Here is a 112,056-nt window from a genome sequence, read left to right as displayed (position 1 = left end):
TAGTCGGGCGGCAGGAAACGTTTGATGGTGCGTGCCTTGGTTGGCGACTCGACGATGACGAGGCGCTTCATTGCGGGTGATGACGACAAATTGCGTACCCCTTATCCCTCTCGAAGCGCGGACATTATACGCACGCCCTTCGCGGCGTCAAGGAGGAGGGGGAGGAGGGGGCGGTCAGACGGGACGTCGGTTGCTGATGGCCCGACCGAGAGTGACCTCGTCGGCGTACTCGAGGTCGCCGCCGACGGGCAGACCGTACGCGATACGGCTGACGCGCACGCCCGCCGGGGCCAGCAGGCGGGCGAGGTAATGGGCGGTGGCCTCGCCCTCCACCGTCGTCGACGTGGCCAGCACCACCTCGCCGACGCCCTCCAACCGCCGCTCGAGCGCGGAGATCGTGAGCTGGTCGGGCCCGACCCCGTTCATGGGGCTGAGGGCGCCCTGGAGGACGTGATAGAGGCCGGCGTACTCGCCCGAGCGCTCGATGGCGAGGAGGTCTGCCGGCTGTTCGACGACGCACAACAGCCCGCGGTCGCGGCGCGTGTCGGAGCAGACCGCGCAGCAGGGCGAACCCGCGCTCATGACGTTGAAACAGTTCGGGCAGGGCTCGAGCCCGGTCTTGGCGTCGACGAGGGCCTCGGCCAGCGCCCTGACCTCTTCCTCCGGTCGGTTGAAGAGGTAGAAGGCCAGCCTCTGGGCGCTCTTCGGGCCGATGCCGGGCAGGCGTCCCAGCTCGCGGATGAGGGTAAGGAGCGCGGAGGGGAAGCGGACGCTCAAGCCGCGCTCTCCTCAACCGGGTGAAGCCTGATCAGAGCATGCCTCCGAGGCCGCCCAGGCCGCCCATCCCGCCCATGGCCGCACCCATCTCCCGCTCTTGCAGTTCCTTCGCCTTGCGCTGCGCTTCGTTCACGGCCGCCGTGACGAGATCCTCGAGCATCTCGACGTCATCCGCGTCGACGACCTTCGGGTCTATCCGCACCTTGGTGACCGTGCCGTCGCCTGTGGCCTCGGCTCGTACCAGCCCGGCTCCGGCCGAGCCCTCGACCGTCATGCCCGCCAGCCGCTCCTGAGCCTCGGCCACTTTCTGCTGGGCGCGCTGCGCCTCTTTCATGAGCTTCTGGATGTTCACCTGTGCTCCTTCGGTCCTCGATGAGGGTTGGTTCGGTCCACCTTTAGCCGGCCGCCTCAGGCGTCGTCGCCCGGGCCATCCTGCTCGTCTCGAACATCGTAACCGGCGGTGAAGGCGTCGTCGGTTCCCTCCGAGGCGGTCGGCGCCGCTTCCTCGCCGCGCCCTGGTCTGAGCGCGACCACTTCCAGGACGCGGCCCGGGAACAGCGTCTGGACCTCCGCGAAAGCCTTGCCCTCGGGCGTGTCGGAGGCGACGGCGGGGGAGGCGCCTGCCGAGCGGGAGGGCTTGGCGGGCGCGCGTCGCTTCGGTTTGGGGGCGGGCACGGGCTCCGCGGCCTTTCGTGCCGCAGCGGGTGGCTCATGCGCTGCGGGCGCCGTGTGGGCCGGTGCTTGCGACTCGTCCCACAGGTCGCCTGTGGCGCCGCCGAACGAAGACTCGACGTCGTCCGGGATGAGGTCGTCGACCTCGGGTGCGGGCGGAAGCTCGGTGGGTGGCGGCGCCGTGGCCGCAGGCGGCTCGGCGGCGGGCGGCTCGGCGGCGGGCGGCTCGGCGGCGGGGGGCCCGGCGGCGGGGGGCCCGGCGGCGGGTGGCCCGGCGGCGGGCCGTGGCTTCGTGTGCCGCTTGGTGTTCGGGGGCGCTTGCGAGGGACTCTCGGCGGACGCCGCGGTCTCCGCGGCTGCAGGTGGGCCAGGAGCGCGTTCGTCCCGGGTTGCCTTCGGGGCGGCGGTGGGGCGCCCCGTCAGGCTTTTTTTGAACCACCACCGGCGGCCGGCTTGGGCGCCCGGGTGACGCCCCCCGGTCCGTCGATGACGAGCTCGAAGCCCGGACCGGCAACCTCGGCCACCAGCGCGGCGAACTCGTCCAGCCGCAGCAGCAGCTGCTTGTGGTGGAACTCGTTGGCCTCGGGAAAGATGACCCGGATCGTGTTCTCGCCTTGCTCCACGCGAGCGGGTGCGAGGAAGGCCTTGAGGCGGACGTCCGCGCGGCTCCTGACCGCGTGCCACGAGAACGCGGCGGCAGAGGCGGCCGGCACGGTGGCCGGCGCGGTGGCGGCCTGCGGCGCTTCGACCGCGCCCACGGCGTCGGGATGGGGGCCGGGGGATTCTGGTGCCGGGGCGACCGTCTCAGGCGGCGGGGCCGTCGTTCGACTCGCGTCTGCTGCTTGCGCCACGAAGGCCGCGGGCACGTTGGCGCAGAGCGCGTTGCGCGCCTTGATCAGCGCCACCTCCAGCGAGTAGAGGTCGTCGTGCCGCACGAAGCGCTCCTGCTCGTCGTCGAGGGCGTGCAGGAGCCTCAAGAGCTCGTCCTCGCCCAAGGACAGCCAAGGTTCGCCGGCCAGCCTCGCGTGCAGGGCCGCCCGCAGGGTCCGGGCGAGTTGTTCCGCCAGCGTCCGCGGGGCGAAGCCCGCGCGGTAGAGCAGGCCGGCCTGCTCCAACAGTTGGGCGAGGTCGCCCGTGGCCAACCCTTCGGCCATCGACCGCAGCCGCTCCTGGGGCGGCAGCCCCAGGGCGTCCTCGGCCCGCTGCAACGTGATGGCCTCGCCGCTGGCCAGCAGCCTGTCCAGGAGCGACTCGGCGTCGCGCATGCCGCCGTCGGCGCTGCGCGCCACGAGGTCGAGCGCCGAGGTATCCGCCGCTACGCCGGCGGCGTTGGCGAGGCGGGCGAGTTTGCCCACGATCTCGGCGTTGGTGAGGCGCCTGAAGCGGAAGTGCTGGCAGCGCGACAGGACCGTCGGCGGCAGCCGCTCGGGCTCGGTCGTCGCGAGGATGAACATGAGGCCCGGGGGAGGCTCCTCGAGGGTCTTGAGGAGGGCGTTGGCGGCGGCCTTGCTGAACATGTGAGCCTCGTCGAGGATCCACACCCGAGTGCCCCCACGCATGCTCGAGAGCATGGCCCGCTCGCGCAAGTCGCGCACGTCCTCGACCGAGTTGTTCGAGGCGGCATCGAGCTCGATGACGTCGGGATGCGCCCCCGACTGGACCAACCGGCACGACTCGCACTTGCCGCAAGGACGCTGCTCCAGCGGCGCCTCGCAGTTCACGGCCATGGCCAGGAGCCGGGCGCTGGTGGTCTTGCCCACGCCGCGCGGTCCGGAGAAGAGGTAGGCATGGCCCACACGCGAGCGTGCGATGGCCGACGTCAGGACGTCCTTGACGTGATCTTGCCCGACGACCTCGTCGAAGGTGACGGGCCGCGCCCTTTGGTATAGAGCCGACATCTCGGCAAGGAGTCTACCACCGGCCCCCATTCGGGGCCGTCCTGCACCGCGTCGGGCGCGGCTGTAACATCGGCTCATGCAGAAGGCGAGGGCGGCCACCAACGACATCGCCCTGGCGCTTGGCGGCGGCACCGCCCGCGGCCTGGTTCACGTCGGCGTCCTGAAGGCCCTCGACGACCGCGGCCTGCGCCCGACGATGCTGGGGGGCACCTCGTTCGGCGCGATCGTTGCCGCGCTCTACGCCGTGTGCGGGAACGGTTATGAACTCGAGCGGATAGTGCGCGACCAGGACATGGCGGAGTTGTGGCGGCAGGGCATCGACTTCGGCTTGCACCGCGGAGCCCTCATCCACGGGCGCCGGCTGCGCGACTGGCTGGACCGTAAGTACTTCATGGGCGCCTCCTTCGAGGACGTGGAGGTGCCGCTGGTCATCGCCACCACCGACCTGGCGACGGGCGAGTTGGTGCCACTGAGTTCAGGATCGATAGCCGACGCCGTGCGCGCCAGTTGCGCGCTGCCCGGCCTGTTCGCGCCGGTGCACTTGCAGGGGCGCTGGTTGATCGACGGCGGCTTCGTCGAGCCGGTACCCTTCTCGATTCTCGCGGGCTCCGGGGCCTCCTTGAAGCTGGGCGTTCACGCCGGTGTCGACGTGCGCCGCTCGAGCGTGGTGCGGGCGATAAGACGCTTCAACGCCACCGCGTTCGGCCGCGAGTTCCTGCGCCGGGGTAAGCACGCCAAGCCGCAAGGTCCGTTCGGCCAGATCTACCGAGGCCTCGCCATCTCGCTCGCCTCCTACAGCCGCGATCTGCACGTGCCTCGGGGCGCCACGCTGCTCCGCGTCGAGCCGCACATCGCGTGGTGGGACTTCCATAAGTCGCCCGCGGCCATCCAGGCGGGGGAGAGGGCCATCCACGACCTGCTCGAAGGCGGTTTTCCGAAGCCGCGCGGCGCGGTACCCTTGGCTCGATGACCAACCCCGATCGTTCGCTGTTCCCCGCGCTCGTCACCTCTTCCTGGTGGGGGCCGTTCGTCGCCCGCCGCGAAGCGAGTTCCTCGGGCGACGACCTGCCGGTGGCGCTGGCCGCGAGCGGTCACCCCGATCCGGCGCTGGCGATGGCACACACGCTCCTCGCGCACCGCTCCGTTCTTAGCGATTACGCTACGCGCCCCGTGCCCGACGGTCTCAGGCTCTTGCTCCGCGCCGAGCTCTGGCGGCTGGGCGAGATGCTGCGGCGCATCCACCGCCCCAACCAGGGTGCAGCCGCGGGGGTGAAGGCTCCAGTACTCGAGGACCTGGCTGCCCCCAACCTGGACGAGGAGGCGGCCGAGATCGTCGGCAAGCTGGCCGCCGCCCTGCTCACCGCCAAAGCCGACGAGCTTGCGGAGGCCTTCCTCGGTCTCTTGCGGCGGGTCGGCAACGGGCCTTCGGCCATCTATCCGGTCCTGACGTGGCGCTCGGGGGTACTCGAGCCCGTGCGGTACCCTGACCGGCCGTCGTGGGAGTCGCTCGTCGACCTGGAAGGACCGCTCGAGCGGCTGGCAAGGAACACGGAGGCCCTCCTGGCGGGCAACAGAACCAACGATTGCCTGCTGTACGGCGCCCGGGGCAGTGGCAAGTCGACCGCCGTTCGCGGTCTCGTGAGCCGCTACTCCGCGCGCGGTCTGCGCCTCATCGAGGTTCCCTTGGACGCTCTGGAGGAGCTTCCGGACCTGCTCGAGGAACTGCGGCCCCAGCCGCTGAAGTTCGTGTTGTTCGTCGACGACCTGACGTTCGAGGGCGACGACTCGCGGCACCGCCCACTCAAGAGCCTCCTGGAGGGCGGGGTCAGGCGCCGGCCCGACAACACCGCCCTGTACGCCACCTCCAACAGGCGCCACCTCGTGAAAGAGCGTCTCAGCGACCGCCCGGACCCACTCGACGACGACGTTCATGCCTGGGACACGCACCACGAGCGCCTGGCCCTGGCCGACCGGTTCGGACTCGTGATCACCTTCCCCGGCGCCGACCAGCGGCGGTACCTCCAGGTCGTGAAGTCGCTGGCGGGCAGCCGAGGCCTGGCCGCCGGGCCCGAGCTCGACGAGGGAGCGCTGCGCTTCGCCGAGTGGAACAACGGCTACTCCGGTCGGACGGCGCGGCAGTTCGTGGACAGCATTGGAGAGCCGCACCAGGCCGAGTGACCCGGCCGTAGCAGGGCGTGCGACCCTTTCGCGCCGGGGCGCGCACGGCTACCCTGGGAAAGTATGGCAAAGGCGAGATCCACTGTGCCTCCGGGTTCGACCGATGACGCGCCGGGGCCCTGGGCAGTCGACGCCGGCGAGCTGACCGAACGCTTCGAAGTGGACCCGTCGCGGGGCCTGAGCGGCGCCGAGGTAGAGGAGCGTCGCCTCCTCTACGGCCCGAACAGCCTCGAGTTCAGGGCCGAGCGCGCTTGGACGAGCATCCTCCTCGACCAGTTCAAGGGCGTCCTCGTGCTCCTGCTGGCGGGCGCGGCCGTGCTCTCCGCAGCGTTCGGCCAGTGGGCCGAGGCGGCCGCCGTCATGGTGGTGCTTCTGCTCAACGCCCTCATCGGGTTCGTCACCGAGCTCAGGGCCGTGAGGTCGGTGGAGGCGCTGAGGCGCCTGGGCGTCTCCCACGTCCGGGTGAGGCGCGAGGGCCACCTCGAGACCGTCCCTGCCGACGAGCTGGTGCCGGGCGACGTGCTGCTCGTGGAGGGCGGCGACCTGGTGGGCGCCGACGCGCGCGTGTTGAGCGCGAGCCGCTTGGAGGCGGACGAGTCCAGCCTGACCGGCGAGTCCGTGCCCGTCTTCAAGGAGCCGGCGAGCGTGCCGGCCGCCGCGCCGCTTCCGGAACGACGTTCGATGCTCTACAAGGGCACACCCGTCACGCGCGGGGCGGGCGAGGCGCTGGTGGTCGCGACGGGGATGGACACCGAACTCGGGCGGATAAGCCACCTCGTCGACCAGGCCGCCACGGCCGAGAGCACGCCGCTGGAGGCGCGCCTGAGTGGGCTGGCGCAGCGCCTGGTGTGGTTGACGCTCGCCGTCGCCACCCTGATAACCCTGACCGGGCTGGGCAGCGGCAAGAGCTGGTTGGTCCTGCTGCAGACCGCCGTCGCGCTGGCGGTAGCCGCCGTACCCGAGGGCCTGCCCATCATCGCCACCCTGACGCTCGCCCAGGGCGTGAGGCGCATGGCGCGACGGAACGCGCTCGTCAACCGCCTCTCCGCCGTCGAGACGCTGGGCGCGACGAGCGTCATCATCACCGACAAGACGGGCACCCTTACCGAGAACCGGATGAGGGTGGCGGCCCTGTGGCTGCCGGGCGGCGAGGTCGCCATGGCCGGAGACCCGCCCGGGGTGGGGCAGCCGGCGCCGGCCGCCTTCCGCGGCACCGGCCAGGCGCCCGAACTCGCCGAGCAGCTGAGGCGGGCCCTTACGGCGGCCGCGCTGTGCGCCTCCGCGGAGCTTCCGGAGCCCGGCGGCGTAGGAGGTGAGGGCGTAGAAGGCGGGAGCGCAGACGGGGAGGGCGTAGAAGGCGAGGGCGTAGAAGGCGAGGGCGTAGGAGACCCGCTCGAACTCGCGTTGTTGCGTGCCGCTCGCTCCATGGGCATAGAGCGCGCCGACCTGCTCGCGAGTCACCCGGAGTTGCGCCAGGAGGCCTTCGACTCGGAAACGCGCTTGATGGCCACCACCCACCGCCGACACGACGCGGAGGGCAACGCTCGCGCCTGGGTGCTGGTCAAGGGGGCTCCCGGCGAGGTCATCGCGAAGTCGACCAGCGTGAGCGCCGGAGCGGCCGACGGGGCACGGAACGCCATCGGTGACGCCGAACGAAGGACCTGGCTAGCGCGCAACCGCGAGCTGGCCGCGCGCGGGCTGCGCGTGCTCGCGCTGGCCGAGAGGGTGACGGACGCGCCGCCCGACGGCCCGTACGAGGACCTCTCGCTGCTCGGTTTGGTGGCCCTCGCCGACCCGCCGCGCGAAGACGCCGCAGCGGCCATCGCCGGCTGCCACTCGGCCGGCATCCGGGTGATCATGGCCACCGGTGACCAGGTCACGACCGCTCGCAGCGTGGCGGAAAGCGTGGGCCTGAACGTGGCCGGCGGGGTACTCGACGGCAACGACGTCGCCCGACTCCTCGCCGCGGGCGAAGAGGGCAGTACGGAACTGCTCGCCACCAACGTGCTGGCGCGGTTGGCGCCCGAACAGAAGCTCGAGCTCATCGAACTGCACCAGCAAGCGGGGAACGTCGTCGCCATGACCGGCGACGGCGTCAACGACGCCCCCGCGCTGCGCCGCGCCGACATCGGGGTGGCCATGGGCCTGCACGGCACGGAGGTGGCGCGCGAGGCCGCCGACATGGTCCTCCTCGACGACGCCTTCGGGACCATAGTGGCGGCGGTCAAGGAGGGGCGCGTGATCTTCGACAACATCCGCGCGTTCGTCGTCTTCCTCCTCTCCTGCAACCTCAGCGAGATACTCGTCATCGGCTTGGCCGGGGTGGCAGGCCGGCCGCTGCCCTTGCTGCCACTGCAGATCCTCTACCTCAACCTGATCACCGACGTCTTCCCGGCACTGGCCCTAGGCGCGGGCCGCGGCGACAAGCGCATCCTGGAACGCCCGCCGCGCCCCGCCGCGGAGCCCCTCATCGCGGGGCGCCACTGGCGCACCGTCTTCGGCTACGGCGGCCTGCTGACGCTGTCGACGCTTGGCGCGTTCCTGGTGGCGCTCGAGCTCCTTGGCGCCAGCGAGGGCGAGGCGGTGACGGTGGCGTTCCTCACGCTCGCCCTGGGCCAGCTCTGGCACGTGTTCAACATGCGCGACCCGGGCAGCTCGTTGCTCAACAACCAGGTGACGCGCAACCGTTGGGTGTGGGCCGCCACGCTCCTGTGCACGCTCCTGATCGCGGTCACGGTGGCGTTCCCGCCGCTGCGGCAACTGCTGAGCATCGAACTGTTGGACTCTCGGGGGTGGTGGCTGGTGATCGGCGCCGGCCTCACGCCCATGATCGTCGGCCAGGTCGGCAAGGCGCTCGGCCTGGGCAAGGTCTCCTGAGCCGGCCGGCCGGCCCGGCCTAGGGCGCGCTTGCCGCCAGGGCCGCCGCCAGCCGGTAAGAGTCGCCGCGAGTAAGTGGTCCCATGGGCTCCGCGAAGTCGGCCAGGCCGGCGGCGCGCAGGTCCTGCCAGGAGGCGCTGGGGGGGCAGTGGTCGAGCAGGCAGGCCGCCAACGCCAGCAGGGGACCGGCTACGTCGGCGCTAAGTGGTGCGGTCCCGTCGCCGGCGGTGAGCTCCTCGGCGAGGCCCACCAGGGCGGCGCCCAGGCCGGGCCGGTAGTAGAAGCGCGTCGCGACGTGGCTGAGGAGGTAGGCGAAGGACAGTGCGCTCACCCGACCATCGAGTTCGGGGTCGTTGTCGTAGCCACCAACGGCCAGGCCGCGTGCGAGCAGCACCCTGAAAGCGGGGTAGGCCGGGTCGGCAACCGGGCCCACCGCCATGCGCTGGCGCACCTCGGGCAAGAGCGCCCCGCGCCGCAGGAGGTGGGCGCGAACCACCCCTATCAACGCCTCGCCTTGCGCCACCTGGCTCGCCGGCACCCCCTGGCGCACGGCGGTGGCCGCTGCCACCCCCGCGGCCTCGGCCATGGCCATGCCGAACGGAACGACGCGCGCCGACGCGAACGCCACCGGATCGTAGCCGGCGCTGCGCCCCACCACCCACAGGTCCTCGACGTGTGAGGTCGTCAGCATGCAGAGTCGCCCACCGTAGATGTCGGGCGCACCCCAGACGAAGCCCGCGTCGTGAGGGGTGAAGCTCTGTGCATCCAGTGGATAGCCTCCCGCCGCCACGTCCTGGGCGGTCACGACGTTGGAGAGCGTGTCGTCGGCGCTGAGCACGCAGTCGGCGAGCAGGTGGCGCGACTCGCGCACGTAGAGTTCCGTGGCGGCGCCCGCCAGTCGCGCGTTGGCGAACCCCGCGAGGTTCTTCTTCAGGTAGGCGACGATCGCCTCGCCCTCCGCGAGGCCCTTGGCGCGGCCGGCGGCCAGGCTGACGGGGTCCAGCGGGTCGAGGCCGTAGAGCAGTAGGGCGTTCACCAGCACGCTGCCGTCTCGTTGCAGGCCGAGGTTGAGTCCCCGTAGGCGGGTGCCCTCCTGGGTGGGGACGTAAGCCGCCGGCATGCCGCCGAAATGGCCCCACGCGACCGTGCTGCTGATGCTCGCGTACGCCCGGCCACGCGCGCTGATCTCACGCCTGAGCGCCTCCCAGTCGACGCCGGCCACGTTGAGCACCAGGGTGTCGGCCTGGCGCTGGGCCACGCCGAACCGCTCCCAGCCGAAGTCGAATGGAGCGCCCGCCTTGGCAGCAAGGTCGGCGTTGGCGCTGGCGTCTATCACTTGCAGGGCGTTGACCGCGACGTTGCGTTCGGGGAGGAGGACCCCGCGCAAACCTTCGGCCACGACGCGGGGCTCGACCGGGCCTGCGCCCAGCCAGACCTCCACCCCCGCATCCGCCAGCAACCGGCCGAACGCATCCTCGGCCTGCAGCACGTCGAACGCCGATTTCGACCCCACCTGGCGCCACCAGCGCTCGAAGAACCCGCGCTGGTAGTTGAACGGCTGAGTGCGCATATCGAGCATGTTCAGCTCGCCCAGCACGAACAAGCCGCCAACGCGCGCGTCGCCCGACACGAGGAGCGTCCTTGCGCCCTCCTCCGCCGCGGCAACGGCGGCCGCCACGCCCTCCGGCTCGCTGCCATACACCACGACGTCGAAGTAGGCGGTGCCGCCGGCACCAGGATCGCTTGGACCCAGCGGCCTTTGGGCGCAGGCGACGGCGCCCCACGCAAGCACGCAGGCGGCCAATAGTGCGAGCGGTCTGCTCACCGTGGGCGCCCGGTACGGCCGCGCGGCACCAGTTCGTCGAGGACGGTTGCGGCCACGTTCGAGGCGGCGTCCGGCCTAGCGAGCTCGGCGCAGTTGGCCCGCATCTGCAGCAGGCGTTCCGGCGACTCCAGCAGCTTCCGCAGCTTGTGGCTGAAGGTGGAGATGGGCTCCACACGCACGGCCGTGCCGTGTTCGAGGAGCACGTTCGCGTTGGCCTCTTCCTGTAGGGGATAGGGGCTCACCAGCATCAGGGGCAGGCCGGCGGCGAGCGCCTCGCTGCTCGTCAACCCGCCGGGCTTGCTCACCAGTAAGGTGGCGGCGGCCATCCGCAAGGGCATGTCGCTCACGAACCCGCTGACCGAGAGTGTCACGGGCGCCTCCACGCGCTCCACGAACGACTGCGCCACGGCCCCCAGTTGTTGGCTGCGCCCGCAGACGACCATGACGTGAAGGGGCCAGCGGAAGCTCGTCAGTTGCTCGAGGATCCGCTTGAGAGTCGCCGCGCCGAGGCCGCTCGCGAGTAACAGGAGCACGTCCCTGTCGGGGTGTGTGCCAAGGGAGCTGCGCGCCGCCTCGCGAGACGGCAACTGCGAGAAGCCCGCGTCGATCGGGATGCCCGTGACCCGGACGCGGTGCTCGTCGACGCCGGCGGCCAGCAACTGCGCCCTCACGTCGTCGCTGGCCACGAAGTAGCGAGCGACCCCCGGTTGCAGCCAGAACGCGTGGGAGAAGAAGTCCGTGATGACCACGGCCTGGGGCAGCGGACGGTGGCGCCGCATGCGCCCAGACATGATCTCGGCACCAAGGAAGTGCGTGTGAACCACGACGTCCGGGCGGTAGCGCTCGATGATGCGCGGCACCTCGTAGGAGAGCGTGCGAGTGACGCGCGCGCGCAAGCGCTCCTGTACGGTCTTGTACTCGCTGGGCCTGCGGTCGAAGCGGCGCCCCACCCATTCCACCAAGTCGGGCATGGTCCGCACCAGGTCGAAGTACGCCTGGCGGTACAGGCGTCTGAAAGGAACCGCCGTGTGCTCCAGCAGGTCGACGTGCGCGGCGGTGGCGCCCTGAGCCAGGAACGCGGCCTCCAACGCCCGACCGGTGACGACGTGGCCGCCACCGATCGAAGCCGACAGAAGCAGCACGCGGGCCTGATCGGTCACCGCCGGAGCATAGCAAGCCGGCCGTCGCGGGGCCAGGCAGGCCATGACCGCGAGAAGTGCGCTCAGGAGCTTCTCAAGTACCGGGTGCTACCATCTCCTCGGAGGGTCTGATGCCACGAATCTGGCTGTTGGTCGCGTTGGTCGCACTCGTTCTGGGGGGCTGCGCGCCGACTTCGGTGATCAAGATGCACGACCTTTACCTCTACGGCTACCAGAACGCGCGCTACACGCACTTCTACGGGGAGCCGGGGCAGCTCCTCTACTCAGGGCGCACGCTCACCCTCACGGAGCCCGACCCGGGCTCTCGCAAGCTGCAAGTGCCCTTCGCCGTGCGTGGCGCTCTTTTCGTGGACGGCAACCCGTTCCTGCGGGAGAGCCTGACGCCGCTGGGCGTCGCCCCGGTCACGGTCAGCCGCATCGCGCTCACCACCGACTTGCAGGTGACGCTCGGTGCCGACGTGCAAGAGGTCGTCTACTACGACGGCCAGTCGTTCCTTCGCCTCATGCTGGAGGGTGAGGCGGGGACAGTCCAGCGTGTCGTCCCGCGGCCGCGCCTCAACGGTTTGCGCGGGCTGGGCGAGCTGAGCAGCGCGGAAGCCGACGCCCTCGCCGACGCGCTGCAGGCGCTTGGAAAGCCCTTGGCCATCGCGCTCTTGCCCAAGGCAGGCCTGCCGCCGCACCCCGTCGACGGCGTCGCGGAGCAACGCCGCACGGGCGTTTACGTGCAACAGGGCATCGGGGTCGACGAGTCCGCCTACCGGGCCGCACCGGAGGAACTGGTGTGGGACGTGGTGGCGCAGGGCAGCCAGGCCGTCGGCTTCCCCTCGGCCTCGTACCAACTCGTGTCCAACCAGGATCAACTCATCTCGCTCTGGCAGCGCGCCTACGGCAGCCAACTCACGGTGCCGCCGGTGCCGAGCCTCGACTACCGCCGCGAGACGGTGGTGGCGCTCTTCCTGGGCACCAAGCCGTCGGGCGGCTACGGCCTCGAGGTGCGGTCCGTGCGCGAGGAGGAGGGCGACCTGTACGTCGACCTGACGCTCACCGAACCCGCGGCCGGCTCCATCACCACCCAGGCCCTCACCAGTCCGTGGCTCATCATCCGCGTGCAGCGTGGCGGTTACGCGGCGGCGTGGCTCAGAGACGCCAAGAGCGGCGCCCTGATCGGCGTGGCGCGCATCTCCCCCTGACGCGTCAGGTAAGCGCCAGCGGGTCGAACAGCCGGCGGTACTCCTCGTTGGCGTAGCGGTCGGTCATGCCGGCCAAGTAGTCGGTGACGGCGCGTTCCAGCCCCAGGTCCCTGACCTGCTTCGACACGTCGGGCGGCAGCATGTCGGGTGCCTCGAGGTAGGCGTGGTAGATGCGCTCCAGGACCAGGTGAGCCTTGCGCGTCATGCGGATGAGCCGGTGGTGGAAGTAGAAGTTGGTGTAGAGGTAGTCCTTCAACTCGGCCAGCTGCTTGGTCATGCCCTCGGAGGGCGCGAGCAGTTTGGCGGGCGCCTCTCGCACGGCCGCCAGGCTGTCCACGCACTGCTCGGTGAGGCGCGCATGGGTGGCGTGCACCACGTCGGTGATGACGTCGCCGAGCAGCTCGCGGATGAGCACGTAACGCTGCGAGGAGTCGAAGCGCTCGGGGTTAAGGCCGAGCCGGCCGAACAGCTCGCCCAGGATCGGCACCTGGGCCACGTCCACGACGTCGAGGTGGCCGGACCTGAGGCCGTCGTCGAGGTCGTGGGCGTTGTAGGCGACCTCGTCGGCCACGTTCACCACTTGCGCCTCCAGCGACGGCTGGACGTCCGGCTCCCAGCTGGGGTCGGGAACGTCGTAGTCGGTCTCGTGCTTCATGATCCCCTCGAGCGTCTCCCAGGTGAGGTTGAGGCCGGGGAAGCCCGGATAGCGCCGCTCGAGCTTGGTGACTATGCGGAAACTCTGCCGGTTGTGGTCGAAGCCGCCCACGTTGGCGGCGAGGGAGTTGAGCGCCGTCTCGCCCGCGTGGCCGAAAGGCGGATGGCCGAGGTCGTGCGCCAGGGCGATGGTCTCGCTCAGGTCCTCGTTGAGGCCGAGCGCGCGCGCGATGCTGGTGGCGACCTGAGCCACCTCCAGGGTGTGCGTGAGGCGCGTGCGGTAGTAGTCGCCCTCGTAGTTGACGAACACCTGCGTCTTGTACTCGAGGCGGCGGAAGGCGCTCGTGTGGACCACCCGGTCGCGGTCCTTCTGGAAAGCGGTGCGGTACGCGCTCTCGCCCTCGGGGTGGATGCGGCCCCGCGACTCCGCGGCGAGGGAGGCATACGGCGCCAACGTCAGGCGTTCGTTACGCTCGAGCTGCTCACGCGTCATCAACATGATGGCGGTATCGTACCAAGCCATGCCCACGCTTCCCATCGATGACTTCCTGAAGACTTGCGTCCAGGCCGCCTACGACGCCGGCCGCCTGACGCTCGGCTACTTCGGCACCAACCCACCGGTGGAGTTCAAGGCCGACGACACCCCCGTCACGAAGGCCGACAGGGCGGCCGAGGAGCTCATAAGGGCGCGCCTCGAGGCCGCCTACCCCGACCACGGGATCGTCGGCGAGGAGACCGGCACGAGCGGCGAGGGCGCCTCACTACGCTGGTTCGTCGACCCCATCGACGGCACCAAGAGCTTCATGCGCGGCGTGCCGCTATACGCGGTGCTGCTGGGGTTGGAGGCCGAGGGCGAAGTGGTGGTGGGCGCCGCCTACTTCCCGGCGCTAGACGAGATGCTGTACGCCGCCAAGGGACGCGGCGCGTTCCTCAACGGGCGGCAGGTGAGGGTGCGCGACACGGCCACGTTGGCGCGCTCCTTCGTGGCGTTCACCGACGCGGGCTCCTTCGCGGCGCAGGGGCGAGGAGCGGCGTGGGAGCGCGTGCAGGCGGCCACCTACCACCGAGTGGGCTGGTCGGACGCCTACGGCCATGCGCTGGTGGCGTCCGGCAGGCTGGAACTGATGCTCGACCCGATCATGAACGCCTACGACGCGGGTCCGTTCGGCGTCATCCTGCCCGAGGCCGGTGGCTACTTCGGCGACTGGAGCGGCAACGCGGGCATCCACGGCGGCGAGGGACTCAGCACGTCGACAGCGCTCCTGCCCGAGGTGCTGAGCGTGCTGCGGGGCTGACGGCCGAACTCTTCCGCTCTGCGCCTACGGCGGTCGGCGGAGGCCGGTAGTAGACTCGCAGGCGATGGAACTCTCCCTCAGACGTTCGACCCCCACCACCTGGGTCGGGGCGGTGCCCATCGGCAGCGGCCACCCGGTCGTGGTGCAGTCGATGACTAACACGGACACCGCGGCGGCGGCGGAGACTGCGGCCCAGGTGGCCGCTCTGTGGCGGGCCGGCAGCGAGATCGTCCGGGTGACTGTGAACGACGCCCGCGCGGCCGCCGCCGTACCGGAGATCCGCGCGCGGCTAGACGACATGGGCGTGACGGCGCCGCTGGTGGGCGACTTCCACTACAACGGGCACAAGCTCCTCACCGCCTACCCGGCCATGGCTGCCACGCTCGACAAGTACCGCATCAACCCCGGCAACGTGGGGCCGGGGAGGCGCCACGACGAGAACTTCCTGACCATCATCGACGTGGCCAAGGACAACGGCAAGCCTGTGCGCATCGGCGTCAACTGGGGATCGCTCGACCAGGCGCTCCTCACGAGCATGATGGACGAGAACGGCCAGCGGCCAGAGCCGTTGCCGGCGCAAGAGGTCCTCATCGAGGCCCTCATCGCGTCGGCGCTCAACTCGGCCGAGGCAGCCGAGGGCCACGGCCTGCCCCACGACCGCATAGTGATCAGCGCCAAGGTCAGCACCGTTCGCGACCTGTGGGAGGTCTACCGGCGGCTGGCTCGGCGCTGCGACTACCCCCTTCACCTCGGGCTCACCGAGGCGGGCATGGGCGTCAAGGGCGCCGTGGCCAGCACGGCCGCCCTGGCCCCGCTCCTCGCCGAGGGCATCGGCGACACCATCCGCGTTTCGCTCACGCCCGACCCGGGGGCGCCGCGCGAGCGCGAGGTCGAGATCGCCCAGGAGGTCCTGCAGGCGCTCGACATGCGCCACTTCGCGCCGAGCGTCACCGCTTGTCCGGGCTGCGGCCGCACCACGAGCACGCTGTTCCAGGAGATGGCGCGCGATATCCAGGCGCACCTCAAGGCGGCCATGCCGGCTTGGAAGGACCGCTATCCCGGAGTGGAGGCGCTGCGCGTGGCCGTCATGGGCTGCGTGGTGAACGGCCCCGGCGAGTCGAAGCACGCCGACATCGGGATCAGCCTGCCGGGGACGGGTGAGGCGCCGAAGGCGCCCGTCTACCAGGACGGTAAGCTCCTGACGACGCTACAAGGCCCCGACATCGCCGGCGACTTCAACCGCCTGCTGGACGACTACGTGGAACGGCGCTTCGGCGTCGTCAGCGCCGAGTAGGACCGGGGCTCCGACTGGCATCGGGGTCGCCGCCCTCTCCCCACGCTGCACCCGCGGCCGAGACCTTGCCCGGTTCGACCAGCACCTTCTGCGTCGGGTACGCGAAGTCGAGGCCCAACTCCGCGAAGCGCCGGTAGAGCAGCAGGTAGATCGCCTGTTGCGTGTCCATGAACACGCCGTAGTCGGGGTCGCGCATGTAATAGACCGACTCGAACGTGAGCGTTCCGCCCTGTGCGGAGACGAGGTGGGCGCGGTCGAAGCGGGCGTGCTCCTGCGCGGTGACCGTCTCCTTCACCACCTCGGGAACGCGCGCGACCAGGTCGGCCGGCACGCCGGCGACGATGCCGAAGTTCAGCACGGCGCGGCGGTCGCGCATGCGCTTGTAGTTGCGGATGCGGCTGGAGAGAAGGTCGCGGTTTCCCACCACCAGTTGCTCGCCGGTCAGGCTGCGCAACCGGGTGGTCCGCATGCCCACGTGCTCCACCGTGCCTCGCAGGTCGTCCACCGCGATCGAGTCGCCCACCTCGAACGGCTTGTCGAAGTGGATGGAGAGCGACGCGAACAGGTCGCCCAGGATGTTCTGCAGCGCCAGCGCGACCGCCAGGGACGTGATCCCGAGGCCGGCGATCAGCGTGGAAACGTTCACCCCTAGGTTGTCCAGCGCCAGGAGTGCGAACACCGCCAAGATCACGAGGCGCGCGAGGAACGCCGCCGCCGAGAGGGGCTCCCCGGCGCCGCCGGCTTCGGGTTCCACGCCGCGACGGACGAGAACCAACCGGTTGAGGATGGCGATGGCCCAGTTGGCGGCCTGAGCGAACACCGCCAGGGTGATGGCCCTGTCGGCCCAGGCCAGGGTGGCGCCACTCACCTGCAGGACGCGGGCGCCCGCGTAGAGCCCCAAGAGGATCAGGAACACGCCCCACGTGGAGGAGGCCAGGGCGTGCAGCGCCTTGGTGGTCTGGGGTGCGGAGGGATCCGCCGCTGCCCGGCCGAGGCGGCGGTTTAGCACGCGCCTCGCTATCAGGAGCGCCGCCAGGACCACGGCGGCCACCAAGGCGGCCACTAACCAGACCTGCCACGTCCGTTCTGGGCCTGCTGCGGCGACCGCCGTTTCCATGTACCTACTCTCCACCGGAGTCCTGGGCTTATCCTACCGTCATGAAGATCTACACGCGCACGGGTGATGACGGCAGCACCGCCCTGTTCGGCGGCTCGCGCGTCGGCAAGGACGACGCCAGGGTGGAGGCCTACGGCACCGTCGACGAGGCCAACGCCGCGCTGGGCCTGGGGCGCGCCGAGCTGGCGAGGTCGGGCGGCGCGGAGGATCCGCGGGCCAAGGAGTTGGACGAGGACCTGGCGGCGTTGCAGAGCCTGCTCTTCGAGTTGGGCGCGGACCTCGCCACCCCGCACGGCACCAAGACACGTGAGTTCATCAGACCAGTCGACGCCGCGGACGTGGAGCATGCCGAGGCGCTCATCGACCACTACTCCGAGGAGCTGCCGGCCCTTACCCACTTCATCCTGCCGGGCGGCACCGCCGCTTCGGCCGCGCTGCAACTCGCGCGCGCCGTCCTGCGGCGAGCCGAGAGGCACGCCGTGACCCTCGCGCGCACCGAGGAAGTGGGCGAGCACGTGCTGCCGCTCATCAACCGCCTTTCCGACCTGCTATTCACGCTGGCGCGCGTAGCGTGCCTGCGGCACGGCGAGGGCGAGGTCCTCTGGGAAGCGCGCAAACCCGAGAGGCGCAGGAAGCCCGGACACTAGGCCCGACGGCCGAGCCCCCGCACGCTGTCGAGGCCGCGCCTGTCGAGCTCCGCCGAGATGCCCTCGAGGATCTCCCGCACCACCCCCGGTCCCCGGTAGATGAAGGCCGTGTAGAGCTGCAACAGGTCGGCGCCGGCCTCCAGCCGGGCGAGGGCGCCATCGGCGTCGAAGATGCCGCCGACGGCAACGATCGGCAGGTCGGTGCGAGACCGGATCGACTTCAGGACACCCAACGCGCGCTGCGCCAGCGGGCGGCCCGACAACCCGCCGGCCTCCGCCTGGTAGGGAGAGGCAAGGCCGGCGCGCGCCACCGTCGTGTTCGTGGCCACCAGGCCCGAGACCCCGTTTGCCGAGGCGGCGTCGACCAGGTTAGCCAGCTCGGAGTCGGTGAGGTCGGGCGCGACCTTGAGGAGGACCGGCTTGGGGCCCAAACGCGATCGCAGCTCGGCAACCACCTCGAGGAGGCCGAGCAGCTGCGCAGAGTGCTGCAGGGCGCGCAGGCCCGGAGTGTTGGGCGACGACACGTTCAAGACGAGGTAATCGGCGACGTTCCACACGGCCGTGAGGGCAAGGCGGTAGTCGGCCGCGGCGGCCGTTAAGTCGACCACGCGCGACTTGCCGACGTTGACGCCCAGCACGGCGGTAGGCATGGTCGAGCGCTGCAGCCGCGCCAGCCGCGCGGCCATCGCGGCGGCACCCTCGTTGTTGAAGCCCATGCGGTTGATGAGCGCGTCGTCCTCTAGCAGCCTGAACAGCCGCGGGCGGTCGTTGCCCGGTTGGGGCGTGGCGGTGACGGTGCCGAGCTCCACGGCGCCGAACCCGAGGGCGGCCAGGGCAGGGAAGGCCGTGCCGTCCTTGTCGAGGCCGGCAGCCAGGCCGAGGGGGTTGGGAAAACGCAGGCCGAAGAGGTCGACCGCGAGGCGAGGGTCCGGCGGCGGGGCGAACGCGCCCAACAGCCTGGGCCCCAGGAAGGTGCGGCTGGCGAGGGAGAGACCACCCATCACTACGTCATGGGCCCGCTCCGGGTCCATGCGGAAGAGGACCCCTCTGGCTGCTTGGTAGAGACTCATCGGTTCCTTCGGCGGCTGTGAGAGCTTTCGGCGGCGGCGAGGGTCCGCGCCGGCGGCGGGGGAGGGGGGCGGACGGCAGGGAGCGGGGCTGACGGAGGTGCCCTTCGAGTCCAAAGGCACCGGATGACGGGGCCTGCCAGGCAGACGCGCGGCCGAACCGGCGCCCAGAAGCCCATGGTAACGTCGCCGCGTGCCCGAGTACGAGCAGTTCCTCGTGGAACAGGAGAACTTCCAGGGAACCCTCGGCGAGCTCGCGTACGCCCTGCGTACGCACGAGCTCGCCCCCAGGCGGATAGACCTCTACCAGCTCGTGCGCTCGTACCTCCTCTACTTCGAGCGCTACGCCGCCGCCGACCTCGAGCTGGCTACCGAGGCGCTGCCGCGCCTGGCGCACGTCATCGAACTGAAGACCCGCCTCCTCCTCCCCAAGCCCCCGAGGGCTACGGCGGACGACGAGGAGGAGGTGGTGGCCGCGACCCTGGAGGCCGTCGCCCTGCTGGAGGAGTTGGAGGATGCCATCCTGTTCCTGCGCCGGCGGCGTGAGGAGCGGCGCTTCGTGGTCCCGGCGAGCGCGAGCGCGCCCGAGTACCCACGGCGCGAGAGGCCGTCACGCGTCACCCCGGCGGAGCTAGCGAGGTTGGCGAGCAGGTACCGCGTGGGGGGCTATTTCGAGTTCGCCATCGAGCACCTCACGCTGGCGGGAATGGCTCGCTTCGTGCTGCGCGCCTTGCGCTCCGTCAAGAGCGCCCAGCTGTGGGAACTGCTCGGGGCACGCGACTGGTCGACACGCACGATCGGCCTGGCCGCCGTGCTCGAACTCGTGCGCGAGGGGCGCGTAAGCGCTCACCAAGACGAACCATTCGGACCGATAACCGTTACCGCCGCCCTAGCCGGCTCGGCGACTCAGAACCGCGGTCGGCCGCCCCAGTCACACCACGCCGACTGGGCGGACGCGGCCGACGCCGAGCCCCACGAGGACCCCGCTGCCGCGCCGGCCGCATGAAGCCCTCAGGCCAGGGCCTTGTGGTCGCGCTTCTTGCGCATGTTCGGGTCGAGGATGCGCTTGCGTAGCCGCAACGACTTCGGCGTCACTTCGAGCAACTCGTCGTCGTCCAGGTACTCGAGCGCCTCTTCGAGGCTGAGGCGCTTGCGGGGCGTGAGGAGCAGGTTGTCGTCGGAGCCCGAGGCGCGCACGTTGGTGAGCTTCTTGTTCTTGCAGACGTTCACGTCCAGGTCGCCCATGCGCGCGTTGGCGCCCACGATCATCCCCACGTACACCTCGGTACCGGGGTCGATGAAGAAGATGCCGCGATCCTCCAACTTGTAGAGGCTATAGGCGAAAGCCTCGCCCGCCTCCATGGACACCAGCGAGCCGTGGTTGCGCGTCATGACCTCGCCCGCGAACGGCTCGTAACCGTCGAAGGTGTGGTTGAGCAGGCCCTCGCCCTGGGTCATGGAGAGGAACAGGTTGCGGTAACCGAAGAGGCTCCGGCTCGGGATGCGGAACTCGAGCCGCGAGCGCGTCTCGCCCGGGTCCATGTTCACCAGCACGCCGCGGCGCGCCGTGAGGGACTCCATGACGCCGCCCATGGCGCTGTTCGGGATGTCGCACGTCGCGAGTTCGAACGGCTCCAGCGTTCGGCCGCCTTCGTCCTTCATGATCACTTCCGGGCGCGATACGCCGAACTCGTACCCCTCGCGCCGCATGTTCTCCACGAGGATCGAGAGGTGAAGCTCGCCGCGACCGCTCACCCGGTAGCGCTCGCTGCCGATCGGTTCCACGCGCAACGCGACGTTCACCAGCAACTCGCGTTCCAAGCGGTCCGCCAAGTGGCGGCTCGTGACGTAAGTGCCCTCGCGCCCGGCGAACGGGGAGGTGTTGGGGCTGAACGTCACGCTGACGGTGGGCTCGTCCACCACCACCGCGGGCAGCGCCGCCACGTGGTCGGGGTGGCACAGGGTGTCACCGATCGTCACGTCGTCGAGCCCGGATAGCACGATGATGTCGCCCGGCATCCCGACCTCGGTTTCGATGCGGTTGAGGCCCAAGTGCGTGTAGACCTTCGTTATGCGCGCCTTGGTCGGCTCCTTGCCCGGCGCCACGCGCACGACCGTGTCGCCCGGGCTCACCGTGCCGTCCAGCACGCGGCCGAGGGCCAGGCGTCCAAGGTAGTCGGAGTAGTCGAGGTTGGCGACCTGGAAGCGAAACGGCGCGTTCTCGTCGGCCTTGGCGAGTGGCACGTGGTCGTGTATCACCTGGAAGAGGGGCGCCAAGTCGGCGCTGGGCGGCTCGCCCTCCAGCCACGCGCGCCCCTCACGGGCGATCGCGTGAACGATGGGGAAGTCGAGCTGGTCGTCGTCCGCGCCAAGGTCGACCATCAGGTCGAACGTGAGCGAGGCGACCTCGTCGGGGCGGGCGTCGCGCCGGTCGACCTTGTTGATGACCACTATCGGCTTTAGGCCACGTGCCAGCGCCTTGCGCAGCACGAAGCGCGTTTGAGGCATGGGGCCCTCGGCCGCGTCCACCAGGAGCAGCACGCTGTCGACCATGGTCAGGGCGCGCTCGACCTCGCCCCCGAAGTCTGCGTGGCCCGGCGTGTCGACGATGTTGATCTTCTCGCCCTGCCACTCGACGGCCGTGTTCTTGGCGAGGATGGTGATGCCGCGTTCACGTTCGATGTCGCCCGTGTCCATCACTCGCTCCTCTAAGTGCTGGTTGGCACGGAAGACGTGTGATTGACGCAGGAGCCCGTCCACCAGCGTGGTCTTGCCGTGGTCGACGTGGGCGATGATGGCGACGTTCCTATGATTCATGGACTCTCCGGGGTATTGCGCGTCCGAGGCCGGCGACGCGCGTAACGGGAGAGTATAGCGCAAGCAAAGCCCAACGGACGGTCCGGGCCGAACATCTCGGCCTTAACCGCCCGTTGGGCTTCCTTGACGATCAATCACGGACGAGTGCGTTCCGAACGCTCGCGCGCCGCGTCGGAGGGTGCCCCATACGGCATACGCGCGGCCGATGCTAGCTGGCCCTAGTGCCTCCGTCGACGGTGTAGTAGCTGCCGGTCAGGAAGCTCGCTTCGTCGGAGAGCAGCATCACCACCAGGTTGGCCACCTCCTGTGGCGTGCCGTAACGGCCCAGTGGCACCATGCCCTTGAAGGCGTCCTCCTCGGTAGCGCCCACGTTCGACTCGATGCTCTTCATCATGCGCCCCGAGATCGGTGCGGGGCAGACGGCGTTGACGCGGACGCGTCGCGGTGCCTGCTCGAGGGCCGCGGTGCGGGTGATGCCGATCACGGCGTGCTTGGAGGCGATGTACCCGACCAAGCCAGGTGACCCGCCCAGGCCGGCGACGCTGGCCGTGTTGACGACCGCCCCGCCCTCCGAGATCCGCGGCAGCACGTACTTCAGCCCGAGGAACACGCCCTTCACGTTCACGTTCAGGACGGCCTCGAACGCCTCGACCGGGTAGTCGGGGATGGGCGCGGCGGGCCCCTCGATGCCGGCGTTATTGAAGAACAGGTCGATGGACCCGAAGGTGTCGAGCGCCTTCTGGGCGTACGCCTCGACCTGCGCGGGTTGCGTGACGTCGGCCTTCATGCCCTCGGCCGTCCCGCCGGCGGAACGCACGGCCGCAAGCGTCTCGTCGACGGCGCCCTGGTCGATGTCGACGATGAAGACCTTCGCGCCCTGCTTGGCTAGGGTGACGGCAGCCGTGCGGCCGATGTCGCCGCCGCCGCCCGTGACGATCGCGACCTTGCCGTTGAGTTCGAGCATGTGACTCTCCCATCAGTCGAGAGGGGACCAGCCATCGATGCCTCGTTTGACAAGGAGCGGTAACGCGCCCGCGTGGTCCCGAGCTTGCGTATGCCTCATCCTACGGAGGAGCGCCGAGGACATTCGTCCGGTCGCGTGAACAAGGCGCTTGGCGGAGGCAGACGACACAATGCCCTGCCCGGGTTTGGTAGGTTCTGCGTGGCGCTAAGTGCCGCGCCCGGGCCGCCCAGGTTGAAGGTGGGCGAGGCCATCGGCGACGTCTCGTGACGCGAGTGAAATCTGAACTGAGGATTAGGTGCCCATGCCCGTATCTCCCCAACCCCCTCACATCACCCTCTACACCACCTCCTGGTGCTCGGACTGCCACGCCCTCAAGGCCTACCTGGACGCCAAGGGCCTGCCCTATTCCGAGGTGAACATCGAAGACGATCCTGAGGCGGCCGAGCTGGTCATGCGTGTCAACGCGGGTCGGCGGAGCGTCCCGACCATGGTGGCGGGCGACCTGGCCGAGAGCCTCTCGAACTTCTCACCGCGCAAGGCGCGTGACTTCCTCACGCGCCTCGGGGTCGCCCAGATCTGAAACCCGCCGGCGGCACGCAGAACGGTTTTTCGGGCAGCTCGCGCCTGGGTGAAGATGGTAGTTTCACCCGCATGGCTGCCATGGGCGCTGGGCCGGGTCCGAGCGGTGACGGTGACCGGGCCGAGCGCGTGAGGACCATGTTCTCCGACATCGCGCCCACCTACGACCTCCTCAACGGCGTGCTCTCCTTCGGTGTCGACAGGCGCTGGCGGTCGGAGGCCGCACGCGCGGCCCTGGCCCACGTCCCTCGGGTGTCCGGCGCGGTGCTCGACGTGGCGACCGGAACGGGCGACCTGGCGTTCACCCTGAAAAGACAGCGACCGGACGTGCGCGTGGTGGGCGTGGACTTCGCCGCGCCGATGCTCGACCTGGCGCGGCTCAAGGCAGCCAAGCGTGGCGCGGACATAGAGTTCGAGCAGGCCGACGGCACGGCCCTGCCGTACCCGGACGCGACGTTCGACGCCGTCACCATCGCCTACGGTCTGCGCAACTTCGCGGAACCCGATGCCGGACTGCGCGAGTTCCGTCGTGTGCTCAAGACAGGGGGGCGACTCACGATCCTAGAGTTCCCCCCACCGCCCGCGGGCGCCTTCGGTGCGCTGTTCCGCTTCTACTTCACGCGCGTTCTGCCGCGCCTGGGCGGCCTGGTGTCGGGCGCGCCCGGTGCTTATGCCTACCTGCCGGAGTCGGTGCTGGCGTTCTTCACCCCCGAGGCCCTCGACTCGCACCTGTTGGAGGCCGGCTTCGAGAGGGTAGAGTACCGGCTGCAGACCTTCGGGGTCTCGGCGCTCCACGTGGCGGACGTCGTGCCCAAACCGGTCGGGAGGCGAACATGACTGACGAGCTTGAGCCCGCCAAGAAGGTCGACCCTCACGCAGGGTTCAAAGAGATCCACCTGGGGCTCCAGGGCGCCGGTGCGTTGGGCGGCTGGGCCATGACCCCCGACAGCGGCTTCGAGGTCAACACCGATTCCTCGCTCTTCGACTCGACCTTCGAAGACGGCGAGGATAGCCACGAAAGGCGCTTCGGCCTGGCCATAGAGCACCTCAAGGGCAGGGTGAAGGGTCGAGCGTACGACAACGACGTCATGCGCCTGCGGGTGGGTCCGGGCGGTTACTACGCGCAATCGCAGCGTTTCCCGGCGGCGTTCTTCGGCGATACGGCCAAGGCGAAGGTGAGCTACTTGACCGATGTCGAGGCCGCTGCCGTGGTGTGGGAGGCCGTGGCGCATTACCGGTCGGAGGAGGCCAGGTCGCTGCTGTGCGTCTACTCGGACGACGACGCCCCCGACTTCTTCCTCGGTTACCGCGTGAGCGACGACCAGCATTACGAGATCGGTAACCTGAGGCGGGCCGTGCCCTTGCACATGCGCGTCCTCTTCAACGCGGCGGAGACCGTGCCCCTGGTGGGCGCGAAGAGCGGGACCGTCATCTATCAACGGACGCGCTCCGGGAAACACGTGGTCGTGAAGGTAGCCGGCCGTCGCCGCCCGCTGATGGTGGGGCACGGCGACCACTGACGGAGGCCCGAACGGCGTGACGGTCGACCTGATCGTCGTGGGCGGCGGCATCACCGGCTGCGAGGCGGCCTACGCGGCCGCCAGGGCCGGCCTGGGCACGCTACTCGTAACCACGAGCCTCGACACGCTCTACGTGATGGCGCACGACGAGTACGAGCTGCAACCGCCGCCCGGCAGCCTCATGGAGGCCTGCCTGGGTGATTCGCGCGGTGGTCCGGTCGTGGCGGACGCCGTGGAGCTCAGGCGCCAAGCGAAGCGGCTGCTGGAGGCCGAGCCCGGTTTGCACCTCCTGCAGTCCACGGCGTCGGCACTCCTCGTGGACGGTTCGAGGGTCACCGGAGTCGCAACGTGGGAGGGCGTGGACAGGGCGGGCGGCAACGTGGCGCTCTGCGTCGGCAGCTTCCTCGGGGCGCGGCTCACCGTGGGGTCCAGCGTCGAGCACGCCGGGAGGTTGAGCGAGATGGCGTACGCCGACCTTGAAGAGGACCTCCTGGCCCGCGGGTTCCGGTTCGAGGCAGGGTCCTTACGGCTCGAGGCGCTGGGTGGGGCTCTGCCATACGAGGTCGGCTTCGACGTCTTCGCTGGTGCCGAGTGGTCGCCGGACACTTACCGCCTCGGTCGGCTCGAGGGGCTCTACGCCGCCGGCGCCTGCGTCGGCCGTCTCGGTTACGAGACGGCAGCGCTGCAGGGCATGACGCTCGCGCGAGCGGTCATGCGCCACGCGGTACCGTAGGCCCATGGACGACCGTTCGAGCAAGACACTCAGGCTGTTGGGCGGGGCGGAGATGCCGGTGCTCGGGCTAGGCACGTACCCGCTCGACAACGAGCAGGTGGAACCGGTCGTCGGAAGGGCGCTCGAGCTCGGCTACCGGCTGTTCGATACCGCCGAGTCCTACGGCAACGAGGTCGGGGTCGGCAGGGCGCTCGAGGCCTCGGGGATAGACCGCTCCGAGCTGTTCGTCACGACGAAGTTCAACGCAAGGTGGCACGGCGAGGACCTCGTACGAGAGGCGTTCCAGCGCAGCGCGGAACGCCTGCGGCTCGAGCGCATCGACCAGTTGATGATCCACTGGCCGAACCCGGCTCGGGGTCGGTTCGTGGACGCCTGGCGGGGGCTCATCCGGTTGCGAGACGAGGGACTGGTGCGCTCGATCGGCGTGGCCAACTTCAAGCCGCACCACCTCCAGCGGCTGCTGGACGAGACCGGGGTCGCGCCCGACGTCAACCAGATCGAGTTGAACCCGTTCGCCGACCGCTCAGCAGTGCGCGCCTTTCACGAGGAGCACGAGATAGCCACCGAGGCCTGGGCGCCACTCGGTAAGGGTGGTGAGCTGCTCGACGATCCGGTGATCGCGGACATAGGCGAGAGGCACGGAAGGACGCCGGCTCAGGTCGTGCTGCGCTGGAGTCTGCAGCTCGGCAACGTCGTCATCCCCAAGACGAAGCGCCGCGAGCGGCTGCTGGAGAACTTCAGCGTCTTCGACTTCACTCTTGCCGCGAACGAGATGGAGGCCATCGAGGCGCTGAGCCGCGGTGAGCGCGCCGTGACGCTCGACTCCGATGAGTTCGGTCACTGAGCCGGCCCCGTAACGCCTCGGCGTCTTCTCCAGGCAGGGGTTCAGGGCGGCGAGGGCGCTTCACGCAGTCGTCAACTCGGTGGGTAAGTGATGTTAGTGCCGTCCACGTGGGCGAAAGGCGTCAGCTTGTGGGGCCGGGCAGAAGACTTCGACATGATGTCGAGGACCTTGACCCCACGAACCAGGAGCGCGTCGCCGATCAGTGAGCGGTGGCACCGCCACGGCACCGCCTCGGAACACATGATGGCCAGGTCGTCGTGCTTGGCGTGCGAGACGAGGTCGTCCACCGCGGCCGCGAACTCTGGCGTCTGCATGTAGTCGGCATAACCCCTGAACGAGGCGTTGCGCCAGCCGCCGTTGGGGCTGCCTTCGTGCGCGCGCCGCAGGCCGCCCAGGGCCCTGACCCAGCGGTAGCTGATGCCGGCGGCGCGGAGGCTGGCGGCAAGGGCGTCCTTCATGAACTGGGGGTTGTGGCGCGACTTGGGGATGGTGCGAACGTCCACCAGGCGCTTCACGCCGTGCGCCTGCAGCAACGCGGTGAACTCCTCGATCGGGTGAGTCGAATGACCTACCGTGTAGATGGTGGTGCCGTCCACGGCCCCATGGTAGCGAGGGTCGGAGGCCCGTGCGGTCGCCCGGGCTTCCGCAGGAGGGGGCGTAGGCCGGACGCGCTGCGGGGCGGTTCCGTCGGCCGGACGCGCTTCGAGGCGGCTCTTAGCCCCGACTATGGGTGCGGTGGCCTAGCGGTGCATCGCGTCTCACCGGCGGCGCGCCGTGGTCGGCCCGCTACCTTTGATCTCACTCGTATCGTTGTTCGGCGTCGTGTAGTTCTCCATCTTCCCTAGGTCGGACCGCATGGCCCAGGCCACGCGCGCGCCCTCCGGCGTCGTCGCCAACAGGCGGTACTGGTACGGCTGCCGTGGCGAGGCCGTGCTGATGACGTAGCGCTTGCCCTGGAAAATGACTTCTTCACCGACGCTGAAGCTCACCATGCGCCCAGCCTACCCTCAAGACGGCCCCGCCGACAGGGGCATTCGGTCCCCGCGCCGCTTCCAGCGGGTCCACAACGCGCCCCTCGAGCCTAGGCCGCGAAAATGGGCTCGCGCAGAGCAGGGAAGAGGCCGCGGCTCAGGCCGCGTTCGAGGAGCCGGCGCGCGGCGCGTTCGCCATCGACCCCGACATCCAGCGAGTAATCGTTGACGTAGAGGGCGATGTGTTGCCGCCGAACCTCCTCCGACATCTCCTGGGCGTTGGCGGCCACGTACTCGGTGGACGCGCCGGGCCGACGCCAGGCGTACTCGAGGCTGGCCCTTACGAGCCCTGCCAGCCGCGTGTGCATCGCCGCGCCCAGCGAGCGCCTGGCCACTATCGCTCCGAGGGGGACGAGTTCGCCCACCTCGCCCTCCCACCAGGCGCCCAGGTCGACCAGGGCATGAAGACCATGAGTCATGTAAGTGAAGCGACTCTCGTGGATGATGAGGCCGGCGTCCACTTCGCCGCCTGCCACGGCCGGGATGATGGCGTCATAGCGCAGCTCCTCGAGTTCCAGTCCCTCGGGCCGCCACAGCTCGAGGAGGAGTTTGGCCGTGGTGCGGCCACCGGGGACGGCGACGCGCTTGCCCCGAAGGTCGAGGCCGGGCGTTCTGGCCACGACCAGCGGCCCGACGCCGCGGCCGAGCGCGCCGCCACTGCGCAGCATCACGTAATCGGACGAGATGTGGCCGTAAGCGTGGTAGCTGACCTTGGCAACGTCGAGCCGCCCGGCCGCGGCCGAGCGGTTGAGGGCCTCTACGTCGTCCAGTAGGACGACGAACTCGAGGTCCGCGGCGGACTCTAGGAGGCCGTGGGTGAGGGCGTGGAAGATGAAGGTGTCGTTGGGGCACGGCGAGTAGCCGAGCGACAGGCGGTTACTCACCCTTCGTCGCTCGGCTCGCGAGCGCCGGCGCTGCCCCCGAGCAGCCGCGCGTGCTCGATTTTCGTGCACTTGTCCTGCACCACCGTGATGCCGGCGGCCTCCAACTGAGCGGCGGCCTCGTCGTTGCGGATGCCTAGTTGGAACCAAACGACCTTGGGTAGCGGGCGCATGGCCAGGATGTCGGGCACGTGCGCCGGGATGTCGACGGGGCGCCTGAAGACGTCCACCAGGTCGACCGGCTGCGAGATCTCGGCGAGCGTGGCCGTCACGGGCTCGCCGAACAACTCACCGCCGGCTGCCACCGGGTTCACCGGCAGCACGGTGTAGCCGTGCCGCTGCAAGTAGAGAGGCACCTGATTCGCGGCCCTGTCGCTCTTCGTGCTCGCGCCCAGGATCGCGATGGTGTGGGTGTCATCGAGCACCTTGCGTAGTTGGTCGTCACTGATTGCCATGCACTCAATGTATCCCTGAGTTGCGACCGCGGCCGGTATCCGTATGGCCGCGCTCACGTGCGCCGCGCCGCGAGCAACCCTGTGACAAGCTGGGCCCATGCCGGGCTCACGGCGTCCACCTGGCGAACGCTCGTGGCCAACGTTCGGGCTGGCCGGGGTGGCGGCGTGGGGCCTGGTCAACGAGCGGGCGATCACGCTCGTGGCTCTTGGTGCGTTGCTACTGGCCGGGGTATTGGTCATCAACCTTCCGGCACTGGGTGCCTGGTGGTACGCACGGCGCTTCGGCCTGAGCGCGGCGGCTTTACCGGCCGCACAGCGCCTGGTGGCCGGCGACCGAGTGCTCGTGGTCGCACCCCATCCGGACGACGAGGTGCTGTGCTGCGCCGGGATGGTGCTCCAGGCCCATGAGGCGGGAGCCCAGGTGTGGATCGTTTACGTGACCGCCGGTGACGCCTTCGAGCTGGACGCGATCCTCCTGGAACGCAAGGTGTGGACGAGTGGCGAACCCATGCTCGAGCTGGGGCGCCGAAGGCTGGACGAGGCGCGGACCGCGGCCGCCATGCTCGGCGTGGCGCACGACCACGTGGTCGTGCTCGGCTTCCCGGACCGCGGCCTACGCGCGCTGGTCGACGGTGACCCTAAGAAACTCTTCCGCTCGCGGTTCACTCTTCGCTCCAGCGTGCCTTACGAGGCGGCGCAGTCGCCCGGCCTCGCCTATACGGGGGAGAACTTGCGGGCAGAGTTGCGGAGAGTGTTAGCGGCGGTGAACCCGACCGTGGTCCTGGCGCCCATCCCGCGCGACGCGCATCCAGATCACCGTGCCGTGGGTGAACTCATGATCGAGCTACTGGGTGAGCGCCGCCAACTCGACATCGGGCGCTGGTGGATCGTGCATGGCGACCGCGAGTGGCCCCTGCCTAAAGGCGTGCATCTACGCCAACCGCTGTTCCCACCGTTGCGGGCGCGGAACGTTGCGTGGGAGCGCTTCGACTTGGAGCCGCAGTGGGTAGAGACCAAGCTCCGCGCGATCTACGCCTACCGGAGCCAGGTCGACCTGATGCGGCGCTTCCTCGAAGCGTTCGCGCGGCGCAATGAGCTGGTCAGCCGCTCACCGGCCGAGAACCAGTACCGAGCGCCGTGACCAGCGTCAGGTGCGTTTCGTCGTGCCCTGTCCAGGGCCGCCACAGCGGGCTTGCGCCGGCAGCCCATTGCTCGAACCCCGAGGAGAGGTAGAGGTTCACGGCTGCCACGTGGCCGGCAGTGGTCGAGAGTTGCAGGCCTTGCACGCCGCGGGCGGCGGCGGCGGTCAGGAACGCGCTGAGGAGCGCGCGGCCGGCGCCGCCGCCACGGCTGGCCGGCAGCAGCGCCAGGTGGAGGTGTGCCGGGTAGATCCGGGCCGGAGCGGCAGGCGTCCTGAAACGCAGCGCGCGCCAACCGTACCTGAGTGCCGTGCGCCAACCGGGACTACACCCGCAGCGTGCCAGCGCCGCTACGGTCCTTGGCAGGCGCGCGAGCAGCCCGCGAGCATAGTCGGTCGGCTGGTCGACGCCGACGCAGTAGCCGACCACCTTGCCCGCTTGGGTGACGGCCACGTGACCGTGGCCCGCATGCAAGTAGGGCTGCACCCACAACTCGCCGAAGAGCTCGGGACACGGGAAGAACACCGCAGCCGAGGCTCCGAAGAACGCCGTCTCGAACGCCACGTCTGCGATTGCCCGGGCGTCCGCGGTGGTTGCCGGGCGCACGCTGAGAGAGCTGTTGAGAAGGTCGGAGTCCATGACTGCACCGACGGCCGTGGTCGTGCGGCCAGTCTAGCGCCGGCACGCTGGTGCGCGTGGGGCAGGTGAGCCGACACGCTGGTGCGCGTGGGGCAGGTGAGCCGGGCCGGCGCTCTCGATCGAGAAGCCGAGGGACGTTCCCGCGTCCCGTTGTAACCTGACACCCCGCTCTGCTAGAATCGAGCGCTGTGTGCGATGTTGGTGAGGTGTAAAGCGCGCTTGCCGCGCCCGCCAGCCATACGCGTCGCCACGACAACTCACCCAGGAGGTGGAGTCCATTTCGAAAGAGCTGAAAGTGAACGAGCAGATCCGCGTGCGTCAGGTGCGCCTCATAGGGTCCGATGGCCAACAGGTCGGCATCGTCGAGACCCGTGACGCGCTTCGCATGGCACGCGAGGAAGACCTCGATCTCGTAATGGTGGGCGAGGCGGCGCAGCCGCCGGTCGCCAAGCTGCTGGACTACGGTAAGTACCGTTTCGAGTTGCAGCAGCAGACCAAGGACGCCCGCCGGCGCTCCCGCCAACAGGAGATGAAGTCGATCAAGTTCCGCGTCAAGATCGACGATCACGACTACGAGACCAAGGTCAACCACATCCGCCGTTTCCTCAAGGGTGGTCACAAGGTGAAGGTGACCATCATGTTCCGCGGCCGTGAGCGCACCCACCCAGAACTGGGGCAGGGGATCCTCAACCGCGTCGCCTCCGACGTCACGGAGCTGGCCGTGGTCGACGCCGCCCCGATGATCGCGGGGATGGACATGAACATGATCCTGCGCCCGGCGGGAGTACCGGTGGAGAGCTGACGCTCTGCACGCTCACGAGTATGCCCGAGTGGGCAGCTCCACGTCCGATGTAGTAACCTCTATGGGCCCTAGCCCCAAGAGGGCGAGGCCGACGCTTGGACCGAACCGGACACCAGCGACGGAAGCTTTAGGAGAGAGACAGCATGCCGAAACTCAAGACCCATAAGGGCACCAAAGCCCGTGTGAAGATCACAGGGCGAGGTAAGGTCAAGGCGATGCGCTCAGGCAAGCGACACCTGAACTACAAGAAGTCAGGCCGCAGGATTCGCCAGGGCCGCAGGGACCTAATCATCGCCAAGCCAGAGGCAGAGCGCATCAAGACGCTGCTGCCCTACGACTGAGGGGGTGAATCATGCCTAGAGCCAAGACCGGCATCGTTCGCCGTCGCCGTCACCAGAAGATCCTCAAGCGCGCCAAGGGTTATTGGGGCTTACGCTCCAAGAGCGTGCGCGTCGCGCAACAGACGCTTCTCAACGCCGCCGATTACGCGTATCGCGACCGCCGTGACAAGAAGGCCGTGTTCCGCCGCCTATGGATCGCGCGCATCAACGCAGCCGCGCGTATCGAGGGCGTGAGCTACTCGCGCTTCGTCGCCGGCCTGCGCAAGGCGGGCGTGCAGCTCGACCGTAAGGTTCTGGCCGACCTGGCAGTGCGCGAGCCGTCCGCCTTCAAGGCACTGGTCGACGTCGCCCGTAACGCCTGAGCCAAACGACTGCGGGAATGCAAGACGCCGCCATGACCATCGGTCCGGCGGCGTCACTGCTTTGTGGCCCGGCGGGCACGGCGTCGCCGGTCAGCGGCTACGCGTCCGAGGGCCGCGGTTCCCTCGCGGTTGCCGTGCCTCACGCTAAGATGACCGCGTGAGTTCCTCGGGCGATTTTGCGGCGGGACCGGCTACGGCCACCGGCCAGAGTCCGCGCGAGCGAAAGAAGGCGGACCGCCGCGAGCGCATCTTGGGTAGCGCGATGGCGCTCATCGAGGCGCGCGGCCTCAAGGGTGCCACGTTCGAGCTCATAGCGGCGCGCGCGGGCGTATCCCGGGGCACGGTGTTCAACTACTTCCCCAACAAGCAGAGCATCCTGGTTGCCTATTTCGCCCGCCAGTTGGACGCCCTGGCCCGGCGGGTGGAGAAGAAGCGGGCGGGGGCGGGTTTCGACGCACTTGCCGAGATCGGCTTCCTGTTTACCGAGTTGGCCGCGTTCGCCGCGGCCCACCCCGAACTCATCCTCCCCATCTCGTTCGAGCTGCTCGACCCGAACGAGGAACGCTCACGTGCGGCGTTCCTGGCGTTGCCGTTGGTGGAGATGTTCAGGGACGCGCTCAGGCGGGCGCAGTCGGCAGGCCAGGTGAGGCTGGACTACTCCTCGGAGCGCCTGGCGCGTTCGCTTGCCAACGCGTACTTCATCACCGCGCTACAGTGGGCTGCCTACCGGCAAGACCGGTCTGTACACGAGGAGTTGGCGGTCGCCCTGCGGCTTGCCCTGGACGGCTTGCGGGTCTGAGTTGCAGGAGTCGCTCTCTCAGTAACCCGCCGCCAAGTCGACGAGGTTCCGCGGCTCGCCGCGCGCCAGGCCGGCAAGCGTTTCCAACGTGTCGAGTGCCGACGCCCTCTGCCAGTCAGGCACGGCGTCCGCCCGGTGAGGGCTCATCACCACGTTGTCCAGTTCTTGGAACGGGAACTTGCTGGGGAACGTCCTGATCAGACCGTACCCTCTCGGGGGATAGTCGTACCAGACGTCGATCCCGGCGGCCTTGAGGCGCCGCTCGGCGAGGGCGCGGTAGAGCGCCTCCTCGTCCACGACCGCACCCCGGCCAACGTTCACCAGCACCGCGGAGGGCTTCAATGCCGCCAGCTCGGCCGGCCCCACCCGGCCTACCGTTTCCGGCGTCGCCGGTAGGCTGATGAGGACCACGTCGGCGGCCGCGAGGGCTTCGAGCAGGTCGGACGGGCCGTAAGTGAAGACGCCCTCCTCGGCCTCCTGACGCCGCCGCCACGCGCGCACCTCCATGCCCAGTGCCCTCAGGGGGGCGACCTGGGCCTTGGCGATGTGACCGAAGCCGAGGAGCAGCGCCACCTTGCCGGGGAGGAAGAGGCTGACCGGGGCCGTGGCTTCGTCCTTGCCCCAGTCGCCGCGGCGCATGGCCCCGTCGGCCACCACCACGTCGTGGGTGCAGGCAAACATGAGGGCTAGGGCATGATGTGCCACCATGACGGCGTTGTAGTGGGAGTTGTGGACGCTCACCCCGGGCCGCGCCAGGGCCGCCTCGCGCAGTTCCGGGCTCAGGCCCGCGAACGGCACGACGATGTGCCGCAGTGCCGGCCCCGTGAGCAGGCCGGGGGGCGCCGACCCGGTGACTATCACCTCGGCCCAGTCGCGGTCCGAGGCCGCCACCTCACCCGGGCCGGCGAAGCGCAGTTCCACGCCCTGCGGCACGGGAAGACCGCGCGCGGCGGCGGCGGTCTTGGCGTTGCGCCACAGCACCTTGAGGCTCATGCAGCGACTCTACCGCGGCCGCACCTATATCCTGAACGGCATGCGCGTCATCAACTCGACTTCAGCGGCCCTCGCCTGGTGCGAGGAGCGCATCGGCCGATCCTCACCGGACGAGGCCCTCGAAGCCAGCGTCCGGGAGATAATCGCGGACGTTCGACAACGCGGCGACGCCGCTCTCGTGGACCACACCGCACGCTTCGACGGCGTCGACTTGAGCGGCGTGCTCGTCGGGGCGGCCGAACTGGAGGGGGCCGAGTCGGAGCTCGACCCGGAACTGGCCGCGGCCATCAGGTTGGCGGCCAGGCGCGTGGAAGAGTACTACCGCCACCAGCCCGAAGGCGGCTTCTTGTACGCGGCAGACGGCGCCATGCTGGGCCAGCTCGTGGTGCCGCTCTCGAGCGTGGGCTGCTACGTGCCGGGCGGCAGCGCCCCGCTCTTCTCGAGCGTGCTCATGACGGCCGTGCCGGCCAGGGTGGCGGGCGTCGAGCGGGTGGTAGTGGCCACGCCGCCGGCCGAGGACGGCAGCGTGCCGGCCGCGGTGCGGTTCGCAGCCAGACTGGCGGGCGCCGACCAGGTCATGAGGGTCGGCGGCCCACAAGCCATCGCCGGCCTCGCCTACGGCACGGCCAGCGTCCAGCGCGTGGACAAGGTCGTCGGCCCCGGCAACCGCTACGTGGTCGAGGCCAAGCGGCAGCTATACGGCACGGTGGGCATAGAGTCCCTGCCCGGCCCCACGGAGACGCTGGTGGTGGCGGACGACTCGGCCGACGCGGGGCACGTGGTTGCCGACCTGCTGGCGCAGGCCGAGCACGCGGGCGCGCAGCCCGTGCTCGTGACGCCCAGCCTGGCGCTGCTGGAGCACGTCCTGGAGGCCCTTCCTCGGGCCGCCGCCGCCCTGCCCGACCCGCGGTCGGCCGGCCAGTCGGTAGAGGAGCGAGGCGTGGCCGTGCTCGTGGAGGACCTGGACGCGGCCATGGTCGTCGCGAACGCCTACGCGCCCGAACACCTCTGCTTGCTGGTAGATGACCCCTGGAGCCTGGCCGCGAAGGCGCGCAACGCCGGGGGTCTCTTCCTCGGCGCCAACAGCCTGGAGGCCCTGGGCGATTACGTCGTCGGGCCCAGCCACGTCATGCCTACCGGCACCACGGCGCGCTTCAGTTCCTTCCTGAACCTGCGCGATTTCCAGAAGGTGATGCCCCTCACCTACTTGTCTCGCGCCGTGGTCGAGGACGTCGGCCCGGCGGCCGCCTTTATGGCGCGGGCCGAGGGCCTCGAGGCCCACGCCCGCGCCGTCGAGTCGCGCCTGCGGCGCTAGTCGTTCGCTTCGGTGACCTCAGGCGCGTTGGCGGCGGCTTGCTTGGGCGCCGGCCCGAGGCCCGTTGCCGCCAGCACCGCGGCCTCGTCCAGGGTCTCGTGCTCCAGCAGCGCCTTCGCCAAGTCGTCGAGCTGGGCTCTGTGCTCCTTCAGGAGCTCGACCGCCTGGGCGTAGCTCTCTTCGATGATCCGGCGCACCTCGTCGTCGATCAAGCGCGCGGTGGCCTCGCTGTACGGCTTGCCCTCCAGGCCGAAGCTCTCGGCGCCTCCCAGGTAGGTGTTCCCCTTGGGCGCCAGGGCGAGCGGGCCGACCCGGTCGCTCATGCCCCAGCGGGTCACCATCTGGACCGCCACCGCGCTGGCCTGTTCGAGGTCGTTCTGGGCGCCCGTGGTGCGGTCACCGTAGACGATCTCCTCGGCCGCGCGGCCGCCCATGGCGCCGACGATGCGCGCCCTGAGGTGGGTGTCCGAGTAGTTGTAGCGGTCGTCCACGGGACGCTGGTACGTGACGCCCAGCGACTGCCCGCGCGGCGTGATGGTGACGCGCGTGACGGGATCGGCCCCAGGCACGACGAGCCCGAGGATCGCGTGACCACTCTCGTGGTAGGCGGTGCGGGTGCGGTCGGCGAGGCTCAACACCACGCTCCTGACGGGCCCGAGCACCAGCTTCTCGAGGGCGTCCTCGAAGTCGCGTTGCGTTACGCTGTCCTGCCTGCGCCGTGCGGCCAGCAGGGCGGCCTCGTTGACGAGGTTGCGCAGGTCGGCGCCGACCAGGCCCGGCGTGATGGAGGCGATGACCGCGAGGTCCACGTCGGGCGCCAGCGGCACGTTGCGGGTGTGAACCTCGAGGATCTTCGCCCGCCCGACCTTGTCGGGCGGCTGAACCGTGACGCGCCTGTCGAAGCGACCGGCGCGCAGCAGCGCCGGGTCGAGCACGTCGGGACGGTTGGTGGCCGACAGCACGATCACGCCCTCGCGCGTGCTGAAGCCGTCCATCTCCGTCAGGATCTGGTTGAGTGCCTGCTCCTGCTCGCCGGTGCCGCCGAAACTGCTGCGCCCCCTGGCCCGGCCGATGGCGTCCAGCTCGTCGATGAAGATGATGGAAGGGGCGGCCTCGCGCGCCTGCTTGAACAGGTCGCGCACGCGGCTGGCGCCCACGCCGACTATCATCTCGACGAACTCGGAGGCGTTCATGCTGAAGAACGGGACGCCGGCCTCCCCGGCCACCGCTCGCGCCAGCAACGTCTTGCCCGTGCCCGGCGCTCCGACCAGGAGCACGCCCTTGGGCGCGGTGCCGCCGAGACGCGTGTACCTGTCGGGGTTCTGGAGGAAGTCGACGATCTCGACAAGCTCGTTTCGCGCCTCGTCGATGCCGGCCACGTCGTCGAAGGTGACGCGTTCGGCGTCAGAGGCCTCGTCGTAGCGTTTGACTGCGCTCTTCCCGAGGCCGAAGGCGCCTCCCAGGCCGCCTGCGCCTGCGCCGCTCCTGAGCCGGCGGCCCATCCACACGATCAGGGCGACCAGCGCGAGCGTCGGACCGAACGCGAGCAGCAGGGTGAGCAGCGGGTTACGGGGGGTGTCCATCGAGGTCGCGCTGATCTCGACGCCGTGGTCGACCAGGAGTTTCTCGAGATCGGTGCCGACGAAGGTGGGAACGGTGGTGGTGAACTTCGTCACCTCGACCGGCTCAGAAGCGTTGCCCTCGCTGCCGCTGCCCTCCTCGGGCGTGGCGGTCGGCGGCGGATACGTGATCGGCTTCGCCAGCAGGCCCTGCAGCGTGTCGCCACGGCTGGCGACCGTGACGACGTTCCCGGCCGTGACCTGCTCCGTGAAGAGCGTGTAGGGGATCTCGACGGGTTTTCCCGGGCCCGGGAACACGAAGGTCACGAGGACGTAGTTGACTATGAATATGCCGACGAAGATGAGCCAGATGGGGAGCCTGCGCTTGGGGCTTCCTTCCGGCGGCGCGCCGCCCTCACCCGTTGGCCCGCGGCCCTCGCGCTTCGGCGCGCCGCCGTCGCCCCTCGGCGTTCGCGAGGGTGGTCCGGGTGGCCTGCTGCTCACCGCCTCACGCCCCGCGGTCGGCCCCGCCGCCCAAGGCCTCGACGCCGCGCTCGATGCGCCCCTTTAGCCCACGGAGCCTGAAGCCGAGGACGATGAGCGTCAATCCGAACAGGAGCGCATACAGGCCCAGGACCCAGACCATCGAGAGGATGCCGACCCCGGGACGGGCGAAGAAGACGATGCCGAGGACCAGCGACAACACGCCGCCGAGGGCGAGCAGCCACTCGTTGTCGATCTCCTTGCGGAGCCGGATCGCCATCACGATCCGGAAGATGCCCGAGAGGACCGCCCACGCGGCGACGACGAGCACGAAGGCGACTGCGGTAAGGCCCGGCACCGCCAGGGTGACGAGGCCGGCGGCGATGCTTATCAGTCCCTCGACGAGCTGGACCCACCACCTCCCCTCGGCCCTGCCGAAGAGCACGGCGACCAGGGCGAAGGCGCCGTCCACCAGCGCGAACGCTGCGAACAAGGCGAGCAGGACGGTGAGCGTGAGCGCCGGCCAGACGAGCGCAGCGACGCCGAACAGCAAGCCGACGACACCCCGCAACACGATGGCCCACCAGTTGGTCGTGAATAGCCTGAACATGGACGCCTCCCGTCCTTACCCGACCCCACGCGCTGCTAGCATCACGCTCGCGCGTCAGTGGTTCCCGCGCGCACTGTCGATCTCGACACCGCTGGCGGCGCCACGTGCGGAGAGGGCCTTTCTCTCATCTTAGCCGCTGTCGGAGCAAATTGGATGCCCGCGGGCACCTGCCCGACATCCGGCGAGCCGGAACGCAGTGCCAGGGCCGGCGGGCCGCTCGGCACCAGTACGAGCCTCAGAGGAAGGGGTTGCTCGCTGACTCCGCTGCGACCGTGGTCGGCTCGCCGTGCCCGGGCAGCACCCTGGTCTCTGCGGGCAGCGAGAGTAGCTCGCGGCGGATGCTCTCGAGCAACTGCTCGTGATCACCGTAAGGAAGGTCGGTGCGGCCTATGGAGCCCTTGAACAGGGCGTCTCCGGAGAGGACCGTGGCGGCGTCCTCCAAGTAGAAGGCGACGTGTCCGGGGGCGTGCCCCGGGGTGTGCAGCACGCGGGCGCTTACGGCTCCCGACACCAGCGTCTCACCGTGGCCGAGGGCCACGAAGTCGGTGGGGGGCGCCTCGATCTCTATGTTCCACCGGGCCGCCGACTGGGCGGCGTGCCGCAGGAGCTGCTCGTCGGCCGGATGCATGTGGACGGGCACGCTCCCCGCGGCGCGCAACAGTCCCGCGACGCCGCCCACGTGGTCGAAGTGCGCGTGGGTGAGCCAGACGGCCTTCAGGGTCCACCCGCGTTCCTTGAGGGCCGCGGCCAGGTCCTCACCCTCGCCACCAGGGTCCACGACCACGACGTCGCCCCCCTCGATGAGCAGGTAGCCGTTGGCCTTCAGGGGCCCGAGCGGGACGGTCACTATCTCCAATTTCGTTCTCCTCTGTGCCGCGGCGCTCTGCGCCTGTGCGTCATGGCGCGAAGGATGTCGAGGTACATGCGGACGCGGACCCGCGCCCCGCGCCAGAAGCCGCGCTTCTCTTCCTTCATGATCTGCGAGACGCCCGGCAACGGCACGTTGAGGCAGCGCCAACCGGCGTCCGCCGCGTGGAACGTGATGGCGACCTCGACGCCGTAGCGGCTCTCCGCGAGCCCCGGTACTCCCAACAGGAGGGAGCGCTTCACGGCCCTCTGACCGCTCAGTTGTGGCGCCACGTGCTGCGCGGTGGTGGTCGTCCAGCGGCCGCCCTCGAACGCGCCGCGGGTCATCTCGGCGCGGCCCTCCAACACGGGCGCCGCCAGCGCCATGACGTGCTCCGGCTCTAGCCCGACGAGATCGGCATCGAGCATGACTATGACCTCGCTGGTCAGAGCCGCGGCGCCGGCGTGAAGCGCCCCACCCTTGCCCCGGTTCTCCGGAAGGGTGAGGACCTCCGCGCCGGCCGCGGTGGCCGTCTGGCTCGTGCCATCGGTGGACCCGTCGTCCACGACGAGCACGCGACCGGTGCCGGCGGCTAACGCCGCCCGAACTACGGTGCCGACGTACGGCGCCTCGTCGAAGGCGGGGATGAGCACGTCCACCCTCGGTGTTTGGCCGGCGCCCTCCTGCTCCGCCGAGCGGCTCATCAGGTGAACAGCGCGCTCAGTTCACGGAACGTTATCAGCACGATGAGCGCCATCACCAGCATGATCCCGGCGAAGTGGAACTTCTCCTCCTGGCCCGGCTGGAACGGTTTGCCCCGCAGCGCCACGATGACGGCCAGGAACATGCGACCGCCGTCGAGCCCCGGGATCGGGAGCAGGTTGAACACGCCCAGCGAGAAGTTGATGACCGCGGCCAGCAGGAGCACGCTGGCCAGGCCCACCCGCGTGGCCTGCGACACGAGCGAGACCATGCCGACAGGACCCGCCACCTCGGGGTTGGGGGCGCCGGTGATGGCGGCCCCGAAGCCGGCCACGAAGCCCTTGGCGATCTCGGGCACGACCCGGATGCCGAAGGCGGCACTCTCGCCCAGCGCGTCGAGGTAGCTCACCGGCGGCAAGATGGCGCCGATCTCGACGCCAAGCCGAGGCGTCTCGCCGGCCACGTCGAGGGGCCACGGGGTCGAGATGTTCACCTCGGCGCCGCCGCGTTGGAGCACGAAGTCGAGGTGGTCCGCCTGCTGGACCTGCTGCACGAGTACGTCAGGAATAGGGTCGGCGACGCCGTTCAGGAAGAGCACGCGGTCGCCGTCGTGGAAGCCGAGTTGCGCCGCGTGCGAGTCGGGCATGACTCGCGAGATGACGGACCCTTGCGCCACCACGGTAGCGCCGGTTATCTCGCGGAACGCCGGCTGCAAGGTGATGGCCGCAGCCAGCAGCAGCGTGCCGAGCACGTAGTTGGCGATGACGCCGCCGACGAAAACCCAGAGTTTCGCCATGATCGGCAGTTTCGCCACGCCCTCGTCGGGATGGTGAAGGGTGCCGTCCTCGTCGACCTTCGGCCCCATGCCCGGCAGGTCGACGTAACCGCCCAGCGGCAAAAGGCTGAGCCGCCACTCCGTACCCCGCCACTTGACGCGGGCGAGTACCGGGCCGATGCCGACGCTGAAGGCGCGCACGGCGACCCCGACGCTGCGGGCGTTCACGTAGTGCGCCAGCTCGTGCACGACCACGGCGCTAGTGAGTATCAGTGCGAAGGTAATTGCTGTGAGCATTCTCTATCCAGGGCTCCTACCCCGCCAAGTATGTCAGACGGGACGCTTCGGGCCCGCATCCTGGCCCTTCGAAAGCTCGCGCACGAGGTCGGTCTTGCTCAGCAGGCCCACCACCTTGCCGGCGGCGTCGGTGACCACGAGGCGACCGAGGCGTCCCTCGCCTATGCGCTTCAGGGCGTCCATGGCGCTCGCCCCCTGGTCGATGGTCTCGGCCGGCTCGAGGATGTCGGCGACGGTGGCGTCGGGATCGACCTCGGCGAGCTGCTGCTCCTGCACTGCCTCCGACCCGCCCGACTGCCGCCCGAAGGGATCGCCGATAGGCCCACGGTCGTCGGCTCCACTTTGTGACGGTTTGTGTTTGGCAGCCGCCATGCGAGCGAAGCCCAGCAGCTCGCCCGCAGCGTCGACCACCGGATAGCCCGTATGCGGCCGGAAGTGGATGAGCTGCAAGAAGTGGGCGAGGCGCATGTCGGGCGTGACGGTGACCGGGTTCGGCGTCATGAGGTCGGCGACCGTCTTACCCTCGAACGCTTGCGCCAGCAGGGATGCTTGAGCCTCCATGCGACCTGCGTTGTAGATGAAGAACGCCATGACGACCAGCCAGAGTTGCAAGCTGAAGAAGCCGTAGAGGCCGAGAGCGATGGCCATGATGCCGCTGACCGTGGTCGACACGAGGGTGGCCCGCTCCTGGGGGAGAACCAGTGCTAGCAGGCTGCGCAGCACGCGCCCGCCGTCCATGGGGATGGCCGGGATGAGGTTGAAGAGGGCGAGCGCCACGTTCGTGATGCCGACGTAGCCGACCAGCATGACCAACGCGCTCGACCCCGTCAGGGAGGGGGCCAGGCGCAGCAGGCCGAAGCCGATGGCGAAGCTCACGATGGGCCCCACGATGGCCACGACCGCCTCGGCGCCGCGCTGCTTGGGCATCTGGTCGAACTGGGCGACGCCGCCCAAGAACCAGAGGCGGATCTCACGCACCTCTACCCCATACAGGCGCGCCACCACGGCATGACCCAACTCGTGGACGATAACGCTGGCGAAGAGCCCGAGGGCGCCGGCCAGCCCGAGGACCCAGGGGGTGACGCCTTGCGTGATGCCGCTGACGTCCACGCTGATCCCCAGAGCGGTCCTGAACAGCTCGGCGTAAGCGGGCAGTTGGCTGCCGATGATGTAGGCGAACAAGGGAAGGATGAGGAGGAAGCTGTAGTCGAGGCGCACGGGTATGCCGAGCAGCTTGAAAGGCAGTTTCAACCCGCCGGTGCCGCCCACGCCTAGCTCGCCACCAACCGCGCGTGGTGCTGCGCTACGTGCCGCGCCTCCGCGTCGGCCGCCGCGATGGCGTCCCAGGTAAGGGCGGCCGCCGGCGCCTCGTCCAAGACTTGCTCGAGCACAAGGGGGATGGCGTCGAAGCTCAACCGGCCGTTCAAGAACGCCTCCACGGCCACCTCGTCCGCCGCGTTCAGGAAGGTGGGCGCCAGGCCGCCCGCTCGGCCCGCGCGGTAGGCGAGGTTCAGGCTGGGGAAGCGCTGGTGGTCTGGTTCCTCGAACGTCCAACTGCCCCTGAGTGGAAGGGCCGCCAGCGGTGTGTGAGGCCGTTCGGGGCCGACCAACGCGTACTGGATGGGTAGGCGCATGTCGTGGGGTCCTACGACCGCCTTGAGCGTGCCGTCCTTGAAGCGCACGAGGCCGTGAACGATCGACTGTGGATGCACCACCACCTCGATCTGCTCGAGCGGCATCTCGAAGAGGAAGTGCGCCTCCAACACCTCGAGGCCCTTGTTGAAGAGGGTGGCCGAGTCGATCGTGACCTTGGGTCCCATGCTCCAGGTGGGGTGGTCGAGGGCCTGCGCCGGGGTTACGCGGGAGAGGTCCTTGGGTCCCTCGCGGAAGGGGCCGCCCGAGGCCGTAAGCACCAGCGCCGCCACCGTCGACCGGTCCTCGCCCACCAGGCACTGCTGCAGGGCCGAGTGCTCCGAGTCGACCGGCGTGATCCGCCCGCCGTGCTCTCGCGCCAGCTCCCACATGAGCGGTCCGGCCACGACCATGGCTTCCTTGTTGGCGAGCGCCACGTGCCTACCCGCGCGCAGCGCTGCAGCCGTGGGCGCCAGGCCGGCGATGCCGGGGATGGCGGCCACTACGACGTCGGCCTGTGCGGTCGCCACGGCCTCCAGCCCCTCAGCGCCGAAGACGATACGGGTGCCGCCGGGCAGTCGCTCACGCACCTCGTCGGCGACGGCCTCGTCAACGGCCACGAGCTCGGGGCGGAACTCGTGGGCCTGACGCAAGATCGACTCGGAGTTCCGGCCCGCGGCCAGGGCCACGACCCGGTGGCCATGCCAGCGCGCCACCTCGAGGGTTTGGGTGCCTATCGAACCCGTGGACCCGAGGATCGCCAGCCGCATCATCCTGGCATCATGCCATGCAGCACCCGCCGGCACCGCGTGCAGGGTGCATGGGCGGTGGTACCATCGGCCAAAGTCAAGGAGGAAGAGGATGCTTGTTAGCGAGTGGATGACACCCGACCCGCAGACGGTGAGCGCCGATACGCCGGTGATGGAAGCCATGCAGCGCCTGCGCGAGGGCGGTTATCGCCGGCTTCCCGTCACGCGTGACGGCAAGTTGATCGGCATCGTCACGGATCGCGACCTCAAGGAGGCAACCCCCTCCAAGGCGACCACGTTGTCGATCTATGAACTCAACTACCTACTCAGCAAGCTGAGGGTCAAGGACGTCATGAAGTCGCCCGTCATCACGGTCAGGGCCGAGGACCCGATAGAGCAGGCCGCACTGCTCATGGAGGAACACCGCGTCTCCGGCCTGCCCGTCCTGGACGGCAACGCCCTGGTGGGTATCCTGACCATCACCGACCTGATGCGTGCACTCGTGTCGTTCCTGGCGCTCAGGGAAGGCGGTATGCGCGTCACGGTGGATCTGCCCGACGAACCCGGCGTATTGGCCCGCGTGGCCGCGCAAGGCGCACCCTCGAACATCGTGGCGGCCGTGACGACCGGCATCCAGCCGGGCCACAAGCGCCGCCTCGTCCTGAGGGTCGCCGGTGAAGACGCCAAGGGCTTCGCGGACCGGCTGAAGAAGGCCGGCATCGAGGTCGTGGACGTCCGCTGAGCGAACACCGATGAACGAGCGGGAGGCAAGGGCGCTCGCCGCCGACTTGAGCAGCAGGGCGCAAGGTGGGCGCGTGGCGTTCAGCGAGTTCCTGGAGCCCGATGAAGCGGATGCCCTCATGGCCGAGCTGCGGGCGCAGGGCGTCAGGGCGAGCGCCTGGGGCGGTTACCCGGGCGCCAGGCGCCGCGTCGTGTGCGCGCTTCCCGACGCCGTCCCCGAGGCCACGCCGCAGCTCACTGCCCTGTACGTCGCCGGCGACGTCGACCCCGACTCGTTGCGGGCCGCCGCGCAGGCCACCGTAGGGCAAGGGCGCCTCGGCGACGCCGCCCGTCACCAAGACGGTGCCAGCCTGATCGTGCTGGCTCCCATGCCGCAGGAGCTGGCCTCGTTGCGGCGAGTGGCGGGGGCGCCGGTCGAACCGGAGGAGGTCAGACCCGAGCTTGCCTTCGGCGGCAACGTCAAGTCGCTCTCGACCGTCGTGCCGTCTTTGCGAGTAGATGTGCTGGGCGCACGCGCCTTCGGGGTCTCGCGCTCGTACTTCTCCAAGGGCGTCGCGGCAGGGCGGGTTACGGTCAACGGCAAGGTCGCCGGCAAGGCGACGAGCGCCGAGCAGGGCGACGAGGTCTACGCCGCCGGCCTGGGCCGCTTCAAGATCGACAGGGTGGAAGGTGAGACGCGGCGGGGCAACCTGAAGGTGACCCTGGCCGTCGAACGCGGGTAGGCCCGATGGGCCGCCGGGCGTCTTCATGCCAAGTCGCTGGTTCATGCCAAGTCCCCGGCTGCTCCTTTGGAGCCGGCCTCAGACCCGCACCTTCTTCTTACCCCCACCACGCTCCTTGAACACCATCCTGATGGGCACTTCCGAGAACGACACGTCCTCTTTGATGCGGTTTCGCAAGTAGTGCTCGTAAGGCCTTGTCAGCAGCGCCTCACTGTTGATCGAGAAGACGAACGTCGGCGGCGCCACGTCCACCTGGCTCACGTAAAGGAGCTTGAGAGGGCGCCCGGAGAAGTTCGGCGGCGACTGCCTGGCGGTCCATACCTCCAGCCAGCCGTTGAGTTCCGACGTGCTCACGCGCTTGTGCGAAGTGTCGTAAAGGCGCACGGCCGTGGCCAGTAGCTCGTGCAGCCCGAAGTCGGTGAGGGCGCTCGTGTACACCCGTGGCGCGGATTGAAGGTGAACGAGCTGCTGGTCGAGGCGCTGCCGGAACGGCTCCAACTGCTCGTCGGTGACGAGGTCCCACTTGTTGATGGCCGTCACGACGGGCTTGCCCCACTCGAGCGACAGGTTCGCCAGGTGCAACTCGTGATCGCCGAGTTCGAACGGGTCGATGACCAAGATGGCCACGTCGGCGCGCCTCAACGCCATCTCCGAACGCAGCCGCGCGTAGTACTCCAGGTCGCCGACGTCCTTGCGCGCCATCCCGGCCGTGTCGATGAGGGTGAACGGGCGGCCGCCGAACTCGAAATGGACGTCGACGGGATCGCGCGTGGTGCCCGGCACCTCTGCGACTATCACGCGCTCATCGCCGACCAGCGCGTTCACGAGGCTCGACTTGCCCACGTTCGGGCGTCCGATGATGGCGACTCGTACCGTGTCCTCCTCGACCTCGGCCTCCTGATCACCCATCAGCTCGGCCACGTGCGCGATCAGCTCGTGCGTCCCGATGGCGTGCTCGGCGGCCGTAACGAACGGGTCTCCGAAGCCCAGCGAGTAGAGGTCGAAGAACTCACCCGTCTCCGCGTGGCGCGGGTCGTCTACTTTCGTGGCCACCAACAGCACCGGCTTGTTCATCGACCTCAGCCAGTCGGCCACCTCGTGGTCGGCGGTGGCCACGCCGGCGCGACCGTCGACGCACAGCAGCACCAGGTCGACGCCCACCAGGGCGGCCTCGACCCGGGTCCTGATCGGCACCTCCCACCGGTCGCCGGACCACAGCCCACCCGTGTCCAGGAGCCGGAACGTGCGGCCGTCGTCGGTGGTGACCTCGCCCTGCTTGACGTCGCGCGTCACCCCCGGGACGTCAGCCACGATGGCGTCGCGGCGGCCCACGAGGCGGTTGAACAGGCTCGACTTGCCGACGTTCGGCCGGCCCACGATGGCGACGCTATACAAGGAGCACACCCGCTTTCACACCGCGCCCGTTGGCCCACGCCCGAGCGCTCATCGCCCCCTTGCCGGCGGGCTTCAAGATCGCGAGCTCCAACGCGCCGCCGCCCGTCGCTACCAGTAGCGATTCCTCGGCGACGCCCAGGACTTGCGCGGGAACCGCCTCTGGCGGCGTGGGCTCCGGCCACGGCGCGAGTTCGAGGACCTTGACGCGCTGCCCGGAGAACTCGAAGGAGGTCCCGGGCCACGCGGCGACGCCGCGGTGGCGGTTGAAGACCTGCTCGGCCGAGTCCTGCCACCTGAGGTGCCCGTCCTCGGGGGTCAAGGGCGGCGCCAGGGTGGCCGCGGAGTCGTCCTGCGGGGTGAGCGGCAAAGAGTCCGCCGCCAGGAGGGTAAGCGCCTCCATGAGAACCTCGGCTCCCAGGTCGGAGAGCGTCCTGGCCAAAGACACCGCGTCGTCCTGGGGTCTCACGGCCACCCGCCGTTGGAGGCGGATGGGACCGGTGTCGAGCCCCTCTTCGGTCTGCATGATGGTTATGCCGGACACCTCGTCGCCCGCCATGAGCGAGCGCTGGATCGGCGCGGCGCCACGCCATCTGGGCAGCAGGCTGGCGTGGACGTTCAACACGCCGTAACGAGGCACCTCCAGGAGTTCGGGCGGGAGGATCTTGCCGTATGCGGCCGTGACGCCCAGATCGGGTGCGAGGGACCGCAACTCCTCGATGAACTCCGGGTTCTTCCTGAGCCGGCGTGGCTGGGCCAGCGCGATCCCGGCGCTCTCGGCCAGCTTGGCCGCTGCCGGCTGCTTGAGGGTCATGCCCCTGCCCGCCGGTTTGGCCGGTTGGGTCACGACGAGGACCACGTGGTGCTGGCGCGCCAACGCTTCGAGCACTGGTACGGCGAACTCCGGGCTACCGAAGAAGACGACCCGCAGGGGCTTCAAGGCCTCACTGTGGCGCGGCCGGCTTGCCTCTCACGCCCACCCTTCTCGCCACGCAGGAACGCTTTGGCGTTCCGTTGCATCTCGGCGAGTTCGCGGCGGTTCTCCTCGAGGAAAGCGCGGCGCCGCGGTTCAGGCAGGTGATCGAAGTAGAAGACGCCCTCGAGGTGATCGTGCTCGTGCTGCAGGACGTGCGCGAAGTAGCCTTCGGCGGCGAGCGAGTGCTGGACGCCCCGCAGGTCTTGGTAGCTGACCTCGGTCACCAGGTCGCGGGGCACGTCCTCGGCGCTCAGGCCGGGGATCGACAAGCAGCCGTCACGAGCGAGCTGTTGGCCCGCCCGCCGCGTGATGACGGGGTTCACCAGCACATGCTCCGTTCCCCGCCGCCCACGGACGGCATCTGCGTCCGGGTCGGGCTCGGGTAGTTCCAGCGCGACGAACACGCGCAGTGGGACGCCGATCTGGGGCGCGGCAAGGCCGATCCCCTCCGCCGCGTACATGGTCTCGAGCATGTCGGCGGCGAGGGTGGCCAGCTCATCGTCGAAGCTGGTGACTGGTGACGCGCGCCTGCGCAGGACGGGATCGCCGAACAGGCGGATGGGGTGGATCAAGGTGCCTCCGGCAGGGTCAGCGCGGCAGTCGACCGGGGCCGTACTGCAGCGTGACGGTTGGCGTGCTGAGCGCCACCACCCCGCTGGGCAGGGTGAGGCGAACGGGAAGAGTATACCGGCCCCCGGCAGCCGGGTCCGTAGGCGGTTCTACCGTCGCTGGGGCGCTCGTCACGCCGGCGAGGGCCGTGGGGCTGCCCGCGACCTTGACCGATTCCGAGCTGAGGGTGGTGCCCGTGAGGTCCGGAGCGCTGGGCGCGGTGAATTCGAGCGGCACGTCCTTGACGCGCAACACCTCGCTGGCCACGAATGTGACGGCCACGCTGCCGGGTTCGAAGGTCACGTTGGCCACAGGCAGCCCCCGGCCGTCGAGTGCGAGGAGCGGAACGGTGCCGCCGCTCGCGGGGGCGAGAGCCACGGCGCGCGTCACTTGGCCTAGGACCTGGGCGAGACCCGTCATCGTTACGCGAGCTGGCTGGGCGCTCGCCGCGAGCTCGGTTCCGGCCGGCGCCGGGCCCAGGAGGGCCACCTCGACCGCTATCGTCCGGCTGGTGACTTGCTCGAGGTAGCCGATGACGTCGGAGGGGTTCACGCTGAGCAAGCGGATGTCGGATGGGGTCTGGACCAAGATCTTGCGCTCGAAATCCGTAGTGGCGTCACCGAGGTCGAGCGACGCTCGCAGCTGGTCGGCCTTGAGGCGGTCGACCCGCGCGCTGGGGCCCGCGACGCTCACCTCGACCACCTCGGGCACGCCTACCGCGCTGGCGCCGGTGGGCACGCCGTCGACTTCGAGCGGCAGCAGGAACGAACGCTGCGTGGTGCTCGTGCTGGTGGAGGTCACCAGGGCCCAGACGATCAGGGCGGCGAGCACTGACAGGAGCTTGCTCGGCCAGTTGCGCAGCAGCCGCCTGAGCAGTTCGACGATCAGGCCCCAGACGCCGATCATGAGGAGTAGGCCTCCCTAAGGGCCTTGAGCACTTCGGCGGGCGCGATGTCGGTGGTCAGCACACCGTCTTGCGCGATGCTGACGGTGCCGCGTTCCTCGCTGACCACGACCACCAGGGCATCGGAGAGTTCGGAGAGGCCCAGGGCGGCGCGGTGCCTGGTCCCGTGCTTGACGGACCAGCCCTCGTGCTTGTCGGATAGTGGCAGCACCACGCCGGCGTGCGTCACCAGGTCCTCCTTGACGACGACGGCGCCGTCGTGGAGGGGTCCTGTGGACGCGAAGATCGTCTGCAGTAGTGCGGCGCTCACCGGCGCCCCGATGATCACTCCGCGGTCGGCGTACTCCTTCAGGGGAGTGCGCCTCTCGATCGCCACCAGTGCGCCCTTGCGTTGGCTCGCCAGCTCGCGGACGGCGGCCATGATCTCGGTGACCGGGTCGGCGCTGATGGCGCGTTGCATGCGGCCGCGGCCGACTCGTTCGAGGACCGCCCTGAGCTCGGGTTGGAAGACGACCACCACGGCCACGAAGCCGGCGGGCGCGATGGCGTCGAACAGCCACTTGGTTGCCTGCAGGCCGAACTGGCCGGCGAGGAACCATAGCCCCGCGACGGCCAGCAGGCCACGGAGCACGTTCCATGCCCGCGTGCCCCTGAGGAGGGCGTAGCTTTGGTATAGCAGCACGGCGATTATCAGGATGTCTAGGACGTCCTGGATACCGAAGCCTTCGAAGATCGACAAGCGTACTCCTCCGCAGAGAAGGCGAGGATATCACGTCCCGGCGCGGTCTCCCTGGCTCGACCCAAGACCCGCGGCGCCTGCTAGAGTGATTCCGGAGGGCACCATGCCTGATGCGACGTTGAACCAACTGCGAGAGAGAATCCAGGACCTACGGGGGTATCTTTGACTTGGCTTCCAAGCAAGCCAAGCTGGAACTCCTGGAACCACAACTGAACGACCCGGACCTCTGGAACGACCCCGACCGTGCTCGGCAGGTGAACCAGGAAGCCACGCACTTGAGGCGCGTGCTGGACGAGTTCGGCGCCATCTCGGGCGATGTGGAGGGCCTGACGGAGCTGTTCGAGTTGGCCACGCCGGAGGAGGCGGGCGAGCTGGAGGCCGAGATGGACAGTGTGGCGGCCAGGCTCGACAAGCTCTACCGCGAGACCCTCTTCAACGGCGCCCACGACCAGTCCGCCGCCATCCTCACCATCAAGCCGGGAGCCGGTGGCACGGAGTCCTCCGACTGGGCGGGCATGCTGTTGCGCATGTACCGACGCTTCGCGGAGCGCCACGGCATGCAGGTCGAACTGCTCGACCTGGTGCCGAACCATGACGCGCCCAACGGCATCGAGTACGCCCAGCTGATAGTGAGGGGAGAACGCGCGTTCGGGATGCTGCGCGTGGAGGGCGGGGTGCACCGCCTCGTCAGGGTTAGCCCGTTCGACTCGCAGAGCCGGCGGCACACGTCGTTCGCCTCGGTCGACGTCATGCCGGAGATCGACGACAGCTACGACCTGAAGATCGATCCGAAGGACGTCAGGGTGGACGTCTATCGCTCCAGCGGCCCCGGCGGCCAGTCGGTGAACACTACCGACTCGGCGGTGCGGGTGGTCTACAAGGCCGGAACGCCGGAGGAGATCATCGTCACCATCCAAGACGGCAAGTCGCAGATCAAGAACCGCGAGAAGGCGATGACCGTGTTGCGCTCGCGCATCTTCGAGCGCGAGGAGCAGCGGCGGCTCGAGGAGCAGCACCGCGCCCGCGGCGAGCAGAAGGCCATCGAATGGGGCTCGCAGATCCGCTCCTACGTGCTCGACAAGCAGTACGTCAAGGACCACCGCACCGCCGCCATGCGGCACGACCCCGACAACGTCTTGGACGGCGACATCGAGGACCTGATCTGGGACGGCCTGGAGTGGGCGGCCAAGTCCGAGATGGCCGCCTGAACCCGGGTGGCGCGCATTCTCGCAATCGCCGATGCCGTCTCGCCCGTCGTCTATTCAAGCAACTTTCCCGGCAACCTGGCGCCGTTCGACGTCGTGCTCAGCGCCGGCGACATGCCGGGCGAGGTGCTCGAGTTCGTGGCCACGAAGACCCGCGTCTCGCCGCTGTTCGTGTTCGGTAACCACGCGTCCGGCTACCTGCGCGACCCGCACACCGACGAGCTGCGCCCCCCTGGCGGGTGCATAGACATGCACATGCGGGTCGTGACGGTGGCCGGCCTGATAGTCGTGGGCATCGAGGGCAGCCTGCGCTACCGTCCGGGCCCCCACCAGTACACTCAGGCCGCCTTCCGCCAGATGGTCATGCGCTTGGCGCCGCGGCTGTGGTGGAACAAGCGGCGTCACGGCCGCGCGGTAGACGTGCTCCTCACCCACGCCGCGCCGCGGGGCCCCAACGAGGGCGACGACCCGGTTCACGCGGGGGTGGCGGCCTTCAACCACTTCCACCGGCTGTTCAAGCCCAGGCTGCACGTTCACGGGCACGTCCACTTGGTCGGCGCCAACGCCCCGCGGAGCTACGTGTCCGCCGAGGGCGTTCGCGTGGTCAACGCCTACGAGTTCACGCTGATCGACCTGTAGTCGCGCCGCGTTACAAGGTGGAGTGGCGCCGCGCTACAAGGCCGGACCGGCGCCGCCGACGATAATGGACTCATGCAGCAACGAGAACCCGCTCACCATGCCACTGAGGTCGTCGCCGCCGCCTTGGGTGGCGCCAGCGTCATCACCGTCGCCGGGCCGGACGCGGCCGCCTTCTTGCAGGGCCAACTCGCCAACGACGTGGCCGGCATGGAGAACCCCGCCGCTCGCAGGTCGCTCTACTTGAACCACAAGGGCCACGCCATCGCCGAGGTCCTGGTGTTGCGCCGGGGCCGCCAAGAGTTCGCCCTGCTGGAGGAGGGTGGCGCGGCCGCCTGGGTGGAGGCCGAGCTCGTGCGTCACGTCATCTTCGACGAGGTCCAGGTGGGCTCCCCCAGGCCTGCCGCCCTGGTGAGCGTCCAGGGTGAGGGGGCCGGCGCGGTGCTCGAAGCCGCATTCGGCCTCGCAGCCCCCGCACCCGGCGCCGTGGCGGTCGGCACCGCGCCGACGGGCGAGCAGCTGACCGTTTGGGCCCGCCGGCGCTCGGAGTCCGGTGGCTACGACCTGCTCGTCGAGGGGTCGCCCGACTCGGCTGCGGTGCTCTTGGAGGCACTCGAGGCGGGCGGCGCACGAGACGTCGGCGCCGCCGGTCTCGACCTGCTGCGGGTGAGGGCGTTGCTGGCCCTGGCGCCACAAGACGCGGGCGAGGGCGTGCTGCCCCAGGAGGCCGGACTCGAGGCCGCGCTGTCGTACCGCAAGGGCTGCTACTTGGGCCAGGAGATCATGGCGCGCATCGAGGCGCGCGGCAAGCTCCGTCGGGGCCTGGTGCGCCTGCGTCTGGGCTCGGACCCCCGCCTTGCGAGCGTGACGGGTGCGGCAGGCGAGGCGGGAGCCGCGGGCGCGACCGGGGCTGCGGGCGCGACGGGGGCTGCGGGCGCAAGGGGGGCAGCGGGCGCGACGAGCGCAGGCTCGCGAGAGCTTCGCTTCGACGGCCGCGTCGTCGGTCTGCTCGGAACGGTGGCCGATTCGGGTGACGGTTTCGAGGCCCTGGCGGTTCTGAGGCGAGACCTCCCGGGCGACGCCCGTGTGGTGGCCCCGGGAGACGTCGACGCCGTGGTGGTGGGCGCGAGCAGCGCGTAACGCGGGTCCTCGCCGCCCGTATGGCGGGTCCTCGCCGCCCGTTAGGCGGGCTCTGGCCGAGCGGTCGCGCTTCGGTTTCGACCCCGAGCGCGTGCTCGGCTGCGGACGAGGCCGCGCGCGGCGCCTATAATGCCCTTATGAAGCCTAGAGATGCGTGGCTGGCCGAAGAGTACGCAGCCGCTACCGAGAGGGTGCCGGAACGCGACGCGCTCTTCGAGACCCTGTCGGGTATCCCGGTGGCGCCCCTTTACACCGAGGAGGACCTCGCCGGCTTCGATGCGGCCGAGCAGCTCGGTTACCCCGGCAGTTTCCCGTTCACCCGCGGCGTGCAGGCGAGCATGTACCGCAGCAAGCTCTGGACCATGCGGATGTTCGCCGGTTTCGGCACGGCCGAACAGACGAACGAGCGGTTCCACAAGCTTCTAGAGGCTGGGCAGACCGGTCTGTCTACGGCCTTCGACCTGCCGACCCTGATGGGCTACGACTCCGACCACCCCATGGCCCTGGGCGAGGTCGGCAAGTGCGGCGTCGCCGTCTCCAGCCTCGCCGACATGGAGATCCTTTTCGAGGGCATAGACCCCGAGAAGATCACCACCTCGATGACCATCAACAGTCCGGCGAACGCCATCTGGGCCATGTACCTGGCGATGGCGGAGCGCAAGGGCGCCGACCTCACCGAAGTCGGTGGCACGCTCCAGAACGACATCCTCAAGGAGTTCATCGCCCAGAAGGAGTACATCTTCCCGCCGGCGCCCAGCGTCAAGCTCGTCATCGACACGTTCGAGTGGGGGCCGCAAGTAGCGCCGCGCTTCAATTTCATCTCGGTGTCCGGCTATCACATCCGCGAGGCGGGCTCCACCAGCGTGCAGGAGCTGGCGTTCACGCTCGCGGACGGCATCCATTACGTGCGCAAGGCGCTCGAGCGCGGGCTCGACATCGACGAGTTCGCGCCACGCATCTCGTTCTTCTTCAACGTCCACAACGACTTCTTCGAGGAGATCGCCAAGTTCAGGGCCGCACGGCGCATCTGGGCTCGGCAGATGCGCGACGTGTTCGGCGCCAAGGACCCGAGGTCGTGGATGCTGCGGACCCACGCCCAGACCGCCGGCGTGTCCCTCACCGCGCGCCAGCCGCTGGTCAACGTGGCGCGCGTCGCCATCCAGGCGCTGGCCGGCGTGCTCGGCGGCACCAACTCGCTGCACACCGATTCCTTCGACGAGGCGCTCGCCCTGCCTACGGAGGAAGCCGCCACCCTGGCCCTGCGCACGCAACAGGTCGTGGCCTACGAGAGCGGCGTAACCAACACGATCGACCCGTTGGCGGGCTCTTACTACCTGGAGAGCCTGACCGACGAGATGGAGCGGCTCACGCTCGAGTACTTCGAGAACATCGACGCGCTCGGCGGGGTGGAGAAGGCGATCGAGGCCGGCTACTTCGCCCGCGAGATCGGCGACGCGAGCTGGCGCCAGCAACGTGAGATCGACGATCACAAGCGTCTCGTCGTCGGCGTGAACGCCTTCGAGCAGGACGTTCCCGAGGTCCCCATCCAGCTCGTCGACCCGGCCGTCGCTCGCGTTCAGACCGAGCGCCTCGCCAAGGTGCGCCGCGAACGCGACGTCGCGGCCGTCGAGTCGGCGCTCGCCGACCTCGAGGAGCGCGCGAGGACGGGCAGCAACACCATGCCGGCCTTCATGAGCGCCGCGCGCGCGTACTGCACGCTCGGCGAACAGATGGACGTGCTGCGCGCCGTCTACGGCGTCTACGAAGAGCCGGTGCTCATCTGATGAGCGCCGCCGGAGGAGATCGAATGGACAGGCCCATCCGCGTCCTCATAGCCAAGCCCGGCCTGGACGGCCACGACCGCGGCGCGAAGGTCATCGCGCGCGCCCTCCGGGACGGTGGCATGGAGGTCATCTACACGGGGCTCAGGCAGACGTCGGAGATGATCGTCAACGCCGCTATCCAAGAAGACGTCGATGCCGTCGGCCTCTCGGTGCTCTCGGGCGCCCACATGCATTACTTCCGCGAGGTGGCGGCGGCGCTCGAGGCAAAGGACGCCTCCGACGTGCTCCTCTTCGGCGGCGGCATCGTTCCTGATCAGGACTTGCCGGCCCTAGCCGAACTCGGCGTCGGCCGCATCTTCACACCGGGCGCCAGCACGAATGACGTGGTGGACTACGTTCGTGCCGAGGTCGGGCGGCGTCGGGGCGCCGCAGCCTCCCCCTGACTCATGACTTTCTCAAGATTGACTTGGTACCGTAGCCTCGCCATCTTCCTGCGAGGGGACCCGAAGTCTTGCGAAAATCAGCAGCCGCCGCCCGTATTACGTTGTCAGCTTCCGCCATACTGCTGGCTATCGCCGCCTTCAACTTCGCTGGAGCCGAGGCATACGCGCTCAAGACGGTTCGCCCCGGCGATTCCGTCGGTCTGATCGCCGAGCGCTACGGCATCTCGGTAGACGCCCTCCTGGCCGCGAACGACCTGAACGGTACGATCATCAGGCCGGGCGACGTGCTGCGCGTGCCGTACGTCGCCGCGGTCGGTGGTCCCGCCAGCGACAGCCTGCAGACGCCACCCGGATTCACCTGGTACCAGCTCGGTGAAGGGGAGACCCTCAGCGCCGTCGCGGGCCGCTTCGGCCTGTCGATAGGCGCGCTGGTCGGGGCCAACCCCGACATATCTTCACTGGACCGGCTGCCCAGCGGCTTCGAACTGCTGATCCCACCGAGCGCCGGCCTCGTCGTCCGCCTTGGGGAAGGCGAGAGCGTGCTCGACCTCATCGCGCGCTACGACCTGGACCCCGCCACCTTCGCGAGGGCCAACGGCCTGCGCTCCCCCTTCGACGTCGCCCCGGGCATGTTCCTCTTCCTGCCGAACGTGGCGCCCACCGAGGCCCTGGCGCGGCTCCAGAAGGTCCGGGAGGCGGAGAACCGCTACTTGTGGCCGGTTCACGGTCGACTGACCTCGTACTTCGGCCCGAGGAACCTCGGCATGGGAACGTCCAGCTTCCATCGCGGCATCGACATCGCCGCGCCTAGCGGTACGCCCGTGGGCGCCGCCCGCGCCGGCACCGTCACGTACGCAGGCTGGTCTTCGCGAGGTTACGGCAACCTGATCCGCATACGGCACGCCGACGGCAGTGAGGGCTGGTACGGCCACCTGAGCTCCATCAGTGTTTCCGTGGGCCAGTACGTCAACCAGTCGGAGCGTATCGGCCGAGTCGGCTCCACCGGACTCTCGACCGGCCCTCACCTTCACTTCGAGGTGCACGAGCGCTCCGGCGCCGCCAGGGACCCGCTGGGCGTCCTGCCCTAGTCCTTCACCCCTTGGAAGCGTGCGGGCCCGTGACCCGAAGGCCACGGGCCCGCTTCACTGTTCTGTAACGGGTTCAGTCCTCCTGCTTGTGATAGAGGATGCGGCCGCAACTCGGGCAGCGTGTCACGCCCTCGCCCCGGCGCACCTGTTGCACCACGAAGATGGGGAGGCGCACGTTGCAGCCGCTGCAGGTGCTGTTGCCGATGACCTCGGCCAAACCGACGCCGCGCCGCGCTTTGCGTACCTGCTCGTACTGCTTCAGGAGCGAAGGCGTGATCTCCCTCGCCAACGCCTCGCGCTCGGCCTTCACGCTTGCGCTCTGCGCGTCGACCGCAGCCACGCGGTCGTCCTCGGCCTTGCGCAGCGCCTCGAGTTCGGGCACGAGCGCATCCAACTCGTCGCGCAGAGCGGCCAGCTCCTGCTCCAGGGCCTCCTGGCTCTCCAGGAGCGGCATGGTGTCTTCCTCCAACTCGGAGATCCGGGTAGCGAACTGCAGCTCCTGGTTCTGGAACTGCGACGCCTCCTTCGACGTCGAGGCGCGAACGGCGGAATCGGCGGCCGCTCGGCGGCGCTCCTGAAGCGTCTTGAGCTCCAGCTCGTTGGAGTTCACTCGTTTGCGTAGCACGTCGCGGTCCTGCTCCTTGAGCGCCATGAGCTGCTCGAGCCGGCGCTTCTTCGCGTCGGTAGCGACCAGTTCATGTGGGACCTGGCCGCGGTCCTCACGTAAGGCGTCCAGCTTGAGATCGAACGTTTGCACTTCGGCCAATCGGTTCAGCATCACGCCTCCACTAACGAAGAACCCCCGCCCGGTAGTTGATGGGCGAGGGTTCGCTGTGCATAAGGGAAGAAGTTCGAATCACGGCCCCGAGTTTAGCACGCGCCCCGGCGAGTTAGACTCAACCAGCATGTTCGAAGACTCGCCCGAAGCGTTCATATCGCGCTGGCAACGGCACGCCGCCGAGGTCGAGGTGTTCCCACGCATCGAGGGCAGCCCGCTACTAGAGTGCCGAGTGGGTAACGCGCTCCTGCAACTCTTCGAACGCACCGGGCCTTACATCTCGCGTCCTGGGCGGCAGCTGGCCATCATCCACCCGATCACCGACGACCTCGAGAAGCTGGAACCCGGCGGCGGCCCGCCCGAACTGGCCGCCGCAGGCATCAGCCGCTTGGAGGCGCGGGGCACCGTGATCGCGATCGAGGACAAGATCGTCGTGGTCGATGCCGGCGCGCCCCTCGTGGTCGGCGTCCTCGGCGAGCGCCCCCAAGGGCTGGCGGTCGGGGACTTCGTTCGACTCGAGAGCACCTCGCCGGTTCACGGCTTCGTGGTGGATAGCCACTCGCCCTACTCTGCGCACCCCAGGCGTGAGCGCCACGACGATCACATCTGAACCCGGTAGTCACGCCGCTCACGGGGGTCGGTCGGGCCGGCCACGGCTGACGCCCGCTCCGTCTGCTAAAGTGCTCCGTCATGCCCCGAGTCATCCTTAGCCGCAAAGATCCCCGGCCCGTCGAGATCACCCCCGCTCGCGTGCGGGGCGTGGCGGCCGGTTCGCCGGCCGCTGTGGCCGGAGTACGCGAGGGCTGGGAGCTTCACAAGGTGAACGGCAAGCCGATCCCCGACATCCTCGCGTACCGGCGTGAACTGGAAGGCGGCGACGCCGCCCTCGAACTTCGGGAGCCGACCAGCGGCAAGGAAGCCGTCTTCAGGGTCGGTTGGGAGGAGCCGGGGCTCGAGTTCGACGACGTCATCTTCGACGGCATCAGGCTGTGCGCCAACCACTGCGACTTCTGCTACATCCACCAGATGCCCAAGGGGATGCGCAAGAGCCTCTACATCATGGACGACGACTTTCGCACCTCGTTCCTCTACGGCTCCTTCGTGACCCTCACCAACCTCCGCGAGGAGGACGTGAGGCGCATCTTGGACGAGAACCTGAGCCCGCTCTACGTCAGCGTGCACACCGCCAACGAGCAGAAGCGGGCCGAGCTGATGAACTGGTGGCCCAACAAGGTGCCGCTCGAGGAGGCCGTCAGCGTCCGCGGCATGATCGAACGACTGGAGAGCATCGAGCTGTACACCCAGATGGTGCTGTTGCCGGGCCGCAACGACGGCGACGACCTGGACGAGACGCTGTCGTACCTCGCCTCGCGGCCCAACGTCCTCGCGGCGGCCACCGTGCCCGTCGGCCTCACCGGCCACCGCGGCCATCTCACCGACCTGGCGCCGTACACGCCGGAGCAGGCCGCCGACGTGATCGAGCGCGTCCAGCGCTTTCAGGAGCGCATGCTGGCGGAGCGCGGCACCCGCTTCGTGTTCGCCTCCGACGAGTTCTACATCCGCGCCGGCCTGCCACTGCCCGAGGACGAGGCCTACGAGGGCTACGCGATGCTCGAGAACGGCGTTGGGATGGTCCGTGATTTCCTGGCGCGGGGCATGGCCGTAGAACCGCCCGAACGGTTGGAACGACCGCGCCGCGTGCTCCTGGCCACCGGGCGCCTGTTCGCGCCGGTGCTTAGCGAGGCGCTGGCGCCCCTTGCGAGCGTGGAGGGTCTGGAGCTCGAGGTGCGGGCCATCACCAACCGCACCTTCGGCGAGGTCACCACGGTGGCGGGGCTCCTGGCCGGCCGCGACATCATCGCAGGAGTGCAGAAGGGGGAGGCCGACCTGCTTCTCTTGTCACCGAACATGTTCAAGTACGGCACCGAGACCATGCTCGACGACCGCACCCGAAGCGAGGTGCAAGACGAGTTGGGCATGCGCGTGGCCATCGGCGGCACGAACCTCGCCGAGCTCGTGGAGACCATCCTCACGGGCGAGGTCCATGATCACCTGCCGAGCATCGGCTTCTCCACTCACGCCATCAAGGAAGCCGCCAAACAGCATTGACCGCGCCTCTCGCCACGAAGTCGCGCTCGGCGCTGGCGACGCTACTGTCGTTCGTCAAGTTCGAACACACGCTCTTCGCGCTGCCGTTCGCGTACGGGGGCATGCTCCTGGCCGCCGGTGGCTGGCCGGGCTGGAGAGCGTTCGGCCTGGTCACCCTCGCCATGATCGGCGCACGCACCGCGGCCATGGCCGCCAACCGCGGCATCGACGCCCGGCTCGACGCGCTGAACCCACGAACGGCTGGCCGTGAGATCCCAACGGGGAAACTGACCGAACGCGACGCCTGGGTCGTAACGCTCGTGAGCCTCGCCCTGTTGGCGGTGGCCGCTGCCCTCCTCAACCGGCTGACCTTGGTTCTGCTTCCCGTGGCCGTGGCCTTCTTGATCGCCTACCCGTACACCAAGCGCTTCACGTGGGCCTGCCACCTCTGGCTCGGCGTCACCATCGGCGCGGCCGCCGCGGGCGGGTACATAGCCGTGAGCGGCCAGTTCACGGCCGTGGCCTGGCTGCTGTGGCTCGGCGTTGCTGCTTGGATCGGCGGTTTCGACGTGGTCTACGGCGTCCTCGACCTCGAATTCGATCTGCGCAACGGCGTGCATAGCGTCCCCGCGCGCTTCGGGGTCCCGGCAGCGCTGCGCGCCGCGGCCGGCGCCCACGTCGTCACGGTGCTCGCGTTGGCGGCGGTGCCTCTCTTCGCGCCGCTTGGCGCCGGGTACTGGGCGGCGCTCGGGCTTACCGCCTGCGTGCTCCTCGGCGAGCACGTAGCGCTCGCGCGCCATGACGTCGGGGCCGTGCTGGCGGCGTTCAACGTGAACATGGTGGTGGGCCCCGTCATGTTGCTGGGGATCGTCCTTGGGCTGGCCTGGTGACGGTGGTCGATGGCGGCCCTTCGAGCTAAGGCATGAGGCGCTTCTTTCGCCGCCTGATCGGATCGGCGTTGATCGTGATCGCCCTGGCCCTGGTGGGCGCCAAGGCGTGGATCGCCCTGGAAGGGCCGTACATCGAGGCCCTGCCGCCATACCCCTACTGCGCCGAGGCGGAACGCGCAACCCGCGCGGGCGAGCTGACGGTGGCCATGGAACTGGCCGAGGCGGGCGGCTGCGTCGACGAGTTGGCGAACGCCCGGCAAGGCTTCGACCACCTCGGCGCCAGGCTGGGCCGCTGCCTGAGCGGCGTCTGGACCGGCGTGGGCGACGACGCTTACGGCATCACGTGCGCCGTCGCCAGCGACGTGGTGGTCTTCGGCGACGTGCGCGACCTCACGCGGCAAGGCGTGGCGTGGCTGCGCGGCGAGGAGACCGACGAGGTGCTGGCGGCCCTATCGGCGGCCGGCATAGCACTGACCTTCACGCCCCAGGTCGACGCGGGCGTGGCCCTGCTCAAGGCGGCGCGGCGCGTCGGGTCGCTGGGCGAGCGCCTGGCGAAGAGCGTCGTCAGGCTCGTGCGCCAGCGTGCCTGGAAGCCACTCGGCGGCATGCTCACGGACGCCGGGCGCATCAGCCTCAAGGTCGGACCGGCGCGCGCCACCAAGGTCTTGGCTTACGCCGACGATGCGGACGAACTCGCCGCGCTGGTGCGCTACGTGGATGAGGTTCGAAGCCCCCTGCTGGGCCTCAAGTGGGGCGGCAAGTCGGCCACCCGGCTGGCGGACGCCGAGCTGTACTCCAAGGCCCTGGTGCGCGGCGCGCCGGGCTTGAGGCTGGCGGCCCGCCGCGGGGGTAAGGCGTTGCTGGCACGCCAGCCACTGCTGGTGTTCGCAGCCAAGTCGTTGTGGAAGAACCCCGAGGCGTTCACCGCCCTCGTCGCCTTCATCGCCCGCCGGGCCACGTGGCCCTGGATCGGGTTGGCTGCGGGGTTGCTCATCGTTACCGGGGGCGCGATCTTCGGTGTCGGGCGGCGGCCCGGAGCGCTTGCGGCGGCTTGACCCGGGTTCGTGCCTCACGTACACTCGCCTCGCGTGGAGCCGTAGTGTAGCGGTTAGCATATCTGCCTGTCACGCAGAAGGTCGCGGGTTCAAATCCCGTCGGCTCCGCCAACCGGGGCCCCGCGCCGGGGACGGCGCCGGGCCCCATCACCTGCCCCACGGCCCGCCCCAGCACCTTGCGCGTCACTCACCGTCGCCCTCAACTGGTACCGTTCAGGCATGAGCACGTTGCCCGTCTTCCCACTGGACGTCGTCGTCTTCCCAGGCATGACCGTCCCCCTGCACGCCCACGAGGAGCGCTACAAGCGGCTCGTCAGGGAAGTGCTGGCGCAGGAGGACGAGCCGAAGCGTTTCATCATCGCCTACGCCGAGGAGCGGCCCTCGATCAGCGACCTGGCGCCGCGGATGGCGGGCTACGGCACGGTCGTCCACGTGCTCTCGGCTGAGGAGAACCCCGACGGCACCTTCGACCTGCTCGTTCACGGCCAGGAGCGTACGCGCGTCCAGGTCGAGACGGTAGTCGAGGTAGACGAACGCACCGGCGGCAGTAGGCCCCTGAGCTACGCCGAGGAGCGCCCCGCGCCGCTATACCGCGGCGACCCGAACGAGGAGGCCATCGCGGCGTGGGACGCCCTCGATACCTTCCGCGCCTACGCCGGCACCCGCTTCAGCGGCGAGGCGGGCAAGGAGATAGACAAGCACGTCCCGGAAGACCCCTTCTACCAGGCATCGTTCGTCTGCGCCAACATCTTGGTGCCGACCTCCGCGAAGCAGACGCTGCTGGAGGCGGACTCCTTGCGTGAACGGTTCGAGCTGGCGAGGGGGATGATGCTCGAGCGGATGCAGCGCCGCGGTCGTGGCAAGCGGGGAAGGGCGTGACCGACGGTCAAGGCGAGCCGGCATGGCGGGCCGGCGCGGATGACCGCAGGGTAGACGACAAGCGCGAACGATTCACCTTCACCTGGGATTCCGTGCCGCTGGTGACGGCCGACCTTGCGGGCAGCGGCGGCGTCATCCGCACCACGCCCGAGGACTTCCTCGTGACCGAGTTGCCGGCCTACCTGCCCGAAGGTAGCGGCTCTCACCGCTACCTGCTGGTCGAGAAGCGGGGGCTCACCACCCGCGACCTCGTCTCCGCCCTCCAGCGGGGCGGGGTCGAGCAGAACGCCATCGGCGTAGCGGGGTTGAAGGACAAGGCCGCGGTGACGGTGCAGTGGCTGTCGCTGCCGAAGCGTTACCCCGAGGCCGTGGCGGAACTGGCGGCGCTACCGGGGGTGCGCATCCTCGAGGAGAGCTACCACCGCAACAAGCTGGGCATCGGGCACCTGCAGGGTAACCGGTTCGAGATAACCATCCAGGGTGTCGGCCCCGGGGCGGACACGCGGGCAGCGGCCGTCCTCGCGGCGCTGGCCGAGCGGGGCTCGCCGAACTGGTTCGGCCCGCAACGCTTCGGACGCTTCGGCGCCAACGCCTACGACGGCCTCAAGGTGGTCCTTGGTGAGAGCGTACCGGGCGGGCACCACTTGAAGCGCTTCTTCGTCTCGGCGCTCCAGTCGCTCCTCTTCAACGCCGTGTTGGCCGAGAGGGTCGAGCGCGGCTGGTACCGGACGGTCGTCGACGGGGACTGGGCGCGAAAACACGACACGGGCGGCACCTTCTTGGTCACCGATGCCGAGGCGGAGGCGCCCAGGGCCGAGCGACTGGAGATCAGCGCCACGCTGCCACTGCACGGCCGCAAGGTGAAGCCCGGCACGGGCCGCGCCGGCGAGGTGGAGGCGCTCATCTTGGAGCGCTACGGGCTCAGGTGGTCGCAGTTCGGCGCTCGCCGCGGGGACCGCCGCGCGACGCGCGTGCTGCTCGGCAACGAAACGGTCGGCCTGCGCGGTGACGCTCTCGAGGTGGGCTTCGACCTGCCCAAGGGCGCCTACGCTACGGCGGTGCTGCGAGAGGTGATGAAGGTCGACGTGGACGCGCCGTTCGAGCCCGCCGGCCAGGGCTCCGAGGCCGACGACGACGCCGGTTGAACAGGACGCCCGGTCGAGGTTACGGCCAATCAGGGGCCGTGCGCTCTACCGGCCACCCAGACCCGCCTACGCCGCAGTAGCAGCTCGGCCGTGAAGAGCGCCACCGCCGCCCCCAGCGGCCACTGCCACACGGCTCGCCTCACGGTGCCGAGGACCGGCTGGTAGGTCTCTGGATTGACCACGGAGCCACCCGTGCGCTCCGCCACGCTGGTGAGTAGTCTGGCGCCGTCCACGTTGGCGTACTCGGGGTCCGGCCCGCTGACGCGCGCCCTCGACACTAGCTCGCTGCCGACGGAGACGACCACGTCCGAGCCCGCCGTCCCGCGCCAGGGCACCAGCCCCTGGTAGCGCCCGGGAGCGACCTGCTCCAAGGACGCGCTGTTCGTGCCGAAGCGGGCCGTGGGCTGCAGGTCGTTGAGGTACTCGCCGTCGCGCACCGCGTCGAGCGTGACCCTGACGAAGTTGCCGTCGCGCACGGCACTTGCCGCCATGCCGTCGGGGCGCGCCTGGAGCCACCGGACGATGGTGCCGAAAGCGCCGGGCAGGTCGGGCCAAGAGCCCAGCGCGCCGGTCCAGGCGTTGAGGTCCGTGGTGAGCGCCGCGGTGCGCCCGAGGCCGGACCGATACGTAGCCAAGATGGGCTCGTCGTCGACGCCCGAGAGGAGGAGCTGCGCGTCCGACTTGAGGCTCGTGGCAACGTACGCCGAGATGGGCGGCAGGTCGGCCGGGAAGTCGTACAGCGGGTTGGGTCTGGGCTTGGGCACCGTGGGCTCGTCTATCAGCAGGGCGCGGGTGGCCGTGAGCGCCTCGTTGGTGAAGATGCGCGGCAGGCCGCTGGCGTCGAGCGCCGCGTAGTAGCGCCCGCCACCCGCCACTGCGATGGCCGAGAGCCGCTCGAAGTCGGCGGACTCTCCTATCGCGATGGTCGAGGTGGTGATGCCGGCAGCGAGGCCCTCCTGGGCCATGGCCCCGAAATCGGTGCCGCCGCCGCCGAAGGGACTCTGGTCGTAGAGCTGACCGTCCGAGAGGATGATCACGTGTTTCACGGCGGCGTCCACTCCCTCGAGGGCGTCGAGCGCCTGGCGGTAGGCGGGCTCCAGCACGGTGCCGCCGCCCGTGTCGAGCGCGTAGATGCCGGCGGCCATCTCGCGCTTGCCGCGCTCGGTGGCGGGCCTGAGTTGGAAGACCCAGCGTGTGCCGGGCCCGTCGCTGAACGCGATGAGGCCCAGCAGGTCCTGGTCGTAGGCCAGGTCTACCACCTGTGCGGCGCCCTCCTTGGCGAGGTCGAGCCGGGACGGACGCCCGCTGGCCATCGACTGCGACCTGTCGATGACCATCACCATCGCAACCAACGGCAGTGCGACTTCCGTGCGCAAGTCGGTGGTTACCGGGAGCACGTCCTCGACGGCGGTGCGGTACCAACCGCCGAAACCGAACGACTCGGGGCTGCCGGTCATGAGCAACCCGCCCCCGTCACGCACGTAGCGGGCGAGGAGGTCCAACTGCGTCGTGGTGAACCGGCTGGACGAGCCGCGCAGCACCACCGCGCTGTAAGCGAGCGGGAACGCGAGCTTGTCGGGCCCGCCCTCCACCACGTCGAACCCCTGTAGCCGCAGCAGCCGCGCCGCCGCCGGGTCGTCGAGGACGAGTACCGGCGGCCTGGTCTCCACCGTCACGAGGCCGTCCGCGGAATCGTTCGCGCGGGGCTGCTCGAACGGCACCGCCAGGTCGACGCCCACGCTGACGGCGCCCCCCGAGTTGGTGCCGGGCACGCCGAACTCGAAGGTGACCGCGCTCTCGCCCTCCGTCAGGTCGAGTTGACGTTCCTCGCCAAGGGTGCCGCCGACGCTCACCCGAAGCGTTGCCGGCGTGGCCCTGTCGGAGCGCACGATGACCGTGCCCTGCAAGCGCTGCCCGGGCGCCGCCCGCTGGGGGAGCAGCAGCTGGACGACGCGGACGTCTTCCGCCGAGCGCACGGGCACGACGTCCACCGGGATGGCGGGGAGGCTGGCGAGCAGAGCGTCCTCGGGGGTGACGCCGTCGGACACCAGCAGGATGCGCGACGCGCCGTTGGCCACGGCCACCTGCAGAGCTCGCGCGAGGTCGGTGGAATCGGTGGCCGTGCCCCGCGGCACCCGCGCCCGAAGGTCGTCTACGAAGGTCGTATCGGTGGCGACGTACGCTACCTGGGCGCTGGGCCCGAGGGCGGCCAGATCCAGTTGGCGCGCTTGCGCGAGGGCGTTGCCGGCCACGGAATCCGATACGTCGACCAGTACCGCCAGCCGGCCCCCGGGCGTGACCCACCAGGGCTGGGCCAGGGCGACCACCAAGGCCGCGAACGACAGCCCGCGAAGCCACCAGCCGCCTCGGCGCGTGAGGTACGCGAACGCCAGCAGTGGGAGGGCCGCCAGCAACAACCAGGGATGGCCCAGGTGCAGGCCCAGTAGGTTCATGGCAGGCTCGCTCACTGCGCGCATGCTAGCAGCGCCAGGTGCGCCCCCCGGTAGCGGCTAGGCGGCCGCCCAAGCGCCATGGGCAGCGGCCGGTCGGATGGAATTCACGTCGTGTGGCACCGGTATCACTGATAAGCTGAGCCGATGTCCGAGGCCGCCAACTGGGCGCTCATCGCCACCCTCACGGAGGAACGTGCCACCGGTTTCTTGTCGGTGGTCGAGGAAGTCGGCCTGGCCGGGCGCGTCTACACCGACGTCGAACAGCTCCTGTACGACACACGCGGCGAGAACGTACCCAGCGCCCTGATCCTCGACCATGGACTAACGGAGCGGGTGCCGAACCTTGAGCTCGTGACGATCTTGAGGCGGCGCAAGGGCTTCGAGGAGATCCCGTTCGTCTACCTGGGTCCGCCTAACGCCGAACTCCAGACGCGGGTCGTCGAGGTTGGCGCGGACGCCTACATCACGCTTCCCACGCGCCAGTCGGTGGTCAAGGCGCACCTCTCCAGGCTCCTCGAACGTAGGCGTGCGGAGAGCGCCATGCGCAAGGCCTTCGAGGAGGCCCGGCGCTTCGAGCAGGCTTACAAGGAGAGCGAAAGGATGAAGGACGACCTCATCCATATGCTCGTGCACGACCTGAAGAGCCCGATCTCCAGCGTCATGGGGCTGCTCGACCACAGCCTCGAGATGCTGAGCGGGCAGGGCGGCGACGCCACCGTAGAGGATCTCCTGAGCCTGGCCCGAAGCGAATCGCAGCACCTCCTCAACCTGGCCGCCAACATCCTCGACGTCAGGCGCATGAAGGAGGGGCACATGCCGTATCACCCCGAGACCATCCCCAGCCTCACGGAGCTGGCGAAGGCGGCGCTCGGCGACGTGAGCGGCGGCCCCCGGGACAGACACTTCGGCTTCCTCGTGCGGCCCGAGGCCGAGCGTGTGATCGGCGACCCGAAGCTCCTCAGGCGCATATTGGCCAACCTCATGGCAAACGCCATCAAGCACACGCGGCGCGGCGGCTACATCGACTTCCGCGCGTGGGTCAAGGACGACAACGCCGTCTTGAGCGTGAGAGACGATGGCGAAGGCATCCCCGAAAGCGACCAGAAGCGCATCTTCAACGCCTTCGAGCAGTCCAGACACACCATCCACGACCGCTACGACAGCGGCATGGGCCTCACCTTCTGCAAGTTGGCGGTCGAGAAACATGGCGGCCGCATCTGGGTGGAGTCCAAGATCGGCCGCGGAAGCACCTTCTACTTCACGCTGCCCGCGCAAGTAGCGGACGTCATCCCAGCCGGCGCTTGAGCCGGCTCGAGGCCCCCGACTGGTCGTTGGAGGAGGAACTCTGGCGGCAAGGCTCTCGCCTGGTGGCCGGCGTGGACGAGGCGGGCCGAGGGGCGCTCTGCGGCCCCGTCGTCGCCGCGGCGGTCATCCTCCGCAGGGGCGGGGAGGCGCTTCCCTACCGTGACTCCAAGACGCTCTCAGCCCCCCGTAGGCGGGAACTCGCCGAACGGCTGCGGGCAGAGGCGGTGGCGTTCGCCGTCGGCTTCGCCAGCGCCGCCGAGGTCGATGCGCTCAACGTCCTGGTGGCCACGAAGCTCGCGGCGCGGCGCGCCCTCGAGGCCCTCGACCCCCGGCCCGACGGCCTCGTGACTGACTACCTGCGCCTCGGTCTGCAGTTACCCGAACTTGCCGTGGCTGCGGCCGACGCGCGCAGCTTCCAGGTGGCGGCGGCGAGCGTGCTGGCCAAGACGGTTCGTGACGCGCACATGGCGCGGCTGGCCGTGGACCACCCGGGTTACGGCCTGGAAAGGCACAAGGGCTACGGCGTGAAGGAGCACCTGCGGGCCCTCGCCAGGCTCGGGCCCTGCCCCGAACACCGCAGGAGCTTCGGCCCGGTTGCCCGTGCGGTGCAACAGGGCGACCGGCCGACCCACGCCCGAGCCGTAGAATGCTGCAACCCTTAGTGGACCGCCCGACCCCGCCCGGACCGCGAGCCGGCCGCTTCGCGGGAGCACCACCCGAAGGAGTCCAGAAACATGCCCGAGTGCATCGGTGTGAAGTTCGACAACGGCCCGACCATTCATTACATGGAGGCGCCCCCATCCGCCCCCGGCCTCGGCACGCGGTGCGTGGTCAGCACGCGGCGTGGTCTCGAGATGGCCCTGGTGCGCACGCCCGTGCGCGAGGTGGCCAAGCCCCACGGACATTACGTGCGCGACGCGCAAGAAGACGACGTCGCGCGCTACGGTGAGCTTAGGGCCAAGGCGGAGGAACTGAAGTGGCTCCTCAAGGCTCGAGCGAGGCAGGCCGACGCTGACGTCAAGGTCGTCGCGCTCGAGTTCAACATCGACGAGTCGCTGCTCGTCGTCAGCTACACGAGCGAGAAGCAGGCGCCGCTGCGCGTGCTGGCGCAGGAACTGGTGGCTCACACCGAGGCGCGGATCGAGTTCGTCAACATCGGTCCGCGCGACCAGGCGCGGATGCTGGGCGCGCTCGGCGTTTGCGGTGACGGCACGTGCTCGAGCACGTGGCTGCAGAGCTTCAACGCCGTGAGCATCCGCATGGCGCGCGATCAACAGCTGCCCCTCAACCCCGAGAAGATCAGCGGCCCATGCGGCCGCCTGATGTGCTGCTTGCAGTTCGAGCACGAGATGTACCGCGAGCTGCTCAAGGGCATGCCCCGCAAGGGCGCCAAGGCGTGCCATGACGGCAGCGGCACCTGCGGTCGCGTGGTCAAGGTGAACCCCCTCCGCGGCACGGTCGAACTGCGGACCGATGAGGGCGGCATGGCGGAGTACCCGGCCTCGGAGTTGAGCCGGGTGCGAGGCGGCCGTGACGACGGGTCGCAAGTGAGCGACTAGGCCGCGGGCAACCAGCAGGTCCGGCCCAGGCGCGCCTAACCTATGCGGCGCAACTCGAGGGCGAGCACCGCGCAGGCCAACGACACCTGCGAGTAGGCGGCCATGGCGCGCTCGCAGCGATCGACGGCGTCCAGCGCCGCGGCGTAGCGGACGACGTCGCGCCGGCGGAGCATCTCGCGCAGCCAGCCGAGTGGCCCCGTGCTCGCTTCGGTGGTCACGCTCAGCGCCTTTGCCAGCGCCTCGGCTCCGAGCAGAGCCTCCAGCAGATCGCCCGCCACCGCGTCCAGGAAATCCTCGGCGGCGTTCTTGGCGGTCGCGGTCTCATCGGCGGCATCAAAGGCCTTGACCAGCGCACCCGGTTGGCCGAGCCTGATGGCCGGGTGACCGACCAGCTCGGGCGTGAGCACCGGCAGGCCGCCGCTCCCCTGCAAGGCGACTACGTCCACCGCGGCGAAGCGCACGGTCACGCAGCGCGAGGCCACGGTCGGGAGTAGCGCGTCCGGCCCAGGCGCCACCAACACGATCACGGCCCAGGGGGGCGGCTCCTCGAGCGCCTTGAGGAACGAGTTCGCGGCCGGCGCGTTCATGGTGTCGGCGTGATCCACCACGCCGACGCGCGCCCGGTAGCGCGGCCGCGTCCTCAGCCAGGGAACGAGGGGCTCGGGGTCGCCGCGTTCGCGGGCCACCAGCTGGTCTATGCGGATCTCGAGGTTCCGTTTCGCGCGCCCGGTGTCGGTGGTAAGTGCCGGTGTCACCACCTTGAGGTCGGGGTGCGCGTTCAACAGGGTCAAGTGGCAGCTCTCACACTCGCCGCAGGGTCGCTCGGCGGGCCCCGGAGCGAGGCAGTTGAGCAGCGCGAAGAGCCAGCGGGCGGCCAGGCGCCGGCCGACCTCTTCCGGGCCGGCGAAGAGCAGCGTTCGCGGACCACCCTCAGCGCTGAACAAGTGCCGCAACTCGGCCAGGGCGGGCTCCTGACCCACGGGACCCAGGAGGGCCGCCGGTGCCTCGAGGGCCGCGGGGGGCGCCGCCGTCACCTGCCCGTTTCGAGGCGCGCGGCGAGCATCTCGGGGTACCCCGCCGCCACCACTTGCGCCTGCACCGACTTGACGTCGTACGCGACCCGGTGGTGCGTGATCACGTGATCGGCGGCGTCGTACATGAAGTACGACGCAAGCGGAATCTGGTCGCGTGGCTGCCCGACGGCGCCCGGGTTGGCGATGACCGTGGCCAGGGGCGGCACCCGGTAGGTGGAGCCAGACGGCTCCCGGAACGACACGGTGCGAAAGAGTTCCTGTGAGCCGTTCGCCACCCGCGCGAACACCTTCGGCACGTGCGTGTGGCCGACGAACAAGACCCTCTCGGCCATGAGACTCATGTTCGTCTGGGCGCTGTTGACTGTGGAGAGGTAGTCCCAAGCGTGCGTCAAGGCGCCATGCGCGGCCTCGAAGCCGTCGATGACTTGGCGCGGTTCGAGGCTGTGGAGGAAGCGGAGGGAGTCGCCGCTGAGCGTGACGAGCTGGCGCTCCAGCACGTTCATGACCAGACCGGCGGCCCAACGGTCGCCCTGTTCGCCCGCGGCGAGTTCGAGCAGCGCGGAGTCGTGATTGCCAAGGATGCGGACCACCGGGTTCAGGCCGATGATGAGTTGCACCGCCTCCTCCGCGCACGGGTAGTAGCCGACGGCGTCGCCCAGGAACATGGTGGCGTCGAAGCCGAGCTTCTTGGCGTGCTCCAACACGGCCTCCAGGGCCGGGAGGTTGGCGTGGACGTCGCTCAGCACCAGGTAACGCATGAGGGCAACGATACCAAGCCCCTAGGTGGAGCGGCTGTGGGAGCGGCTATACTTGGTCGATGCGCCACCGCTTCCTACGCGCCCGTTTCGGCTGGGCGGGCCTCGTCTTGCTGCTCGTGAGTCTCGCCCAGGCGCAAGTTTCGGTGCCCACCTTCGGCACCCGCGGCGGTGTAAGCGACGAGATAGTGCAATCTTTCATGTCGGCCTTCCGCTCGGCCGTCGGTACCGCTACGGGGCTCGAGGTGCGTGGCGGCGAGCTGATCACCCCGGGCATCGCCGGCAGCCTCGAGCCCGAGTTCGCGACCCTCATCGCCGAACTCGACCAGGCCCGGTACGCCGTCAGCGGGGAGATCTCGAGGGTCACCTACGGCGCCGGTGACGCCTACGGCATCAACCTGATCGTCGTGGACGCCGAGCGCGATCGCAGCAGTGACCTCATCAGCCTGCCGCTCGAGCCGAGCGATATGCAGCCGACGGTGAAGGAGCTGGCGGCGGCCGTCGCCGGCTTCACCAGCGCTCGCCTCGAACTGCTCAAGGGCGACGCCGGCGTTTTCGTGTCGAGCGAGCCGAGTGACGCCCAGGTGTTCCTCGACGGGGTGGCGCTCGGCCGAACGTCTCACTTGGACGTCGCCATGGTGGCGCCCGGCCGCTACCAACTGGAGGTCCGCAAGGAGGGCTTCCTCCCCGACGTGCGCATGGTGGAGCTGCGCAAGGCCGATACCGCCTTCGTGCACGTGGTGCTCACGGCCATCTCGGGCGGCAGCATCCAGGTCGTGGTGGTGCCGCGGGCGCGCGTGCTGCTCGACGGAGTGGCTAGCGGCACGAGTCCAGTGACCCTCGCGGCCCTGCCCGGCACGCACCGCGTAACGCTAATACGCGAGGGCTTTCACAGCGAGGTCCTCGACGTGCTCGTGCGCAACTACCGCGTGAGCCGAGTGGACCGCGAGCTGACCCCCGCCGCCGACCCGCTCGTGTTCTGGGAAGAGCGGCGCGAGGTCCTCGTGTACGTGGATGGCGTCTTGCAACCCGGGGCGTTCGCGGAAGGGATCAAGCCCGGGCTGCGCAACTTCGAACTCCGCGGGGCGCACACCTCGCGCACCTACTTGCGCGCGGTGCCGGAGCATGGCGCATACCGCTTGGACCTGGAGACGGGAGAGCTTGCGCCGCTCGTGCCGCCGGCGTCTGACCGCTAGAAGCGCCTCACCGACCGGGAGAATAGGGCACCACGAGCGTCACCGCGGCCGAGTAGGCCGTGGGGGCCGCTGCGCGGAACGGGCTGCTCTGCCCGACGTCGCTCGCGAGTCGCGCGCTGAGTTCCCACGTGCCGCCGCCCAAGGCCGCGGCGGCGGGGGCGGTGGCCGTTACGCTGGCTCGCAGGGGCGCCACGTCCAGACGGTACGGCTCGAACGCAGCGTCGAGGCCGAGCCGGACGCTACCGAAGTCCTCGGCCAGCGACGCGCGAGCGCCCACCGCGACCCCGGCCGGCGACGCACCCAGCAGAGCCGCGAAGCTCCAGTCCGGCGCCCGCCCGCGGGGGAGCGTGAGGCCAACGCCAAGCGCGGCGTCCAGCGCCCCAAGCCCGGGAGGGGAATACACCAACGCCATGGCGCTCAGCTCGTTCTCTCCCAGGGCCTGCAAGAGGCGCAGGCGCGCCTCGCCCCGCAACGCCACGCCACCCGCCAGGTAGACCTCAGGCTCCGCCTCCAGGATCACGTTGCGGCTCAAGCGGGTGACGATGCCTGCCTGCACCCCGAGCGCGGGGCGGCGCAGTAGCGGGCGTTCGGCCGAGGCCAGCGCTTCCGGCCGGAAGGCCGACGGTTCGTCCGTGAACCCCAGGAGCGTCAGGCGCAGTGCGACCGGGCCCAACACCCCACGCGCCCCCACGCGCCCCTCGGCGGCGCCGCCGGTTCGCAGTGCGCCCCAACCGTCGATCACGACGTTGCCCAGCGGCCCGAACGCGCGGCTGGTGCTCAGCCCGACCCCCAGGCGGGGCTCGCCGGCGTAACGCAGGTCCAGCGTGAGCGTCCCACCGTCGACCTTGACCTTCTCGAAGACCACGCCGAACGCGGGCACGACCTCGGCGCTGGTGGGCGCCAACGCGCCCAACTCCAGGCGCACGTTCTGAGCGAATGCGAAAGACCATGCCGAGGCGGCGCAGAGGATGAACACGACTTGGCGCTTGGCGTCGAATCCGGCCATGCTCTCCAGGTTACCCGGCGCGGCCCCGGGGGTACGGGGTGCTTGCCAGGCGGAAGGGACCCCCTCAGCTACCCGCCGCGGCCGGACGCTGGGGGCGCGACGGCAGGGTGGTACACTTCCGGGCGGTCTGGAATCGCCACTTCCCGCGCCCCGCCCGGCGCCCTACACCCTGAAACGAGACTCACTCCCTATGAACTCACTTGGCAAACTTACGGTTCTCCCTAAACTACCCGGCCCACTGAAACGGCTCGACGAGTTGGCCCACGACCTGTACTGGTCCTGGCAACCCGACGCCAGGCGGCTCTTCCGCCAGCTAGATCGCAACCTATGGGAAGCGCGGCGCCACAACCCCGTCGCCATCTTGCGTGACGTGAAGCAGGAGCGGCTCGACGCCGCAGCCCGCGACCCCGACTTCCTGGGCGAGTACGAGGCGGTGATGGGTCGCTACGATGCCTACCTCGCCCGCGCCACCTGGTTCGACGACGCCATAGGCAAGCAACACGTCTACGCCTACCTGTGCGCCGAGTACGGCTGGACCGAGGCGATAGCGCTCTACTCGGGCGGGCTCGGGGTTCTCGCCGGGGATCACACCAAGGCCGCCTCGGACCTCGGGGTGCCCCTCGTGGCCGTGGGCCTTTACTACCCGGAAGGGTACTTCCACCAACGCGTCGGTCCCGACGGGCGCCAGGAGGCGGTCTACGTCCGCTCGAGCCCCACGGAGCTTCCCTTCGTTGCGGCCATGACGCCGGGCGGTGAGAGGGCGGCCGTCACGGTGCGGGTCTTCGGCCGCGACGTCGCCGTGCAGGCCTGGGAGGCGCGTGCCGGAAAGGTCCGCGTCGTGCTCCTCGACGTCGACGTAGACGGCAACGATCCCGAAGACAGGAAGCTCCTCGCCCGCCTCTACGGCGGCGACCAGCGCACCCGCGTGGCGCAGGAGATGATCCTAGGCGTGGCCGGCGTGCGGATGTTGCGTGCCCTGGGCGTCAGCCCGACCTCCTGGCACATGAACGAGGGCCACAGCGCCTTCTCGGTCCTCGAACGCTGCCGCGAGCTCGTGGCTGCCGGACTCGATTTCGCCGTTGCCAAGGAAGCCGTGGCCGCCAACACGCTCTTCACGGTGCACACGCCCATCGCCGCCGGCAATGATGCGTTCTCCTTCGACCTCGTGGCCCACGGCTTCGGTGACTTCTGGAAGCAGCTCGGGATCGACCAGGACACCTTCCAGGCCCTGGGCAACGTCGACCTCGGCTGGGGGCCCGTGTTCAGCATGCCGGCCCTCGCGATCCGTTTCTCCTCCGGGCGTAACGGAGTCGCCGCCCTGCACGGCGAGACGAGCCGCCATATCTGGGCTCGGCTCTGGCCCGAGGTGCCGGTGGAGGAGGTGCCGATCGGCCACGTCACGAACGGCGTGCACGTTGCCACCTGGACCGCGCCCGAGACCCTCGAACTGGTAAACGAGACACTAGGCCCGGACTGGCGCGAGAAGATGGACGATCCGCGGACCTGGGCCCCGATGAAGGACGTTCCCGCCGGCCGCCTGTGGGAGGTACGCCGGTCGCTGAAGGGGCGCAGCGTCAGGTTCTTGCGCCGCCGGCTCCTCGCTCAGCTGGACCGGCACGAGGCCAGCCCCACGCAGCTCCACGACTCGGAATCGATCTTCGACCCCGAAGCGTTGACTATCGGCTTCGCGAGGCGCTTCGCCAGCTACAAACGCGCCACGCTCATCTTCTTCGATATGGACCGCCTCGCGTCCATCATGGGGAACCCTGACCGCCCGGTGCAGCTGGTGTTCGCCGGCAAGGCGCACCCGGCCGACCAGGAGGGTCAGCAGCTCATCGCACGCATCCACAACCTGTCGCGCGACCCGCGCTTCCAGGGCCGCGTGCTGTTCGTCGAGGACTACGACATGGCCATCGGTCGCGCCCTGACCCGCGGCGTCGACGTGTGGCTCAACAACCCGCGTCGGCCCCTCGAAGCGTCGGGCACCAGCGGCATGAAGGCCGCCATGAACGGCGTCTTGAACCTCTCGATCCTCGACGGCTGGTGGCCGGAAGGTTTCGACGGCGAGAACGGTTGGGCCATCGGTTCCGGCCGCAGTTACCAGGACGACGCCCGGGCCGACGCGGCGGACGCCGACGCGCTCTACGACCTGCTCGAACGCGAGGTGGTGCCCCTGTACTACCAGCGTGACGCCGACGGCGTTCCCGCAGGTTGGATGCGCCGCGCCGCCGACGCCATCGCCAGCGTGACACCACGGTTCAACGCGGGCCGCATGGTGAGGGAGTACGTCGAGCGCTACTACGCTCCCGCCAGCGAGCGCGGCGCCAAGCTGGTCGCGGACGACTACGCGCCCGCCAAGGAGTTGGCGGCGTGGCGCAAGGGGCTGATGGCCACGTGGCCCCTCGTCAGGCTCGAGGCGCTACCGTTGGCTGAGGCGCCCTTGCGCATCGGCGACGCGGTGACGGTGACCGCGACGCTGGACCTGGCGACGGTCGCGCCCAAGGACGTCATCGTCGAGGTCGTCTACAGCCGGGAGGAAGACCAGCTCGAGACGAACTTGCAGCGCGTGCGGCTGGAACGGGTGGCGGGGGAGCCCCCGGGGCGCTACGAGGCGCGCTTCGAGCCCAAGCTGAGCGGCCGGCTCGTCTACGGCGTGAGGGTCCTCGCTTGCAACGAACTGCTCGCGTCCCCGTTCGACGCCCACGCCATCCGCTGGGCGCAGCCGGCCGACTAGAAGCCTTGGTCGGTGATCAGCAGCAGGCGTTCCCGGGCCGTCACGGCCCGCGCCGGGTGAGCGTCCAGCTCGCGCGCGGTGGCGGCGGGTAGCGGCTCCCCACGCGGCAAGGCGGGCGCGTCCGGACCGAAGGTCGCGCGGAGCGCCGGAACCTTGGCCGCGCCCGTGACGAGGAAGATGACCAGGCGGCTACTGCTAAGGGCCTTCGCTCCCAGCGTCAGGCGGTCGCGTACGGCGGCGCCTGCCGGGGCCGTCGTCGCGAAGGTCGGTTCCGTCCGGAGGGCGTCGCCGGTGCCCGGGAAGAGGCTCGCCGTATGACCGTCGTCGCCCAGGCCCAGCAGCGTCACGTCGAAGACCGGATCGGGGCCGAGCGCTCGTTCCAGCACCCCGTGGTAGGCGGCCGCGGACGCCGCCGGCGTCTGCAGGATGGGCCAGGGGTGGATCTGCGATTCCGGCACGCTCACGCGGTCGAGAAGCGCCCTCATGGCCGCGCCGGCGTTGCTGTTGGCGTCGCTGAGTTCGACGAAGCGCTCGTCACCCCAGAAGACGTGCACGCGTTCCCACGGCAGCTCGGTTTCGGCCAGCCGCCCGTAAAGCGGTAGGGGTGTGCTGCCCCCGGACAGCACTATGGCGGCCCGGCCACGCTGCGCCACGCCCTCCAGCACGCCGTGGGTCACTTCGCGAAGAGCGGCGGCGGTGACGTCTTCTACCAGCATGATCTCCGCTTCGGCCATGCCGGAGTATAGCCGCGGCATTGCCAAGCGCACGGGCCGACGCCACGGCCCAGCCGGCGTTAGTTACACTCGGCCCATGACCCACACGCGCGAGGATGCCCTGAGCCTCATGGAAGAGTGGACCGCCTCCCAGAGCCTGCGCAAGCACATGTTGGCGGTCGAAGCAGCGGTCGTGGCCTACGCGGAGAAGTACGGCGAGGACGTGAACGCCTGGGCCGTCGCCGCCCTCTTGCACGATTTCGACTACGAGCGCTACCCGAACCCGGACCGGGGCCGCGAGGGCCACCCGTGGGTAGGCGTGCGGGAACTGGAATCACGCGGCTATCCGGGGCCGGTTCTCGACGCCATACTCGGCCACGCCGATTACACGGGGGTGGCTCGTGAGTCGCTGCTGGCGAAGGTGCTGTTCGCTTGCGACGAGCTGACGGGGCTGATCACGGCCGCCGTGCTCGTGAGGCCCGACAAGGACATCGCCGGCCTCAAGCTCTCCAGCCTCAAGAAGAAGCTCAAGGACAAGGCTTTCGCGCGCGGCGTGAACCGAGACGACGTGCGGCAGGGCGCGGAAGAACTGGGCGTCGACCTGGAGGAACACATGCAGTTCGTGCTGAACGCGATGCAGGCGCGGGCACGTGAATTAGGCCTGGACGGCTCGCTCGCGAGTTAGGCGATCCTCAGCGAACGGCCGCGAAGGGCCAAAGCCAGGTGCCGTCTTGACGTGGCCACCGCAGCCGGGCGACCACCTGACCGCGCACCGAAGCCAGGCTGACGGGTCCGAACGTACGCGAGTCGCGGCTGGCCAGCGGCAAGCGGTCGTCGCCAAGCACGAACACCTCCCCAACGCCCACGCGCGTGGCGTCCGTCCGGAAGTGGCCGCGCTCGTCGGGCGGCAACCAGGGCTCGGGGGCGGGGGAGCCGTCCAGGAACCGTTCACCGTCTCGGTACGCCACCGTCTCGCCAGGACCGGCCACGACGCGTTTCACCAGTAGGGGCTCACGGACGCGCTCGAGGAAATCGCGCCACGCCGTCCCGCTTCGCTGGGGCGCGGTCAGCGGGTCCAGCAGCACCAGGACGGTTCCTTCCGCGGACGCCGCCCGCGCCGCGCCCAGCGCCTCGAGGAGCCGGTGGAGTTGTGGCCGCAGGACGACCACGACGTTGCGGTCTTGCAACGTCGGCTGCATGCTCACCCCGTCGACTCGCATCAGTGTCACCGCGAACTGGCTTAGCAGCACGCCCAACGCCAGGCCCAACAGGACGGCGAGGATCGGTCGTTTGGTCAAACTAGCTCTTCTTGGCGCCGCGCCCGACGACGCGGGCCAGGGTGCTCTTCATGACCGTCACGCCCGAGTCGAAGCGGGCCTTGGAGTCGGCAGGCGCCCCGGACTCCTCATCGACACCCTGAGCCTGCGACCTGGCTCGAGCGGACCTGTCCCGCGTGTACGCCTCCAGCACTGCCGGCCAGCCGCCGGCCGCCTCCAACGCCGCCTCCGCGGCCCTCTCGCCCTCGAGGACGATCTCCTCGAAGCTCAAGAACGACTCGACGCGGAAGTGCGGCATGGCCATGCGGATGCGGAGGTCGGCGGGGTGGATGCTGGCGTTTATGTCGACCAAGATCGCCTGCTGGATGTCGGAGGAGCGGAAGAGCATCTGGGCCATGGGGTTGCGGCGCTCCAGCTTGACGGTGGCCACCATGCGCTCCCACCAGCTGCTGTCGTCTTCGTCCGGCGACAGGTAGACGGACTTGCGCGGCGGCGTCACGTCGGAGGCGATGACGCGGTTGGCGCCCAACCAGCCTGCGGCGTTGACCGGGAGGTTGTTGACGATGCCGCCGTCCGCCAGGGTGCGCCCCCCGACGTGGACCGGCTCGAACGCGCCGGGGAAGGAGGCCGAGGCACGCACGGCGCTCACCAGGTCGCCATCGCTCATGACCACCTCCTCGCCGGACTCTATGTCGGTGGCGACCACGGCCAGCGGGAGCTCGAGCTCCTCGAAGGTGGCCGGCAGCACCTCGGCAAGGAAGGCCCCGAGGCGGTCGCCCTTCAGCAGGGCCGTCTTGAGCGAAAGGTCCACGACGTCACGCCACGCGGTGTGCTTGGCCAGCTCGTAGAGGTCGTCCGCGCTCGCGCCGCGGGCATAGATGGCCCCCAGTATGGCGCCCATTGACGTGCCGGCCACCACGTCGAACTTGGCGCCCGCGCGTTCGAGGGCTCGCAGCACGCCGATGTGGGCGAAGCCCCGGGCGCCGCCGCCGGAGAGCACCAGGCCAACGGAGATATGACGTCCTGGACGTTCCATACGCGGATGCTAGCACGCGCCGGGAGGCGTTCTCCCGGCGCGTGACACGTGGCCAAGGGCAGGGGGTGACCCCGGTGCCCGGAGGCGAGCGATCCTCAGTTGGACCCGCTGGGTGGTACCACGGCCAGGGTCACCTTGACCGTCCGCGTGGCGCCGTTGTTCCAGACCTCGAGCGTCATGACGTCACCGGCCTTGGCGCCAACCAGCAGCTTCTGGATGTCGGCGCCGGTCGTGAGGTCGTGACCGTCGGCCTTCATGATGATGTCGCCGCCTGCCGGGAACGACTTGCCTCCGATGTTCGCCTCGAAGGTCGGGCCTTGCAGGCCGGCCTCCGCCGCGGGGCTACCCGGCTCGACCGCGAAGATCACCAGTCCGGTGTCGGGCATGTTGAGGGCCTTTCGGGCTTCCGCCGGGAAGTCCTTGGCCGCCACTATCTGGACGCCGATGCGAGGACCGTTGGCCACGGCGAGGTTCTGGGCGAAGACGCCCACGAGGCCGCCCTGCCGCATGAGCGGAAGCGCCTCGGAGAGGAGCTCGCTGGGAACGGCGAACCCGATCCCGATGTTGCCGGCGCTCCCGGCGCTGGTCATGCCCGGCACGATCATGGTGTTCACGCCCACGAGCCGGCCGGCGGAGTCGAGCAACGGGCCACCGGAGTTGCCGGGGTTGATGGCGGCGTCGGTCTGGACCATCGGGATCTCGATCTGGCCGATCGACTGCAGCTCACGGCCGATGCCCGAGACGATGCCCTGCGAGACGCTCGACTGCAGGCCGAAGGGGTTGCCTATCGCGATCACCTTCTGCCCGACCTGAAGTTTGGTGCTGTCGGCGAGCTCGAGGGGCTGGGCGTCGCTCGGCACCTTGCTGCCGTCGGTCAACTGCAGGAGCGCGACGTCGTAGTCGGGATCGGCGCCCACCACCTTGGCGTCGTACTCGTCGTCGACGTTGGCGAACACGACCTTGATGGTGGCGCCGTCGGCCGTCTCGACGCCGTTCTGCACGAGGGCGTCCTTCACCACGTGATAGTTGGTGACGATCTCGTTGGTGCCCACCACGAAGCCGGAGCCGCTGCTCTGCTCGACCTGCGTGCCCGAAGGCGGGAACATGTCGCGGAACTGTGGGGGAAGGAACGGGAGGATGTCCTGGTACTGGCTCACCCTGGAACCCCGCACCTCGACGTTGATGGCCACCACGCTCGGCCCCCACTTGTTGACGATGTCGACGGTGTTCTGCTCGTCTTGCAGCAGGGCCGAGGCGGCCTGGTAGCTGGTGGACTGCGCCACGACCGGGCGGCCGGGCAGCCAGAGTGCGGCACCGGCGGCCAGCAGGACCCCGATGCCTAGGATGGTGATCAAACGACGGTTTCGCACGATGCTCCTCCAACTTAGCCCCCGAGGGGCCGCGCGCAACGCCGGGGGCGTTAACGCGCACATCTCATAACCTAGCGCCGGGGCGTGAAACCTGGCCGTGATGAGAATGAGCTTCGTGAAGAAGGTAACAATCTGCGCTCGCTCGCGGTGAGGCGCTCGAGTCCCAAGACGACGAGCGCGCCCGCCAGCACGAGGGCGCTCATGAGTAGCGCGCCCTGCCAGTTCCCGGTGGACCAGGGCCAGGCCGCGGCGCCGGAGGGGTCGAGGAACGGCCAGACCTTGTAGAGGCTCCCCGCGATGAAGCCGGTCAGGGCCGCGACCATCGGATCGTGGTGGCGTTTCAGGAGGTTGGCCAGCAGGCGCGCGAACGACAGCAGCCCGACGATCGCCCCGAGCCCTATCGGCACGACGATGCCGAGGTCGAGGTGTGAGAGCCCATGCAAGGCGAGGTCGTACTTGCCGAGCAGGACGAGGATGAACGCGCCGGAGACTCCAGGGAGGACCATGGCGCAGATCGCCAGGAAGCCGGAGAGGAACAAGAACGGTGCGCTGCCGGGCGTGTCGATGGGCGCCAACGTGACTATGAACAGTCCGGTTCCGGCACCCAGGATGAGCGCCAGGAAGGCGCCGGGGCGCCAGCGGTCGACGTGGCGCCCGACGACGACCGCCGAGGCGACCACCAGGCCGAGGAAGAACGCCAACACGAAGCCGGGATAGTTGGCCAACAGGTTCCCTACGACTCGGGACAGGAGGGCGAACGCCGTGGCGATACCCGCCGCGAGGGTGAACAGGAACCCGACGTCCGCGGCGCGGAACGCCTCGCCGAGCCGCCCGCGAGACAAGGGCCGCAAGAACTCTTTGCTCGAGAGTGCAGCCAGGGCCGCCAGCAGGCGGCCGTACACCCCCACGATCAGCGCGACCGTCCCCCCGCTAACGCCGGGGATGAGGTCGGCGCTACCCATGGCCACGCCTTTGAGGTAGTTGCTCAGGGCAGCGACAAGCGGCGGCCGGTCCTGCGCCGCCTTGGCCTCGCTCGGGTTTTCGGGTGTCGACGCAGCCGCCTCGTGGTCCCGCACTCCGGGGATGCTATCACGGGCCCTCCGCCTGACCATTGGCGCCTCCATGCTGTTTTGGTGCCCCCATGCCGTCATGCTGTAGCCTGAGCGGCAGGAGCACGGCATGAGCGATTCCATCCATTCACAGTTGACGGAGACCCTGGAAGGGTTGGGCGTCGAGCCGGCCAAACTCGAAGAGCTCGCCTCGAACCTCCTCTGGCGCATCGGTCGCCTGTCGGACGACGGCCCGGTGACGGTACGCGTCGGATTGGCCTCCAGCGCCGCCCTGTTCCAGCAGTTGGACCGACTGCGCGGTGCGTCCGACTCCGAGGTCGAGGCCGCCGTCAACGATGGGAGCATCAGGGTGGAGTGGGTGGGTCCCCGCCCGAAAGGGGAGCGTTGACGACCAGGGCGCTGGGGGCTCGCTCGGCCGACGACGACGCCGGCTGGCTGCGCCTCGACCACGAGATCGCGTTCAGCCTCGGCGTCGCGCTGCCTCACGCCCAGGCTCTCGACTTCGTGCGTGACGTCGAGCTCTCCTTACGCCACGCGGACTTCCTCGCCAACCTCAGGGTGACTGGCGGGGAGGTCCCTACGGTGAGCGCCGAGTTGCCCGTCGACGGCGGCCCGTTCGGCGTCCGCACCCTGCCGTTCGAGAGCGTCGTCGAGGTCACGCCGTATGGCGCCCGCCTCGTGCCGCGCCGACTCGAGTTGGGCGGCGACGGCTGGGCCGAGGTGAGGGGCGAGGCCAAGGTGCTCACGGTAGCGGGATCTCGGCCCGGAACCAGCCTCGACTACGCCTTCGACATCACCTTGCACCTCGCGACGCCCAGCGCGGAGCGGTGGGGCACTCAGGCGCTCTTGAAGATGGTGGAGCTGACCGCGTCCACGGTGCTGCGCAAGGTCGCTGGTCGCTTCCCCCGCGCTCTGGAGGCTTCCGCCGCGGAGGCTTCCCGCGCCGCTCGGGTCTCGCGCGTCCCCGGCGAGTGAGGGCGTCGCCTCCGGGCGCCGTCGGTGCCTGCAGGCGCCGGCGTCGCGTCCGGGCGCCGTCGCCTCCAGGCGCCGCCGTCGCCGCCGTCACTTGCCCACGCAGAAGCGCGCGAAGATGCTGGCCAGCGTCTCGTCCGTCACGCTCCGGCGGCCGGTGACCGCCCCCAACTCCTCGAGAGCCTCCTGCAGGTCGAGCGCCGCCAGGTCGTGGCGCCCCTCGGCCGCCCGCAGTGCCGACCGCTCGACCGCCTCTAGGGTCCCCTCGAGGGCCGCCACGTGCCGCTCGTTCCCGATCCAGACCTCGGCGCCGGCGGCAGATCCTATCAGGCTAAGGGCGACCGCCTCCCTCAGGCCATCCAGCCCCCTGCCCGTTCGAGACGACAGCCGCAACACCCCGCCCGCCCAAGCCTTGGCGGGTAGGTCCTCGAGGGGCCACGCCTCGCCCAGGTCCTGCTTCGTGACGACGATCAGCGTCCGGTCCGGTGACAGTTCCGCCAGGAGCTCGCGGTCCGCCTGAGCCAGCGGCTCGGAGCCGTCGAGTAGCACCAGCCGAAGGTCGGCCTGCTCGCCGATCCGGCGGGCTAGTTCCACGCCGCTCGCCTCGATGTGGTCGCCGGCCGTCCTGATACCTGCCGTGTCGATCGCCACCACCGGCAGGCCGCCCAGGGTGAGGGGTGCCTCCAAGTAGTCGCGGGTGGTTCCGGGCACGTCGCTCACCAAGGAGCGGGCGTACCCGAGCAGCGCGTTGAGCAGGCTCGACTTGCCGACGTTGGGCCGCCCGAGCAACGCGAGTCGCGCTCCCTGGCGGCTGAGGCGGCCCGCCTCGGCGGTGGCGAGCAGCGCCCGCAGGTCGGCGGCGGCGCGGGCCAACGGCTCGACGAGGTCGTGATCCGGCACGCCCTCGTCGGGGTAGTCGAAGGCCGCTTGGACGGCCGCGTAGGCCTGCAGCACGTCGGTCTGCACGGCGCCCAGGCGCGCGCCCAGCGCCCCGCTCAACCCGAACGCCGCGTTGCGGCGCGATGCGTCGGTCTGGGCCTCGACTACGTCCATCACGCTTTCGGCCTGGACCAGGTCTATGCGCCCGGCGAGGTAGGCGCGCAGCGTGAACTCGCCAGGGCCTGCGAGCCGGGCGCCGGCTCGCAGGCATGCGTCCAGGGTGGCGCGGAGCACGGCCGGACCCCCGTGCGTCTGAAGCTCGACCACGTCCTGGCCCGTGTAGGAGCGCGGCGCGCGGAAGGTGAGAAGCAGGGCCTCGTCCACCGGGTCACCACCGGCCCACACTTGCCCGTAGACGATGCGCCCGGCTGGGCGCAGGCCGGCCGCGGGCCCCCGGGCGGGCCGGAACACGGCGTCGGCGACCTCGTAGGCGTGGGGCCCGGAGACCCGCACGACGCCGACCGCCCCCATGCCTGGCGCGCTGGCGATGGCGACGATGGTGTCGTCGGTAGGAGGGAGCGTTGCCACGCCCCATGGTCGCACCCCGGCCGCACTCGGTGGGTAGGGCGGCTGCTCCCGCCCAGCCACGACGTTGATAGAATCGCGTTCACCGCGCCCACGGCGCGCCCAACCGGAGGACAAGTGGACATCATCCTTGCGCTGCAGCGCCTCGCGTCTCCCGCGTTGGACCGCGTGATGCTCCTGGTGACCGACCTCGGCTCCCAGGAGGCCTACACCGTTTTGCTCGTCTTCGCCTACCTGGCGGTGGACGCCGCGTTCGGCCGCCGCTTGGGAATCGTGTTCCTCGCCGGAGCGTTCATCAACGAGTTGATCAAGGGCGCAGTCCAGGAGCCGAGGCCGTTCGAAGTGAACCCCGCGGTGGCTCGCACCAGCGCGGCTCTCGAGACGGCGCCGGGCAGCTCGTTCCCGTCGGGCCATGCCCAGCAGGCGGCGCTGTTCTGGGGCCTGGCGGCGGTGCACTTCAGGCGCGCGTGGTTCTGGGTGCTCGCGGCCGTGGTGGTAGCCCTCGTTTCGGTGTCGCGGGTCTACCTCGGTGTGCATTACCCTGCGGACGTCTTGGCCGGTTTGGGTCTCGGCGTCGCGGTGCTGCTGGCGTCCCTGCTCCTGCGGCGACTCGCGTTCGAGCCGGGCAAGGCCGTCATCGTCGTGCTGGGCCTGGCGCTGCCGCTGGCGCTTCACCTGTTCATCAACACACCCAACTCGCACGTTTACCTGGCCGCCCTGTCGGCCTTCGCCGTTGGCCCCGAGATCGTCACTCACCGCGCCAGTGGCGACGTCGTCACGCGGCTCCTCATGGGGGTCTTGGGCGTGGTGCTGGTGGGCGCCGTGATGGGCCTCACGTCGGCGGTCATGCCGGAGGAACTGAAGCGGGCGCTGCTGCCCTCGTACCTGCGCTACCTGGTGATCGGCCTGACGGGCACGCTCCTCGCGCCGCTCGCCTGCCGCGCCCTGCGGCTCAGCGGTGGCCCCGCAGTCGCCGCCGGCAGCGCCCGGCGCTACTGAGTATGCCGGGCGCGCCGCGCGGGGATGCCGCGGGGGAGCCCACGCGGCGCCTCCGGCTGACCCTGGAGTTCGACGGCACCGGCTTCTCCGGCTGGCAGCGCCAGGCCGGTGGCGAACGAACGGTCCAGGCCACCACGGAGGAGGCGTTCGCCGCCCTTCCGGGCCGGCACTCTGCCGTCCTGGCGGCGGGCCGCACCGACGCGGGCGTGCACGCCCTGGCCATGGTGGCGCACGTCGACACGACCTCGCAGATCCCCGAGGAGAAGCTGCGCCTCGCACTCAACGCCCACCTGCCGGCCGACCTGAAGGTGCTGGCGGTGGCCGACGCGCAGGCGGATTTCGAGGCCCAGTTCGACTGCCGCTACCGGCGTTACCTCTACCGCATGCGCGTCATGCGCGGCGACCCTCGAGGCATGGCGATCCACCGTCACCGGTTACTGGCGGTTCATTGGCACCCCGACGTGGCGGCCATGCAGGCCGCCGCCGGTCACCTGCTCGGCACGCACGACTTCGCGAGCTTCGCCACTCAGGAAACGCGCAAGACCGTACGCACCGTGCACCTCTGCGAGCTCAGGGAGGAGCACGGGGAGCTGCGCCTTCACGTGGCCGCCGACGGCTTCTTGCGCAACATGATCAGGACCGTGGTCGGGACCCTCCTATGGGTGGGGCGGGGAACGCTCTCGCCGGACGAAGTTCCTGACCTCCTGGCGGCCCGCGACCGCAGGCGCGCCGGGCACAACGTCGGCCCGCAGGGCCTCTACTTCGTGGAGGCCGGCTACTCGTCATGGGACCTCGCGGCGTCCGAGCGCGCCGTTTCCGACCTGGTCGTTTGAGGACACCGGCCGTGGGCGGCTGCTCACGGCGTCCACGTATACTCGGGGGCATGAGCATACGTGTCCGGCCGCTCCTGGAAGCGGACCTGGAGCCTCTGGCGGTTATCGACACTGGTTACGCGGCGGCGCACAGCCTGCCACCCGCCGTAAGCCTGGCCACGCTGCGCTTCTTCGAGCGCAGCGGGCACTCGTTCGTGGCGGAGCGGGTGGACGACGACGGCCTCGCCAGGCCCACCGGCTACTTGTTGGCGCAGGCCATCTGGACGGGCGACAGCCCGACCGTCCACGCGCTGAGGCTCGCCGTCGACGATGTCGCCGCCGCCGAAGCGCGTGTCGCGCTGGTGAGGGCACTGGTCAAGAGCGCCTACGATGCGGGCGTCTACCAACTGCTCTTCCGCACCCCCGGCACCGACGAGTCACTCCGCGACGCCCTGCAGGCCGAGGGCTACCTTCCCGACGACCATGTGACGCTCGAGCTCGTGCTGGGCTCGCGCGCGAGCGAATGGGCGGAGCGCCTGCGTGCCCGCTGAACGCGCCAGGGTCTTGATGGGCGTCCGGGGCATGGACACGGACGGAGCCCGCGAGCGCGTCATCGAGGCTCTCCGCGCCGTGCCTGGCGTGCTGGACGTGGCGCCGAGCGACGCCTCGCGCGTGGCGGTCGACTACGACCCGACGGAGGCCACGGCCATGGACCTGATCCGGGCCCTGCGGCGCATAGGTTTCCTGGCCGGCATGGAGTGAGGCTCCGCCGAACCGCCGGCTGCGTTGGGTAGAATGGCCCACCGTTACGGCGCCGGCGAGGGGTGGGGTCTGGACCCGGTTGCCGGCGGACCCTCGCCGGGGCGGTCGACGCCGGCGGCGATCAGGAGGACCGAGCCATGGACGACGACAATACGCGCGGCGCCGAGGCTGCCGCCGAAGCCGGTGCGGAGTCCGAGGCACAGGCAACCCCCCAAGAACAGGGCGAGCAGGGTGGTAGGAAGAAGGCGCCCTCCAAGGGCCCGGCGGGCCTGCTGAGCACGTTCGGCAAGCAGAAGCCGGAGCCTAAACCCGTCGAGCGGAAGGTGGACGAGGTTCGCGTCTCGGACGACGCGCTGGCCAGCATCATCGGGCTCTCGGCCCACGAGGTCCCGGGCGTGGTGGGCATGGCGCCCGCCAGCATGTCCGAGGGCATAAGGCGGCTGCTGGGAGCGCGGCAGGTAGACGAAGGGGTGGTCATCGAGCACCCTCAAGGTGAAGGACGGGCCGATGTCGACCTTCACGTGGTGGTGGCGTACGGCGTGAACATCCCCGTGGTGGCCGAGTCCGTGAGAGAGCGTGTGCGCTACGCGGCGCTGCACTACGCCGGCACCAAGTTGGACCAGGTGCGGGTGCGCGTCGTGGGTGTAAGTCGTGGCTAAGGCCGCCACGCCCGCCACCTGGACCGCCAAGGACTTCGCCAAGGCGCTCGAGTTCGCCACCGAGTGGCTCGGGGTTCACGTCGAGGAGGTGAACGCCCTCAACGTCTACCCGGTTCCCGACGGCGACACGGGCACCAACATGCACCTCACCTTGCAGTCGGTGAGGCGCCAGTTGGTAACCGAGGCGCCGAAACGCCTGGAGCAGGTGGCGCGCGCGATGTCGTACGGCTCGCTGCTTGGCGCCCGGGGCAACTCGGGCGTGATCCTTTCGCAAGTCCTCAAGGGCTTCGCCGAGGCCATCAAGGGCCGTGAGCGCCTGGACGTCGTCGCGCTTTCGGAGGCGCTGCTGGCGGGCTCGGAGGCGGCGTACGCGGCGGTCATGAAGCCGGTCGAGGGCACGATCCTGACCGTGGTGCGCGAGTCGGCCGAGGCTGGAGAGCGGTTCTTGCTGGAGGCCGTGGAGTCGTCCGGCGACGGCGTGGCGCCCGCCCTGCTCCTGGCAGAGGTCATACGCGCGGCCCGCTCGTCTCTCGAGCACACGCCCGAGTTGCTGCCCATCCTGAAGCAGGCCGGGGTGGTCGACGCCGGCGCCCTGGGCTACGTCTACCTGCTCGAGGGGCTTCTCGCGTACTTCGAGGGGCGTGACCTGCCGCCGCCGCCCAAGATCGAACGGCGAGCGCAGGAGCAGTTCGAGGAGGAGGCCTACGGCTTCTGCACGGAGTTCCTGCTCGCCGACGCTACCGAATCTGCAAGCACGATCCGAGACTTGGTCGCGCCGTTCGGTGACTCCCTGTTGGTGGTCGGTGCCGAGGGTTTCGTCAAGGGCCACATCCACACGGAAGAGCCCGAGAAGCTGCTCGCCACCGTGGCCCGCTACGGCAAGATGGTGCGCTCGAAGGTCGAGGACATGAGCGAGCAGCACTCCGAGATCTTGGCCGGTGTCGACGCGGCCAACGTGGAGCCGCCCAAGAGTGGCGCGGTGGCGGTAGCCAACGGCTACGGGGTCACCAAGGCCTTCCGCAGCCTGGGGGTCCGCGTGGTGGGCGGCGGCCAGACGGACAACCCCTCGGTCGAGGACATCGCCGACGCCGTCCGCAGCGTCGGGGCCGGGGCCGTGATCATCATGCCCAACAACAAGAACGTCATCATGGCCGCCGACCGCGTTGCCGAGCTCGTGCCCGGCAAGGACGTGCGCGTGTTGCCGACCACGTCGCTGGGCCAGGGACTGGCAGCCGCCGTGCTCTTCCAAGAGGCCGGCGACCCGGACGCCCTGTACGCGGAGATGAAAACCGCGGCCGACTCCTCGCTGACGCTGGAGGTGACCCGCGCGAGCCGCGACGCCGAGATCGACGGGGTGAAGGTGCGCGAGGGTAACGCCATCGGGCTCGCCGACGGCAAGCTGGTGGTGTCGGCGCGCGACTACGACTCGTGCCTGCTCGCCTTGCTGGAGGGCCGGGCCGAGGCGTTCGAGATCGCCACGCTCTTCCACTCGGTGGAGATAAGCCCCGAGCGGGCGCAAGCGGCCGCCGGGCGCGTTGTGAAGGCTTATCCGGACCTGGAGGTGGAGGTGCACCCGGGGGCTCCGGACCTCTACGCCTACCTGATGGTGCTCGAATAGGCAGCGGTGAACATGGCCGGTTCATTAAGACACCGTGGCCAACTGCCCACTACCTGAGAAGCGCCGCGGCTTAGAGTACGAGGCGGACTCAACGGAAGGAGATCACGCATGAAACGATTCAACTTGGTTCTTGCGGCCGCCGCGGCGGCAACGCTGACGCTATCTGCGTGTGACATCACGATCACCGGCCCACCGGCAGGGCCGCCGCCGCCCGACGAGACCGTGGCGGCGCCCTCTACCCCCTACAACGCCGTGTGGGACGGTACGCTCGCCAGGGGACAGAGCCTTATCTTCAAGCTATCGTTCCCGGCAGCGGGAAGTCGCAATGTCGTCTACCTCGAACTCGACCAGGACCTCAGGCTCGAACTGAACGACCCAACCACCTTCAACGTGGTGGCAAGCAGCCATGGCCCGGATTTCTTCGCGCCGAAGACGGCCGGCCTCTTCGCGGCCTCCGTCACGGACCTTGCGCCGCAGGCCATTGGCACCACACAGCGCTGTCGCGGTAGCTGCATCATCATGTCGGCCAAGTTTGGCAACACCTACTACGCACGGGTGACGAACGACTCGGGCTCCGCCGTGAACACGAACGTGTACTTCTACGGCGATGTTCAGCAGGACCAGGAAGAACCGAACGACACCCCGGGTCAAGCCACTTACTTCGACATGTCGGCCCTCGCTGGCGATAACGGCGCCATCGAGTTGCTGTACGACGTGGACTTCTGGAAGACGTCCGGGCCCGGCACCGTGGAGTTCAAGCCGGCCAGTGGCAACCCCCTCGAGCTGCGCCTGGCCGTCGTGAACAGTGCCGGCACGGTGATCGCCGGGCCGATAGGGCCGGGGAGCATAAGCGTCTTCGCCAACGACATACTCAAGGTCTACTCCAACAACAACCGTGCCGGCGCCCCGGCGAGGAGCCACTACAACCTTCTGGGCCAGTAACCGGCTTCCCGGACTCTCACCACCCGCACGCATGGGCCGTTACACTCGGCCCATGCGTGTTCTCGTTTCCGCGAGCAGGGTCCGCGGACTCTTGCTCGCCCTTCTCGTGCTGGTGTCGGGCGCCGGCGCCGCCTTCGCGCAGACGTGCCAGGCGGAACTCACGGCTGCCCTGCCGGCGGGGCCACTGGAAAGGGTCGCAACCGGCCTCGACGCCGCCGCGGTCATGCGGCGCGCCGTAGAGCTCGTCGAGCCGGCGTTGCCACCGCTGCAGTACGACGAGCCCGTGCCGCTCGAGGCGAACGATCCCCAGTACCAGACGGTCAAGTACCTGGTGGAACGCAAGCTGCTGCCCGACTCCTGGGTCCCGGGCGAGTTGGACGGCGAGACGTGGGCCGTCATGCTCGACCGCTTCCTCAGGTGGTACAAGCTCCCCCCCTCGGGGGTCGATGCGCCCGCCGACGTGGCCGACATGCTGGCCGACGTGGAGGACGTGTTGGGCCGGGTCTCGCACGCCATTAGGCCCGCGGCGCTCCTCGCCACCGACCAGCACGACTCGAGCCGCACGTCCTTCTGGGCCATCATCTGGAACTGGACCGTCTACCCGCGACTGCTGGTGGTGCGTCCGGACGAGGCGGCCGGGGCGCGGCCCGCGGACGTGCTGGCCGCGCTGTCGAACTGCGCCGTGCACATCACCGCCTTCATCTCAGCCCCGGAGGAGACGGCCAAGGCGCTGTTCCTCACGCATAACGACTCGCGGATGTACGTGGTTGCCAGCCAGCCGACGAAGAACGGCTTCTGGCCGTACGAGGTGGCGGCGGGGGAGGAGCTGGACGCGTTCGCGTTCGGGCTTCCCGACCTCAGTGGCGTGCGCCTGTACGCCGCCGTGTTCGACGGTCCCGAGGTCGGGTTCGGCACGCTCCTGAGCCTGTTCTGGCGGGTCCGTACCAACGTGGCGCCCACGGCGCTGATGGGTTACCTGGCCACGCCTAACTGACCCCCAGGGCCCGGTTGAGGTCGTCGCGCATGGCGAGTGTGGCCGCCCTCGCCGCCGCCGCCACCTCCGCGAGTCCGCCGGCCGCCTGGGCCGCGGGCGGGTAGGTGAGGCTGCGGCTCGCGTTTACCACCGCCCCCCACCCGTTGGCGTCGAACGCCTTTGCCGCGTCGGCGGCGTTGCCGCCCTGTGCACCGTAGCCGGGCACCAGCAGCAGGCTGTGTGGCAGGCGCGCCCGAAGCTCCGCCGTAGCGGCCGGATGCGTGGCGCCGGCCACGGCGCCGAGCGACGTGTAGCCGTCGGGGTCTCGCGGCAGGCCGGCGGCGCGCTCCGTGAGCGCGTCGGCCAGCTTCGAGTAGAGGGGCGTTCCGTCCTCGAGCGTGAGTTCCTGAAGGTCGGCGCTGCCCGGGTTGGAGGTGCGGACGAGCACGAACAGGCCGCGCCCGTTGGCCTCGGCGGCCGCGATGAACGGCTCCAGCGTGTCGAGGCCCAGGTAGAGGTTGACGGTGAGCGCGTCCGCCGCCAGGTCGCCACCCTTCAGGTAGGCCTCGGCGTACGCCGCGGCGGTGCTGCCGATGTCGCCCCGCTTGGCGTCGAGGATGACGGGTAGTCCGAGAGTGCGCGCGTGGTTCATCACGCCCGCCAGCGCCTCCAGGCCGGGCAGCCCGAGGGCCTCGAAGAACGCGGACTGCGGCTTGCAGCACGCCAGCAGGTCGTGAGTGGCGTCGAGGACGGTGATCAGGTAGCGCTCTATGGCGGAGGCGGTGGCGCCGGCGCAAGCCAACCCGCTGGTCAGCGGGTGCGCCTCCGGACGCGGGTCCAACCCGAGGCAGACCACCGACCCGGCGACCTTGGCGCGCGACGCGAGGCGCGCACCGAACGTGTCGGTGCGCGCCTTGGCCACTCCGTGGGTGGGGCCGGGCGTCAGGCCTGCACCGCCTGATCGCGGCCGTGGCAGTGCTTGTACTTCTTGCCGCTGCCGCACGGGCAGGGATCGTTGCGGCCCACCTTCTCGCCCACGCGGATGGGGGAGGTGGGGCCGGTGCCGCGCGCCGGGCCGGCGCCCCCGCGCGGGGCAGCGGCCGCCGCCGCGGCGAGGCCGCCCTGGTCGGACGCGCTGTACTGCACCGGAGCCTGGCGCTGTTGCCGGCGTTCCAGGCGCTGGTCGACGTTCACCTGCACGCGGAAGAGGAGCTTGGCGACGTTCAGGCGGATGTTGGCGTTCATCTCCTCGAACAGGTTGTAGCCCTCGAAGGCGTACTCCTGCAGCGGGTTCCGCTGGCCGTAGCCGCGCAGGCCGATCCCCTGCCGCAGCACGTCCATGCTGTGGAGGTGCTCCTTCCAGTGCTGGTCGACGACCTGCAAGACGATGAAGCGCTCCAGTTCGCGCAACAGGGGTGCGCCCAGCTCGGCCTCGCGCTCCTGGTAGGCGGCCTCCATCTTGATGACGAGCTCGTCGGTGACTTCGTCCGGTTGCTTGCCGCGGTACTCGTCGAAGTCCATCGTCTCGAACACCGGTACCGCGTCGGCCAGCGAGACGCGGAGGGCGGCCATGTCCTGTTCCTCCGGCTCGAGCTCCGGGTTCAGGTAGCGCTGCACCTGGGCGTCGATGTAGGCGGCGATCATCTCCTGGACGTCGTCCGACATGTCGTTGCCGAGGAGCACTTCGCGGCGCTGGGCGTAAACGACCTCGCGCTGCTTGCTCATCACGTTGTCGTACTCGAGCAGTTGCTTGCGGATGCCGAAGTTGCGGTCCTCGACGCGCTTCTGGGCGCGCTCGATGGCGCCCGTGACCATGCGGGCCTCGATGGGCTGCGAGTCGTCCATGCCGAGGCGGTCCATCATGCCGAGGACGCGCTCGTTGGCGAAGAGGCGCATGAGGTCGTCCTCGAACGAGACGTAGAAGCGGCTCGACCCCGGGTCGCCCTGGCGGCCGGCGCGGCCGCGGAGCTGGTTGTCGATGCGCCGCGACTCGTGGCGTTCGGTCCCGATGATGTGCAGGCCCCCGAGGCTCACGACCTTCTGGTGGTCGGCGTCGGCCTCGTCGCGTAGCTTCTCGAGGCGAGGCAGGATCTCGGCCGGCAGGCCGTCGAGTTTCGCCAGCGCGGCGCGGGCCTCGTCCGGCCGGCGCATCATGATGGCCTTGATGAACAGCTCGGTGTCGGAATCGTAGCGGTCGAAGCCCTCGCGCTCCAGCAGTTGGCGGGCAAGCCATTCGGCGTTGCCGCCCAGGACGATGTCGGTGCCGCGGCCGGCCATGTTCGTGCTGATGGTGACTGCGCCCGACCTGCCCGCCTGCGCCACTATCTCGGCCTCGCGGCCGTGGTACTTGGCGTTGAGGACCTCGTGGGGCACGCCGCGGCGCTTGAGCATCTTCGACAGCCGTTCCGAGGCCTCGATGGTGACCGTCCCGACCAGCATGGGTTGGCCGCTGGCGTGCACTTGCGCGATCTCGTCGACCACCGCGCTGAACTTGCCCTCCTCGGTGCGGTAGATGATGTCCTCTTCGTCGTTACGGATGACGGGCCGGTTGGTGGGGATCACGAGGACGTCCGTGTTGTAGATCTCCTGGAACTCCTTTTCCTCGGTCTTGGCGGTGCCGGTCATGCCCGAGATCTTGTTGTAGAGCTTGAAGAAGTTCTGGTAGGTGATGGTGGCGAGCGTCTGGTTCTCGCGTTCGATCTTGACGCCCTCCTTGGCCTCGATGGCCTGGTGGAGGCCCTCGCCGAAGCGCCTGCCCGGCATGAGGCGACCCGTGAACTCGTCGACGATGACGATCTGGCCCGCCTCGTCCTTCACGTACTCCTGGTCGAGCTGATAGTGCTCGGCCGCGCGCAGCGCCTGACGCAGCATGTGGCCGACCTCCATGTTCTCGGGGCTGAAGATGTTGTCGATCCCGAGGAGCTTCTCGGCCTTCGCGATGCCGGCCTCGGTGAGGTGGATGTCCTTCGACTTGGCGTCCGCGGAGTAGTCGCCGGTGGCCGGCGTGTCGCCCTCGGAAGGCTCGCCCTTCTCGAGTTGCGGGACTATGGCTGCCATCGTGTAGTACTTGTCGGTGGCGAGCTCGGCGGGGCCCGAGATGATGAGCGGCGTGCGCGCCTCGTCGATGAGGATGGAGTCGACCTCGTCGATGATGGCGAAATTGAGGGGGGTGTCCTCGCGCAGCACGAGCTGGTCGGGGCGGAACGCCATGTTGTCGCGCAGGTAGTCGAAGCCTAGCTCCGAGTTGGTGATGTACGTGATGTCATTGCGGTAGTACTCACGGCGGGCAGGGCCGTCGGTGTCGTGCTGGATGACGCCGACCTCGAGCCCGAGGCCGCGGTACACGGGGCCCATCCACTCGGCCCCCGTGCGAGCCAGGTAGTCGTTGGTGGTCACGAGATGGGTTCCCTTGCCCGATAGCGCGTTCAGCGCCAGCGCGAGCGTGGCGACGAGCGTCTTGCCCTCGCCCGTCTTCATCTCGGCCATGCGGCCGTTGTGGAGCGTGGCCCCACCGATGAGCTGCACGTCGTAATGCCTCAAGCCGAGGAAGCGTTTGGCCGACTCGCGAGTGAGCGCGAACGCTTCCGGGAGGAGGGCGTCGAGGCTCTCGCCCCCTTCCAGGTGGCGGCGCCTGAGCGCCGCGTACGCCTCGGCCAGGTTCTCGACGCCCTCCATGTCGGCTTCCAGGGCGTTGGCGGTGACCACCGCCTCCTGATGGAGGCGCTTGACCTCGCGGTCGTTGTTGTCGAACAGCTTCTGAACGAATCCGAGCATCTGTTTTCTGGACCTTTCCGCGCAGGCGCGGTGTGGCGCCACGTTAGACCGGTTATCGCAGCTGACGGCTGGTGGCGGGCGCTGCCCGGGGCCACCGACGATCCCGTGTCCGCTGCGGAATCAACGTGGCAGTTTAGCACGCGAACCGGGGCTTCCTTGGAAGCCTACAGGACGTGCCGGCCGCGGCCCGGGCTAGGCGGCCGGCGGCACCCTGACGAGCGTGAGGGTGTTGGTGCCGTACTGCTTGCGCCTGACCTCCGCCTCAGCCAGCGCCGGTGGGAGCGGCGGGCTGGGCAGGTCGGTCGGGTGCTGCAGGACGTACAGGCCCTGTGGCTTCGCGGCGCCCGAGCCGAGCACCTGGGCGAAGATCGCGGTCAGGTCCGCGGGATAAGGGGGGGCGGCGACCACCACGTCGAACCCCGCTTGGTGCAGCCTGGCGTAGGCGGTGGCGTCGGCCCGAACGACCTCGACTCCCAGCCTCAAGGTCCGCGCGTTCGAGCGGATGACGTCGCAAGCGGCGCGCGACGAGTCGACGCAGACGGCGGACCAGCCGCGGCTGGCGGCCTCCAGGCCCATGGCGCCCGTGCCCGCGAACAGGTCCAGGAAGCGGCCGCGCGGCTCGAACGCGAGCATGTCGAAGAGTGCCTCGCGCAGCCGCGAGGGGCTTGGGCGAGTGCCCCTGGCCGGCACCTTCAACGCGCGGCCCTTCGCGCTGCCGCCGAGGATGCGAGGGCTCGCCATGTACGGGAGCATAACCGCGGGACCGTGGCGGGCGCGGCCCTGGTCCCCCGGGCGCCCGCGCCCAGGGCGCGATAAGCTAAGCCCCCGTGATCCGCAACCTCGAGCCCGACGAACTCGTATGGTTCATGCGCCAGGCGCTGACCTTCGTCGGCCACGCAGATCCGCACGGCCTCTCCTTGCGGCTCAACGCGCGGCTGAAGGACGCGGTCGCCGACGCCGAGCGCTGCTTCGTGTACGCCCCCGACGCGGGGCCGCCCACGGCCGGCGTCTACCTGCAGGCGGAGGGTGGCGGCAACGCCGTGAAGGGGGCGCACCTCGCCAGCGTCTGGCACGACGGCGCCCCGGCCGCCCTCCTAGAGCTCGTCGAGAGCCTCCTTGACCAGGTCGAGCCCGAGGTAGTGACGGTGCCACTACACCTCTTGCCTAAGTCACGGTCTGGGGAACTCGAAGGACTGTTGGCGCCGCTCGGCTTCCGGCGCGACGGCCTGACGCGGCTCAAGTTCGAGCTCACCGACGTGCCGCCGTTGGGCTCGCCGCTGGTGCTGGAGGCGTGGGCACCGGCCGACGAGGGCGCCTTCCGCGACCTGTTCGATGACTGCGAGGGCGCCAGCGTGAGTGATGCGCGCTGGTCGTTCATGAAACGCAGCGGTGGTCCGTTCCAACCCGACCTGTGGTTCACGGCGCGCGAGGGCCTCGATCAGGAGACCGTCGGCTACGCGTTCCTGGGCTCGACGGCGCGCGAAGTCGACAGCGCCTACGAGTTGACGTCCGTGGGGGTAAGGAGGCGCCACCGCGAGAACAGCGAGATGCTGCGCCGCCTCGTCCTGACGGCGCTGCGCGAGATCTCCGGCCGCAGTCCCGTGGGGACGGTCAACACCTTACTGGGCGCAAGCGATCCCAAACTCGTGTCCATCCTGACGTCGCTTGGCTTCGAGGTGCTCGAGAGGACGCCCGTGCTGATCAAGCGGCCGGCCTGAGAGCGGGCGGACCTCGTGGCGCGCGTACGGGCCTTATCATCTGACCCATGAACCTGCTGCTGCGCTGGGCCCTGTCGACCGTCGCGCTTTGGCTCACCGTCCGCCTGGGGGTAGGCGTATCGCTGGCAGCCGACGACCTCTTCTCGTTCTTACTTACGGCGCTGGTGATCGGCCTCGTCAACGCCGTGGTGCGGCCCGTCATGGTGGTGCTGACGTTGCCTCTTACCGTCTTGTCGTTGGGGCTGTTCTTGCTGGTCGTCAACGGCCTCGCGCTTGCCATAGCCGCCGCCATCACGCCGTTGGAGCTTTCCGGCTTCGGTGGCGCCGTCCTAGGCGCCCTGGTGCTCAGCGTGCTGAACACGTTGCTGGCGAGAGTTTTCGCGCCCAGGACAGGCGTTGGGCGGCCTTAAGGGTCACGGGGCGAAAGCCGCAAGCGCGGGGCCTCAAGGCTTGCCACGGTGGTTCGGCAGGTAACGCTCCCAGATGGGGTCGATGTCGGGCATGACGCCGTAGGCGCTCGAGAACATGAAGCGTGGCGCGTAGGGCTTCCTGAGCAGGTGCAGGCGCGCCTCCTCCGGCGTGCGGTCGCGCTTCTTGGCGTTGCAGCCCTTGCAGCAGGCCACCACGTTCTCCCACGAGGTGGGACCGCCGCGGCTGCGCGGTAGGACGTGGTCGAGGGTCAGGTCGAAGGTGTGTTTGGCGCAGTACTGGCAAGTGTGGTCGTCGCGCCGGAAGACGTTCTTGCGGTTGAACGCGACCCGTTGGCGGAGCGGTCCCCTCACGAAGCGGCGCAGCTTGATGACGCTGGGCACGGGGAAGAGCGCGTTCGGCGAGCGCAACACCTTGCCCGAGTCCTCTACCCGCTCGGCCACCTCGTGCATCAGGAGGGCCACGGCCCGCTTGACCGAGCACACGTGCAGCGGCTCGAACGATGCGTTGAGGATGAGAACCCGGGCGCCGTTGATGTTCTCGAGCGGACGCACCGCGTCCTGCTGCGGCTCGGCGAGCGCGACGCGTGACTCGTCTTCGGGAGCGGGCGGCGTAGTGCTGACCGCACCCGGGTCGTTCGTTATGGCGGTGTGGGGGTCGAGGTAAGCGGCGGCCCTATCCTCCGGTCGTTTCGGCGCTGGTGGGGAGTATAGCAGGCGGCCCGCCGAAGTTGCTGCCGTGCGCCGGCGTGGCCCGGTTCAATCTCGCTCTAGCGCCAGGTCCACCAGCTTCCTCACGAGCTCCCCGAACCCGACGCCGGCGGCCTCCCAGAGCTTCGGGTACATGCTGTGGAGCGTGAACCCGGGCATGGTGTTGATCTCGTTGAGGAGTAGCTCTCCTGTCTCCGGCAGGTAGAAGAAGTCGACCCGCGCGAGGCCGCGGGCGTCTATCGCCCGGAAAGCCCGCAGCGCCATGCTGGCGCACGCCTCGGCGACCGGGGGTGGCAGCTCGGCCGGGATCACGAGCTCGGCAAGGCCGTCCGTGTACTTCGTCGCGTAATCGTAGAAGCCGTCGTCGTAGCGGATCTCGCCCACCAGGCTGGCCTCGGGCGAGTCGTTGCCGAGGACGGCTACCTCCAACTCGCGCGCACCCACGGCTGCCGCCTCGACGATCGCCCGGCGGTCATGGCCCAGGGCCGCCGCCAGCGCCGCGCCGAGCTCGGCGGGCCCGCTCGCCTTGTTTATGCCGATGCTCGAGCCGAGGTTGGCGGGCTTCACGAAGAGGGGGTACCCCAGGCGGGCGAGGCGCTCGCTCGTTGCGCCTGGCGCGGTGCGCCACTCGTGGCGCGTTACGGCCTCGTAGGCCACCTGGGGCAGCCCGTGGCTGGCGAACATCGCCTTCATAGCCACCTTGTCCATGCCGAGGGCGCTGCCGAGGACGCCCGAGCCCACGTAGGGCAAGCCCATGACGTCGAGCAAGCCCTGCACACGACCGTCCTCCCCGTACGGCCCGTGGAGCAGCGGAAACACGACGTCGAAGCCACCCGGCAGCGACGCGAGGCTCGCGGTTTCCAGCGCCAGAGGCCCCGCCGGGTCGGGTGCTCGAGAGGCAGGGGCGTTCCCGGGCCGCGCCGCGAGCGCCGCCCGCGACGCGGCGGCGCTCAGGAGCAGGCCCTCAGGCCCGATCACCAGTGGGGTGACGTCGAGGTCGGCGGCAGCGCTAAGGACGGCGCGCGCCGAGGCCAGACTGACGTCGTGCTCGGCGGAGCGCCCGCCGCAGAGGAGCAGGACCCGCGGGACCCGCTTCACTCGCCCACCACCAACGGAGCTTCCATGTGTAAGTTACACATTGGGAGTAGCGTACTGCCGTAGCCGGCGCGGTGCAAGCCGGCCGGCCGGTGAAGCCGGTTCACCTCGTCCCGGTCGCCCAGATCCCGTCAGGCCGGCCCCGGACTCGGGCCACGCCCACCAGGGCCGCAGCTGTTCCACCTACTCCCGCCAGGCCGGCTCGCGCTTCTCGAGGAACGCGCGCACGCCCTCGGCCAGCTCGTCGCCAACGCGGGCTTTGACGTTGAGTTCCACGGCCCGGCGCATGGCGTCGGACAACCGCATGCCGCTCGCCTCGAGGAAGAGGCGCTTGGTCAGGGCCAGCGACCCGGGCGCGTTGCGCGCCAGCGCCGCCGCCCGCGCCATGGCCGACTTGAGCACGTGCTCGTCGGCCACCACCTCGTTCACGAGGCCCATGCGGTGGGCCTCCGAGGCGTCCACCAGACGCGCGCTGAGCAGCAGGTCGCGTGCGTGCTTCTCACCCACCTGACGCATTAGCAGCACGCCCACCAGGGCGGCGACGAAGCCGATCCTGGCCTCCGTGTAGCCGATGCGCGCGCTCTCCGCCATGACGGCGAGGTCGCAGGCGGAGACGAGCCCGGCGCCGCCCGCTACTGCGGGACCGTTCACGGCCGCCACGACGGGCTTCGGGAACGCTAACAGCGAGAGGAACAGCTCGGCCAGCGCTTCGGAGTCGGCGTGGTGGGCCGCCTCGTCCATCGCCAGCGTGCCCTCCAACTCGCCCAGGTCCAGGCCGGCGCAGAACGCGGTGCCCGCGCCCGTGATCACCAGCGCGCGTACCGACGGGTCATGCCTGGCGTCCTCCAGCGCTGCGGCAAGTTCGGCGCGAAGGGGCCTGGAGAGGGCGTTGCGCTGCTCCGGGCGGGCGAGGGTGAGCACCAGAACGTTGCCTTCTCGCTTCGTTGTGATGGGGCCTTCGGTAGAGCCGGGCATGGCCCATGATACGGGGACGGGGAGCCCCGGGTCAGGAGCGCGAACGTCCGCGCGCGCGACCGCTTCAGAGCGCGCCCGCCGGCCTGCGAACTTCGCGACTTCGCCGCGCGGCGGCGCCCGGGTAGTCTGGAACGGCCACGAAGTGGCACTCTGGAGGCGACCGTGAACTCGAAAACAACTCGCCGCTCACAAGCAGCACCGGGGTGGGGGTCGCGGATGCGGCCGGCGATCGCGGCCATGCTACTCGTGCTCCTGGGCGCATGCGCCCCGGGCGCGGCGGTGCTGTCGCCGCCCAGCTTCACGCTCGACGCGTCCAAGTCGGGGTTCGTGAGCATCGACCCTCCCGGAGTCGGCGACGGCACGGCACTGTTCCGTTTGGCCCTCACCGTCACTAACCCGAACCCCGTCGGGGTGCGGCTGTCGGGGCTCGACGGGGCCCTGTTCTTGCGAGAAGCACGGGCCGCCTCCACGTCGTTCCGGGGCGGTATAGACCTGCCGGCCAACAAGTCGGCGCCACTCATCCTCGACGTGAGGGTTCCGCTCGGTGCGGCCCCTGCGCTGCTCGACACCATCGCCAACTTCGTGGCGGGCGGCGCCACGCCTTACCGCTTCGATGCGGGCGTCACCATCGACGTTTTCGGGGCCCCACAGCGCTTCCCGACGTTCACCATCGTGCGCGGCGAGCTGGCGCCACCGGGCGGCCTACCCGCGCCCCGGCTCACCCTGCTCGGCTCGCAACTGCGCTTCGAGTCGGTCAACAGCGTCGTCATCGAACTCAATGCCGAGCTGGCCAACCCCGGGCTCATCGGCTACCAGGCGCAAGTGCCCGAGCTCGTCCTCAGCGTCGGCGGCGCGCAGGCCGCGACGGCCTCCCTGCCGAAAGTGGCCGTCCCGAGTGGTGGAGTGGCGCCCGTGACCCTCACCTTCAGATTCGACCCACTCTCGCTGGGAACGGCCATCGCCGCGCAGGTGCAGGCCGCGTCCGCCGGCGTGGGCGGGTTGAGCGTGCAGTTGAACGGGGGTTGGCGCCTGGAGGCACCCGGGATCGTGACGACCTCACTGGAGCCGACGTCGCTGCTCCGTGACGTCTTGAGGTGAGGGCGCGGCACCAGTTGCAGAACCTGTAACCCTCTTGCTCAGGCTCCTCAGGTGCGGTCGCGGCGGTCGGCGACGCGGGCCAGCGGCCCGGGCAGCCACCAGTTCCAGCGTCCGGCAAGGGTCATCACGGAAGGCACGAGGGTAAGCCGGACGAGGGTGGCGTCGAGTACGATCGCCACCGTCAGGCCCAGGCCCAGGGTGCGGATGAGCTCGACGTGCGAGGGCAGTAGCAGCGCGAACACGGTGACCATGATGGCGGCCGCGCTCGTGATGACGCCGCCAGTGGTCGAGAGGGCCGTGGCCACGGCATCGTGATCCGACATCCCGCGCTCGTGCGCCTCGCGGATGCGGGCCACCATGAAGACCTCGTAGTCCATGCTCAGGCCGAAGACGATGGCGAAGATGAAGAGGGGCGCGGACGTGTCTATGTACCCCAGGACCTCGCCGACGCCGAAGAGTTTGGCGAAGACGCCGTCCTGGAAGACGAGCGTGAGGACCCCGAACGTCGCGCCCACCGTGAGCGCGTTCAGCAGCACTGCCTTGATGGGGATGAGCAGCGAGCGGAACGCCCAGCCCAGGAGAACTGCCGTGAAGAGCGCCACCAGTGCCAGGGCGAGCGGGAGGGAGCCGTATAGCGCGTGAGTCCACTCAGTCCCTTGCACGTAGACGCCGCCGATCGTCGCCTTCAGCCCGACGTCCTCCAGCGCCCGCTGGATCCCGCGGTAGACCTCACCGCCCTCGGAGGGCGTGAGGGCGCCGCTCGGGACCAGGCGCGCGAGCGCGTAGCGGCCGTCGCGGCTGATGGTGGCGCGTGCCAACGGCGCGATCTCGCTGCTCAGCGCCACCTCAGGCGTCGCGTAGTACTGATACAAGAAGAGGCGTGGAATGCTCTCCAGCGCCATGGGCGAGGTGACGCCGGCGATCCGCGGCAGCTCGCGTAGCTCTTGCGTCAGGAGCGACGTCTTGCGCACGTTCGCCGGCTGGTAGAAGCCCTCCTGACCGAAGTCGATCAGCACGTCGAACGGGTTCAGGAGCCCTTCCAGGCCCAGGTCTTCGAGTGCGGCGAGGGTGCGGCGGGCGTCGGTGGCCGTCGTCAGTCCGCGCGCCCCAGGGTCGGCCACCTGCATGCGTAAGGCGGGCAGCGCGAGAAGGACCAGCGCGGTGACCCCCGTGATGGACCAGAACCATGGTCGCTGCATTATGTGCACCGCTCGCGCACGCCAGAAGGCCCGTGAGCGCAGCCCCGGCTCGCGCCGGCTCACCCGCAGCCAGTTCACGCGGTGGCCCAGCAGGGCCAGGCTGGCCGGCACCGCGGTGATCGCCACCAGCACGCTCACGCACAAGACCACCATCGTGCCCACCCCGATGGAGCGGATGAAGGCAACGGGCGGCACCAACAGCGCCGTCAGCGCGACGATGACGGTGAGGCCGCTGAACGCCACCGCCTTTCCCGCGGTTGCGGCGGTCTGCGCCGCCGCTATGCGGGCGTCGAAGGTGCTCCTCAACTCCTCCCTGAAGCGGTTCACCATCAGGAGCGCGTAATCGATCCCCGTCGCCAGCCCCAGCATGGTGACTATCGTCTCGGTGAACACCGCGAACTCCATCAGGTGGCCCAGGAAGAAGAGGGTGGCCAGCGACACCACTATCGAGGTGACGGCGCTCAGGAGCGGCAGCAGCGATGCCACGACGGCCCCGAAGGCCACCAGCAGGATGAGCAGCGAGATCGGGAGGCCGAAGATCTCGGCTCGGCGCGCATCGCGCTGGCTCACCTGCTCGAGTTCGATTATCGTGGCCGGCCCGCCGGAGAGGTCGAAGCGCAGGTCGGCGGAGTCGTCCAATACCCGCCGGACGTTCATGGTGACGGCCTTCGCGGTGCTCAGGTCTTGCGTTTCGAGCCCGATGAGCATGACGGAGAAGTCGTCGTCCTCGTCGAGCAGCTTCAGGCCGCTCGCGCTCCTGTAGTCGCGCACGTACGCCACACCATCGACGGCGGCTATCCCCGCCGTGACGACGTCCAGAGCCGCGGCGTACTCGGGCGTTCCCGCGTGAACCCGGACCCCGTGAGCCACGGCCACCATCGAGGACTCCTCCGACGCGGCGAAGGCCGTGGCGAGCTTGTCGCGGACGAGGGCGGCGTTGCCCTGCTTCGGCGCGTCGGGCTGGGCGTTCAGGACCTCGCCCACGCGGGTCGTGAACGGCAGTGCTGCTGCCGCCACGACCAGCCACGCCGTCAGAACCCAACGGGGATAACGCGAGACGAGCCGGGCCAGTGCGGCGAACATGCCGGCCGGGTCAGCTCGCCAGGAAGGTGTCGATCACCTGGCGGGAGTCGGCGTCCTCGGTGCGCGTCTCACCCGCCACGCGGCCGTCGCGCAGGAACACGATGCGGTCGGCCACCAGCGCTGCCGCGGGGTCGTGAGTCACCATCACGACCGTCCAGCCCGATGCGTCCACGCCGTGACGCAGGAGGCCCAGCACCTCCGATCCGGTCTTGGTGTCGAGGTTGCCGGTCGGCTCGTCGGCCAGGACCACTGCAGGGTCGTTGATGAGCGCCCGCGCCAACGCCACGCGCTGCCGCTGACCGCCGGACAGTTGCCTGGGACGGTGATCGAGGCGATCGCCGATGCTCAGTTGAGCAGCGAGCTCCTTCAAGCGCTCGCGTGCGGGTCCCAGCCTCCCGGCGACCTCCGACGGGAGCAGGATGTTCTCCCGCGCGCTCAGGTTCGGGATGAGCTCGAACGACTGGAAGAGGAAGCCCAACCGGTCGCGCCGCAGGCCGGTGAGCTCGTCGTCGTTCAGGCCCGAGGTCGGGCGGCCCGCCACCTCTACCGTGCCGGCGTCGGGCTGGTCGAGCAGCCCCAGCATGTGAAGCAGGGTGCTCTTGCCGCTGCCGCTGGGGCCCATGACCGCCACGAACTCGCGCTCGACGACCTCGAGGGTGACGCCGTCCAGCGCCGTGATGACCTCGTCGCCGAGGTGGTAGGCCTTGTGCAGCTCATGGGCCGCCAGGGCGAAATGGGACTCAGACATGCTCACTCCAGGAGGCAAGGGCGCGCGTGGGCGACATCTTCGCGGCGCGCCTGGCGGGTAGTAGAGCCGCTAACAACCCGATGACGGGCGAGGCCAGGAGCGCCAGCAGCGCAAGCGACCAGGGTACCAGCGGTTCGAGCACGAAGCCCGTTAGTGCGGCGGCCCCGTTCGTGATGATGCGCGCCAGCAACAACCCGAACCCAACGCCGATGATGGCGCCCACGACGGTCACGATGATACCTTCGGCCGTCACCAACGCGCGCACGCCGCCCCGGGTCAGGCCGATGGTGCGCAGCACCGCGATCTCGTGGCCCCGGCTCACCAGGTTCATACCAAGCGTGTTGGCAACGCCCATCGCCGCTACCAGCACCGCTATGAACAGCAAGACCCGGGTGGTGGCGAAGGCCTGGCTGGTGACCTCGAGGATGTAGCGCCTGTAGTCGGCGTTCAGGCTGATGTCGAGGGCGAGCTCGGGGAAGGCTGCCAGCATGCGGTCGCGCACCGCCGCCTGCGACTGTCCCTTGTCTATCGTGACCACGTACAGGACGGGGTTGCCGCCACCGAACTCTTCGATGTTCTGGATGCCCGCCACTACGGTCTCGCCGCCACCCGTGAAGTCGACGACCACGCCCCCCACCCGGAACGGCTTGAAGCCGTCGCTCGTGCGCAGGTCGATGGTGTCGCCCTGCTTGATCCCGTAGCGGTCTCGCATGGTGTTCGCAACGAGCACCTCACCGCTTTTCAAGGCCTCGTAGCCCAACTGGTCGTTGCCTTGCCCCGGCAGGTACTGGAAGCGCCCGAAGCCACCTTGCGGGTTGAAACGCTCGGGGTCGACGAGCACCAGCGCCACCGCGCGCCCGCGCGTGTCTCCCCCCGGCTGCAAGAACCTCACCGCGGTGATCTTCACGCCGCTCGCGACGTCGACGCCCTCTACCGCCTCCGCCTTCTCCGCGAAGTCGTCCGGGAAGTTCACGGGCGAGGTGATGAAGAGGTCGCCGACCACCGTCGTCTCGACCCACGACTCGATGGCGTGGTTGGTGCTCCCCACCATGCTGCCCACGCCCATCACGAGGCCGGTGCCGACCACCACCGTCCCGATGGCCACGCCGTTGCGCCCCGCGTTGCGCACCGCGAAGGCGGCGCCGAGCTTTCCCGGAGGACCGAACACGCGCTCGAGTGGCCGGCGGAGCACGGCCGTCACGGGCGGCAGCAGGTAAGGCGCGCTCAGGGCAACGCCCACGAAGAACAACCCGAGGGCCAGCGTCGTTGCGTAGAGGGCCGCGGTGCCGGGCCAGGGGAGCAGCGCAAGCCCGGCCCCCAGGACCACCAGGGCCAGGCCGAGCCACGCCTGCTTGCGCGAGGCGGGCCGCTCAGTGGTCTGCAGCGAGGCCATGGGTGACGTGCGCCCCGCGTTGCGGGCCGGGATGATGCCGGCCACGAGGGCCGCGGCGACCCCCAGTACGGAGGCCACGATCACGTTCTGCGTGGGAAGTACCAGCGTGCGGAACTCGTAGCCGAGGCTCGCTGCGTTGAGGTAGGTCATGACGTACGACAAGACGATGCCCAGGAGCACGCCGAGGATCACCCCGAAGGCGGCGAGCGCCAGCGCTTCGTAGAGCGCGAGCCGCATCACGCCGGACCGGGTCATGCAGATCGTCCTTAGCAGCGCGTACTCGCGGGAGCGCTCGACCACGGAGGCCATGAAGGTGTTGTAGGCGAGGAACGCACCGAGCGCCAGGAGGGTGGCCGCGAGGATGCTCAGCCCCGACTGCAGCGTCTGGACGATGCCGAAAGTGAAGTCGCCGCTGACGGCCGGGAGGGTGATGGCGTAATCCGTTCCGGCCACTTCCCTCAAGCGCTGGGCCACCGCCTGAACCTCGTCGACGTCGCGCACCTGGATCTCGAGGTTGGAGACGCGGCCCGGCAGCTTGAGGATCGCCTGCAGATCCGCCAGCGCCATCACGCCCACCCGGCCGCCGTTGGTGCTGGCCACGCCCACGGCGTCGTCGAGCAGGCCGGTGACGAGCAACGTCACAAGGCCGCCGTTGGTCGTGAACTCGACCTCGTCGCCCACGTGCATCCCCCGCGACCGGGCGAAGCCGTCCGCGACGGCGATGCCCATCGAACCCGCCTGGGGCAGTTTCCCCTCCGCGAGCTTGGCGGGGAGGTCGTCGGGGAACTGCGTGAGGCGCCCCTGGATCTGGAAGCCGGTGTCGATGCCCGGGATGACCGACTTCTCCACGGGCTTCACGGAGCGTTTGGGTTCGGCGCGGGTCTGCAGCACCGGCAAGACGGCCTTGACGCCCGGTTCGCCGGCCAGCTCGTCCAGTAACGGCTGCTCGTCGAACACGGCCCGCCCGCCCGCCCCGGGGGTCAAGAGCAGGTCCGCCTTGCCGGCCGCGGCCTGCAGGGCGCTGCGCAGGTTCGCCTCCACGTTCGCGCCGACGGAGAGCGTCGTCAGGACGGCGGCGATGCCCAGCCCGATGCCTAAGGCGGTGGCGGCGCTGCGCCAGGGGTGTCTCAGGAGGTTACGCAGGGCCAGGCGCCCGAGAGTGCTCACGGCGGTCAGTCTACTCGTCCTGGCCAGCGTCTCCGAGTGGGACGTCGCATATTCGCGTGGTAGCGTCGGACCCGGAAACGGGGCACTGGAGGGAAGCCATGCGGATCCTGTACGTCGCCGACGACCTCTATCCCGGGTTCGGGGGTCAGGCGCGCGCCACCGAAGGGCATATGGCGGCGTTGGCCCAGCGCGGGCACGAGGTCACGGCCATCGCGGGCCGCGAGGCGCATGGCACGGAGCCGCCCAGCGGCGTGCGGGTCGTGCGCATGCCGTCCCTGCGCTTGGGTGGCGCCCAGACGCGCGTGGCTTACCCGATACTCGGCACGCTGGCCGCCGAGGTCTCGCGCGCCGACGTGCTTCACGCCAACACCCCCGCGGTTCTCACCGCCGCCGCCGTCCTCCTCGCCGGCAGGCGCCACGTGCCGGTGGTGCTGGGGGTGCACACGCAGATCGAGACGAGCACGCTGCAGCTGCCGAGCCTCGCCCGGCCCCTCACGCGGGGCCTGCTCGCGTGGTACGGCTGGCTCTTCGGGCGCGCCGACCTGCTGGTAGCGCCCACGGCGTTCGCCGCGGCCACCAGCCGCGGCTTCACCGACGTGAGGGTAGAGGTCGTGTCCAACGGCGTCGACTACGCCGCCTACTCGGCGCTCGAGCGCGCACCGGGACCGGAGCGCCGGCTGCTGTACGTGGGCAGGCTGTCCGCGGAGAAGCGGCCAACGGACCTGCTCGAGCTCGCGCGACTCCTGCCCACCGACTGTCAGCTGACCGTCGCGGGCACCGGCCCCTTGGCCGCGGAGCTGGCCCATGGCGTCGAGAGGGCGGGGCTGGCCGGCCGCGTACGCCTCGCCGGCTACGTTGACGAGGAGGAGAAGCGCCGGCTGCTGGCGGATGCGGACGTCTTCGTCATGCCGTCGCCGGCCGAGCTCCAGAGCATCGCCACCCTGGAGGCCATGGCGGCCGGCTGCGCCGTCGTCGCCTTCGACTACGCCAGCAGCGCCGTGCCGCAACTGGTCGAGGAGGCGGCCGGCGGCGTCGTGGTGCCCCCGGCCGACCCGGTCGCGCAGGCCGCCGCCGTGACTGCGCTGCTGGAAGACGGCGGCCGGCTTCGGGAGCTGCAGCTGAACGCGCGCGAGTACGCGCGCACGCAAGACGTCAGCAACAGCGCTAGGCGCCTCGAGGAGCTCTACCTGGAGGCGCTGAGCGCTCGAAGGGGTTGGTCATGAACGATGAACTGAGCGGCAAACTGGTCGCCGTCACCGGCGCCTCCGGCGGGATCGGACACGCGGCAGTCGTAAGACTGCTGGCCGCCGGCGCCAGGGTGCGGGGCCTCACGCGCTCGGAGGCCGGCGCGGAGCGTCTCGCGGCCGCGGGCGCCGAGGTGGTGCGAGGTGACCTGCTCGAGGCGAGCGCCTTGCAGGAGCTCTTCCGGGGCGCCGACCTGGCGCTGCACCTGGCGGCCTGGATGGGCGGCAAGGGCGGCGTGCGTGAGGCACGGCGCGTGAACGTCGATGGCGCCCGCCAGGTGGTCGCCGCGGCGGCCGCCGCCGGCACCCGGCGCCTCGTGCACGTGAGCAGCGTGGCTGTCTACGGTCCGAGCCTTCAGGGCGAGGTGGACGAGTCCAACTCCACGCGCGCAGTGGGTGACCCCTACGGCGACACCAAGCTCGAGGGAGAGGAAGCGGCAAGGGAAGCGGGCCTGGCGGCGGGGATCGAGCTGGTGGTGCTGAGGCCGACCATGGTCTACGGGCCGTGGATAGGCTCTTGGACCCTCACGCCCCTGAACGCCCTGAAGGCGGGAGTCCCGCTGGCGTTCGGCGATGGGCGGTTCCTGCTCGACGCCGTCTACGTCGATGACGTGGCGCGCGCCGCCGCCATGGCACTGGTCGCGCCAGGCGCAGCCGGCCAAGCGTTCAACGTCACCGGCGCCCCCACCACCTGGGACGAGTTCCTCGGCGCGTACGCGGCGATGTTGGGCAGGCCCCTGCGCCACCTGCCCACCTGGCTGGTCCGCGGTGGGGCGCGAGTCGCCGGTGCCGTAACGCGCCCGCTGGGGCAGGCGAGGGTGGTGCCCGAGATGACCGAGGTCATGCTCAGCCACGCCACCTTCAGTGGCGACAAGGCGGCCGAGAAGCTCGGTTACCGCGCGCAGGTACCGCTCGAGGAGGGAATGCGGGCCACCGCCCGCTGGCTCCGCGCCGAGGGCCACCTCCACGGCCCGCGGGCCGCGATGGTGGTCGGCGCCGGCAGCGGGCTGGGTTTCGCCGTCAGCGAGGAGCTCCACCGGCGTTACGTGAACGTGATCGCCGCCGATCTGAACCCGGAGGCTCTCGCGGCCGCGGAGTTCTCCAAGGACATCGAGGTCGTCACCCTCGACGTGCTCGACCCCGCTAGCATCGACGCAGCGGTGGCGCGCGCTGAGCACCTCGGGTTGCCCCTCGACGCCGTGGTCATAACCGTGGGTGGCCTGCGTCCAGGGGCCCTCGAATCGCAGCCGCTCGCCGACGTGCGCCTGCAGCTGGACCTGAACGCCCTCGGGCCGCTGAACGTGGTGCGGGCCGTGGCGCCGGGCATGCGGGAACGGGGCCGCGGGCGCGTGGTGGCCGTCGGATCCACCAACGGGCTACTGGTCACGCCCTTCATGGGCGCCTACTCCGCCGGGAAGTTCGCGTTGGAGGCCCTGATGGACTCCTTGAGGCTGGAACTGAGGCCGTTCGGCGTGGAGGTGGTGTTGGTGCAGCCCGGCGCCATGCGCACGCCGTTCGCGGCGGCGGCCAAGGCGCGGCTGAGCGCCGAGGCCGAGCGGACGAGCACCCCGTGGGACGAGTACCTACTCAGGCTGCGCGACTCCGACCTGTGGGGCGAGCGCAGCGCCGCCGACCCGGCGCGAGTCGCGCGCGTAGTGGCGGCGGCAGCCACTAGCAGGCGGGCGCCGGCGCGCGTGAAGGGCACGCCCGAGGTCCCGTTCCTGCGCCTGTTCTCCTACTTCCCGGACCGGCTGAAGGACCGCGTGTTCGCGGGGCCCCTCGGCCTCAAGCCTCCCAGCCGCCGCCCCTGACCCGGCCAAGGAAAAAGGGCCCCGCCTACCTGGCCTGGCCTCGAGGCTCCCCACCGCCGTCGTCCCCGCCAGGCACCGTCCTGCGGCTCCGCACGGGCGCGGGACGGCTCGACAGGAGCCGCCAGGCGCTCAGGGGCCCCAGGATGAAGGCCAGGTAGAAGGTGCCCGTCCGCCACAGCACTACCGGGGCGGCCACCGACTTCAGCTGCGAGTCGGAGGCGCTCATCGCGAGGCCGAGCATGAGCTCCATGACCCCGGAGGCGCCAGGGGTCGGCACGAAGAACGAGAGCAGCGTGATCATGGAGAGCAGCGCCAGCACGTCGAGGAGCCGCACGTGGGCGCCGTACATCGCCAGCAGCGCCCAGAAGAGGGCGAAGTTCGTGACCCAGGCGGTAAGGTTCAGGGCGTGGAGCAAGACCCAAGCTAGGGGCGGCAGGTCCCGGAACGCCACGGCGCTTTCGCGGTACTCCACCGCCATGCGCCGCAAGCGGCGCTGGAAGCGCCGTAGCCACCGCCAGCCCGAGGCGGCGTGCAGCAACCTCACCGCCGGCGTGGGGAAGCGCACCAGGATCACCGAGATGGCGAGCGCCGCGGCGGCCGCCACTGCCGCGGCCAGGGTGAGGGCCGGGCCGAGGTCGATGGTGCTCGAGACGAGGATGTAGACCAGGCCCACCGGGATGAGGATCCCCAGGGTGGCGAGGTCGAGCACGAAGAGCTGGACCGCCATGGCCAGGCCCACGCCGGCCGGGACACCCACGCGCTCCAGAGCCACGACCAGGAAAGGCCCGCCTCCGGTTCCGGCGGGCGTCATGGCGGTCCCGAAGACCTGAGCCACGTGTGAAAGGAAGGCGTGGCCCCACCCCACCCGGTACCCTTGCGACCTCGCGAGCAGTACGAGCTTCGCGACCGGCGCGCTCCAGAGGGCCAGGAGGCTGAGGACGGCCACGGTGATCAGGAACGGCGTCGGGTGCTTAGGCGCGTAGAGCGTGGCGGAGAAGAGGGCCTCGCGCGTTGCCAGGTACAGGCCCGCCAGGCCGAGGGAGAGGCTCAGGAGGAAGACCGCTACGAGCCGCATCAGCCGTTCGTTCCCCCCGTCCTGGCCGCCCGCAAGTACGCGCGGGTGACTCCCTCGAACGGCCGCTTCTCGACGCCCTCGGTGCTAGGTGGCGCCAGGCCCAGAGCGGCCGCCCGCACGTGCGCAGCCGCCGTGCGCGTCATGCCGGCGAAGTCGAGCTGCGCCGCCGCCGCAGCGGCCCTCGTCAGCCGACCAGGCGCGTCGCGCCAGGCTGCCGCCACCCGTGCCAGGTCTTCGAGCTCGACGCGGCCCCCGAGCTCGTGGGCCTCCAGGAACCTGACGACGGCCAGCTCGTTGAGCCCCGCGTAGGCGGTAACCAGTACCGGCCGGCCCACGGCCAGGGCTTCCATGGTGCTGGCGGGCCCGGCTTTGCCCACCACGATGTCGCTTGCGGCTAGGAGAGTGGGCATCTCGTCCGTGAAACCGTACGGCATGAGCCCCGGACGCCGGGTCGCGAGCTCGTCGAGTTCCGCCTTCAGCGCCACGTTGCGGCCCGTGAGGACCAGGAGCCGCGAGCCCGTGTCGAGGAGGCGGTTCACCATGGCCGGCGCGCGCCCCGCCAGCCCCTCGGCACCCAAGCTGAGGAGGATCGTGAAGCCCTCTTCCAGGCCCAGGTGGGCCCGGGCTGCGGCTCGGCTCGGCGGGCTGAGGAACGCTTGCCTCACTGGATAGCCGACGACCTTGATCCGCTCCGGCTTGACGCCGAGGCGCACGAGGTCGTTCCTGGCCGCCAGGCTGGGCGCCAGCAGGAGTTCGCCGCGGGGCTCGGACCAGAGGGCGCTGGCGTCGAACGGCTCGGTGGCGTATATGACGACGGGCGCCCGCAGCCCGTAGCGGTTGCGGGCCGCCGCGAAGACGGTGGCGAGCCAGCCGTGGTTGGCGACCACCAGGTCCGGCCCGAGCTCGTTGAGTTCGCGCGCGATGCCGCGGGCGAAAGCGTCCAACGCCAGGCCCTGCGACGCCCTCGTCAAGGCGGGAGCGGCGTCGGTGAGGCGCTGCCCGAGGCGCACGAGCCGGGGTCGTCGCAGGAGCGCCTTCCAACTCGCCTTGTGACCGCGGTCGAGGCCGGCCGCGCCGAACTCGGCCATCACGTCGCTGACGCGCGTCTCGAACTCCCCGGGGTAATCGGCGTGCAGCGCCTCGGCGAGGGCCCACGCGGTGGCCACGTGCCCGCCTCCGGCGGCGATGGTGGCGAAGAAGACGCTGGCCTTGACGCTCATCAGGAGTTCCTGATCGCCCCGAGCGCCGCCACGGTGCGGGAGAGGCCCTGGCGCCACGTGAACAGCGGCGCGTAGCCGAGCTCTTCCTCGGCGTGCCGCAAGGAGAAGTGAACGTCGTTCAGCATCAGCCGCGCACGGTATCGCGTAACGGGCGGCTCGACCAAGGGCAAGAGCGCAGACCAGGTGGCCTCGACACCGGATGCCAGCGCCGTCGTGGGTCTCCCCGGTAACCGCAGCCGCAGCCCATCCGTGCCCAGCAGCTCGCCGATGGTGTCGAAGAGTTCCCGCCAGCTCGGCATTCCGGCGTCGGCGATGACGTAGACCTTTCCCGCGGCATGAGGCTCGTGCAGGGCCAACACCACCCCGTGTGCGAAGTTGGGGGCGTATGCGGTGTTCAGTACGGTGCTGCCGCGCCGCATCACGGGCAGTATGCCCTTCGCCACTGCCTTGGCGACGCGCGCGAAGGTGGGGTCACGCTCGCCGAACGGCCAGAGTCCGGGGCGGACCACCACGCTCTCCAAGTGCTCGGCGCCAAGCACCAGGTCCTCGGCGAGGATCTTGGAATAGGCGTAGGCGTTGCGCAGGTTGTCGCGGGGTTGCTCTCGCGGGTCGGCGTTCCGGAACCCGGAGTAGCGGTGAACGGCCACGCTCGAGATGAAAAGGAAGCGCCCGCAACGGGCGTGAGCGGCTTCGTGCAGCAGGGCGCGCGTCGCGACGACGTTCGTGCGGTAGAAGGCGTCCCACGGACCCCAATCCGCCACGCGAGCGGCGGCGTGCACCACGGCGTCGACACCGTCGCACATCCCGTGGGCGCTGTCATCTGCGGTCAGGTCGGCACGCACCACCTCGAGGCGCTCGTGATGGCGCAGGTGGGCGAGGTTGGCGTCCGAGCCCCACGGCGTCAGGAGCGCTCGCACGGAGTCGCCGTTGGCCAGCAGGGCCTCCGAGACGTGACTTCCCAGGAAGCCGTGTGCGCCGGTGACCAGGACCCTCATGTGCGAGAGTCCGCAAGCGGGCTGCGACGGAAGGCCATGAGCATGACGGTAGCAGTCCTGGGCTCAGTTGAGCAGGTGACCCGAGCGCGCCAACACGGCAAGGTCGAGCGCGAAGCCGAAGGTAAGGTGCAGGAGCATGGGGTAGAGGATCGAGCGGCTGCGTACGGCCAGGACCGCGAAGAGCACCGACACCGGCGCCGCGGCCATGACTTCGGCCAACGGCTTTCCCAAGTGGACGAGGGTCGCCATGACGACGCTCAGCCAGATGGCGGCCGTGGGGGAGACCACACGCCGCGCGACGTCGATCACGAAGCCGCGGTAGAAGGCCTCGAACGCCAGGTAGTAGAGCGCATACACGACTAGCCAGAGCGCCAGGCTGCCCAGGCTCGTTCCCGCCCAGGAGCCCGGCCACGGGTACGTCGCCGTGAGGGTCGGATCGCCGCTCACGAGGACCATGAGCAGGGCAGCGGCCAGCGCCAGCGGCACCACGGCGGCGAGCCCGAAGCGCCAATCGCCCACCCGCAGTCCCGCGCCCTTGAGCGGCCCGATCAGGGCCCGGTAGAGGGCGGCGGGGATGAGCAGCAGCAGTAGGACGCTCCAGGCGACGCTGTTGAAGGCGGAGAGTGGGACCTGAGGCGCCAGGCGCAGGAGGCTGGGGCCGGGCGTGGCGACGTACCAGAACGCGGCCTGTAGTGCCAGCGAAGCCAGGAGCAGGAACCAGTACTTGCCGGCCTCGCCCCGCGGGAAGAGCGCCCCGAGGTCGGTTGACACCAACCTCAATGCGGCGCCCAGCTTCATAGGTCTTTCTGCACCATGCGGTAGGTCTTGTGGCGCACGCCTCCCACCGCCTCGATGGCGCGGTTGATGGCGTGGTTGTCCTCCAGGGTCCAGCCGCACTCGCCCTCGAGTATCCCGGCGGCATGAGACCGCTTCACGACCTCATCGATGAGGATCAGGTCGAAGCCGTGGTTGCGGTACTCAGGCAGCACCCCCAGGATCACCAGCCGCGCCTGGGTCATGATCTTCTTCCGGTTCAGAAGTGGCAGGATCCCCGTGATCAGGCGGCCGTCGAAGCGCTCCAGGACCTGATTGAGGTTGGGCACCGCGATGCAAACGGCCACCGGCTCGCCCTTGTACTCGAGGAAGAGGGCGAGTTCGGGGTTGACGATCAGCTTCAGGTCTTCCGCCAGGTGGGCTATCTCGCCGTCCGTGAACGGCACGTCGCCCCAGTTCTTCTCCCACGCCGCGTGATGGATGCGCTGGAGGATCTTCACCTCTTCGTGGAAGTGCTTGAGGTCGGCGGCTCGCACCACGGGCTTCGAGCGTTCCCGCGCGCGATCGACGATGCGCCTCACGCGCTCGGGCACCTCGCCCGGGTTCTTGAAATGGAACATGTAGAGGTCCTTGACCTTCTCGTAGCCCACCTCGGAGGCCCACTCGACGTAAGTAGGGGGGCTCTGCGGCATCATCACGTACGGCTTCTGGTCGAAGGCGTCGATCTGGAAGCCCGCGCCGTCGTTCATCGAGGGGTTGGCGGGTCCGCGGACCGACTTGCGGCCGAGGCCGCGCGCCTCCGCCTCCACCGCGGCGAACAGCGCCGCCGCGGCCTCCTTGCCGGCGGCCTCGAAGAAACCGAAGAACACGAGGTTGTCGCCCTCGTGAGTGGAGTTGTGGAGGTCGTCGTCGATGCAGGCCACCCGCCCCACCACCTGCCCGTTCTGGCGCGCCAGGTAGAAGGAGCCGCGGGCGTGATCCCAGAAGGGGTTCTTCTTCGGGTTCAGCAGTTCGAACTCCGAGATGCGCAGGGGCGCCACCCAGTTGGGATCGCCGGCGTGCAGCCGGTACGGGTAGAGGACGAACTCTTTGAGTGTCTTTCGACC

At 69.6% G+C, this 112,056-nt stretch carries 109 protein-coding genes and 1 tRNA gene (2 of these 110 cut by a window edge); 55 read left to right on the top strand and 55 right to left on the bottom strand.

Features of this window, described 5'->3' with window-relative positions:
- The 5 genes from topA to dnaX form a co-directional block, all read right to left on the bottom strand.
- Window positions 1-71: the 5' portion of a type I DNA topoisomerase gene (gene topA / locus ROY82_07730; GenBank protein MDT3682349.1), read on the bottom strand. Its footprint begins 2,896 nt before the window's first position; 71 of the gene's 2,967 nt are visible here — the first part of the coding sequence; it begins with the start codon at window positions 69-71; the stop codon falls past the left edge of the window.
- Between the two features lie 103 nt (window positions 72-174).
- Entirely contained in the window at window positions 175-777 is a 603-nt protein-coding gene (gene recR / locus ROY82_07725) for a recombination mediator RecR (protein MDT3682348.1), read from the bottom strand.
- A gap of 31 nt (window positions 778-808) precedes the next feature.
- Window positions 809-1,129: a YbaB/EbfC family nucleoid-associated protein gene (locus ROY82_07720; protein MDT3682347.1), complete on the bottom strand. Its 321-nt coding sequence runs from the start codon at window positions 1,127-1,129 to the stop codon at window positions 809-811.
- A 56-nt stretch (window positions 1,130-1,185) separates the two neighbouring features.
- On the bottom strand, window positions 1,186-1,452 hold the full coding sequence (locus tag ROY82_07715) for a hypothetical protein (GenBank protein ID MDT3682346.1): 267 nt from the start codon (window positions 1,450-1,452) through the stop codon (window positions 1,186-1,188).
- Between the two features lie 416 nt (window positions 1,453-1,868).
- Window positions 1,869-3,347, bottom strand: coding sequence for a DNA polymerase III subunit gamma/tau (dnaX, locus tag ROY82_07710; GenBank protein ID MDT3682345.1), 1,479 nt, complete (start codon window positions 3,345-3,347; stop codon window positions 1,869-1,871).
- 76 nt (window positions 3,348-3,423) lie between these two features.
- Between dnaX and ROY82_07705 the strand changes: the two genes are divergently transcribed.
- The 3 genes from ROY82_07705 (at window position 3,424) to ROY82_07695 (ending at window position 8,402) form a co-directional block, all read left to right on the top strand.
- A complete protein-coding gene (locus tag ROY82_07705) occupies window positions 3,424-4,317 on the top strand; it encodes a patatin-like phospholipase family protein (GenBank protein MDT3682344.1) in 894 nt (297 codons plus the stop codon).
- Window positions 4,314-5,525, top strand: a complete 1,212-nt coding sequence (locus ROY82_07700; protein MDT3682343.1) for a DUF815 domain-containing protein — start codon at window positions 4,314-4,316, stop codon at window positions 5,523-5,525. Before ROY82_07705 ends, ROY82_07700 begins: the two co-directional genes overlap by 4 nt.
- Window positions 5,526-5,588: 63 nt before the next feature.
- Window positions 5,589-8,402 (top strand): cation-transporting P-type ATPase, encoded by a 2,814-nt coding sequence (locus ROY82_07695; GenBank protein MDT3682342.1) that lies wholly within the window; start codon window positions 5,589-5,591, stop codon window positions 8,400-8,402.
- Between the two features lie 19 nt (window positions 8,403-8,421).
- On the opposite strand, the gene ROY82_07690 is transcribed toward ROY82_07695, so the two are convergent.
- Both ROY82_07690 and ROY82_07685 read right to left on the bottom strand, forming a co-directional pair.
- On the bottom strand, window positions 8,422-10,227 hold the full coding sequence (locus ROY82_07690; GenBank protein ID MDT3682341.1) for an FAD-dependent oxidoreductase: 1,806 nt from the start codon (window positions 10,225-10,227) through the stop codon (window positions 8,422-8,424).
- Window positions 10,224-11,387 carry a glycosyltransferase gene (locus tag ROY82_07685; GenBank protein MDT3682340.1) on the bottom strand — a complete coding sequence of 388 codons (1,164 nt, stop codon included), beginning with the start codon at window positions 11,385-11,387 and terminating at the stop codon, window positions 10,224-10,226. Before ROY82_07685 ends, ROY82_07690 begins: the two co-directional genes overlap by 4 nt.
- 110 nt (window positions 11,388-11,497) lie before the next feature.
- Here ROY82_07685 and ROY82_07680 point away from each other — a divergent pair, with 110 nt between their 5' ends.
- Complete coding sequence (locus ROY82_07680) at window positions 11,498-12,577, top strand: protease complex subunit PrcB family protein (protein ID MDT3682339.1); 1,080 nt, start codon at window positions 11,498-11,500, stop codon at window positions 12,575-12,577.
- Between the two features lie 4 nt (window positions 12,578-12,581).
- Here the strand turns inward: ROY82_07680 and ROY82_07675 are convergent, their stop codons facing one another.
- The gene (locus ROY82_07675; GenBank protein MDT3682338.1) at window positions 12,582-13,754 is read right to left on the bottom strand and encodes a deoxyguanosinetriphosphate triphosphohydrolase; all 1,173 of its coding nucleotides are present in this window, start codon (window positions 13,752-13,754) and stop codon (window positions 12,582-12,584) included.
- Between ROY82_07675 and ROY82_07670 the strand changes: the two genes are divergently transcribed.
- Together ROY82_07670 and ispG are read left to right on the top strand one after the other, a co-directional pair.
- The gene (locus ROY82_07670; GenBank protein MDT3682337.1) at window positions 13,753-14,526 is read left to right on the top strand and encodes an inositol monophosphatase family protein; all 774 of its coding nucleotides are present in this window, start codon (window positions 13,753-13,755) and stop codon (window positions 14,524-14,526) included. The genes ROY82_07675 and ROY82_07670 overlap by 2 nt on opposite strands.
- A 64-nt stretch (window positions 14,527-14,590) precedes the next feature.
- Window positions 14,591-15,820 carry a flavodoxin-dependent (E)-4-hydroxy-3-methylbut-2-enyl-diphosphate synthase gene (gene ispG, locus ROY82_07665; protein ID MDT3682336.1) on the top strand — a complete coding sequence of 410 codons (1,230 nt, stop codon included), beginning with the start codon at window positions 14,591-14,593 and terminating at the stop codon, window positions 15,818-15,820.
- Here ispG and ROY82_07660 read toward each other — a convergent pair.
- Window positions 15,807-16,937, bottom strand: a complete 1,131-nt coding sequence (locus ROY82_07660) for a mechanosensitive ion channel family protein (GenBank protein MDT3682335.1) — start codon at window positions 16,935-16,937, stop codon at window positions 15,807-15,809. The two genes, ispG and ROY82_07660, sit on opposite strands and share 14 nt — an antisense overlap.
- A 41-nt stretch (window positions 16,938-16,978) precedes the next feature.
- Between ROY82_07660 and ROY82_07655 the strand changes: the two genes are divergently transcribed.
- Complete coding sequence (locus ROY82_07655; GenBank protein MDT3682334.1) at window positions 16,979-17,584, top strand: cob(I)yrinic acid a,c-diamide adenosyltransferase; 606 nt, start codon at window positions 16,979-16,981, stop codon at window positions 17,582-17,584.
- On the opposite strand, the gene ROY82_07650 is transcribed toward ROY82_07655, so the two are convergent.
- The gene (locus tag ROY82_07650; GenBank protein MDT3682333.1) at window positions 17,581-18,654 is read right to left on the bottom strand and encodes a quinone-dependent dihydroorotate dehydrogenase; all 1,074 of its coding nucleotides are present in this window, start codon (window positions 18,652-18,654) and stop codon (window positions 17,581-17,583) included. The genes ROY82_07655 and ROY82_07650 overlap by 4 nt on opposite strands.
- A gap of 190 nt (window positions 18,655-18,844) precedes the next feature.
- On the opposite strand from ROY82_07650, the gene ROY82_07645 reads away from it, so the two are divergent.
- On the top strand, window positions 18,845-19,657 hold the full coding sequence (locus ROY82_07645) for a hypothetical protein (protein MDT3682332.1): 813 nt from the start codon (window positions 18,845-18,847) through the stop codon (window positions 19,655-19,657).
- Between the two features lie 5 nt (window positions 19,658-19,662).
- On the opposite strand, the gene typA is transcribed toward ROY82_07645, so the two are convergent.
- On the bottom strand, window positions 19,663-21,468 hold the full coding sequence (gene typA, locus ROY82_07640; protein MDT3682331.1) for a translational GTPase TypA: 1,806 nt from the start codon (window positions 21,466-21,468) through the stop codon (window positions 19,663-19,665).
- A gap of 208 nt (window positions 21,469-21,676) precedes the next feature.
- Window positions 21,677-22,432 carry a glucose 1-dehydrogenase gene (locus tag ROY82_07635; protein ID MDT3682330.1) on the bottom strand — a complete coding sequence of 252 codons (756 nt, stop codon included), beginning with the start codon at window positions 22,430-22,432 and terminating at the stop codon, window positions 21,677-21,679.
- Window positions 22,433-22,733: 301 nt separating this feature from the next.
- On the opposite strand from ROY82_07635, the gene ROY82_07630 reads away from it, so the two are divergent.
- The 5 genes from ROY82_07630 to ROY82_07610 all read left to right on the top strand — a co-directional run bounded on the left by ROY82_07630 (window position 22,734) and on the right by ROY82_07610 (window position 26,108).
- Window positions 22,734-23,012 carry a glutaredoxin family protein gene (locus ROY82_07630; GenBank protein MDT3682329.1) on the top strand — a complete coding sequence of 93 codons (279 nt, stop codon included), beginning with the start codon at window positions 22,734-22,736 and terminating at the stop codon, window positions 23,010-23,012.
- 71 nt (window positions 23,013-23,083) lie between these two features.
- Window positions 23,084-23,848 carry a bifunctional demethylmenaquinone methyltransferase/2-methoxy-6-polyprenyl-1,4-benzoquinol methylase UbiE gene (gene ubiE, locus ROY82_07625; GenBank protein ID MDT3682328.1) on the top strand — a complete coding sequence of 255 codons (765 nt, stop codon included), beginning with the start codon at window positions 23,084-23,086 and terminating at the stop codon, window positions 23,846-23,848.
- Window positions 23,845-24,531 (top strand): hypothetical protein, encoded by a 687-nt coding sequence (locus ROY82_07620; GenBank protein MDT3682327.1) that lies wholly within the window; start codon window positions 23,845-23,847, stop codon window positions 24,529-24,531. The genes ubiE and ROY82_07620 overlap by 4 nt, the downstream gene beginning before the upstream one ends.
- Before the next feature lie 16 nt (window positions 24,532-24,547).
- Window positions 24,548-25,264: an FAD-dependent oxidoreductase gene (locus ROY82_07615; protein MDT3682326.1), complete on the top strand. Its 717-nt coding sequence runs from the start codon at window positions 24,548-24,550 to the stop codon at window positions 25,262-25,264.
- 4 nt (window positions 25,265-25,268) lie between these two features.
- On the top strand, window positions 25,269-26,108 hold the full coding sequence (locus ROY82_07610) for an aldo/keto reductase (protein MDT3682325.1): 840 nt from the start codon (window positions 25,269-25,271) through the stop codon (window positions 26,106-26,108).
- 71 nt (window positions 26,109-26,179) lie between these two features.
- Here ROY82_07610 and ROY82_07605 read toward each other — a convergent pair whose 3' ends face one another.
- From ROY82_07605 to ROY82_07590, 4 genes are all read right to left on the bottom strand, one after another.
- Window positions 26,180-26,704 (bottom strand): DUF488 domain-containing protein, encoded by a 525-nt coding sequence (locus ROY82_07605; GenBank protein ID MDT3682324.1) that lies wholly within the window; start codon window positions 26,702-26,704, stop codon window positions 26,180-26,182.
- A 162-nt stretch (window positions 26,705-26,866) separates the two neighbouring features.
- The gene (locus tag ROY82_07600) at window positions 26,867-27,100 is read right to left on the bottom strand and encodes a hypothetical protein (protein ID MDT3682323.1); all 234 of its coding nucleotides are present in this window, start codon (window positions 27,098-27,100) and stop codon (window positions 26,867-26,869) included.
- Window positions 27,101-27,189: 89 nt separating this feature from the next.
- Window positions 27,190-28,023 carry a 1,4-dihydroxy-6-naphthoate synthase gene (locus ROY82_07595; GenBank protein ID MDT3682322.1) on the bottom strand — a complete coding sequence of 278 codons (834 nt, stop codon included), beginning with the start codon at window positions 28,021-28,023 and terminating at the stop codon, window positions 27,190-27,192.
- Entirely contained in the window at window positions 28,020-28,475 is a 456-nt protein-coding gene (locus ROY82_07590) for a CoA-binding protein (protein MDT3682321.1), read from the bottom strand. The genes ROY82_07595 and ROY82_07590 overlap by 4 nt, the downstream gene beginning before the upstream one ends.
- Window positions 28,476-28,572: 97 nt before the next feature.
- Here ROY82_07590 and ROY82_07585 point away from each other — a divergent pair, with 97 nt between their 5' ends.
- Window positions 28,573-29,616, top strand: a complete 1,044-nt coding sequence (locus tag ROY82_07585; protein MDT3682320.1) for a PIG-L family deacetylase — start codon at window positions 28,573-28,575, stop codon at window positions 29,614-29,616.
- Here ROY82_07585 and ROY82_07580 read toward each other — a convergent pair.
- On the bottom strand, window positions 29,576-30,253 hold the full coding sequence (locus ROY82_07580) for a GNAT family N-acetyltransferase (protein MDT3682319.1): 678 nt from the start codon (window positions 30,251-30,253) through the stop codon (window positions 29,576-29,578). The two genes, ROY82_07585 and ROY82_07580, sit on opposite strands and share 41 nt — an antisense overlap.
- A gap of 295 nt (window positions 30,254-30,548) precedes the next feature.
- Here ROY82_07580 and infC point away from each other — a divergent pair, with 295 nt between their 5' ends.
- From infC to ROY82_07560, 4 genes are all read left to right on the top strand, one after another.
- On the top strand, window positions 30,549-31,055 hold the full coding sequence (infC, locus tag ROY82_07575; protein ID MDT3682318.1) for a translation initiation factor IF-3: 507 nt from the start codon (window positions 30,549-30,551) through the stop codon (window positions 31,053-31,055).
- A gap of 143 nt (window positions 31,056-31,198) precedes the next feature.
- Entirely contained in the window at window positions 31,199-31,396 is a 198-nt protein-coding gene (rpmI, locus tag ROY82_07570) for a 50S ribosomal protein L35 (protein MDT3682317.1), read from the top strand.
- Between the two features lie 11 nt (window positions 31,397-31,407).
- Complete coding sequence (gene rplT / locus ROY82_07565) at window positions 31,408-31,758, top strand: 50S ribosomal protein L20 (GenBank protein ID MDT3682316.1); 351 nt, start codon at window positions 31,408-31,410, stop codon at window positions 31,756-31,758.
- A gap of 157 nt (window positions 31,759-31,915) precedes the next feature.
- Window positions 31,916-32,557 carry a TetR/AcrR family transcriptional regulator gene (locus ROY82_07560; GenBank protein MDT3682315.1) on the top strand — a complete coding sequence of 214 codons (642 nt, stop codon included), beginning with the start codon at window positions 31,916-31,918 and terminating at the stop codon, window positions 32,555-32,557.
- 18 nt (window positions 32,558-32,575) lie between these two features.
- Here the strand turns inward: ROY82_07560 and ROY82_07555 are convergent, their stop codons facing one another.
- Complete coding sequence (locus tag ROY82_07555; protein ID MDT3682314.1) at window positions 32,576-33,550, bottom strand: NAD(P)-dependent oxidoreductase; 975 nt, start codon at window positions 33,548-33,550, stop codon at window positions 32,576-32,578.
- Here ROY82_07555 and hisD point away from each other — a divergent pair.
- A complete protein-coding gene (hisD, locus tag ROY82_07550) occupies window positions 33,549-34,865 on the top strand; it encodes a histidinol dehydrogenase (GenBank protein ID MDT3682313.1) in 1,317 nt (438 codons plus the stop codon). The two genes, ROY82_07555 and hisD, sit on opposite strands and share 2 nt — an antisense overlap.
- Here the strand turns inward: hisD and ftsH are convergent.
- The 7 genes from ftsH to dxr all read right to left on the bottom strand — a co-directional run bounded on the left by ftsH (window position 34,862) and on the right by dxr (window position 42,543).
- Window positions 34,862-36,928 carry an ATP-dependent zinc metalloprotease FtsH gene (gene ftsH / locus ROY82_07545; GenBank protein MDT3682312.1) on the bottom strand — a complete coding sequence of 689 codons (2,067 nt, stop codon included), beginning with the start codon at window positions 36,926-36,928 and terminating at the stop codon, window positions 34,862-34,864. The two genes, hisD and ftsH, sit on opposite strands and share 4 nt — an antisense overlap.
- Window positions 36,929-36,932: 4 nt before the next feature.
- Window positions 36,933-37,517 (bottom strand): DUF308 domain-containing protein, encoded by a 585-nt coding sequence (locus ROY82_07540; protein MDT3682311.1) that lies wholly within the window; start codon window positions 37,515-37,517, stop codon window positions 36,933-36,935.
- Between the two features lie 235 nt (window positions 37,518-37,752).
- Entirely contained in the window at window positions 37,753-38,364 is a 612-nt protein-coding gene (locus ROY82_07535; GenBank protein ID MDT3682310.1) for an MBL fold metallo-hydrolase, read from the bottom strand.
- Window positions 38,364-39,068, bottom strand: coding sequence for a glycosyltransferase (locus ROY82_07530; protein ID MDT3682309.1), 705 nt, complete (start codon window positions 39,066-39,068; stop codon window positions 38,364-38,366). Before ROY82_07530 ends, ROY82_07535 begins: the two co-directional genes overlap by 1 nt.
- Window positions 39,068-40,138, bottom strand: a complete 1,071-nt coding sequence (locus ROY82_07525) for an RIP metalloprotease (protein ID MDT3682308.1) — start codon at window positions 40,136-40,138, stop codon at window positions 39,068-39,070. Before ROY82_07525 ends, ROY82_07530 begins: the two co-directional genes overlap by 1 nt.
- Window positions 40,139-40,171: 33 nt before the next feature.
- Complete coding sequence (locus ROY82_07520) at window positions 40,172-41,407, bottom strand: site-2 protease family protein (GenBank protein MDT3682307.1); 1,236 nt, start codon at window positions 41,405-41,407, stop codon at window positions 40,172-40,174.
- Between the two features lie 2 nt (window positions 41,408-41,409).
- Window positions 41,410-42,543 carry a 1-deoxy-D-xylulose-5-phosphate reductoisomerase gene (gene dxr / locus ROY82_07515; GenBank protein MDT3682306.1) on the bottom strand — a complete coding sequence of 378 codons (1,134 nt, stop codon included), beginning with the start codon at window positions 42,541-42,543 and terminating at the stop codon, window positions 41,410-41,412.
- An 88-nt stretch (window positions 42,544-42,631) separates the two neighbouring features.
- On the opposite strand from dxr, the gene ROY82_07510 reads away from it, so the two are divergent.
- Window positions 42,632-43,261 carry a CBS and ACT domain-containing protein gene (locus ROY82_07510; protein MDT3682305.1) on the top strand — a complete coding sequence of 210 codons (630 nt, stop codon included), beginning with the start codon at window positions 42,632-42,634 and terminating at the stop codon, window positions 43,259-43,261.
- A gap of 10 nt (window positions 43,262-43,271) precedes the next feature.
- Window positions 43,272-43,982: a S4 domain-containing protein gene (locus ROY82_07505; GenBank protein MDT3682304.1), complete on the top strand. Its 711-nt coding sequence runs from the start codon at window positions 43,272-43,274 to the stop codon at window positions 43,980-43,982.
- 78 nt (window positions 43,983-44,060) lie between these two features.
- Here ROY82_07505 and der read toward each other — a convergent pair whose 3' ends face one another.
- From der to cdaA, 5 genes are read right to left on the bottom strand one after another with little or no spacing between them, the layout of a single operon-like run.
- The gene (gene der, locus ROY82_07500) at window positions 44,061-45,359 is read right to left on the bottom strand and encodes a ribosome biogenesis GTPase Der (protein MDT3682303.1); all 1,299 of its coding nucleotides are present in this window, start codon (window positions 45,357-45,359) and stop codon (window positions 44,061-44,063) included.
- A 10-nt stretch (window positions 45,360-45,369) separates the two neighbouring features.
- A complete protein-coding gene (gene fmt, locus ROY82_07495; protein ID MDT3682302.1) occupies window positions 45,370-46,314 on the bottom strand; it encodes a methionyl-tRNA formyltransferase in 945 nt (314 codons plus the stop codon).
- The gene (gene def, locus ROY82_07490) at window positions 46,311-46,922 is read right to left on the bottom strand and encodes a peptide deformylase (GenBank protein ID MDT3682301.1); all 612 of its coding nucleotides are present in this window, start codon (window positions 46,920-46,922) and stop codon (window positions 46,311-46,313) included. The genes fmt and def overlap by 4 nt, the downstream gene beginning before the upstream one ends.
- 16 nt (window positions 46,923-46,938) lie before the next feature.
- Complete coding sequence (locus ROY82_07485) at window positions 46,939-47,865, bottom strand: hypothetical protein (GenBank protein MDT3682300.1); 927 nt, start codon at window positions 47,863-47,865, stop codon at window positions 46,939-46,941.
- The gene (cdaA, locus tag ROY82_07480) at window positions 47,862-48,602 is read right to left on the bottom strand and encodes a diadenylate cyclase CdaA (protein ID MDT3682299.1); all 741 of its coding nucleotides are present in this window, start codon (window positions 48,600-48,602) and stop codon (window positions 47,862-47,864) included. Before cdaA ends, ROY82_07485 begins: the two co-directional genes overlap by 4 nt.
- 103 nt (window positions 48,603-48,705) lie before the next feature.
- On the opposite strand from cdaA, the gene prfB reads away from it, so the two are divergent.
- The 6 genes from prfB (at window position 48,706) to ROY82_07450 (ending at window position 54,898) form a co-directional block, all read left to right on the top strand.
- Window positions 48,706-49,810 (top strand): peptide chain release factor 2 gene (gene prfB / locus ROY82_07475; protein ID MDT3682298.1). Its coding sequence is split into 2 segments (ribosomal slippage): window positions 48,706-48,765 and window positions 48,767-49,810, totalling 1,104 coding nucleotides; the frame shifts between segments, so codons are not numbered across the junction.
- A 6-nt stretch (window positions 49,811-49,816) separates the two neighbouring features.
- Window positions 49,817-50,446 (top strand): hypothetical protein, encoded by a 630-nt coding sequence (locus ROY82_07470; GenBank protein MDT3682297.1) that lies wholly within the window; start codon window positions 49,817-49,819, stop codon window positions 50,444-50,446.
- 72 nt (window positions 50,447-50,518) lie between these two features.
- Window positions 50,519-51,583 carry a hypothetical protein gene (locus ROY82_07465; protein MDT3682296.1) on the top strand — a complete coding sequence of 355 codons (1,065 nt, stop codon included), beginning with the start codon at window positions 50,519-50,521 and terminating at the stop codon, window positions 51,581-51,583.
- 137 nt (window positions 51,584-51,720) lie between these two features.
- The gene (locus tag ROY82_07460) at window positions 51,721-53,367 is read left to right on the top strand and encodes a methylmalonyl-CoA mutase family protein (GenBank protein MDT3682295.1); all 1,647 of its coding nucleotides are present in this window, start codon (window positions 51,721-51,723) and stop codon (window positions 53,365-53,367) included.
- A gap of 23 nt (window positions 53,368-53,390) precedes the next feature.
- A complete protein-coding gene (locus ROY82_07455; GenBank protein ID MDT3682294.1) occupies window positions 53,391-53,810 on the top strand; it encodes a cobalamin B12-binding domain-containing protein in 420 nt (139 codons plus the stop codon).
- 101 nt (window positions 53,811-53,911) lie between these two features.
- A complete protein-coding gene (locus ROY82_07450; protein ID MDT3682293.1) occupies window positions 53,912-54,898 on the top strand; it encodes a M23 family metallopeptidase in 987 nt (328 codons plus the stop codon).
- A gap of 73 nt (window positions 54,899-54,971) precedes the next feature.
- Here ROY82_07450 and ROY82_07445 read toward each other — a convergent pair whose 3' ends face one another.
- Window positions 54,972-55,676, bottom strand: a complete 705-nt coding sequence (locus ROY82_07445) for a C4-type zinc ribbon domain-containing protein (GenBank protein ID MDT3682292.1) — start codon at window positions 55,674-55,676, stop codon at window positions 54,972-54,974.
- 127 nt (window positions 55,677-55,803) lie between these two features.
- Between ROY82_07445 and ROY82_07440 the strand changes: the two genes are divergently transcribed.
- The 7 genes from ROY82_07440 (at window position 55,804) to ROY82_07410 (ending at window position 61,733) form a co-directional block, all read left to right on the top strand.
- Entirely contained in the window at window positions 55,804-56,286 is a 483-nt protein-coding gene (locus ROY82_07440; protein MDT3682291.1) for a hypothetical protein, read from the top strand.
- An 80-nt stretch (window positions 56,287-56,366) separates the two neighbouring features.
- Entirely contained in the window at window positions 56,367-57,785 is a 1,419-nt protein-coding gene (locus ROY82_07435; protein ID MDT3682290.1) for a DUF512 domain-containing protein, read from the top strand.
- Complete coding sequence (locus ROY82_07430) at window positions 57,782-58,654, top strand: UbiA-like polyprenyltransferase (GenBank protein ID MDT3682289.1); 873 nt, start codon at window positions 57,782-57,784, stop codon at window positions 58,652-58,654. Before ROY82_07435 ends, ROY82_07430 begins: the two co-directional genes overlap by 4 nt.
- Before the next feature lie 32 nt (window positions 58,655-58,686).
- Window positions 58,687-59,709 (top strand): hypothetical protein, encoded by a 1,023-nt coding sequence (locus tag ROY82_07425; GenBank protein ID MDT3682288.1) that lies wholly within the window; start codon window positions 58,687-58,689, stop codon window positions 59,707-59,709.
- Between the two features lie 35 nt (window positions 59,710-59,744).
- Window positions 59,745-59,820, top strand: a tRNA-Asp gene (locus tag ROY82_07420).
- 108 nt (window positions 59,821-59,928) lie between these two features.
- Entirely contained in the window at window positions 59,929-60,588 is a 660-nt protein-coding gene (locus tag ROY82_07415; protein MDT3682287.1) for an LON peptidase substrate-binding domain-containing protein, read from the top strand.
- Window positions 60,585-61,733, top strand: a complete 1,149-nt coding sequence (locus ROY82_07410; GenBank protein MDT3682286.1) for a tRNA pseudouridine(13) synthase TruD — start codon at window positions 60,585-60,587, stop codon at window positions 61,731-61,733. Before ROY82_07415 ends, ROY82_07410 begins: the two co-directional genes overlap by 4 nt.
- Before the next feature lie 29 nt (window positions 61,734-61,762).
- On the opposite strand, the gene ROY82_07405 is transcribed toward ROY82_07410, so the two are convergent.
- Entirely contained in the window at window positions 61,763-64,201 is a 2,439-nt protein-coding gene (locus ROY82_07405; protein MDT3682285.1) for a VWA domain-containing protein, read from the bottom strand.
- Window positions 64,202-64,330: 129 nt separating this feature from the next.
- Between ROY82_07405 and ROY82_07400 the strand changes: the two genes are divergently transcribed.
- From ROY82_07400 to ricT, 3 genes are all read left to right on the top strand, one after another.
- Entirely contained in the window at window positions 64,331-65,491 is a 1,161-nt protein-coding gene (locus ROY82_07400) for a HAMP domain-containing sensor histidine kinase (protein ID MDT3682284.1), read from the top strand.
- Complete coding sequence (locus tag ROY82_07395; GenBank protein ID MDT3682283.1) at window positions 65,488-66,153, top strand: ribonuclease HII; 666 nt, start codon at window positions 65,488-65,490, stop codon at window positions 66,151-66,153. The genes ROY82_07400 and ROY82_07395 overlap by 4 nt, the downstream gene beginning before the upstream one ends.
- A 72-nt stretch (window positions 66,154-66,225) precedes the next feature.
- Window positions 66,226-67,050 (top strand): regulatory iron-sulfur-containing complex subunit RicT, encoded by an 825-nt coding sequence (gene ricT / locus ROY82_07390; protein ID MDT3682282.1) that lies wholly within the window; start codon window positions 66,226-66,228, stop codon window positions 67,048-67,050.
- A 35-nt stretch (window positions 67,051-67,085) separates the two neighbouring features.
- On the opposite strand, the gene ROY82_07385 is transcribed toward ricT, so the two are convergent.
- Window positions 67,086-68,084, bottom strand: coding sequence for a hypothetical protein (locus ROY82_07385; GenBank protein MDT3682281.1), 999 nt, complete (start codon window positions 68,082-68,084; stop codon window positions 67,086-67,088).
- A complete protein-coding gene (locus tag ROY82_07380) occupies window positions 68,081-68,842 on the bottom strand; it encodes a metallophosphoesterase family protein (protein MDT3682280.1) in 762 nt (253 codons plus the stop codon). The genes ROY82_07385 and ROY82_07380 overlap by 4 nt, the downstream gene beginning before the upstream one ends.
- 59 nt (window positions 68,843-68,901) lie before the next feature.
- On the opposite strand from ROY82_07380, the gene ROY82_07375 reads away from it, so the two are divergent.
- Window positions 68,902-70,035, top strand: a complete 1,134-nt coding sequence (locus tag ROY82_07375) for a PEGA domain-containing protein (protein MDT3682279.1) — start codon at window positions 68,902-68,904, stop codon at window positions 70,033-70,035.
- A 7-nt stretch (window positions 70,036-70,042) separates the two neighbouring features.
- On the opposite strand, the gene ROY82_07370 is transcribed toward ROY82_07375, so the two are convergent.
- Window positions 70,043-71,041 carry a hypothetical protein gene (locus tag ROY82_07370; protein ID MDT3682278.1) on the bottom strand — a complete coding sequence of 333 codons (999 nt, stop codon included), beginning with the start codon at window positions 71,039-71,041 and terminating at the stop codon, window positions 70,043-70,045.
- Between the two features lie 190 nt (window positions 71,042-71,231).
- Between ROY82_07370 and glgP the strand changes: the two genes are divergently transcribed.
- Window positions 71,232-73,775, top strand: coding sequence for an alpha-glucan family phosphorylase (gene glgP, locus ROY82_07365; GenBank protein MDT3682277.1), 2,544 nt, complete (start codon window positions 71,232-71,234; stop codon window positions 73,773-73,775).
- Here glgP and pgl read toward each other — a convergent pair.
- Window positions 73,772-74,509 (bottom strand): 6-phosphogluconolactonase, encoded by a 738-nt coding sequence (gene pgl, locus ROY82_07360; protein MDT3682276.1) that lies wholly within the window; start codon window positions 74,507-74,509, stop codon window positions 73,772-73,774. The genes glgP and pgl overlap by 4 nt on opposite strands.
- A 76-nt stretch (window positions 74,510-74,585) precedes the next feature.
- Between pgl and ROY82_07355 the strand changes: the two genes are divergently transcribed.
- The gene (locus ROY82_07355; protein ID MDT3682275.1) at window positions 74,586-75,173 is read left to right on the top strand and encodes an HDIG domain-containing protein; all 588 of its coding nucleotides are present in this window, start codon (window positions 74,586-74,588) and stop codon (window positions 75,171-75,173) included.
- Between the two features lie 7 nt (window positions 75,174-75,180).
- Here the strand turns inward: ROY82_07355 and lepB are convergent, their stop codons facing one another.
- The 4 genes from lepB to ROY82_07335 form a co-directional block, all read right to left on the bottom strand.
- Window positions 75,181-75,786, bottom strand: a complete 606-nt coding sequence (gene lepB, locus ROY82_07350; protein MDT3682274.1) for a signal peptidase I — start codon at window positions 75,784-75,786, stop codon at window positions 75,181-75,183.
- A 1-nt stretch (window position 75,787) separates the two neighbouring features.
- Window positions 75,788-76,801, bottom strand: coding sequence for a patatin-like phospholipase family protein (locus ROY82_07345; protein ID MDT3682273.1), 1,014 nt, complete (start codon window positions 76,799-76,801; stop codon window positions 75,788-75,790).
- A 95-nt stretch (window positions 76,802-76,896) separates the two neighbouring features.
- Window positions 76,897-78,171, bottom strand: coding sequence for a trypsin-like peptidase domain-containing protein (locus ROY82_07340; GenBank protein MDT3682272.1), 1,275 nt, complete (start codon window positions 78,169-78,171; stop codon window positions 76,897-76,899).
- 71 nt (window positions 78,172-78,242) lie between these two features.
- The gene (locus ROY82_07335; GenBank protein ID MDT3682271.1) at window positions 78,243-79,247 is read right to left on the bottom strand and encodes a DUF368 domain-containing protein; all 1,005 of its coding nucleotides are present in this window, start codon (window positions 79,245-79,247) and stop codon (window positions 78,243-78,245) included.
- Between the two features lie 103 nt (window positions 79,248-79,350).
- Between ROY82_07335 and ROY82_07330 the strand changes: the two genes are divergently transcribed.
- Complete coding sequence (locus tag ROY82_07330) at window positions 79,351-79,629, top strand: DUF3248 domain-containing protein (GenBank protein MDT3682270.1); 279 nt, start codon at window positions 79,351-79,353, stop codon at window positions 79,627-79,629.
- The gene (locus ROY82_07325; protein MDT3682269.1) at window positions 79,626-80,216 is read left to right on the top strand and encodes a DUF3809 family protein; all 591 of its coding nucleotides are present in this window, start codon (window positions 79,626-79,628) and stop codon (window positions 80,214-80,216) included. The genes ROY82_07330 and ROY82_07325 overlap by 4 nt, the downstream gene beginning before the upstream one ends.
- An 87-nt stretch (window positions 80,217-80,303) precedes the next feature.
- Here the strand turns inward: ROY82_07325 and mnmE are convergent, their stop codons facing one another.
- Window positions 80,304-81,680 carry a tRNA uridine-5-carboxymethylaminomethyl(34) synthesis GTPase MnmE gene (gene mnmE / locus ROY82_07320; protein MDT3682268.1) on the bottom strand — a complete coding sequence of 459 codons (1,377 nt, stop codon included), beginning with the start codon at window positions 81,678-81,680 and terminating at the stop codon, window positions 80,304-80,306.
- A gap of 114 nt (window positions 81,681-81,794) precedes the next feature.
- Here mnmE and ROY82_07315 point away from each other — a divergent pair, with 114 nt between their 5' ends.
- The 8 genes from ROY82_07315 (at window position 81,795) to ROY82_07280 (ending at window position 88,463) form a co-directional block, all read left to right on the top strand.
- Window positions 81,795-82,676 (top strand): phosphatase PAP2 family protein, encoded by an 882-nt coding sequence (locus ROY82_07315; GenBank protein MDT3682267.1) that lies wholly within the window; start codon window positions 81,795-81,797, stop codon window positions 82,674-82,676.
- Between the two features lie 2 nt (window positions 82,677-82,678).
- Window positions 82,679-83,509, top strand: a complete 831-nt coding sequence (truA, locus tag ROY82_07310) for a tRNA pseudouridine(38-40) synthase TruA (protein ID MDT3682266.1) — start codon at window positions 82,679-82,681, stop codon at window positions 83,507-83,509.
- 50 nt (window positions 83,510-83,559) lie between these two features.
- Entirely contained in the window at window positions 83,560-84,039 is a 480-nt protein-coding gene (locus ROY82_07305; protein MDT3682265.1) for a DUF1999 family protein, read from the top strand.
- A complete protein-coding gene (locus tag ROY82_07300; protein MDT3682264.1) occupies window positions 84,029-84,250 on the top strand; it encodes a heavy-metal-associated domain-containing protein in 222 nt (73 codons plus the stop codon). The genes ROY82_07305 and ROY82_07300 overlap by 11 nt, the downstream gene beginning before the upstream one ends.
- 137 nt (window positions 84,251-84,387) lie before the next feature.
- The gene (locus ROY82_07295; protein ID MDT3682263.1) at window positions 84,388-84,909 is read left to right on the top strand and encodes an Asp23/Gls24 family envelope stress response protein; all 522 of its coding nucleotides are present in this window, start codon (window positions 84,388-84,390) and stop codon (window positions 84,907-84,909) included.
- Window positions 84,902-86,527 carry a DAK2 domain-containing protein gene (locus ROY82_07290; GenBank protein ID MDT3682262.1) on the top strand — a complete coding sequence of 542 codons (1,626 nt, stop codon included), beginning with the start codon at window positions 84,902-84,904 and terminating at the stop codon, window positions 86,525-86,527. Before ROY82_07295 ends, ROY82_07290 begins: the two co-directional genes overlap by 8 nt.
- A 108-nt stretch (window positions 86,528-86,635) precedes the next feature.
- Window positions 86,636-87,469 (top strand): hypothetical protein, encoded by an 834-nt coding sequence (locus ROY82_07285; protein MDT3682261.1) that lies wholly within the window; start codon window positions 86,636-86,638, stop codon window positions 87,467-87,469.
- A gap of 52 nt (window positions 87,470-87,521) precedes the next feature.
- On the top strand, window positions 87,522-88,463 hold the full coding sequence (locus tag ROY82_07280; protein ID MDT3682260.1) for a hypothetical protein: 942 nt from the start codon (window positions 87,522-87,524) through the stop codon (window positions 88,461-88,463).
- Here the strand turns inward: ROY82_07280 and pyrF are convergent.
- From pyrF to ROY82_07265, 3 genes are all read right to left on the bottom strand, one after another.
- Entirely contained in the window at window positions 88,456-89,364 is a 909-nt protein-coding gene (gene pyrF / locus ROY82_07275) for an orotidine-5'-phosphate decarboxylase (GenBank protein ID MDT3682259.1), read from the bottom strand. The genes ROY82_07280 and pyrF overlap by 8 nt on opposite strands.
- A 20-nt stretch (window positions 89,365-89,384) precedes the next feature.
- Window positions 89,385-92,216, bottom strand: a complete 2,832-nt coding sequence (gene secA, locus ROY82_07270; protein MDT3682258.1) for a preprotein translocase subunit SecA — start codon at window positions 92,214-92,216, stop codon at window positions 89,385-89,387.
- 192 nt (window positions 92,217-92,408) lie between these two features.
- Window positions 92,409-92,957: an RsmD family RNA methyltransferase gene (locus ROY82_07265; protein MDT3682257.1), complete on the bottom strand. Its 549-nt coding sequence runs from the start codon at window positions 92,955-92,957 to the stop codon at window positions 92,409-92,411.
- Between the two features lie 86 nt (window positions 92,958-93,043).
- On the opposite strand from ROY82_07265, the gene ROY82_07260 reads away from it, so the two are divergent.
- The gene (locus ROY82_07260) at window positions 93,044-93,934 is read left to right on the top strand and encodes a hypothetical protein (protein ID MDT3682256.1); all 891 of its coding nucleotides are present in this window, start codon (window positions 93,044-93,046) and stop codon (window positions 93,932-93,934) included.
- Window positions 93,935-93,981: 47 nt separating this feature from the next.
- Complete coding sequence (locus tag ROY82_07255; protein ID MDT3682255.1) at window positions 93,982-94,344, top strand: phage holin family protein; 363 nt, start codon at window positions 93,982-93,984, stop codon at window positions 94,342-94,344.
- Window positions 94,345-94,377: 33 nt separating this feature from the next.
- On the opposite strand, the gene ROY82_07250 is transcribed toward ROY82_07255, so the two are convergent.
- From ROY82_07250 to ROY82_07240, 3 genes are all read right to left on the bottom strand, one after another.
- Window positions 94,378-94,917 carry an HNH endonuclease gene (locus ROY82_07250; protein ID MDT3682254.1) on the bottom strand — a complete coding sequence of 180 codons (540 nt, stop codon included), beginning with the start codon at window positions 94,915-94,917 and terminating at the stop codon, window positions 94,378-94,380.
- A gap of 204 nt (window positions 94,918-95,121) precedes the next feature.
- Window positions 95,122-96,171 (bottom strand): D-alanine--D-alanine ligase family protein, encoded by a 1,050-nt coding sequence (locus ROY82_07245; protein MDT3682253.1) that lies wholly within the window; start codon window positions 96,169-96,171, stop codon window positions 95,122-95,124.
- Window positions 96,172-96,351: 180 nt separating this feature from the next.
- A complete protein-coding gene (locus ROY82_07240) occupies window positions 96,352-97,143 on the bottom strand; it encodes an enoyl-CoA hydratase/isomerase family protein (protein MDT3682252.1) in 792 nt (263 codons plus the stop codon).
- A gap of 216 nt (window positions 97,144-97,359) precedes the next feature.
- On the opposite strand from ROY82_07240, the gene ROY82_07235 reads away from it, so the two are divergent.
- Window positions 97,360-98,241 carry an LEA type 2 family protein gene (locus ROY82_07235; protein MDT3682251.1) on the top strand — a complete coding sequence of 294 codons (882 nt, stop codon included), beginning with the start codon at window positions 97,360-97,362 and terminating at the stop codon, window positions 98,239-98,241.
- A 47-nt stretch (window positions 98,242-98,288) separates the two neighbouring features.
- Here the strand turns inward: ROY82_07235 and ROY82_07230 are convergent, their stop codons facing one another.
- From ROY82_07230 to ROY82_07220, 3 genes are read right to left on the bottom strand one after another with little or no spacing between them, the layout of a single operon-like run.
- Window positions 98,289-100,523 carry an MMPL family transporter gene (locus tag ROY82_07230; GenBank protein MDT3682250.1) on the bottom strand — a complete coding sequence of 745 codons (2,235 nt, stop codon included), beginning with the start codon at window positions 100,521-100,523 and terminating at the stop codon, window positions 98,289-98,291.
- 10 nt (window positions 100,524-100,533) lie between these two features.
- A complete protein-coding gene (locus ROY82_07225; protein ID MDT3682249.1) occupies window positions 100,534-101,271 on the bottom strand; it encodes an ABC transporter ATP-binding protein in 738 nt (245 codons plus the stop codon).
- Window positions 101,264-103,831 carry an FtsX-like permease family protein gene (locus ROY82_07220; protein ID MDT3682248.1) on the bottom strand — a complete coding sequence of 856 codons (2,568 nt, stop codon included), beginning with the start codon at window positions 103,829-103,831 and terminating at the stop codon, window positions 101,264-101,266. The genes ROY82_07225 and ROY82_07220 overlap by 8 nt, the downstream gene beginning before the upstream one ends.
- Before the next feature lie 98 nt (window positions 103,832-103,929).
- Between ROY82_07220 and ROY82_07215 the strand changes: the two genes are divergently transcribed.
- Window positions 103,930-105,054, top strand: a complete 1,125-nt coding sequence (locus tag ROY82_07215) for a glycosyltransferase family 4 protein (protein MDT3682247.1) — start codon at window positions 103,930-103,932, stop codon at window positions 105,052-105,054.
- Window positions 105,051-106,886: an SDR family NAD(P)-dependent oxidoreductase gene (locus ROY82_07210; GenBank protein ID MDT3682246.1), complete on the top strand. Its 1,836-nt coding sequence runs from the start codon at window positions 105,051-105,053 to the stop codon at window positions 106,884-106,886. The genes ROY82_07215 and ROY82_07210 overlap by 4 nt, the downstream gene beginning before the upstream one ends.
- A gap of 25 nt (window positions 106,887-106,911) precedes the next feature.
- Here the strand turns inward: ROY82_07210 and ROY82_07205 are convergent, their stop codons facing one another.
- The 5 genes from ROY82_07205 to ROY82_07185 form a co-directional block, all read right to left on the bottom strand.
- Window positions 106,912-107,961, bottom strand: coding sequence for a lysylphosphatidylglycerol synthase transmembrane domain-containing protein (locus ROY82_07205; protein MDT3682245.1), 1,050 nt, complete (start codon window positions 107,959-107,961; stop codon window positions 106,912-106,914).
- Complete coding sequence (locus ROY82_07200) at window positions 107,961-109,181, bottom strand: glycosyltransferase (protein ID MDT3682244.1); 1,221 nt, start codon at window positions 109,179-109,181, stop codon at window positions 107,961-107,963. Before ROY82_07200 ends, ROY82_07205 begins: the two co-directional genes overlap by 1 nt.
- Window positions 109,181-110,176, bottom strand: a complete 996-nt coding sequence (locus ROY82_07195; protein MDT3682243.1) for an NAD-dependent epimerase/dehydratase family protein — start codon at window positions 110,174-110,176, stop codon at window positions 109,181-109,183. Before ROY82_07195 ends, ROY82_07200 begins: the two co-directional genes overlap by 1 nt.
- A 63-nt stretch (window positions 110,177-110,239) precedes the next feature.
- On the bottom strand, window positions 110,240-110,947 hold the full coding sequence (locus ROY82_07190) for a CPBP family intramembrane glutamic endopeptidase (protein ID MDT3682242.1): 708 nt from the start codon (window positions 110,945-110,947) through the stop codon (window positions 110,240-110,242).
- Window positions 110,948-110,970: 23 nt separating this feature from the next.
- Window positions 110,971-112,056 carry the 3' portion of a hypothetical protein gene (locus tag ROY82_07185; protein ID MDT3682241.1) on the bottom strand. 24 nt of this gene lie beyond the right edge of the window, so only the last 1,086 of its 1,110 coding nucleotides appear in the window; the start codon falls outside the window, past its right edge — the gene reads right to left on this strand; the stop codon is at window positions 110,971-110,973.

It is taken from the genome of Truepera sp., from assembly GCA_032027045.1.
In the GTDB taxonomy this organism is placed as follows: Bacteria; Deinococcota; Deinococci; order Deinococcales; family Trueperaceae; genus JAAYYF01.
This window is presented reverse-complemented; position numbering and strand designations above follow the sequence as displayed.

Excerpts from the sequence above, each read along its gene's own strand:
- dnaX (MDT3682345.1), bottom strand. The coding sequence starts at position 3,347 with ATGTCGGCTCTATACCAAAGGGCGCGGCCCGTCACCTTCGACGAGGTC.
- ROY82_07705 (MDT3682344.1), top strand. The coding sequence starts at position 3,424 with ATGCAGAAGGCGAGGGCGGCCACCAACGACATCGCCCTGGCGCTTGGC.
- ROY82_07700 (MDT3682343.1), top strand. The coding sequence starts at position 4,314 with ATGACCAACCCCGATCGTTCGCTGTTCCCCGCGCTCGTCACCTCTTCC.
- ROY82_07695 (MDT3682342.1), top strand. The coding sequence starts at position 5,589 with ATGGCAAAGGCGAGATCCACTGTGCCTCCGGGTTCGACCGATGACGCG.
- ROY82_07680 (MDT3682339.1), top strand. The coding sequence starts at position 11,498 with ATGCCACGAATCTGGCTGTTGGTCGCGTTGGTCGCACTCGTTCTGGGG.
- ROY82_07670 (MDT3682337.1), top strand. The coding sequence starts at position 13,753 with ATGCCCACGCTTCCCATCGATGACTTCCTGAAGACTTGCGTCCAGGCC.
- ROY82_07675 (MDT3682338.1), bottom strand. The coding sequence starts at position 13,754 with ATGGCTTGGTACGATACCGCCATCATGTTGATGACGCGTGAGCAGCTC.
- ispG (MDT3682336.1), top strand. The coding sequence starts at position 14,591 with ATGGAACTCTCCCTCAGACGTTCGACCCCCACCACCTGGGTCGGGGCG.
- ROY82_07660 (MDT3682335.1), bottom strand. The coding sequence starts at position 16,937 with ATGGAAACGGCGGTCGCCGCAGCAGGCCCAGAACGGACGTGGCAGGTC.
- ROY82_07655 (MDT3682334.1), top strand. The coding sequence starts at position 16,979 with ATGAAGATCTACACGCGCACGGGTGATGACGGCAGCACCGCCCTGTTC.
- ROY82_07650 (MDT3682333.1), bottom strand. The coding sequence starts at position 18,654 with ATGAGTCTCTACCAAGCAGCCAGAGGGGTCCTCTTCCGCATGGACCCG.
- typA (MDT3682331.1), bottom strand. The coding sequence starts at position 21,468 with ATGAATCATAGGAACGTCGCCATCATCGCCCACGTCGACCACGGCAAG.
- ROY82_07635 (MDT3682330.1), bottom strand. The coding sequence starts at position 22,432 with ATGCTCGAACTCAACGGCAAGGTCGCGATCGTCACGGGCGGCGGCGGC.
- ROY82_07630 (MDT3682329.1), top strand. The coding sequence starts at position 22,734 with ATGCCCGTATCTCCCCAACCCCCTCACATCACCCTCTACACCACCTCC.
- ubiE (MDT3682328.1), top strand. The coding sequence starts at position 23,084 with ATGGCTGCCATGGGCGCTGGGCCGGGTCCGAGCGGTGACGGTGACCGG.
- ROY82_07620 (MDT3682327.1), top strand. The coding sequence starts at position 23,845 with ATGACTGACGAGCTTGAGCCCGCCAAGAAGGTCGACCCTCACGCAGGG.
- ROY82_07610 (MDT3682325.1), top strand. The coding sequence starts at position 25,269 with ATGGACGACCGTTCGAGCAAGACACTCAGGCTGTTGGGCGGGGCGGAG.
- ROY82_07600 (MDT3682323.1), bottom strand. The coding sequence starts at position 27,100 with ATGGTGAGCTTCAGCGTCGGTGAAGAAGTCATTTTCCAGGGCAAGCGC.
- ROY82_07590 (MDT3682321.1), bottom strand. The coding sequence starts at position 28,475 with ATGGCAATCAGTGACGACCAACTACGCAAGGTGCTCGATGACACCCAC.
- ROY82_07585 (MDT3682320.1), top strand. The coding sequence starts at position 28,573 with ATGCCGGGCTCACGGCGTCCACCTGGCGAACGCTCGTGGCCAACGTTC.
- ROY82_07580 (MDT3682319.1), bottom strand. The coding sequence starts at position 30,253 with ATGGACTCCGACCTTCTCAACAGCTCTCTCAGCGTGCGCCCGGCAACC.
- rpmI (MDT3682317.1), top strand. The coding sequence starts at position 31,199 with ATGCCGAAACTCAAGACCCATAAGGGCACCAAAGCCCGTGTGAAGATC.
- rplT (MDT3682316.1), top strand. The coding sequence starts at position 31,408 with ATGCCTAGAGCCAAGACCGGCATCGTTCGCCGTCGCCGTCACCAGAAG.
- hisD (MDT3682313.1), top strand. The coding sequence starts at position 33,549 with ATGCAGCGACTCTACCGCGGCCGCACCTATATCCTGAACGGCATGCGC.
- ROY82_07555 (MDT3682314.1), bottom strand. The coding sequence starts at position 33,550 with ATGAGCCTCAAGGTGCTGTGGCGCAACGCCAAGACCGCCGCCGCCGCG.
- ROY82_07540 (MDT3682311.1), bottom strand. The coding sequence starts at position 37,517 with ATGTTCAGGCTATTCACGACCAACTGGTGGGCCATCGTGTTGCGGGGT.
- ROY82_07530 (MDT3682309.1), bottom strand. The coding sequence starts at position 39,068 with ATGAGCCGCTCGGCGGAGCAGGAGGGCGCCGGCCAAACACCGAGGGTG.
- ROY82_07525 (MDT3682308.1), bottom strand. The coding sequence starts at position 40,138 with ATGCTCACAGCAATTACCTTCGCACTGATACTCACTAGCGCCGTGGTC.
- dxr (MDT3682306.1), bottom strand. The coding sequence starts at position 42,543 with ATGATGCGGCTGGCGATCCTCGGGTCCACGGGTTCGATAGGCACCCAA.
- ROY82_07510 (MDT3682305.1), top strand. The coding sequence starts at position 42,632 with ATGCTTGTTAGCGAGTGGATGACACCCGACCCGCAGACGGTGAGCGCC.
- ROY82_07505 (MDT3682304.1), top strand. The coding sequence starts at position 43,272 with ATGAACGAGCGGGAGGCAAGGGCGCTCGCCGCCGACTTGAGCAGCAGG.
- ROY82_07485 (MDT3682300.1), bottom strand. The coding sequence starts at position 47,865 with ATGATCGGCGTCTGGGGCCTGATCGTCGAACTGCTCAGGCGGCTGCTG.
- ROY82_07465 (MDT3682296.1), top strand. The coding sequence starts at position 50,519 with ATGCAGCAACGAGAACCCGCTCACCATGCCACTGAGGTCGTCGCCGCC.
- ROY82_07460 (MDT3682295.1), top strand. The coding sequence starts at position 51,721 with ATGAAGCCTAGAGATGCGTGGCTGGCCGAAGAGTACGCAGCCGCTACC.
- ROY82_07455 (MDT3682294.1), top strand. The coding sequence starts at position 53,391 with ATGGACAGGCCCATCCGCGTCCTCATAGCCAAGCCCGGCCTGGACGGC.
- ROY82_07445 (MDT3682292.1), bottom strand. The coding sequence starts at position 55,676 with ATGCTGAACCGATTGGCCGAAGTGCAAACGTTCGATCTCAAGCTGGAC.
- ROY82_07440 (MDT3682291.1), top strand. The coding sequence starts at position 55,804 with ATGTTCGAAGACTCGCCCGAAGCGTTCATATCGCGCTGGCAACGGCAC.
- ROY82_07435 (MDT3682290.1), top strand. The coding sequence starts at position 56,367 with ATGCCCCGAGTCATCCTTAGCCGCAAAGATCCCCGGCCCGTCGAGATC.
- ROY82_07425 (MDT3682288.1), top strand. The coding sequence starts at position 58,687 with ATGAGGCGCTTCTTTCGCCGCCTGATCGGATCGGCGTTGATCGTGATC.
- ROY82_07415 (MDT3682287.1), top strand. The coding sequence starts at position 59,929 with ATGAGCACGTTGCCCGTCTTCCCACTGGACGTCGTCGTCTTCCCAGGC.
- ROY82_07400 (MDT3682284.1), top strand. The coding sequence starts at position 64,331 with ATGTCCGAGGCCGCCAACTGGGCGCTCATCGCCACCCTCACGGAGGAA.
- ricT (MDT3682282.1), top strand. The coding sequence starts at position 66,226 with ATGCCCGAGTGCATCGGTGTGAAGTTCGACAACGGCCCGACCATTCAT.
- ROY82_07380 (MDT3682280.1), bottom strand. The coding sequence starts at position 68,842 with ATGCGTTACCTGGTGCTGAGCGACGTCCACGCCAACCTCCCGGCCCTG.
- ROY82_07375 (MDT3682279.1), top strand. The coding sequence starts at position 68,902 with ATGCGCCACCGCTTCCTACGCGCCCGTTTCGGCTGGGCGGGCCTCGTC.
- ROY82_07370 (MDT3682278.1), bottom strand. The coding sequence starts at position 71,041 with ATGGCCGGATTCGACGCCAAGCGCCAAGTCGTGTTCATCCTCTGCGCC.
- glgP (MDT3682277.1), top strand. The coding sequence starts at position 71,232 with ATGAACTCACTTGGCAAACTTACGGTTCTCCCTAAACTACCCGGCCCA.
- pgl (MDT3682276.1), bottom strand. The coding sequence starts at position 74,509 with ATGGCCGAAGCGGAGATCATGCTGGTAGAAGACGTCACCGCCGCCGCT.
- ROY82_07355 (MDT3682275.1), top strand. The coding sequence starts at position 74,586 with ATGACCCACACGCGCGAGGATGCCCTGAGCCTCATGGAAGAGTGGACC.
- ROY82_07345 (MDT3682273.1), bottom strand. The coding sequence starts at position 76,801 with ATGGAACGTCCAGGACGTCATATCTCCGTTGGCCTGGTGCTCTCCGGC.
- ROY82_07330 (MDT3682270.1), top strand. The coding sequence starts at position 79,351 with ATGAGCGATTCCATCCATTCACAGTTGACGGAGACCCTGGAAGGGTTG.
- truA (MDT3682266.1), top strand. The coding sequence starts at position 82,679 with ATGCCGGGCGCGCCGCGCGGGGATGCCGCGGGGGAGCCCACGCGGCGC.
- ROY82_07305 (MDT3682265.1), top strand. The coding sequence starts at position 83,560 with ATGAGCATACGTGTCCGGCCGCTCCTGGAAGCGGACCTGGAGCCTCTG.
- ROY82_07295 (MDT3682263.1), top strand. The coding sequence starts at position 84,388 with ATGGACGACGACAATACGCGCGGCGCCGAGGCTGCCGCCGAAGCCGGT.
- ROY82_07285 (MDT3682261.1), top strand. The coding sequence starts at position 86,636 with ATGAAACGATTCAACTTGGTTCTTGCGGCCGCCGCGGCGGCAACGCTG.
- ROY82_07280 (MDT3682260.1), top strand. The coding sequence starts at position 87,522 with ATGCGTGTTCTCGTTTCCGCGAGCAGGGTCCGCGGACTCTTGCTCGCC.
- secA (MDT3682258.1), bottom strand. The coding sequence starts at position 92,216 with ATGCTCGGATTCGTTCAGAAGCTGTTCGACAACAACGACCGCGAGGTC.
- ROY82_07265 (MDT3682257.1), bottom strand. The coding sequence starts at position 92,957 with ATGGCGAGCCCTCGCATCCTCGGCGGCAGCGCGAAGGGCCGCGCGTTG.
- ROY82_07255 (MDT3682255.1), top strand. The coding sequence starts at position 93,982 with ATGAACCTGCTGCTGCGCTGGGCCCTGTCGACCGTCGCGCTTTGGCTC.
- ROY82_07240 (MDT3682252.1), bottom strand. The coding sequence starts at position 97,143 with ATGCCCGGCTCTACCGAAGGCCCCATCACAACGAAGCGAGAAGGCAAC.
- ROY82_07235 (MDT3682251.1), top strand. The coding sequence starts at position 97,360 with ATGCGGCCGGCGATCGCGGCCATGCTACTCGTGCTCCTGGGCGCATGC.
- ROY82_07230 (MDT3682250.1), bottom strand. The coding sequence starts at position 100,523 with ATGTTCGCCGCACTGGCCCGGCTCGTCTCGCGTTATCCCCGTTGGGTT.
- ROY82_07225 (MDT3682249.1), bottom strand. The coding sequence starts at position 101,271 with ATGTCTGAGTCCCATTTCGCCCTGGCGGCCCATGAGCTGCACAAGGCC.
- ROY82_07215 (MDT3682247.1), top strand. The coding sequence starts at position 103,930 with ATGCGGATCCTGTACGTCGCCGACGACCTCTATCCCGGGTTCGGGGGT.
- ROY82_07210 (MDT3682246.1), top strand. The coding sequence starts at position 105,051 with ATGAACGATGAACTGAGCGGCAAACTGGTCGCCGTCACCGGCGCCTCC.
- ROY82_07205 (MDT3682245.1), bottom strand. The coding sequence starts at position 107,961 with ATGCGGCTCGTAGCGGTCTTCCTCCTGAGCCTCTCCCTCGGCCTGGCG.
- ROY82_07200 (MDT3682244.1), bottom strand. The coding sequence starts at position 109,181 with ATGAGCGTCAAGGCCAGCGTCTTCTTCGCCACCATCGCCGCCGGAGGC.
- ROY82_07195 (MDT3682243.1), bottom strand. The coding sequence starts at position 110,176 with ATGAGGGTCCTGGTCACCGGCGCACACGGCTTCCTGGGAAGTCACGTC.